102 protein-coding genes, 1 other RNA gene and 1 other annotated feature (1 of these 104 running past the window's edge) are annotated in these 114,392 nt (G+C 65.3%); of the genes, 43 read left to right on the top strand and 60 right to left on the bottom strand.

From position 1 onward, the window contains the following. From GGQ90_RS04170 to GGQ90_RS04110, 13 genes are all read right to left on the bottom strand, one after another. On the bottom strand, positions 1-573 hold the 5' portion of the coding sequence (locus GGQ90_RS04170; RefSeq protein ID WP_188080972.1) for a hybrid sensor histidine kinase/response regulator. Its footprint begins 570 nt before the window's first position; 573 of the gene's 1,143 nt are visible here — the first part of the coding sequence; the start codon lies at positions 571-573; its stop codon lies beyond the left edge, outside the window. Continuing rightward, the gene (locus tag GGQ90_RS04165; RefSeq protein ID WP_188080971.1) at positions 570-1,145 is read right to left on the bottom strand and encodes a chemotaxis protein CheB; all 576 of its coding nucleotides are present in this window, start codon (positions 1,143-1,145) and stop codon (positions 570-572) included. Before GGQ90_RS04165 ends, GGQ90_RS04170 begins: the two co-directional genes overlap by 4 nt. After that, complete coding sequence (locus tag GGQ90_RS04160; protein WP_188080970.1) at positions 1,142-1,966, bottom strand: CheR family methyltransferase; 825 nt, start codon at positions 1,964-1,966, stop codon at positions 1,142-1,144. The genes GGQ90_RS04165 and GGQ90_RS04160 overlap by 4 nt, the downstream gene beginning before the upstream one ends. Continuing rightward, entirely contained in the window at positions 1,966-5,295 is a 3,330-nt protein-coding gene (locus tag GGQ90_RS04155) for a response regulator (RefSeq protein ID WP_188081146.1), read from the bottom strand. Before GGQ90_RS04155 ends, GGQ90_RS04160 begins: the two co-directional genes overlap by 1 nt. A gap of 250 nt (positions 5,296-5,545) precedes the next feature. Beyond that, entirely contained in the window at positions 5,546-5,953 is a 408-nt protein-coding gene (locus GGQ90_RS04150) for a response regulator (RefSeq protein ID WP_223178085.1), read from the bottom strand. A 150-nt stretch (positions 5,954-6,103) separates the two neighbouring features. Continuing rightward, positions 6,104-7,060 (bottom strand): alpha/beta hydrolase, encoded by a 957-nt coding sequence (locus GGQ90_RS04145; protein WP_188080968.1) that lies wholly within the window; start codon positions 7,058-7,060, stop codon positions 6,104-6,106. Between the two features lie 12 nt (positions 7,061-7,072). Then, positions 7,073-8,494, bottom strand: coding sequence for a BNR-4 repeat-containing protein (locus GGQ90_RS04140; RefSeq protein WP_188080967.1), 1,422 nt, complete (start codon positions 8,492-8,494; stop codon positions 7,073-7,075). A gap of 19 nt (positions 8,495-8,513) precedes the next feature. After that, the gene (locus tag GGQ90_RS04135; protein WP_188080966.1) at positions 8,514-9,749 is read right to left on the bottom strand and encodes an MFS transporter; all 1,236 of its coding nucleotides are present in this window, start codon (positions 9,747-9,749) and stop codon (positions 8,514-8,516) included. Further along, positions 9,746-10,696 (bottom strand): 2-dehydro-3-deoxygalactonokinase, encoded by a 951-nt coding sequence (locus GGQ90_RS04130; protein ID WP_246428116.1) that lies wholly within the window; start codon positions 10,694-10,696, stop codon positions 9,746-9,748. Before GGQ90_RS04130 ends, GGQ90_RS04135 begins: the two co-directional genes overlap by 4 nt. A gap of 8 nt (positions 10,697-10,704) precedes the next feature. Then, positions 10,705-13,350 carry a TonB-dependent receptor gene (locus GGQ90_RS04125; protein ID WP_246428115.1) on the bottom strand — a complete coding sequence of 882 codons (2,646 nt, stop codon included), beginning with the start codon at positions 13,348-13,350 and terminating at the stop codon, positions 10,705-10,707. 169 nt (positions 13,351-13,519) lie between these two features. Continuing rightward, complete coding sequence (locus GGQ90_RS04120) at positions 13,520-14,242, bottom strand: IclR family transcriptional regulator (RefSeq protein WP_048937100.1); 723 nt, start codon at positions 14,240-14,242, stop codon at positions 13,520-13,522. 46 nt (positions 14,243-14,288) lie between these two features. Further along, positions 14,289-15,464, bottom strand: a complete 1,176-nt coding sequence (locus GGQ90_RS04115; protein WP_188080964.1) for a mandelate racemase/muconate lactonizing enzyme family protein — start codon at positions 15,462-15,464, stop codon at positions 14,289-14,291. A gap of 14 nt (positions 15,465-15,478) precedes the next feature. Next, entirely contained in the window at positions 15,479-16,384 is a 906-nt protein-coding gene (locus tag GGQ90_RS04110) for a dihydrodipicolinate synthase family protein (RefSeq protein WP_188080963.1), read from the bottom strand. Between the two features lie 136 nt (positions 16,385-16,520). On the opposite strand from GGQ90_RS04110, the gene GGQ90_RS04105 reads away from it, so the two are divergent. From GGQ90_RS04105 to GGQ90_RS04070, 8 genes are all read left to right on the top strand, one after another. Beyond that, entirely contained in the window at positions 16,521-17,255 is a 735-nt protein-coding gene (locus GGQ90_RS04105) for an SDR family NAD(P)-dependent oxidoreductase (RefSeq protein ID WP_188080962.1), read from the top strand. A gap of 101 nt (positions 17,256-17,356) precedes the next feature. Beyond that, positions 17,357-18,367 (top strand): L,D-transpeptidase, encoded by a 1,011-nt coding sequence (locus GGQ90_RS04100; RefSeq protein WP_188080961.1) that lies wholly within the window; start codon positions 17,357-17,359, stop codon positions 18,365-18,367. 112 nt (positions 18,368-18,479) lie between these two features. Next, on the top strand, positions 18,480-18,968 hold the full coding sequence (locus GGQ90_RS04095; RefSeq protein ID WP_188080960.1) for a nuclear transport factor 2 family protein: 489 nt from the start codon (positions 18,480-18,482) through the stop codon (positions 18,966-18,968). Positions 18,969-19,108: 140 nt separating this feature from the next. Further along, entirely contained in the window at positions 19,109-20,344 is a 1,236-nt protein-coding gene (locus tag GGQ90_RS04090) for a glycosyl transferase (RefSeq protein ID WP_188080959.1), read from the top strand. Next, positions 20,337-21,494, top strand: coding sequence for a glycosyltransferase family 4 protein (locus tag GGQ90_RS04085; RefSeq protein WP_188080958.1), 1,158 nt, complete (start codon positions 20,337-20,339; stop codon positions 21,492-21,494). Before GGQ90_RS04090 ends, GGQ90_RS04085 begins: the two co-directional genes overlap by 8 nt. A gap of 1 nt (position 21,495) precedes the next feature. Continuing rightward, positions 21,496-22,515 (top strand): sulfotransferase, encoded by a 1,020-nt coding sequence (locus GGQ90_RS04080; protein WP_188080957.1) that lies wholly within the window; start codon positions 21,496-21,498, stop codon positions 22,513-22,515. Continuing rightward, positions 22,467-23,207, top strand: a complete 741-nt coding sequence (locus GGQ90_RS04075) for a winged helix-turn-helix domain-containing protein (RefSeq protein ID WP_188080956.1) — start codon at positions 22,467-22,469, stop codon at positions 23,205-23,207. Before GGQ90_RS04080 ends, GGQ90_RS04075 begins: the two co-directional genes overlap by 49 nt. Before the next feature lie 315 nt (positions 23,208-23,522). Next, positions 23,523-26,321 carry a TonB-dependent receptor gene (locus GGQ90_RS04070; protein ID WP_188080955.1) on the top strand — a complete coding sequence of 933 codons (2,799 nt, stop codon included), beginning with the start codon at positions 23,523-23,525 and terminating at the stop codon, positions 26,319-26,321. Between the two features lie 106 nt (positions 26,322-26,427). Here GGQ90_RS04070 and GGQ90_RS04065 read toward each other — a convergent pair whose 3' ends face one another. Together GGQ90_RS04065 and GGQ90_RS04060 are read right to left on the bottom strand one after the other, a co-directional pair. Then, a complete protein-coding gene (locus tag GGQ90_RS04065) occupies positions 26,428-27,030 on the bottom strand; it encodes a hypothetical protein (protein ID WP_188080954.1) in 603 nt (200 codons plus the stop codon). Continuing rightward, the gene (locus GGQ90_RS04060) at positions 27,027-27,788 is read right to left on the bottom strand and encodes a DUF2092 domain-containing protein (protein WP_188080953.1); all 762 of its coding nucleotides are present in this window, start codon (positions 27,786-27,788) and stop codon (positions 27,027-27,029) included. The genes GGQ90_RS04065 and GGQ90_RS04060 overlap by 4 nt, the downstream gene beginning before the upstream one ends. 562 nt (positions 27,789-28,350) lie before the next feature. On the opposite strand from GGQ90_RS04060, the gene GGQ90_RS04055 reads away from it, so the two are divergent. Both GGQ90_RS04055 and GGQ90_RS04050 read left to right on the top strand, forming a co-directional pair. Then, positions 28,351-28,716 carry a YidH family protein gene (locus GGQ90_RS04055; protein WP_246428114.1) on the top strand — a complete coding sequence of 122 codons (366 nt, stop codon included), beginning with the start codon at positions 28,351-28,353 and terminating at the stop codon, positions 28,714-28,716. A gap of 82 nt (positions 28,717-28,798) precedes the next feature. Further along, positions 28,799-29,713 carry a formylglycine-generating enzyme family protein gene (locus GGQ90_RS04050; protein ID WP_188080951.1) on the top strand — a complete coding sequence of 305 codons (915 nt, stop codon included), beginning with the start codon at positions 28,799-28,801 and terminating at the stop codon, positions 29,711-29,713. Positions 29,714-29,757: 44 nt separating this feature from the next. Here GGQ90_RS04050 and GGQ90_RS04045 read toward each other — a convergent pair whose 3' ends face one another. Next, the gene (locus tag GGQ90_RS04045; protein ID WP_188080950.1) at positions 29,758-30,585 is read right to left on the bottom strand and encodes an outer membrane beta-barrel protein; all 828 of its coding nucleotides are present in this window, start codon (positions 30,583-30,585) and stop codon (positions 29,758-29,760) included. Positions 30,586-31,256: 671 nt separating this feature from the next. On the opposite strand from GGQ90_RS04045, the gene GGQ90_RS04040 reads away from it, so the two are divergent. Further along, on the top strand, positions 31,257-32,414 hold the full coding sequence (locus GGQ90_RS04040) for a sensor histidine kinase (protein ID WP_188080949.1): 1,158 nt from the start codon (positions 31,257-31,259) through the stop codon (positions 32,412-32,414). Between the two features lie 52 nt (positions 32,415-32,466). Here the strand turns inward: GGQ90_RS04040 and GGQ90_RS04035 are convergent, their stop codons facing one another. Next, a complete protein-coding gene (locus tag GGQ90_RS04035; protein ID WP_188080948.1) occupies positions 32,467-33,117 on the bottom strand; it encodes a response regulator in 651 nt (216 codons plus the stop codon). Positions 33,118-33,492: 375 nt separating this feature from the next. On the opposite strand from GGQ90_RS04035, the gene GGQ90_RS04030 reads away from it, so the two are divergent. After that, positions 33,493-34,470 (top strand): SphA family protein, encoded by a 978-nt coding sequence (locus GGQ90_RS04030; RefSeq protein WP_246428113.1) that lies wholly within the window; start codon positions 33,493-33,495, stop codon positions 34,468-34,470. A 16-nt stretch (positions 34,471-34,486) separates the two neighbouring features. Here GGQ90_RS04030 and GGQ90_RS04025 read toward each other — a convergent pair whose 3' ends face one another. Together GGQ90_RS04025 and GGQ90_RS04020 are read right to left on the bottom strand one after the other, a co-directional pair. Next, positions 34,487-37,003, bottom strand: coding sequence for an ABC transporter permease (locus tag GGQ90_RS04025; RefSeq protein ID WP_188080946.1), 2,517 nt, complete (start codon positions 37,001-37,003; stop codon positions 34,487-34,489). Next, positions 37,000-37,689, bottom strand: coding sequence for an ABC transporter ATP-binding protein (locus GGQ90_RS04020; RefSeq protein ID WP_037512998.1), 690 nt, complete (start codon positions 37,687-37,689; stop codon positions 37,000-37,002). The genes GGQ90_RS04025 and GGQ90_RS04020 overlap by 4 nt, the downstream gene beginning before the upstream one ends. Here GGQ90_RS04020 and GGQ90_RS04015 point away from each other — a divergent pair. Beyond that, complete coding sequence (locus GGQ90_RS04015) at positions 37,688-38,410, top strand: arylesterase (protein ID WP_188080945.1); 723 nt, start codon at positions 37,688-37,690, stop codon at positions 38,408-38,410. The two genes, GGQ90_RS04020 and GGQ90_RS04015, sit on opposite strands and share 2 nt — an antisense overlap. 367 nt (positions 38,411-38,777) lie before the next feature. Here GGQ90_RS04015 and GGQ90_RS04010 read toward each other — a convergent pair whose 3' ends face one another. The 13 genes from GGQ90_RS04010 to GGQ90_RS03950 all read right to left on the bottom strand — a co-directional run bounded on the left by GGQ90_RS04010 (position 38,778) and on the right by GGQ90_RS03950 (position 51,112). Next, positions 38,778-39,524 carry a prepilin peptidase gene (locus GGQ90_RS04010; protein ID WP_188080944.1) on the bottom strand — a complete coding sequence of 249 codons (747 nt, stop codon included), beginning with the start codon at positions 39,522-39,524 and terminating at the stop codon, positions 38,778-38,780. Further along, entirely contained in the window at positions 39,521-40,243 is a 723-nt protein-coding gene (gene gspN / locus GGQ90_RS04005) for a type II secretion system protein N (RefSeq protein WP_188080943.1), read from the bottom strand. Before gspN ends, GGQ90_RS04010 begins: the two co-directional genes overlap by 4 nt. Next, positions 40,240-40,728 carry a type II secretion system protein GspM gene (gene gspM, locus GGQ90_RS04000; protein WP_188080942.1) on the bottom strand — a complete coding sequence of 163 codons (489 nt, stop codon included), beginning with the start codon at positions 40,726-40,728 and terminating at the stop codon, positions 40,240-40,242. The genes gspN and gspM overlap by 4 nt, the downstream gene beginning before the upstream one ends. Beyond that, positions 40,725-41,843 carry a type II secretion system protein GspL gene (gspL, locus tag GGQ90_RS03995; protein WP_188080941.1) on the bottom strand — a complete coding sequence of 373 codons (1,119 nt, stop codon included), beginning with the start codon at positions 41,841-41,843 and terminating at the stop codon, positions 40,725-40,727. The genes gspM and gspL overlap by 4 nt, the downstream gene beginning before the upstream one ends. Next, positions 41,840-42,835 carry a type II secretion system minor pseudopilin GspK gene (gene gspK, locus GGQ90_RS03990; RefSeq protein ID WP_188080940.1) on the bottom strand — a complete coding sequence of 332 codons (996 nt, stop codon included), beginning with the start codon at positions 42,833-42,835 and terminating at the stop codon, positions 41,840-41,842. The genes gspL and gspK overlap by 4 nt, the downstream gene beginning before the upstream one ends. Then, positions 42,822-43,484 carry a type II secretion system minor pseudopilin GspJ gene (gspJ, locus tag GGQ90_RS03985; RefSeq protein WP_188080939.1) on the bottom strand — a complete coding sequence of 221 codons (663 nt, stop codon included), beginning with the start codon at positions 43,482-43,484 and terminating at the stop codon, positions 42,822-42,824. Before gspJ ends, gspK begins: the two co-directional genes overlap by 14 nt. Next, entirely contained in the window at positions 43,484-43,888 is a 405-nt protein-coding gene (gene gspI, locus GGQ90_RS03980; RefSeq protein ID WP_188080938.1) for a type II secretion system minor pseudopilin GspI, read from the bottom strand. The genes gspJ and gspI overlap by 1 nt, the downstream gene beginning before the upstream one ends. Positions 43,889-44,063: 175 nt before the next feature. Then, the gene (locus GGQ90_RS29240; RefSeq protein ID WP_281391418.1) at positions 44,064-44,513 is read right to left on the bottom strand and encodes a GspH/FimT family pseudopilin; all 450 of its coding nucleotides are present in this window, start codon (positions 44,511-44,513) and stop codon (positions 44,064-44,066) included. Positions 44,514-44,748: 235 nt separating this feature from the next. Beyond that, complete coding sequence (gene gspG / locus GGQ90_RS03970; protein WP_188080937.1) at positions 44,749-45,267, bottom strand: type II secretion system major pseudopilin GspG; 519 nt, start codon at positions 45,265-45,267, stop codon at positions 44,749-44,751. A gap of 11 nt (positions 45,268-45,278) precedes the next feature. After that, the gene (gene gspF / locus GGQ90_RS03965) at positions 45,279-46,496 is read right to left on the bottom strand and encodes a type II secretion system inner membrane protein GspF (protein WP_188080936.1); all 1,218 of its coding nucleotides are present in this window, start codon (positions 46,494-46,496) and stop codon (positions 45,279-45,281) included. Continuing rightward, positions 46,489-48,030, bottom strand: coding sequence for a type II secretion system ATPase GspE (gene gspE / locus GGQ90_RS03960; RefSeq protein WP_188080935.1), 1,542 nt, complete (start codon positions 48,028-48,030; stop codon positions 46,489-46,491). Before gspE ends, gspF begins: the two co-directional genes overlap by 8 nt. Next, the gene (gspD, locus tag GGQ90_RS03955; protein ID WP_188080934.1) at positions 48,027-50,270 is read right to left on the bottom strand and encodes a type II secretion system secretin GspD; all 2,244 of its coding nucleotides are present in this window, start codon (positions 50,268-50,270) and stop codon (positions 48,027-48,029) included. Before gspD ends, gspE begins: the two co-directional genes overlap by 4 nt. Further along, the gene (locus tag GGQ90_RS03950; protein WP_188080933.1) at positions 50,267-51,112 is read right to left on the bottom strand and encodes a type II secretion system protein N; all 846 of its coding nucleotides are present in this window, start codon (positions 51,110-51,112) and stop codon (positions 50,267-50,269) included. Before GGQ90_RS03950 ends, gspD begins: the two co-directional genes overlap by 4 nt. 184 nt (positions 51,113-51,296) lie before the next feature. Between GGQ90_RS03950 and GGQ90_RS03945 the strand changes: the two genes are divergently transcribed. Beyond that, complete coding sequence (locus tag GGQ90_RS03945) at positions 51,297-51,959, top strand: prolyl hydroxylase family protein (protein ID WP_188080932.1); 663 nt, start codon at positions 51,297-51,299, stop codon at positions 51,957-51,959. A 178-nt stretch (positions 51,960-52,137) separates the two neighbouring features. Here GGQ90_RS03945 and GGQ90_RS03940 read toward each other — a convergent pair whose 3' ends face one another. The 5 genes from GGQ90_RS03940 to ssrA all read right to left on the bottom strand — a co-directional run bounded on the left by GGQ90_RS03940 (position 52,138) and on the right by ssrA (position 58,448). Further along, positions 52,138-52,374 carry a hypothetical protein gene (locus tag GGQ90_RS03940; protein ID WP_246428112.1) on the bottom strand — a complete coding sequence of 79 codons (237 nt, stop codon included), beginning with the start codon at positions 52,372-52,374 and terminating at the stop codon, positions 52,138-52,140. A 340-nt stretch (positions 52,375-52,714) separates the two neighbouring features. Next, on the bottom strand, positions 52,715-55,414 hold the full coding sequence (locus tag GGQ90_RS03935) for a TonB-dependent receptor domain-containing protein (protein WP_188080931.1): 2,700 nt from the start codon (positions 55,412-55,414) through the stop codon (positions 52,715-52,717). Positions 55,415-55,504: 90 nt separating this feature from the next. Continuing rightward, on the bottom strand, positions 55,505-57,160 hold the full coding sequence (locus GGQ90_RS03930; protein WP_188080930.1) for a hypothetical protein: 1,656 nt from the start codon (positions 57,158-57,160) through the stop codon (positions 55,505-55,507). 253 nt (positions 57,161-57,413) lie between these two features. Beyond that, positions 57,414-57,794 carry a tetratricopeptide repeat protein gene (locus GGQ90_RS03925; protein ID WP_188080929.1) on the bottom strand — a complete coding sequence of 127 codons (381 nt, stop codon included), beginning with the start codon at positions 57,792-57,794 and terminating at the stop codon, positions 57,414-57,416. Between the two features lie 299 nt (positions 57,795-58,093). Further along, positions 58,094-58,448, bottom strand: a transfer-messenger RNA (tmRNA) gene (ssrA, locus tag GGQ90_RS03920). 24 nt (positions 58,449-58,472) lie between these two features. Between ssrA and GGQ90_RS03915 the strand changes: the two genes are divergently transcribed. Then, the gene (locus GGQ90_RS03915; protein ID WP_188080928.1) at positions 58,473-59,237 is read left to right on the top strand and encodes an NRDE family protein; all 765 of its coding nucleotides are present in this window, start codon (positions 58,473-58,475) and stop codon (positions 59,235-59,237) included. Between the two features lie 485 nt (positions 59,238-59,722). On the opposite strand, the gene GGQ90_RS03910 is transcribed toward GGQ90_RS03915, so the two are convergent. The 3 genes from GGQ90_RS03910 to GGQ90_RS03900 all read right to left on the bottom strand — a co-directional run bounded on the left by GGQ90_RS03910 (position 59,723) and on the right by GGQ90_RS03900 (position 62,081). After that, entirely contained in the window at positions 59,723-60,064 is a 342-nt protein-coding gene (locus tag GGQ90_RS03910) for a gamma-glutamylcyclotransferase family protein (protein ID WP_188080927.1), read from the bottom strand. Positions 60,065-60,080: 16 nt separating this feature from the next. Beyond that, complete coding sequence (locus GGQ90_RS03905) at positions 60,081-61,478, bottom strand: aldehyde dehydrogenase family protein (RefSeq protein ID WP_188080926.1); 1,398 nt, start codon at positions 61,476-61,478, stop codon at positions 60,081-60,083. Positions 61,479-61,652: 174 nt separating this feature from the next. Continuing rightward, positions 61,653-62,081 (bottom strand): cupin domain-containing protein, encoded by a 429-nt coding sequence (locus GGQ90_RS03900; RefSeq protein ID WP_223178084.1) that lies wholly within the window; start codon positions 62,079-62,081, stop codon positions 61,653-61,655. 76 nt (positions 62,082-62,157) lie between these two features. Here GGQ90_RS03900 and rnr point away from each other — a divergent pair, with 76 nt between their 5' ends. After that, on the top strand, positions 62,158-64,470 hold the full coding sequence (gene rnr / locus GGQ90_RS03895; RefSeq protein WP_188080924.1) for a ribonuclease R: 2,313 nt from the start codon (positions 62,158-62,160) through the stop codon (positions 64,468-64,470). A gap of 137 nt (positions 64,471-64,607) precedes the next feature. Here the strand turns inward: rnr and GGQ90_RS03890 are convergent, their stop codons facing one another. Next, the gene (locus GGQ90_RS03890) at positions 64,608-65,051 is read right to left on the bottom strand and encodes a hypothetical protein (RefSeq protein WP_188080923.1); all 444 of its coding nucleotides are present in this window, start codon (positions 65,049-65,051) and stop codon (positions 64,608-64,610) included. A gap of 118 nt (positions 65,052-65,169) precedes the next feature. Here GGQ90_RS03890 and GGQ90_RS03885 point away from each other — a divergent pair, with 118 nt between their 5' ends. Beyond that, the gene (locus tag GGQ90_RS03885) at positions 65,170-65,760 is read left to right on the top strand and encodes an anthranilate synthase component II (protein WP_007708936.1); all 591 of its coding nucleotides are present in this window, start codon (positions 65,170-65,172) and stop codon (positions 65,758-65,760) included. Positions 65,761-65,888: 128 nt separating this feature from the next. Here GGQ90_RS03885 and GGQ90_RS03880 read toward each other — a convergent pair whose 3' ends face one another. Further along, on the bottom strand, positions 65,889-67,379 hold the full coding sequence (locus GGQ90_RS03880; protein WP_188080922.1) for a SulP family inorganic anion transporter: 1,491 nt from the start codon (positions 67,377-67,379) through the stop codon (positions 65,889-65,891). A 75-nt stretch (positions 67,380-67,454) separates the two neighbouring features. Further along, positions 67,455-67,510 (bottom strand) — a sequence feature (sul1 is cis-regulatory element that is thought to sense ions involved in sulfur or methionine metabolism; They are found in Alphaproteobacteria). A 163-nt stretch (positions 67,511-67,673) separates the two neighbouring features. Here GGQ90_RS03880 and trpD point away from each other — a divergent pair. The 5 genes from trpD (at position 67,674) to lexA (ending at position 71,891) form a co-directional block, all read left to right on the top strand. After that, positions 67,674-68,666, top strand: coding sequence for an anthranilate phosphoribosyltransferase (gene trpD, locus GGQ90_RS03875; RefSeq protein ID WP_188080921.1), 993 nt, complete (start codon positions 67,674-67,676; stop codon positions 68,664-68,666). Beyond that, positions 68,663-69,454 (top strand): indole-3-glycerol phosphate synthase TrpC, encoded by a 792-nt coding sequence (gene trpC / locus GGQ90_RS03870; RefSeq protein WP_188080920.1) that lies wholly within the window; start codon positions 68,663-68,665, stop codon positions 69,452-69,454. Before trpD ends, trpC begins: the two co-directional genes overlap by 4 nt. Beyond that, the gene (gene moaC, locus GGQ90_RS03865; protein WP_188080919.1) at positions 69,451-69,936 is read left to right on the top strand and encodes a cyclic pyranopterin monophosphate synthase MoaC; all 486 of its coding nucleotides are present in this window, start codon (positions 69,451-69,453) and stop codon (positions 69,934-69,936) included. The genes trpC and moaC overlap by 4 nt, the downstream gene beginning before the upstream one ends. Further along, on the top strand, positions 69,933-71,117 hold the full coding sequence (locus GGQ90_RS03860; protein ID WP_188080918.1) for a molybdopterin molybdotransferase MoeA: 1,185 nt from the start codon (positions 69,933-69,935) through the stop codon (positions 71,115-71,117). Before moaC ends, GGQ90_RS03860 begins: the two co-directional genes overlap by 4 nt. Positions 71,118-71,213: 96 nt before the next feature. After that, the gene (gene lexA / locus GGQ90_RS03855; RefSeq protein WP_188080917.1) at positions 71,214-71,891 is read left to right on the top strand and encodes a transcriptional repressor LexA; all 678 of its coding nucleotides are present in this window, start codon (positions 71,214-71,216) and stop codon (positions 71,889-71,891) included. On the opposite strand, the gene GGQ90_RS03850 is transcribed toward lexA, so the two are convergent. Beyond that, on the bottom strand, positions 71,882-74,014 hold the full coding sequence (locus GGQ90_RS03850) for a ComEC/Rec2 family competence protein (RefSeq protein ID WP_188080916.1): 2,133 nt from the start codon (positions 74,012-74,014) through the stop codon (positions 71,882-71,884). The genes lexA and GGQ90_RS03850 overlap by 10 nt on opposite strands. 49 nt (positions 74,015-74,063) lie before the next feature. Between GGQ90_RS03850 and gltX the strand changes: the two genes are divergently transcribed. Together gltX and gltA are read left to right on the top strand one after the other, a co-directional pair. Further along, positions 74,064-75,506 carry a glutamate--tRNA ligase gene (gene gltX, locus GGQ90_RS03845; protein WP_246428111.1) on the top strand — a complete coding sequence of 481 codons (1,443 nt, stop codon included), beginning with the start codon at positions 74,064-74,066 and terminating at the stop codon, positions 75,504-75,506. A 20-nt stretch (positions 75,507-75,526) separates the two neighbouring features. Beyond that, positions 75,527-76,813, top strand: a complete 1,287-nt coding sequence (gene gltA, locus GGQ90_RS03840; protein ID WP_188080914.1) for a citrate synthase — start codon at positions 75,527-75,529, stop codon at positions 76,811-76,813. A 60-nt stretch (positions 76,814-76,873) separates the two neighbouring features. Here the strand turns inward: gltA and GGQ90_RS03835 are convergent, their stop codons facing one another. From GGQ90_RS03835 to GGQ90_RS03815, 5 genes are all read right to left on the bottom strand, one after another. Then, positions 76,874-77,215, bottom strand: a complete 342-nt coding sequence (locus tag GGQ90_RS03835) for a gamma-glutamylcyclotransferase family protein (RefSeq protein ID WP_188080913.1) — start codon at positions 77,213-77,215, stop codon at positions 76,874-76,876. Between the two features lie 74 nt (positions 77,216-77,289). Beyond that, on the bottom strand, positions 77,290-78,681 hold the full coding sequence (locus GGQ90_RS03830) for a sensor histidine kinase (protein WP_188080912.1): 1,392 nt from the start codon (positions 78,679-78,681) through the stop codon (positions 77,290-77,292). Next, complete coding sequence (locus tag GGQ90_RS03825; protein WP_188080911.1) at positions 78,678-79,763, bottom strand: DUF2336 domain-containing protein; 1,086 nt, start codon at positions 79,761-79,763, stop codon at positions 78,678-78,680. Before GGQ90_RS03825 ends, GGQ90_RS03830 begins: the two co-directional genes overlap by 4 nt. Positions 79,764-79,864: 101 nt before the next feature. Next, positions 79,865-81,037, bottom strand: a complete 1,173-nt coding sequence (locus GGQ90_RS03820; RefSeq protein ID WP_188080910.1) for a hypothetical protein — start codon at positions 81,035-81,037, stop codon at positions 79,865-79,867. Positions 81,038-81,128: 91 nt separating this feature from the next. Then, a complete protein-coding gene (locus tag GGQ90_RS03815) occupies positions 81,129-81,431 on the bottom strand; it encodes an Hpt domain-containing protein (RefSeq protein ID WP_188080909.1) in 303 nt (100 codons plus the stop codon). Positions 81,432-81,512: 81 nt separating this feature from the next. Here GGQ90_RS03815 and GGQ90_RS03810 point away from each other — a divergent pair, with 81 nt between their 5' ends. Continuing rightward, positions 81,513-84,188, top strand: coding sequence for a coiled-coil domain-containing protein (locus GGQ90_RS03810; RefSeq protein ID WP_188080908.1), 2,676 nt, complete (start codon positions 81,513-81,515; stop codon positions 84,186-84,188). Between the two features lie 38 nt (positions 84,189-84,226). Here GGQ90_RS03810 and GGQ90_RS03805 read toward each other — a convergent pair whose 3' ends face one another. Next, on the bottom strand, positions 84,227-85,312 hold the full coding sequence (locus GGQ90_RS03805) for an anhydro-N-acetylmuramic acid kinase (protein ID WP_188080907.1): 1,086 nt from the start codon (positions 85,310-85,312) through the stop codon (positions 84,227-84,229). 55 nt (positions 85,313-85,367) lie between these two features. Between GGQ90_RS03805 and tyrS the strand changes: the two genes are divergently transcribed. Beyond that, entirely contained in the window at positions 85,368-86,585 is a 1,218-nt protein-coding gene (gene tyrS / locus GGQ90_RS03800) for a tyrosine--tRNA ligase (RefSeq protein WP_188080906.1), read from the top strand. A gap of 76 nt (positions 86,586-86,661) precedes the next feature. Next, the gene (locus GGQ90_RS03795; RefSeq protein WP_188080905.1) at positions 86,662-87,018 is read left to right on the top strand and encodes a PilZ domain-containing protein; all 357 of its coding nucleotides are present in this window, start codon (positions 86,662-86,664) and stop codon (positions 87,016-87,018) included. Here GGQ90_RS03795 and GGQ90_RS03790 read toward each other — a convergent pair. Together GGQ90_RS03790 and recG are read right to left on the bottom strand one after the other, a co-directional pair. After that, a complete protein-coding gene (locus GGQ90_RS03790; RefSeq protein ID WP_246428110.1) occupies positions 86,990-88,066 on the bottom strand; it encodes a mechanosensitive ion channel family protein in 1,077 nt (358 codons plus the stop codon). The genes GGQ90_RS03795 and GGQ90_RS03790 overlap by 29 nt on opposite strands. A gap of 413 nt (positions 88,067-88,479) precedes the next feature. Continuing rightward, positions 88,480-90,543 (bottom strand): ATP-dependent DNA helicase RecG, encoded by a 2,064-nt coding sequence (recG, locus tag GGQ90_RS03785; protein WP_188080903.1) that lies wholly within the window; start codon positions 90,541-90,543, stop codon positions 88,480-88,482. A gap of 142 nt (positions 90,544-90,685) precedes the next feature. On the opposite strand from recG, the gene GGQ90_RS03780 reads away from it, so the two are divergent. From GGQ90_RS03780 to arsH, 7 genes are all read left to right on the top strand, one after another. Beyond that, on the top strand, positions 90,686-90,952 hold the full coding sequence (locus tag GGQ90_RS03780) for a succinate dehydrogenase assembly factor 2 (RefSeq protein WP_188080902.1): 267 nt from the start codon (positions 90,686-90,688) through the stop codon (positions 90,950-90,952). A 139-nt stretch (positions 90,953-91,091) separates the two neighbouring features. Beyond that, the gene (gene mfd, locus GGQ90_RS03775) at positions 91,092-94,556 is read left to right on the top strand and encodes a transcription-repair coupling factor (RefSeq protein ID WP_188080901.1); all 3,465 of its coding nucleotides are present in this window, start codon (positions 91,092-91,094) and stop codon (positions 94,554-94,556) included. 177 nt (positions 94,557-94,733) lie between these two features. After that, positions 94,734-95,063 (top strand): ArsR/SmtB family transcription factor, encoded by a 330-nt coding sequence (locus GGQ90_RS03770; RefSeq protein WP_188080900.1) that lies wholly within the window; start codon positions 94,734-94,736, stop codon positions 95,061-95,063. Between the two features lie 11 nt (positions 95,064-95,074). Beyond that, complete coding sequence (gene arsC, locus GGQ90_RS03765) at positions 95,075-95,488, top strand: arsenate reductase (glutaredoxin) (RefSeq protein WP_188080899.1); 414 nt, start codon at positions 95,075-95,077, stop codon at positions 95,486-95,488. Continuing rightward, a complete protein-coding gene (locus tag GGQ90_RS03760; RefSeq protein ID WP_188080898.1) occupies positions 95,485-96,036 on the top strand; it encodes a GNAT family N-acetyltransferase in 552 nt (183 codons plus the stop codon). Before arsC ends, GGQ90_RS03760 begins: the two co-directional genes overlap by 4 nt. A gap of 4 nt (positions 96,037-96,040) precedes the next feature. Beyond that, positions 96,041-97,069, top strand: a complete 1,029-nt coding sequence (arsB, locus tag GGQ90_RS03755) for an ACR3 family arsenite efflux transporter (protein ID WP_188080897.1) — start codon at positions 96,041-96,043, stop codon at positions 97,067-97,069. Continuing rightward, the gene (gene arsH, locus GGQ90_RS03750; protein WP_188080896.1) at positions 97,066-97,812 is read left to right on the top strand and encodes an arsenical resistance protein ArsH; all 747 of its coding nucleotides are present in this window, start codon (positions 97,066-97,068) and stop codon (positions 97,810-97,812) included. The genes arsB and arsH overlap by 4 nt, the downstream gene beginning before the upstream one ends. A gap of 18 nt (positions 97,813-97,830) precedes the next feature. Here the strand turns inward: arsH and GGQ90_RS03745 are convergent, their stop codons facing one another. From GGQ90_RS03745 to GGQ90_RS03730, 4 genes are all read right to left on the bottom strand, one after another. After that, complete coding sequence (locus GGQ90_RS03745) at positions 97,831-98,160, bottom strand: DUF2322 family protein (protein ID WP_188080895.1); 330 nt, start codon at positions 98,158-98,160, stop codon at positions 97,831-97,833. Between the two features lie 88 nt (positions 98,161-98,248). After that, positions 98,249-99,385, bottom strand: a complete 1,137-nt coding sequence (locus tag GGQ90_RS03740; protein ID WP_188080894.1) for a tetratricopeptide repeat protein — start codon at positions 99,383-99,385, stop codon at positions 98,249-98,251. A gap of 394 nt (positions 99,386-99,779) precedes the next feature. Next, positions 99,780-100,535: a competence/damage-inducible protein A gene (locus GGQ90_RS03735; RefSeq protein ID WP_188080893.1), complete on the bottom strand. Its 756-nt coding sequence runs from the start codon at positions 100,533-100,535 to the stop codon at positions 99,780-99,782. Continuing rightward, positions 100,532-101,014: a GFA family protein gene (locus tag GGQ90_RS03730; protein WP_188080892.1), complete on the bottom strand. Its 483-nt coding sequence runs from the start codon at positions 101,012-101,014 to the stop codon at positions 100,532-100,534. Before GGQ90_RS03730 ends, GGQ90_RS03735 begins: the two co-directional genes overlap by 4 nt. A gap of 83 nt (positions 101,015-101,097) precedes the next feature. On the opposite strand from GGQ90_RS03730, the gene map reads away from it, so the two are divergent. The 5 genes from map (at position 101,098) to GGQ90_RS03705 (ending at position 105,761) form a co-directional block, all read left to right on the top strand. After that, positions 101,098-101,928 (top strand): type I methionyl aminopeptidase, encoded by an 831-nt coding sequence (gene map, locus GGQ90_RS03725; protein WP_188081142.1) that lies wholly within the window; start codon positions 101,098-101,100, stop codon positions 101,926-101,928. 335 nt (positions 101,929-102,263) lie between these two features. Continuing rightward, on the top strand, positions 102,264-102,602 hold the full coding sequence (locus GGQ90_RS03720; RefSeq protein ID WP_004207549.1) for a P-II family nitrogen regulator: 339 nt from the start codon (positions 102,264-102,266) through the stop codon (positions 102,600-102,602). A gap of 94 nt (positions 102,603-102,696) precedes the next feature. Further along, positions 102,697-104,109, top strand: coding sequence for a type I glutamate--ammonia ligase (gene glnA / locus GGQ90_RS03715; RefSeq protein ID WP_188080891.1), 1,413 nt, complete (start codon positions 102,697-102,699; stop codon positions 104,107-104,109). Between the two features lie 96 nt (positions 104,110-104,205). After that, a complete protein-coding gene (locus GGQ90_RS03710; protein ID WP_188081141.1) occupies positions 104,206-105,255 on the top strand; it encodes an NAD(P)H-dependent flavin oxidoreductase in 1,050 nt (349 codons plus the stop codon). Further along, positions 105,252-105,761 (top strand): DUF4269 domain-containing protein, encoded by a 510-nt coding sequence (locus tag GGQ90_RS03705; RefSeq protein WP_188080890.1) that lies wholly within the window; start codon positions 105,252-105,254, stop codon positions 105,759-105,761. Before GGQ90_RS03710 ends, GGQ90_RS03705 begins: the two co-directional genes overlap by 4 nt. Before the next feature lie 15 nt (positions 105,762-105,776). Here the strand turns inward: GGQ90_RS03705 and GGQ90_RS03700 are convergent, their stop codons facing one another. Further along, a complete protein-coding gene (locus GGQ90_RS03700; protein WP_010336062.1) occupies positions 105,777-106,430 on the bottom strand; it encodes a histidine phosphotransferase family protein in 654 nt (217 codons plus the stop codon). 91 nt (positions 106,431-106,521) lie between these two features. Beyond that, positions 106,522-106,923, bottom strand: a complete 402-nt coding sequence (locus GGQ90_RS03695) for a M67 family metallopeptidase (protein WP_188080889.1) — start codon at positions 106,921-106,923, stop codon at positions 106,522-106,524. Between the two features lie 17 nt (positions 106,924-106,940). On the opposite strand from GGQ90_RS03695, the gene GGQ90_RS03690 reads away from it, so the two are divergent. Both GGQ90_RS03690 and rpoH read left to right on the top strand, forming a co-directional pair. Continuing rightward, positions 106,941-107,891 carry an RluA family pseudouridine synthase gene (locus tag GGQ90_RS03690; protein ID WP_188080888.1) on the top strand — a complete coding sequence of 317 codons (951 nt, stop codon included), beginning with the start codon at positions 106,941-106,943 and terminating at the stop codon, positions 107,889-107,891. 78 nt (positions 107,892-107,969) lie between these two features. Continuing rightward, the gene (rpoH, locus tag GGQ90_RS03685) at positions 107,970-108,884 is read left to right on the top strand and encodes an RNA polymerase sigma factor RpoH (protein WP_188080887.1); all 915 of its coding nucleotides are present in this window, start codon (positions 107,970-107,972) and stop codon (positions 108,882-108,884) included. Between the two features lie 56 nt (positions 108,885-108,940). On the opposite strand, the gene GGQ90_RS03680 is transcribed toward rpoH, so the two are convergent. Both GGQ90_RS03680 and GGQ90_RS03675 read right to left on the bottom strand, forming a co-directional pair. Beyond that, positions 108,941-109,426, bottom strand: coding sequence for a GNAT family N-acetyltransferase (locus GGQ90_RS03680; protein WP_188080886.1), 486 nt, complete (start codon positions 109,424-109,426; stop codon positions 108,941-108,943). Continuing rightward, positions 109,423-109,971, bottom strand: coding sequence for a TetR/AcrR family transcriptional regulator (locus GGQ90_RS03675; protein WP_188080885.1), 549 nt, complete (start codon positions 109,969-109,971; stop codon positions 109,423-109,425). The genes GGQ90_RS03680 and GGQ90_RS03675 overlap by 4 nt, the downstream gene beginning before the upstream one ends. Positions 109,972-110,070: 99 nt before the next feature. Here GGQ90_RS03675 and GGQ90_RS03670 point away from each other — a divergent pair, with 99 nt between their 5' ends. Further along, complete coding sequence (locus tag GGQ90_RS03670; protein ID WP_188080884.1) at positions 110,071-111,360, top strand: MFS transporter; 1,290 nt, start codon at positions 110,071-110,073, stop codon at positions 111,358-111,360. 43 nt (positions 111,361-111,403) lie between these two features. After that, on the top strand, positions 111,404-112,117 hold the full coding sequence (mtgA, locus tag GGQ90_RS03665) for a monofunctional biosynthetic peptidoglycan transglycosylase (protein WP_188080883.1): 714 nt from the start codon (positions 111,404-111,406) through the stop codon (positions 112,115-112,117). A gap of 209 nt (positions 112,118-112,326) precedes the next feature. Here mtgA and GGQ90_RS03660 read toward each other — a convergent pair whose 3' ends face one another. Then, the gene (locus tag GGQ90_RS03660) at positions 112,327-114,279 is read right to left on the bottom strand and encodes a TonB-dependent receptor domain-containing protein (RefSeq protein WP_343053528.1); all 1,953 of its coding nucleotides are present in this window, start codon (positions 114,277-114,279) and stop codon (positions 112,327-112,329) included. Positions 114,280-114,392: the final 113 nt, after the last annotated feature.

The following is a 114,392-nucleotide window of genomic DNA, read 5'->3' as shown; positions in this document are numbered from 1 at the left end:
GCGCGCCATGTCCGTCCCTTCGCGCCGTTCGAGCAGGTGCAGCCCTGCCCCCAGCGCCATGATGGGATTGCGCAGTTCGTGCCCCAGGATGGCCAGAAATTCATTCTTGCGCCGGTCCGCTCCCTGCAACGCATGGGCCAGCTTGGCCAGTTCGTCACGCTGCGCAACAATCTGGCGACGCTGCTCATAAAGGTCGAAGAAGACATTTGCCTTTGACCGCAATATGTCCCCCTCGATCGGCTTCTGGATGAAGTCGACCGCGCCAGCTTCATAGCCACGGAAGCGTCGTTGCAGATCGGCGCTGCCGGCGGTCAGGAAGATGATCGGGATATGGCGGGCGCGCTCATTGCCGCGCATGAACTCCGCCAGTTCAAACCCGTCCATGCCCGGCATCTGCACGTCGAGCAGGGCGAGCGCGACATCATGAACCAGCAGCATTTCCAGCGCCTCGTCGCCGGAGCGCGCCTTCAAACATTGCAGTCCGTCACGCTGCAGCAGCGCTTCGAGCGCGAGCAGATTTTCTTCAAGGTCGTCGACCAGGAGAAATTGGACGGGAGGCACTTCACTGGTCATCGGGCCGCAAGTCCCACTAGATAGGAAAGAATATCGTCAATCGACATGACATGGGCGGTCGGGCAGGCAGAAAGCGCCGCCGCAGGCATCGCAGGAACCTGCGCCGTGGCCGGGTCTTGCACGATCGCAACGCCACCGGCCGCCGCGACCGCGCGCAATCCATCGGCACCATCCTGATTGGCACCGGTCAGGATGATCGCCGCCAGCGCCGGTCCATAGGCGTCCGCGGCCGTCTCGAACAGCACGTCGATCGCCGGACGGGAATGATGCACCGCTTCGTCCGACGACAGCGCCAGCGATCGTTCCGCTTCGACCAGCAGATGATAGTCGGAGGGTGCGAAATAGATGGTGCCATCCGCAACGACTTCCTTGTCCTCCGCCTCCTTGACCCGCAGCCGACAGCGATCCCGGTACAGTGTCACCAGCGCATTGCTGCGGTCGGACGGCACATGGACGACGATCAGGATCGGCACCGACATGGTCGCAGGCAGGCCCGGCAGGATGTGCAGCAATGCCTGCACCGCGCCCGCCGAGGCACCGATCACCACAGCTTCGATCGCAGCCGCCCTCATGCGTCGCGCCTCTGGTAGATCTTCTCTTCCAGCACATAGTCGGAAAAGCCGTCGGCATGGACCGAAAAGCGCAGGCTTTCCTTCGACCCCAGACCCAGAAAACCCTTGCGCGCCAACGATCCGCGAAACAGCCCCAGAGCGCGATCCTGCAACGGCCGGTCGAAATAGATGAGGACGTTACGGCAGGAAATAAGGTGCATCTCCGCAAAGACCGCGTCGGTCACCAGGCTATGGTCGGAAAAGACGACCTGGGACCGCAGGCTCTTGTCGAACACCGCCCGGCCATAATCGGCGGTGTAATAATCCGACAATGATGTGCGGGCACCCGCCTTCTGGTGGTTCTCGGTGAATTTCCGGATTTCGCTGAGCGGATAGACCCCGGCTTCGGCGGCCTTTAGCGCCTGCGGATTGATATCCGTCGCATAGAAGAGCGTGCGCTGGTCCAACCCTTCCTCGCGGAACAGGATGGACAGCGAATAGAGTTCCTCGCCGTTGCTGCAGCCGGCTACCCAGACCTTGAGCGAGGGATAGGTTTTGAGATGCGGAATGACCTTTTCCCGCAGCGCGCGGAAATAGGAAGGATCGCGAAACATCTCGCTGACCTGAACGGTCAGATAGTTGAGCAGACGCGGCAGCGTGGCGGGATCATGCAGCAGACGATCCTGCATCGCCGAAACGCTGGCGAAGCCCAGTTGAGTGCGGGCCTGCAACACACGGCGCTTGATCGAGGCGCGCGCATAGTGGCGGAAATCATAATGGTAGCGCTGGTAGATTGCCTCCAGCAGCAGCGCGATCTCGATATCCTCGACAGCATCGCCCATCAGCGCGGCATCCACACCCGAACCAGCGACAGCAGCTTGTCCACATCGATCGGCTTGGCCATATAATCATTGGCCCCCGCCTCCAGGCAGCGCTGCTGGTCGTCGGGCATCGCCTTGGCCGTCAGCATCACGATCGACAGATCCTGCCAGCGGGCATCCCCACGGATCGCGCGCGTGGCCGACAAGCCATCCATGACCGGCATCATCACGTCCATCAGCACAAGGTCGATCGCCTTGCCAGGGTCGCCGGCCGATACGTTCAGTGCATCGATCGCTTCCTGTCCGTTACGCGCGATCTGGACGATCGCCCCGCGCGGTTCCAGCACGCTGGTCAACGAATAGACGTTGCGGACATCATCCTCGACGATGAGGATGCGGCGGCCTTCCAGCGCGGCGTCGCGATGGCGCGCCTTCTGGATCAGCTTGCGCTGTTCCACCGGCAGTTCCGACACGATCTGGTGCAGGAACAGCGATACCTCGTCGAGCAGGCGCTCGGGCGACTTCGCGCCCTTGATGATGATCGAGCTGGAATAGCGACGCAGGCGCTGCTCGTCATCGGCGGTCAGGTCGTGCCCCGTATAGACGATCACCGGCGGGAAGCCGTGCTGGCTGTCCTGGCTCAGCGTTTCCAGCAGGCTGTAGCCCGACGCATCGGGCAGCGACAGATCCAGAACCATGCAGTCATAGGTTTGCTGGCGCAGTTGCTCCAGACATTCGGCCGCGGTGCCGACGCCGACCGTCTCCACCTCGCCCGAACGCAACAGCCTGCTGACGGCGTCACGCTGCACCGGATCATCCTCGACGATCAGCACCCGCCGCATTCGTGTCGCGAGCTTCGCCTGCAGCCCCGCCAGCACGTCCGCCAGTTGATCGCGCCGCACCGGCTTTACCAGATAGCCGATCGCACCGAGCGACAGGGCGGTCTGGCTATGGTCCGACGCGGAAATGACGTGGATCGGGATATGCCGCATATCGTCGTCATGCTTGAGGCGATCGAGCACGGTCAGTCCCGACTGGTCGGGCAACCCCAGATCGAGCACGACCGCGCTGGGCTTGAAGGTGCGGGCGAGATGGATCGCCTCCTCAGCCGTGCCGGCCACAACGCACTGGAAGCCCATTTCACGCGAGAGGTCGCACACGATCGACGCGAAGGTCTGGTCATCCTCGATCACCAGCAGCAGGCGCCGTCCGTCCGACAGCGCATCGCGGTCATCCTCGATCGACCAGTCGCTCGTCACTGCACCACCTTCGTTCGCCACTGGCACCACCGCGCTCATTTGCGGCACGGACTGTTCCACGCGTTCGCGCGGCGCCGTGGCAGCCCCGGCATAGGCCAGCGGCAGGATCAGCGTGAACTGGCTGCCCCTACCCGGTTCGCTCTTCAGCCCGATCCGGCCACCGAGCAGACGCGCCAGTTCGCGCGAGATGGACAGGCCAAGGCCGGTGCCGCCATAGCGTCGGCTGATCGTGCCGTCAGCCTGATGGAAAGCGGCAAAGATGCTTTCCTGCTGCTCCGCCGAAATGCCGATGCCGGTGTCCGCGACCTCCAGCGCCAGATGATCGGCATCGACGCGCGACAGGGTGAAACGGACACGGCCGCGCTCGGTGAACTTGAACGCATTGGACAGCAGATTCTTGAGGATCTGCTCCAGCCGCAGCCTGTCCGTCTCGAACATGCCCGGCAAATCGTCGGCCACGGCAATATCGAACGCCAGCCCGCGTTCGTCGGCAACCGGCTGGAACAATTGGCGGATGTCGCCGATCAGCCGTTGCACAGACAATGTTTCCGGCTGGATCTCGACATGTCCGGCCTCGATCTTTGACAGGTCCAGAATATCGTTGATCAGGGTCAGCAGGTCGTTGCCGGACGATTCGATCGTCCGCGCATATTTGACCTGATCGGGCGACAGCGTACCCTCCGGATTATCACCCAGCAGCTTTGAAAGGATCAGCAGCGAATTGAGCGGCGTGCGCAGTTCATGCGACATGTTGGCGAGGAAGTCGGACTTATACTGGCTCGCCTGCTCCAGTTCGCGCGCCTTCACGACCAAGGAGGAACCTGCCCGCTCCAGTTCGTCGCGCTGGGTTTCCAGCGCCTGCGCCTGTTCTTCCAGCTGGCTGTTGGTTTGCTCCAGCTCGACCTGCTGCTGTTCGAGCCGGACCTGCGTCTCCTTGAGCGCCCGTCCCTGCTCTTCCAGTTCCTCGTTGGAAACGCGCAGCTCCTCGCTCTGCGCCTGAAGCTCGCCCGCCTGCCGCTGGGTTTCCTCCAGAGCATCCTGCAACTGGGCGCGGAAGCGCGCCGAACGAAGCGCGACGCCAATGGCAGCCGATGCTTCGTCGAGCAGTTCCAGCATCTGGCCGTCGACCCGGTCGAAAAAGCCCAGTTCCAGAACGGCGTTCACCACCTCGTCGGCCTTGGCTGGAACGATGATCAGATGCCGGGGCTTGTCGCGCCCCAGAGCAGAACCGACGGTAAGATAGCCGTCGGGTATGTCGTTTAGCAGCAGCGAACGCCCCTCCGCCGCGACCTGCCCCAACAGGCCTTCCTTGAGGCCGAAGCTGGTCGGTACATCAGCGTCCATCGGCACGCCCAGGGTTGCCGTCCGGTGGAACAGTCCGCGCTCCCCCTTGAACAGGGCACCGCCGCGCGCGCCGAGATATTCGGACAGGAAGCGCAGGATCGCGTCGGACAGATCCTCCACCGACTTGTCGCCACGCATCGCGTCGGACAGGCCGACCTGCCCGGCCTGGAGCCAGACCTGTCGCGTCCGCGCCCGATTGGCACGCCGCAGCATGATGAAGATGGCGATGGTCAGCGCCGCGCCGAGCAGTGCCGATACGATACCGCTGCTTATCGCCGTGCTGGACGCAGCATTCATGTCCTCGATACGGATCTGGCGCAGCCGCAATTCCTCCTGCGCCATCGCATCGAGTTGCGCACGGATGGCGTCCATCTCCATCTTGCCGCGATCGGTCGTCACGACATCGAGCGCGGCCTGAAATCCCTGCGTCCGGCGCAGGCCAATGGTTTCCCGCAATTCGGCCAGCTTGGCGTCGAGATGGCGGTGCAGCGGCACGAGATTGGCCTGCTGCGTCGGATTGTCGCGGGTCAACTCGCTGACTGTCTTGTACCGATCGGCGACCGCCTTCGTCGCACTATTATAGGGTTCCAGATAGCTGTCAGCCCCGGTCAGCAGATAGCCCCGTTGCCCGGTTTCCACGTCCTGTGTCGCCGACAGCAGGTCATCGAGCGCGATCAGCACCGCATGGGTGTGGCGGATGGACTCGTTGCTGGCGCGCAGCGTCTCTATGTTCCAATAGGCTGTCATGCCGCTGACGACGAAAAAGAGCAGGCCGAGCGACAGGCCTGCGATGGACCATAGACGGCCACCGCGTCCGAAATTGGCGTTCAAGGCTATGGTCTTTCCTGAAGATGCGGGCAAAGGCCCATTGGGGTCATTGCTCGACTATCGACGGGGCACTTGCAAGTGCAAGCCCCACTGCTGCCATTCTGATCTGGATCAGTGAGAAAAACCGGAGCGTTCCCGCCGCCATGGCGAAAACGCGGATGGGTGGCGGTCATAGGAGCGCTTCGACGAAAATATTGGCGAGTTCCTGCGGCCGATAAGGCTTTGGGACAAAGACAATATCCTCCGCTATTTCGCTGTCGGGCGGTATGACCTTGCCTGATGTGACGACCACCCGGATGGCGGGCCAGGATCGCTTGATCAGCCGGGCCAGTGCCAACCCGTCACATGCGCCAGGCATATCGATGTCGGTGAAGACCAGATCAATATTCGGATCGCGTTCCAGGATCGCCACGGCCTCTTCGCTGCTGCCGGCCTCCAGCACGCCATAGCCCTGGTCCATCGCAACGTCAGCGGCCAGCATCCTGATCAGGAACTCATCCTCGACAATCAGAATTTGCGCTCCGTCGGCAGCTTCAGCCAGATTCACACCCATCTCCGCACCGGCGCCCTGCGCCACTCACAACGGAGCGGTGAAATGACCCCCAACGTCCTCTCGGACAACGCGCAGGGAAAGCCTGTCCGCACTATAAGTTCCCTGAAACCATGCACATGACGGAAAATATTTTTCCCCATGCCTTTTGGCGGCCGCCACCCGCTCTCTTGCCGCTCAGACCAGCCCGTTGCGAATCTGCCATTTGCGCGCGATCGTCGGCCAGTCGGCAAAAGGCTGGGCCGGGTCGCCACGCAGGCCGACGCCATGGCTACCCTCGTCGAACAGATGCATGTCGATCGCCCCCTGCGCCGCGCGCACCGCGCCGAACAGGGTCAGCGACTGATCGACCGGGACGGTGCGGTCATGGACCGAATGGAACAGGATCATAGGCGGCGTGGTCGACGGCACGATCTTGTCCAGCGAATAGGCGGCCATCTGCGCTTCGCTTGGATTGTCGCCGATCAGCGACCTTCGACTGCCGCCATTGGTCGCGCCGGCCATCGTCACCACCGGATAGAGCAGGATCGCCCCGTCCGGCCGGGCCGACAGATGATCGGCGCTTTCCGCCATCGGATAGGTGCGGTCATTGGGCCGCATACACAGGCTGCCGGCCAGATGGCCGCCGGCGGACCCGCCCAGCACCAGCACCCGCTGCGGATCGACGGTCCAGCCGCCGCTGCGCCCGGCGCGGATCAACCGCATCGCCCGCTGCGCGTCCTGCAGCGCGACATCGGCGCCCGCCGCCCATCGGTCGGCCGGCAGGCGATAGCGCAGGACGAAGGCATGGATGCCCATGTCCGCCATCCAGCGCGCGCATTCATAGCCTTCCCGATCGATGCCGACCCGCGAATAGCCGCCGCCCGGGATTATCAGCACCGCCGCGCCCGTGGGCTTGGCCGCCGCGAACCAGGACAGGGTCGGCCGCGTCACATGGATGCCGACACGGTATCGATAACCCAGCGTATCGATCTGGTCGTCCACGGCTTCGGTGATGGCAGGTATCGTGCCGCCCGGCACGCCGTCGGGCCAGAGCGGGATGATCTGCGTCGGCTCGTCCGTGGCCGCGGAAAAGCGGCCGAACAGCGGTGAACTTGCCACCGCTGCCAGAAATTCGCGTCGACTGCCGATCATCCCGTCTCCCTTTCAGTTCGTGACCTGCGTCAGATAGACGCTGCCTGTGGTGCTGTTCACATCGGTCGGCGCGGCGCCATAGATGATGTCGGTGTCGGCCGAGAGCGGCACCGTGGCAAGCCGGGTTATCGCCTTGCCGGGCGCGAGGTCGGTGATCGTCCAGCCCGACGCCGTCGATGTCTTGAGCCCCTGGCGCAGCCCTTCGCCGGTGGTGGCGAAATAGACCCGGACCTGCGCCGCCGTGCGCGATATGCCCAGCGCTGCGGGCACGTTGTTGCTGGCCGCATAGATTTTTTCCCGGCTGGTCCAGCCGGTGCCGCTCCAGCGCACGCGCCAGACGTCGAAATTGGCGTCCCCGCTGCCGTCGGTCGGACGATAGCGATAGGCGATGGTTGGCTGGTTATAATCGTCGAGCGCCAGCTTGGCGCTCTGCAACCCCTTGAGCGTCTGGTTGGTGGTGAAGACCTCGCCCGACTGAAGCGGCAGGAAGAAGAGCTTGGCATTGGCAAGGCCGACCGGAAGCGTCGCCGCCGTGCCATCGGCATAGCTCCAGCCGCCACCGGTCGGCGAATAGCGCAGATAGCTGCCATAATGGCGCAGCGACCGGGGCAGCGATTTGGCCCATTCCCACAGCAGATGGACGCTGCCGTCGCTGCCGAAGCTCATGTCGTCGGGATAGACGACTGCGTCATTGGCCGCCGCGAAGGTGCCGACATGGTTCCAACTGCCGCTGCTGCCCGCCATGGTCCAGCGATACAGTTCGCCCTCGCCATCATAGGTCGCCGCATCATAGCTGCGGATCATCAGATAGACGTCGCCATTGGGTGCCCGCTTGGCGACCGGATAGGTGTAGAGGCCGGTGGCGGGAATATCGGTCTGGCGGGTGAAGCTCATGCCGCCGGGCGCGTCGGCGCGGAAATAGCGCATGCCGTCCGGCAGATTGTGCATGTCGGCCCAGACATGCAGCACGCCCGCGCCGTCGACCGCGATGGTCGGCTGCTTGTGGCCGATATCGTCCGCCTCGGTCCAGACCGTGCCATCCGGATTGCGCAGCACCGCGAAGGTCCAGGCACCGCTCGTGTCGCGCTTGCCGATCTTGACCTCATGGCTGCCGGCCGCGCCGGACGCGGGCGGGCTGTCAAAGGCGACATAGAGGGTGCCATCGGGCGCCAGCGCGATCGGCACCCACCAGGCCGCCTGGTTGGAGGAGTCCGCGTCGCGCGGCACCCGTTCGACGCTGATGCTGGCGGCGAGCGCCGCCGCCATCGGCTCTTCCGCCGTGGCCTGTAAAGGGCTGCCGAGACTGACCCAGTTGGCAATAGCGCTCGTAGCTCCGCTAGTGCCGCCCGTGGTAGTTGCATCGCTCAGCAGCAGCGCGGCCGACGCCGTTCCGGCAAGGGCAATCCCCCCTGCCAGTCCATAGAAACGCTTCATCTTCCTCTCCCACTTGTTGTTATGCGTGGACGAGTTGGCCTTCCCCGTTGGATCGGCGCGCGCTGCGCAGCGCCAGGAAGGCAAGCAGAAAGGCGATCGGGTGGAGCAGCGCCATCAAGAGGAAGCTGCGTTCGAACGCACCGCCCGCCACAAGCTGGCCGACCAGTTGGGTCGAGAGCAGGCCGCCAAGTCCGCTGCCTGCCGCGACCACGCCGAACACGGTGGCAACGATACGGGTGGGGTAGAGATCGACGATCAGCGTGCTGATGTTGATCTGGAACAGAAGATGGGCAAAGGCGACGGCAGAGGCGAGCGCGAACAGGATCGGCAGGGCCGGATGGCTGGCCGCGATCGCGCCGAGCGGCGCCACCAACGCGGCCGCGCCCATCACGATGATGCGGCTGGTCGCCGGCGCCACGCCGCGCGCGATCAAGCGACTTGAGAAGAAACCGCCGCCGATGCTGCCCAGGTCCGCCGCGAGATAGACGATCCACGCCATGGAAGCGACCGCGATCAGGGTCAGGCCATAGATGTCGGTCAGATATTTGGGGAACCAGAAGAGGTAGAAATACCAGACCGGATCGGCGACCGCGCGGGCGCCGGCGAGCAGCCAGACCGACCGGTCGCGCAGGATGCGCCCCCACAGCGCGCCTTCGCTGATCTGCTCCTCCTTCGGTTCCGGGGCGTTCCGCGGGTAGAGGTTAAGCCAGACGACCAGCCAGACAAGACCCGTCGCGCCGGTGACAATGAAGGCCGCACGCCAGCCGAAATGCAGCGCGATGCCGGCGATTAGCGGCGGCGCCAGCGTTGCGCCGATCATCGCGCCGGCCGTATAGATGCCAAGCGCAATGCCGCGTTCCTTGGGCGGGAAATGTTCCGACACCGCCTTGGGGCCGGCGGTATAATTGCCGGCTTCCCCGAGCCCCAGCGCGAAGCGCGCCGCGCCCAGCTCCCCTGCCGACCGGACGAAGCCGGTCAGCAGGTTCGCCAGCGACCACCAGCCCACGAACAGCGCCAGCGACAGGCGCGTGCCCAGCCAGTCGGTCACCCTGCCGGCCATCAGATAGGCGAAGGTATAGGCAATCAGGAAAGCCTGGACGACGCGCGCATAGGCGATGTCGTCCATATGCAGGTCGCGCTGCACCGTGGTCGCCAGGATCGAAAGCGCCTGCCGGTCGAGATAGTTGATCACGGTCGAGGCGAACAGCATCGCCAGGATCGCCCATCTGATCTTCCGGGCCTTCCCCTCGATCATGCGGCAGCAGCCTCCATGCGCGCGGCGATAGCCGACAGGCCGGCAAGCGCTGTGCCATCGCCAGCCGCTTTCTCCGTCGCAATTCCCAGCCGGTCGCAGACCCGGCCATAAAGATCGACCAGCAGTTCCGCGCCGACCAGGACGATGGTTTCCACCGCCATGCCCCGCGCCCGATGGGCGGCGACCGCGTCGCGCACCTCCGCACCGATCATCAACCCGGACAGGAAGGAAGGCGCGGCCTCGCTGGTCAATTCTCCCATCAGGATGCGGCTGCGCAGCGCGAACAGCCCATGCTCGATCGCCAAGGTCGGGTCATCGACCACCAGCCCGGCACCAACATCGAAGGCGGCGATGTCGGTCGGCGCGGCCGGATCATAGGGCTTGGCCAGCGACCGGCCGAGCAGCCCATGGGCGAGCAGCAGTTCGCGCATTTCCCCCTGCATCGAGGTAACGAAATCCAGCACCGTCCGCCCCCGAGTCCGCACCCATTTGGCATGCGTGCCCGGCAGGCAGATCAACCGGTCGGCATCATCATCCGCCACGCCGGCCAGCCAGCCGAACAATTGCACTTCCTCGCCCCGCATCACGTCGGGCTGGCCGAAGATGTTGCGGCAGGACAGGCCCGGCACGATCGCAACCGGGCATCCCGCCGCCTCGAACCGCAGCAGCGCGCCGGCCATCGCCTCCGGTCCGGCGGGGCAAGGCAGATAGGCCGCCTCGCGCCAGCCGATGGTCGACCCGATCATGCCCGACAGCAGCACCGGCATCGGACCATGGCGATCGATCCAATCGCCTGCCGCCGCGCGGAAGGCAGCTTCATGATCGGCCACATCCTTGGCGCCCTTGCCGCGCACCGTCTCGACCGGGACCAGCCGCCCTTCCTCCACCCGGCACAGGTGGAGGCGCATGTTGCTCGATCCCCAATCGCCCGCGATCAGCATATTCATTCCCGTCCTCAGAACTTGAAATTGGCGCCGATGGCGAAGCGGCGGCCCTGCTCGGCATAGAGGGCGATCGCTTCGGGCGCTCCGGTATAGCGGATCTGCTTCTCGTTGGTCAGGTTGCCAGCCTCGGCATAGATACCGAAGGCGCCGAAATCATAGCGGAGCGATGCGTCGATCGTTTCATAGGGCTTGAAGAAGGAGCCTTCGCCACCCGCCGTCACGCTGTCGAGATAGCCCGAGCGGTAATTATAGGCGACACGCAAGCCGAACCCGTCCTTCTCATAATAGCCGACCAGATTGGCATTATGCTTGGACAGCCCTTCCAGCGGCAGGGTGGCGCCGGTGCGGGCATTCACGAACGGCGTGCTGCTGTCGATATAGCTGTAGTTGGCCAGGATGCCGAAGCCACTGGCAAAGCCGTCGAGGAAGTTGAAGGGCAACTGCAGCATCACTTCCGCGCCCTTGAGCTTGCCGCCCTCGCCATTGACCTTGCGGGTGACCAGGAATTGCTGGGTCTCGCCCGGCACATCCTCGAAGGTCGAGCGGGTGGTCAGGAAGGAACCGATATCCTTGTAGAAAAGGCCGACGGTCAGCGCCGAACCCTGGCGGAAATACCATTCCAGCGACACGTCATACTGGTCCGCGCGGAAGGGCTTGAGGTTTGGATTGCCGCCGGTCCCGGTATAGACGATGCGGTTGAGCAGCAGGCCGGGGCTCAGATCCTGCGAGTCCGGCAGGCCGACGACCTTGGCCGCGCCGACACGGGCCACCAGTTGATCGGTCAGGTCGAACTTCAGCACCGCGCTCGGCAACCAGTCCTCATAAGATGGCGATGCGGTGACCGGCTGGAATGTCCCATCGACGCGGCGCAGCGCGGACACCGCATCGCGATCGGTGCTGGTGTAGCGCAGGCCGATATTGCCGGAGAAGGGAATGCTGCCCAGATCGCCCTTCAGATTGAGCTTCACATAGCCGGCCTTGGTGCTCTCATCGAGCTTGTAGGAGGCGGTAGGGTCCAGCACGCGCGGCGTGCAGCTGCCCAATATCGCCTCGCAGGCGAAGTCCGCGCCAGTGCCGAACGGATTGCCGACCAGATAGGATTGGGCGAAGAGCGCCTTGCCACCCAGCAGATCGGAGAAGCTGCCGACCTCATAGAGCGCCGCATCCCGATCGGTCAGGCGGACCGAGGACGTAAGCTGCGAGAGCAGCGAATTGCGCGCGGTCTTGAGCTTGGCGATACGGCCGCCGACCTCGAAGGAGTCCAGCACGCCGCTTTCGATCGCATAGCGCAGGTCGATCCGGCCGGCATATTCCTTCGCATTGGATTCAAAGCGGTTATCGAAGAAGTTGGAATAGTTGTAGAGCGACGGATCGAGCAGGTCGACGCCCGAAGGCAGCGTCAGTTGCGGCACGCCGCCGCCGGTGAAATCGAACGATGTCAGATAGGATGCCCGCGTCTGGGTACGGACATAGGTCTGGTTGTAATTGAGCTGGGCGTCCGAATAGCTACCCTCCGCCTTGATCGTCCACGGCCCCTTCTCATAACGCAGGTTGAGCGCGCTGGAGAGCGAGTCATCCCTGATCGTCAGCCGCTCGTCATTACCCTGCAACGGCCGGCGGACCGTGCCCGCGACCAGCACCTCATTGGGCGAGAAGCTATAATCGACATAGTCCGCGCCATTGCTGGTCAGCGCCACGGCGAACCAGTTGCGCCGGCGCTTGGCCTTGCCGGCGGCATAGACGGTGTCCAGCGACAGCTCCAGCTCGTCGGTCGGCCGCCATTGCAGCACGACATTGGCGCCCAGCCGCTTGCGCCGCTCGCGCAGCCGCTGATAGCGCAGGTCGGCGATATAGGTGCCGGCCAGTCCGTCGCCATTGGGATCATTGTCGGCCACGCCATCGCCATTGGCGTCGAACGCGCCGGTCAGCGGCAGGAATCCGGCGAAGCTGTTGAAGCTGTCTTCCTGGATCGGCCGGTCCGATGCGGTCACATTGACCAGCACGCCGAACCGATCATCGAAATTGCGCGAATAAAGCAGCGAACCGCTGACACCCTTGCGGTCGAGCATGTCGGCATAGCTGCCCTCGATCCGGCCGGCGATCATGGTGTTGGGGGCGTCGAGCGGCTTGCGGGTGATGATGTTGACCGTGCCGCCCAGTGACCCGTCAATCTGGTCGGCGGACAGCAGCTTGGTCACCTCCAGCCGACTGATCAGCTCGGCGGGATAGAGCGACAGCGGATTGAAATCGGCGTCGGCCGGCACGCCAGGGCCACGACCGAAGGGGCTGACCAGCGACCGGCCATTCACCTCAGTCCGGTTCTGGCGCAGGCCGCGGATCGAGACGCTGGTGCCGTCGCCGAGCGAGCGGCGGATCTGCACGCCCGACACGCGCTGGAGCGATTCCGCGATATTCTGGTCGGGCAGCTTGCCGACATCCTCGGCCACGATCGAGTCAACGAAGGTGACAGCCTGGCGCTTGGTCTCGATGCCCTTGCTCAGGCTCTGGCGAATGCCGGTGACGACGATATCGGCGACCGCGCCATCGGCCGCCTGGGCGGGCTGCGGCTCCGCTGTTTCCTGGGCGGTTGCGATCGTCGGAAACGCGACCGTGGTGGCCAGTACCAACAGGCTCGCGCATTTTGCTACCTTGCGCATCTTCATCCCCTCCTGTGCGAGCATTGTGCTTCTGAGAAGGAAATTGTTGCACAATTAGCGACGTGTCAATCCCGAAATCTGAAATTTGTTGCTTTTATATCGATTTAATTGGCCATTTTTACTGGAGAAAATCGATGCACCCCTATATTTGTATCATATGAAGCAACATTCATTCCCCGATGTGCTGCGCCGCCTCGCGCAGAGCCTCGACCAGCGGCGCCGTCGCCCCCTCGGGAATCCAGCCGGACATGGCGATGCCGGCATGAACCGGATCGCCCATCGACACCGACACGATATGATGGTCGCGCTCGTCGGCGACATGGACGCGCGCATAGCCCAGCGCACGGACCTCGCTCAGCTTGGCGAGCAGGCTGTCGATGCCGTCGGGGAACATGGGAATGTCGCGCCCTTCATAAAGCTCGCGCACATCCGCGTCCTCCAGTTCGGCCAGCAGCGCGATGCCGATGCCGCTGGTGGTTGCCGGCAACAGGCCGATACGGCCCAGGCCGCGCGACGCCTCGATCCCCGGCGGGGCGTGAAAGAGATAGGAGACGCTGTCGTTCCACAATACGCCCATCGCCACCGTATGGCCATAGCGGCGCAGCTGCTCCAGCTCCGGCAGGGCGCGGCGGATCAGGCCGGACGCGAACAGGCTCTGCGCCGCCAGCACATGCATGCCCGGCCCGGCGGTATATTTGCGGTTCGCGGTCTGGCGGGCTATGCCCAGATAGGCCAGCGTCTTGAGCAGCCGATTGATCTTGGTCGGATCGGAATCCAGCTGTCGCGCCAGTTCGCGGCAGCCGATCGGCTCGGGCGAGGAAGCGAGCGCCTGAAGCGTGGTGATCCCGTCGATCAGGCTCTGGTTGGGCTGGGCGTTGATTTTCGTGCGCATGGCCGTTTCTAGCGTCCGACCATGGCGTTTAGCCAGCCCAGATCTTTCATTGCCGTCCCCGCGTTACATGGTTCCAGAAGGCCGCGTTCGGCGCCACCCCCAATCCCGGCCCTTCGGGCAGGGCAAAAGCGCCGGCCGTGCAGGACAGGCGCCCGTCGAGCAGCAGCGCCGAACGCGGCAGGATCGAATGCTGATATTCATGATAGGGCAGATCGCGCACCGCCGCAGCGGCATGCAGGCTGGCCGCCGCGAAGATGCCGACGCCGATGGTCGCATGCGGCATCACCCGGACATGATGTGCCTCCGCCAGCCTGGCAATGCGCATGAACTGGGTAATACCGGTATGGCCCATCTCAGGCTGCACGATCGATACTGCCCGCGCTTCCAGTCGCGGCCGGGCGTCGAACACGCTGCGCCATTCCTCGCCCGCCGCGATCGGCGTCGCGACGCGGGCAGCGACATCGGCCAGCCCCGCCACATCCTCGGGCTTGACCGGTGCCTCGGCGAAATAGAGGTCATGCGGCTCCAGCCGGCGGATCAGTGCCACCGCCTCGGCCGCCGAATACATCCAGTGCAGGTCGACCATCAGCTTGACGTCCGGGCCGATCGCGGCCCGCAAGGCCCGCGCCTCCGCCTCGATACCGTCGAAACTGACGACACCGGCGAATTTGATCGCATCGAATCCCTGGTCGACGAAGCGCTTCGCCAGCGCGCAGCGCGCCTCCAACGTCGGTTCCGGCAGGCCGGAGACATAGGCCGGAATAGTCTCGCGCCGCTGGCCGCCCAGGACGCGGCAAAGCGGCAGGCCGACGGCGCGGGCATGAATGTCCCACAGCGCGATGTCGACCGCCGCCATCGCGTCCAGCCAGAAACCGCCCTGATAGCCGCGCACTCGCATCAGGTCGTAAAGATCTTCCCAGATCACCTCGACATCATGGGCCGATCGGCCGACCAGGATCGGCGCGATGACATCATCGACCAGTTCATGGATCGCCCCCGGCGCGACCAGGCCATAGGTTTCGCCCCAGCCGACCAGTCCCGACCGGCTGGTGGCGCGCACCACCACCGATCGGTCGACCGTCGGATAGATGGTGCCGTTGCGGCGCCGGACGATATAGCCGGCCGCGTTGACTTCCTCGCCCGGCCCCAATGCGCCCAGATAGGGCACATCGCGGGGTATGGTGACGGTGAAGACATCCAGCCGCTCGATCACATCGTCCATCGCGCCCATATCCTTCAGCCCTGCACCACGCCGATTCCGGTCCAATCGTCGATCCGCGCGAGGATGCGGTCAAGCTCGCGCTGGTCACCCTCGTCCAGGTCCGAGCCGGGCGCGCGGGTGAAGGCGTCGGCGATCAGGCCGCGCCGGCGCAACACGCCCTTGGTCAGGCGCCAGCGGAACACCGCCTGCATCATCAGCAGCGGCAGCATCCGTTCATAATGGGTGCGCACCGCATCGCCGTCGCCGGCCAGATGGGCGGCCATCAGCGCGACATGCGCCTCGGGCAGTTCGGCCGCCGGCATGGTGCCGATCGCGCCGCGCGCCAGTTCGTCGGTGATGTAGCGGCCACCCGCCCCGCCGAAAATGCCCAGCAGATGATCGGGCGCGGCGGCACGGATCGCGCTGATCCGCTGGCCGCACGGCATATTCTCTTCCTTGACCCAGTGGATGGCGGGGACCGCGCCGACCACGGCGATGACATCCTCGGCGCTGAGGCCCGCGCCCATCGGCCGGGGCGCATTTTGCAGCATCAGCGGCAGGCCGGCTTCGCCGAGCGCGCGATAATGGGCGGCCAGCGCCTCATTGTCGCCGGCCAGCGCGCCCGGCGTCATCACCATCGCGCCGGCGGCCCCTACCGCCTTGCCCGCACGGATCAGCGCCAGGCTTTCCTCGATGTCGGCGCTGGACGCGCCGATGATGAAGCCGATGCGGCCATCGATGCGCGTGGCGATGCGGCCGATAAGGCCGATCCGCTCGTCGAGCGAGAGCATGTCATATTCGCTGGCGAGGCCCGGAAAGACCGCCCCGTCGACGCCGCAATCGACGACGAAATCGACAATCGCATCCATGCCGCTATCGTCGATCGCACCCGACGCATCGAACGGCGTGGGCAGAACCGGATATACGCCACTGACCTTCATGGAACCCCTTCCTCTCCTGTTTCCATCTCAATTATCGCTCATTTAGCAACACGTCAATCTAACATCGCCAGAATTATGTCATTGCTAGAGTTAAACGACATGATATGTTGCTTTTATAAATACGAATGGAGAAGATATGCCCCGCCTATCCGGCAAGATCGCCCTCGTCACCGGCGCCGCCGGGGGCATCGGTGCAGCCATTTGCACCCGTTTCCGGGCAGAGGGTGCCCATGTCGTCGCGATGGACCGGATAGCTCCCGATGCAGGGAACGCAGCATGGATCTGCAATCTCACCGACGATGAGGGCATTGCGCAGGGCGCGGCGGACCTGCTGGCGCGGCTTGGCGCGCCGGATATCATTGTCCATGCCGGCGCCGCGACCGAACAGGCCGACATCTTCGCCTCCTCGCCCCAGGCATTCAATGCGGTCTATGATGTCAATGTCGGCGGCGCGGTCCGACTGGTCCAGGCCTTCGCCCCCGCCATGCAGCGCGCAGGCCGGGGCAATTTCGTCTTCATTTCCTCGATCAATGCCCGCATGGGCGCGCCCAGCCTGGCCGCCTATGCCGCATCGAAGGGTGGCCTCGAAACCTTCATGAAGGGCTTTGCGCTGGAAGTCGCGACCGACGGTCTCCGCGCCAATTGCGTCGCCCCGGCCTCGATCGACACGGCGATGTTGCGCGCCTCCTTCGACCAGCAACCCGATCCGGCGGCGGCACTCGCGGCCAATATCCTGCGCCATCCGCTCGGCCGGCTCGGCACGGTCGAGGATGTCGCTAACCTGGTGCTGTTCCTGGCGTCGGACGAAGCGGCCTGGATCACCGGTGGCGTATTCCCGGTGGACGGCGGCGCCGGCATCACACGGCGATAGCAATCCCCCCACTATTTCGGAGCCTCATAGGGCCATTCCCCGATAGCGCTCTTGTGGAAACACCGATAAGCCTTGCCCGACAAGGAGCATGGGGGCCGAATATGCGTATCATCAGCCGCAATCTCATCCGCTGCGCAACGCTTTCCTCCCTCGCCATATTCTGTGCGGATGTCGCCCTGGCGCAAGGCGATCGCGCCACATCACCACCCGAATTTGCTCGCCGCGCCGACAATCTGAAGCCGGGCCAATGGGTCTGGGCGCCGCAGGTGTCGCCGACCGGGCCTCTGCTCGTCTATGTCGATCTCTCGCGCCAGATCGCGACCGTCTATCGCAACGGCGTGCGCATCGCCGTCGCCACCATCTCCTCGGGCAAGGAAGGGCATGAAACGCCGACCGGCGTCTTCACGATATTGCAGAAGGACAAGGACCATCGGTCCAGCACCTATAATAACGCACCCATGCCCTATCAGCAGCGCCTGACCTGGGACGGCGTGGCGCTCCATGCCGGCGGCCTGCCGGGCTATCCCGAAAGCCATGGCTGCATCCACCTGCCCTATAAATTCTCGCAGGAACTGTTCGCCATCACCAGCCTGGGCGCGACCGTCGTGGTCCAGGGCAATGCCGCCACCCATATGCGCACCAGCCAGGCCAACTTACTGTCGCCGATCAACGACAAGGGCGAGCAGGTCGAATATCGCCCGCTCAACGGCGAAGAATATCGCTGGCAGCCCGAACTGGCGACCAGCGGCCCGCTGACCATCATCGTGTCGAAGAAGGAACAGCGGATCGTCGTGCTGCGCAACGGCACCGAAATCGGCCGCAGCGTCGCAGAGATCAAGGATGGCGACCCCGGCTCCCATGTCATCACCCTGTCCACCGGCAAGGACGGCAAGCCCCACTGGCTCTATGTCGGCCTGCCCGGCCATGAAAATGATGTCGAAAATGTCGTGGACGAAGCGGTGCTGAACCGGGTGCGCCTGCCGCGCGGCTTCTACAACAAGATCCGCAGCCAGTTGAAGCCAGGAACGACGATCCTGGTGACGGACTCCAGCGTCGGCGCCTCCACCGGCGAGAAGCTCACCATCATGGACGCGGTCGCCCCTACGCCCTGACCGGTCGATCGCCAAGCATCGCCACGGCGGAGCCCTCTGCGCTTGCGGGCGCCCATCCCCATGCGCACAAGCTGTCGGAAAGAGCCGTATGCCATAGGAAAGGATGAGGATAATGCCCCGCTTCACCGCCGAAACCGCCATTGCCGCGCTGGAAATCGAGCAACTGGTGATCGAATGGGGCTATGATCTCGACCTCAACGGCGGCATGAACGTCGCGCCGCTCTGCACGGACGACTGCCATTATCTGGTCGGCGGCACCCTGCATCAGGGCCATGGCCCGATCACCGCCTTCTACACCGCCCGCAACGAGCGGGTCGCCACCCAGCAGAAGGACGGCGTCCGCACCCAGCGGCATACCATCACCAATATGCGCATACAATTCCCGGCCGCCGACCATGGCAGCGCGCAGTTCATGCTGGTCAATTATTCGGGTGAGGGCAAGGCGCCGATCCTGAATCTGGTCGGGCCGACCATCGTCGCCGATTGCCGCATGGAATTTCGCCGGGACGCGGACGGCGAATGGCGCATCTCGCTGTTCGACAGCACGCCGATGTTCATCGGCAATGATCCGTTCCTCAACGCCGCCGTCGTCCGGAAATAGGGAAGTTCATCGCCCGGCAAGGCTGACATCGAAATGCCGATCCCGGCGCACAATGTTACAGACGTCGCCGCAATCTGAAATCGCCGGGCAAAACCCGCCGCAGACACTCCGCCTGACCAGCGTCAGACCCGGAGTGCAGCGTGATACAACAGCCGATCAATTTCCCGGCCCGGACCGACCAGACAAGCAGGCCGACCCAGTCGATCTGCTTCTTTTTCAACGCGCAGATCCATCATCTTCCGCACGCCATGCCGCTGGCACTGGAATTGTCGCATGATCCGCGCTTTCGCATCGACATCATCGCGGCCGGGGCCGACCATGTTGCCCTGGCCCGCGATCTGGCCGCCCGTCATGGCGGCGGCCGGCTGAACTTCATCCATCTCGACAATATCTGGCTGCGCACCCTGTCCCATCTGTCGGGCCATGCCAGCCCGCCCAAGCTCGCCACCCTGCTCGCCGCGCGCCGCCGCCTCGCGCGCTATGACGCGATCGTCGTGCCCGAACGCACCTCGCTGCTGCTGCGCCGGCTGGGGCTGGCGGACAGCCGTTTCATCCACACCTGTCATGGCGCGGGCGACCGGGCGGTCGGCTATGATCCACGCATCGCCCTGTTCGATTTCGTCCTGCTGGCGGGCGAGAAGCAGCGCCGCCGGATGCTGGCACAGGGCCTTATCCGCGAGGATCATTATGCCATTGCCGGCTATGGCAAGTTCGACCTGACCCGGGGCCAGCGCCCGGCCAGCCCCTTCACCGACAATCGCCCGATCATCCTGTACAACCCGCATTTCTCGCCGCGCCTCTCCTCCTGGCAGGCGATGGGCATGGACGTGCTGCGCCAGTTCGCGGCCGATGACCGGTTCAACCTGATCGTCGCGCCCCATGTCCGGCTGTTCGACAATCGCCGCAAGCGCGCCGCGGCCGAGCGCATGCTGGCCGAATTTGCCGGCCTGCCGCATATCCATGTCGACCTGGGCAGCCGGGCCAGCATCGACATGAGCTATGTCCAGCTTGCCGCCGCCTATATCGGCGACGTATCGAGCCAGATCTACGAATTCATCGCCACGCCGCGCCCCTGCCTGTTCCTCAACGGCCATGGCGCGCAATGGCGCGACGATCCCAACTATGCCCATTGGCATTATGGCCCGGTCCATGAATGCGCCGATCGCATCCCGGACAAGGTCGCCGCCGCCATGGCCGCCCATGGCATGTATGACGCCGCCCAGCGGCGCGGCCTGTCCGATACCTTCACCAGCGGTGGCGCGCCTGCCTCGGCGCGCGGGGCCAGGGCGGTCGCGGATTATCTGACGCGTGGCGCGCCAGCAGCGAGGCCCGTTCCAACGCCCTATAAACTGCGGGAGGCGCTGCGCCATGGCTGATGCCGATCGCCGCCTCTGGCTCGTCGCCCGCGTCCATGCCCCCGATGAAGGCGGGGTCCAGACCTATGTGGCCGAAACCGCCCGCGCCTATGCCACGCTGGGCTGGCGCGTCACCCTGTTCGCCAAATCCTCGGCCGGCCCGCGCCGGGTCAGCAGCGACGGCGTCGAACTGATCGATGTCGGCCCGACCTCGCGCCTGCGGGTCTATGGCCGGCTGTTCCGCGCCATGGCCGGCGCCTGGCTGCGCGGCGAGCGCCCACAGGCAATCCATGCCTGCACCTGGCGCGCAGCCCTGCCCGCCCTCGCCTTTCCCCGCCCCCTCATCGTGACGATCCATGGTCGGGAAGTGGGTCGCCCGGCCGGCGGCGCCTTCGCCCTGCTGCGGCTGGTGCTGCGCCGCGCCCGGCGCATCGTCGCGGTCAGCGCCGTCACCCGCGACCTGCTGGTGCAGCGCCTGCCCGATCTCGCCGCGCGCAGCATCGTCGCCTGGAATGGCGTGCGCATGCCGGCCGACCGCCCCGCCACCGCCTTCCATAATGGCGACGCGCCGGCCCAGATACTGACCGTCTGCCGCCTGGTCGCGCGCAAGAATATCCCGGCCGCCATCGATGCCGCCGCCGCCTGCCTGCGCGAGGAGGCTTCACTCCACTACACCATCGTCGGCCGTGGCGTGGACGGCATCCGTATCCAGCAGACCGTGCGCCGCCACCAGCTGGAGGATCATGTCCGGCTGGCCGGCTATGTCTCCGACGTCGAACTGGCCGAGCAATATCGCGATGCCGACATCTTCCTCCACCCCCAGATCGCGCTGGAGGATGGCGCAGAGGTGGAAGGGTTCGGCCTCAGCGTCGCCGATGCCATGGCACAGGGGCTGGCCTGCATCGTCGGCACGGATGGCGGCCCGGCCGAACTGGTCCGCGACGGCGTCACCGGCCTGATCGTCGACGGCAATTCGCCCGGCGCACTGCGCGCGGCGCTCGCGTTGCTGGCGCGCGATCCCGCGCTCTGCCGCCGGCTGGGCGATCAGGCGCGGATCTGGGCCGCGAACAACCTGTCGTGGGAACGGCATTGCCGCCTCGCCCTGCACGAACTGCCGACCCGCCGCCCTGCCCCGTCTCGCAGCGCACCCGCACTGACCGAAGGAGGATAGGATGCACATCGCCAGCGGCCCCATCGTCCATATCGGCTATCACAAGACCGGAACCACCTGGTTCCAGGATATTTTCTATCCCACCGTCCGCAATCGTCGCTACCTGCCCCGCGCGGTCGCGCGGGCCGCCTTCCTGGAAGCCGGTGCGCTCCATTTCGAGCCGGACCAGGCCCGCCACACACTGGGCCACGACCGGAACGACATCATCCTGTGTGAGGAAAATCTGAGCGGTGGGCTGCACAATGGCGGGCTGGCCGGCAATCTTTCCAAGGATGTCGCCGGCCGTATCCGCGACACGCTGCCCGGCGCGCAGATCGTCATCTTCGTGCGTGATCCCTGCTCCGCCATCGCGTCCGCCTATCTCCAATATGTGAAGGGCGGCGGCACCTTCGGCATCCACCGCTATCTGTTCGGCCGCGACCGGCTCGGCCCGGTGGCGCCCGAACGGGACGAGACACCGGGCTTTCGCCGCGAACATTTCGACTATGCGCGGCTGATCGCTCATTATGACCGGCTGTTCGGCGCGGATAATGTCCATGTCTTCCGCTATGAGGACTTTCGCGCCGATCCGCGCGGCTTTGCCGCCGCCTATGCCGCCCGTTTCGGGCTGGACGTCGCGCTCGACCGGCTGGATTGGGGCACACGCAACCCCTCCCCCGGCCGGCTTCTGCTCTGGGCCTTTCGCGCCGCCAATCTGTTCACCCGGCGCGCCGTCGCGGACAAGGACTGCCTGCTCCATCTGCCCGGTTGGTACGGTCTCAGCCGCAAGCTGCTCCGCCGCGCCAATGGTGCGGGCCGCTTCGGCCGCCCGCTGCGCATGCGCGACATTTTGGACGAGGGCGCGATCGCCCATTTCAACGACTATTATCGGCATGGCGAGGCGGCCATTGCCGACCGACTGGAACAACAGGCATGCCGCGATACAAAATCACGCGACGGAATGGCCGCAACGGCGCCGTCCTATGCTCGATCATGCAGAACAGCCACATTCTCCTCGCCGACGATGACGCAGCGCTGCTGACGTCGCTGTCGGACTATTTCGGCCGCTATGGCTTCGAGGTCGACACCGCCGCCAATCTCGCCGACATGCGCCGCCTTTCGGAAGAAGGTCATTATGACCTGTTGATCGCCGAACCGATGATGCCGGGCCAGTATACCGCCGGTCTGTTGCGCGAATTCGCGTTTGAACGGCGCATCCCGGTCATCATCCACAGCCGCGCCAGCAGCGACATCGATCGCATCCTGGGCCTGGAAATGGGCGCGGAAGATTATCTGATCAAGCCCTGCAACGCCCGCGAACTGCTCGCCCGCGCCAATGCGGCGCTGCGCGCCCGTCGCCGCCAGGCCGATGCCGGCACCCTGGCTACGGCCCCGCGCGACAATAGCTGGGTCGCCTTCCAGGGCTGGCGCTTCGACCTCACCACCCGCCAGTTGTTCGATCCGAGCGGCGGCACCATCTCGCTGTCCGAGGGCGAATATCAGTTGCTGCGCGTCTTCGTGGCCAATGCGCGCCAGGTTTTGAACCGCAACCAGCTGCTCGACCAGGTCTATGGCGCATCCAGCGATCATTATGACCGCGCCATCGATGTCCAGTTGTGCCGCCTGCGCCGCAAATTGTCGGCCGGCGGCCTGATGGGGCAAACGATCCGCACCGTGCGCAACGAAGGCTATATCTTCGTCCACCCCGTCACGGCTGGCAACGCCACGAACTGAACAAGATAAAAATCCAAAATACCACCCTGCATATGAAAATATGCGGGGCATTTTTCGTCATAAAACAAATACAACCTAGAAAACCAATTGAATTTGCAATAATTGGAAATACACGCAACATTTCACAACATAATCAAATCTATCGCCATATCTGTTTTTTATTGGCAACAGCTTTGTTAAACCTTTGTGAAACACGGCAAATCGCGTTGACGCACTTCGCCTCACGCATACAAATCTCTTCATCGGCTCGCGTCATCCCAAGGACAAACCAACAGGGCGCGGGCCGGGATAAAAATCCCAAGGGAGATTATTTTCATGCCGTCTCACATCATGCGGCGCCTTTCGGCGTCGACCATCCTGCTCGGCCTGGCGACCCCGGCCTTCGCGCAGACCAGCGCGGCGGATGACGGCGCGACCAGCGACACCATCGTCGTCACCGGCTCGCGCATCGCCCGCCCCGACCTGCAACAGGCATCGCCGATCGCGATCGTCAGCGCGCAGGAGTTGAAGCTCAGCGGCAAGGTCAATGTCGAATCGATCATCAATGACCTGCCCCAGCTGATCCCCAGCACGACGGCGGCATCCAATAATCCGGGCGGCGGCGTGTCGACGGCCGACCTGCGTGGCCTGGGTGCCAACCGCACCCTGGTGCTGGTCGATGGCCGTCGCTACGTCTCCTATGACTCCAACCAGATCGTCGACCTCAATACCGTTCCGGCGGGCCTGATCGACCATGTCGAGGTCGTGTCGGGCGGCCGCTCGGCTGTCTATGGGTCGGACGCGATTGCCGGCGTCATCAACTTCGTGACCAAGCGCGACTTTTCCGGCGTCGAAGCGAACGCCAATTATCGCATCAACCAGGAAGGCGATGGCGGCACCTTCAACACCAACCTGCTGATGGGCGGCAATTTCGCCGACGGTCGCGGCAACGCCACCTTCTATATCGACTATACCAAGCGCGACGCCGTGCAGCAGTCGGCCCGCAGCTACACCAAGCAGGCCTATACCGATGACGGCGATGGTGGCCTGGCCGCCGGCGGCTCGGGCTCGATCCCCGGCACCCGCTTTGCCCTCTCGGGCACCCAGTATAAGTTCAACCAGGACGGCAGCTACTCCGACTACAACTCAGCGACCGACGCCTATAATTATGCACCGGACAATTATCTTCAGGTGCCCCAGAAGCGCATCCTGCTCAGCGCCCAGACCCATTATGACGTCAACGATCACCTCACCGTCTATGCCGAGGGCCAGTTCATCAACAACCGGGTGAAGAACCGCCTGGCATCCACGCCATTCACCGGCTCGGTTTCGCTCGACGTCGACTCCTCCTTCCTCTCGCCGGAATCGCAGGCGCTGCTGTCGGCTGCGGACACCGATGGCGACGGCTATGCCACGGCCGCCATCTACCGCCGCCTCAACGAAGTCGGCGCCCGCATCTCCAACGTCGACAACACCGCCTATCGCACCCTGATCGGTGCCAAGGGCCAGATCGCCGGCGACTGGAACTATGACGGCTATTACAGCTATTCGCGCACCAAGCAGGTCGAGACCCAGACCGGCAACGTGTCGCGCAGTCGCGTCGAGCAGGCGCTCAAGACCACCTATGACAGCGACGGCAATCTGGTCTGTTCAGACACCAGCAATGGCTGCGTCCCGCTGAACATCTTCGGCGAAGGCAATATCAGCAGCGAAGCCGCCGCCTTCATCTCGATCCCGGTCAAGAATGTCAGCACCGTGACCGAACAGGTCGCCAGCTTCGCCGTCACCAACGGCAATCTGTTCGATCTGGGCGCCGGCCCGGCCGGTATCGCCTTCGGTGCGGAATATCGCTCCGAACATGGCAGCTATGATCCGGACTATGCCCTGTCCTCGGGCGACGTCGTCGGCTTCAACGCCGGCGAGGGCCTGTCGGGCGGCTATAATGTGAAGGAGCTGTTCGCCGAAATCGACGTGCCGCTGCTCGCCGACCTGCCGCTGGTCCACAAGCTCGACTTCAACGGTGCCTATCGCTTCTCGCATTATTCGACCGCAGCCAAGAATGTCGGCACCTTCTCGGCCGGCCTCATCTACGCACCGATCAAGGACGTCACCTTCCGCGGCCAGTATAGCCGGGCGGTGCGTGCGCCGACCGTCGCGGATCTCTATTCGGGCCAGTCGCAGGACTTCCCGACCGCGAACGATCCCTGTTCGACCGAGGACGCGACCACCAATGCCAACCTGGCGTCCAGTTGCGTCGCGACCGGCGTGCCGTCGAGCGCGCTCGGCACCGACATCAACGGTGGCAGCTCGCAGATCGACTCGATCACCGGCGGCAACCCGAACCTGCGCGAGGAAAAGTCGGACACCTGGACCGCGGGCGTCGTGCTCCAGCCCAGCTTCCTGCCGCGCTTCAGCCTGACGGTCGATTATTACCATATCAAGATCGACAATTATATCTCGACGCCGGGCACCGCGAACATCATCAAGGCCTGCTATGGCGATCAGTCCAATGGCTGGACGCCTTATGACAGCAGCTATTGCTCGCTGCTGCCGCGCAACGAGAACAGCTATGCGATCGAGGGTGCGGAAAATCTCCTGTCCAACACCGGCGGCCTCAAGACCGAGGGCGTGGACTTCGAGATGAACTACAGCCTGCCGCTCAACTTCGGCGTGTTCGGCGCCAAGACCGGCAAGCTCAGCTTCCGCGTCGCGGGCACCCGCCTGATCCGTTACGACCTGAACCCGGTCGCGGCGATCCCGGAACTGAACCAGAGCTGCGCCGGCCGCTTCGGCGTCTATTGCGGCGACCCTTATTCCAAGCTGCGCCTCAACAACCGCATCACCTGGAGCAGCGGTCCGATCACCCTGGGCCTGACCCATCGCTATCTGTCGAGCGTCCGCGACGACGACGATACGACCACCTATACCGTCGAGAAGATCAAGGCCTACAACCTGTTCGACCTCGGCCTTCAGGTGCAGGCGACGGAAACCTTCGGCTGGTCGCTCGGCATGAACAACATGTTCAACAAGAAGCCGCCGATCATGGGCGACAACCAACAGCAGTCGAATACCTATCCTTCGACCTACGACGTCTATGGCCGCGCCTTCTTCGTAAACGCCTCGGTCAAGTTCTGATCGCACTACCGGACCGGTCCGCTGCCCAGATGGGGAGCGGACCGGCCTATCCCACGCAAAAAGCGGCCGCCCGTTCGGGCAGCCGCTTTTTCACTCTATCAGAACTTCAGCGCGGCGGATTGACCACGACATATTGCACCGAAGAACCGGCATATTGCGGCTGATACCAGGTATTGCCGCACTGCGAATAGCTGATGCCATTGACGATCACGGTCGAACAATCCGGCGGAACGCTGCGCACGATCGATCCGATCGCCGCCGCCGTCAGCGAGATGGCTGCCGCCGTCGCGACGGGATGCCAGTGATCATCCCAGTCATCGTCCCAACGATCATGATGGTCATAATGATCGCGATGCCCGCCATCATAATGATTGCCACCATGATTGACGTTCACGTTGACATTATTGTTGCTGATATTGTTCCGATGGCCACCATGATTGACATTGGTTGGTCCATGATTGCGCACAGGAGGTCGTCCACCGGCGGGCCGACCACCGGCGGGCCGATGGGCGCCGCCGCCCGCAGGTCGGCTGGGCCGCGCGCCCCCGCCGCCGGGGCGCTTGCGCGGCGGCGCCGCTTGCGCGCTGTCCGAAGCCGCCACCGCCAGCAGGAAGCCACTGGCGGAAAGGGCCGTCATGCCGGTCGTCACCGGCTGGGCCAGGATCGCCAGCGATGCGATCACGGACAGGCTGTTGGTCGGGCGCTTCATTTCGTGTCTCCCTTGCCAAGATCGACCAACATGATCTGATGCGCGTCGGCGGGCGGCGCGAAGGCCAGATCGGCCGCGCTCGGCTGCGCCTGCAGATCCCAGTGCAGGACCGCCACATATTGCGGCATCGACGGATCGGTCGTGTCGGTAATCACCAGCTTGCAGGGCAACTGGTCGCTGTCGTCGATCCAGATCTGCCAGTCGACCTGCTCCTGACGAAAGGCATAATGGGTGCAGGTGCGGCTATCGATCTTTTCCGGCCGGACCAGATAGCCCGACTTGATCCGCATCCGCAGCGACTGGTCCGTGCCCCAGGTGAACAGATCCGCCAGCGGCAGTTCGATGCCGTAACTGGTCTTCAGCTTGTCGAGCGCCTGGCCGATCGATCCGCTGGCCGGCACCGACGCATAATAGTTGAGCCGTGGCGCCAGGATCGTGAACTTGCCACCGCCGAAATAATAATCGCGATGCTGGATGTCGGATACTGCCGAAATCTTGAATGCATCGGGCCGGTGCGCGCGAATGTCGACCGTACCGCCATATTGCAGCTTTTGCCCTGTATCGAGCACCTGCTCGGTCGTCACATCCGCCTTCAGCGCAAAGGCCGGCAAGCTGATCAGCTTGGCGCTCATCTTGTCCATCGCGGCCATGGCAGCCGGCTCGATCTCACCCGCCGCCGGCGCGCTGGTCTGCGCATAGGCCGTGGATGCGGCCAGCAACGCCAGCGGCACACAGAGACATTTTATCCTAGACCTCATGACAAGCTCCTTCTGCCCGGATCGAACGCGCGGCGAGATGCGCAATGCTGGAAATGGCCCCATCTCCCTTGCCGCCGACTATCGCCGTTCCGACGGGGCCGCCCATCGGGATAAGTGCCGATTTGGGCGCATTTCTTTCCGTGGCGTCCCTGAGCCCGATGGGGCATCAGGCGGAAAGTGCAGTCCTTCTTCCCGCCTGATGCATGACCGCACCCGGGGGGATGGGCGGCAGTCATTTCATGGGCCGGCAATTCCGGCCGATCCTTCCCGGCGCGCCCCAACTTGGGCGCCTCCCCGGCATTTTTGCGTCGTTATCAAGCTAATGCACCGTCAGGCCCGGCCAAGTCGGGATTTGCCCTGATCGGCGTCTTCCCCCAAGGCCTGTCACCCGACGCAAATGCAACATGCTGCTATCCAACGGTTCGTGGCCATTGTCCCCGTGGCCCGGCGACAGATCGTTACTGTCCCGCCCCAGGGTTTATCATGATCGCCAATCCCCGGCAGCGCGCCTAGGATCGCATCGGAATTTTTCGCTGACGGAGCGGCGATCATGACGGATGACATGCCCAAACTGCCAATCGATCTCGGTGCAAAGCGCACCGTCATGGCCGCCGACCGGACATTGATGGCCTGGATCCGCACCTCGCTATCGATGCTCAGTTTCGGTTTCACGATCTACAAGTTCCTGGATGCCGCAACAGAAAAGACCGGTCATGGCGATTCAGAAAGTCCGCAGCATATCGGCCTGTTCCTCGCCGGCATGGGGACGCTTGCCATCCTGCTCGGCACATGGGGCTATTGGATGACCCTCTCCGACCTCAAGCAGAGCAACCAGTTTCACCTGGGCCGGCCGGTGCTGCTGATGGCGCTCATCATGTGCATAGCCGGCATCGGCCTGTTCGCCGCCATTGCGACGCGCGCCGTATAGGCGCATCACAGGCCCGACAGACAAGGAGTATCGGTTGACCGTGCCATCCCCCCTCGCCTCGCCGGCCTCCGCGCCGGAAAACATGATCCATATCCCTGGCGGTCGCTTCATCATGGGGTCGGACCATCATTATCCCGAGGAGGCCCCGGCCCATCCGGTCGAGGTCGATGCCTTCTGGATCGATTCCACTCCCGTCACCAATCGCGATTTCCGTCGCTTCGTGACGGCAACCGGCCATCGCACCACCGCGGAGATCGCACCCAACCCGGATGATTATCCCGGCGCCCAGCCGGAGATGTTGCGCCCGGCCTCACTGGTCTTCACACCCACCGATCGCCCTGTGCCGCTGCATGACTGGAGCCAGTGGTGGCGCTATGTCTTCGATGCCGACTGGCGCCATCCGCTAGGTCCGGACTCCTCGATCGACGATCTTGACGACCATCCGGTGGTCCATGTCACCTATGACGACGCCGCTGCCTATGCCGCCTGGGCGGGCAAGACGCTCCCCACGGAAGCCGAATGGGAATTTGCCGCGCGCGGTGGCGTCGACGGGCAGGAATTTGCCTGGGGCGACGAACTGATGCCCGATGGCAAGGCGATGGCGAATTTCTGGCAGGGCAATTTCCCGTCCGAAAATCTGCTGGTCGACGGCTATGAACGCACCTCGCCGGTCGGCAGCTTCCCCGCCAATGGCTATGGCCTGTCCGACATGATCGGCAATGTGTGGGAATGGACCGAGGATTTCTACGCCGCCCGGCATCAGGCCGATCCCTCGCGCCCCTGCTGCGCGCCCCGCAACCCGCTCAACCAGGCGCGGGAAGCCAGCTATGATCCGCAGCAGCCCCAGATACTGATCCCGCGGCGGGTGCTCAAGGGCGGCTCGCATCTATGCGCGCCCAGCTATTGCCGGCGCTACCGGCCGGCTGCGCGTCATGCCCAGGCGATCGACTCCTCGACCAGCCACATTGGCTTCCGCTGCGTGATCCGCGCAGCCTGACGAACAGAGCGGGCGCCGTGCCGATCGGCACGACGCCCTGTCCTTTAGAACCCAATCTGCATGAAGACCGCCGGACCGCTGAAGCGATATCTCATCCGACCGGCCCAGTTGTCCTTGTCGACATCGACGCGATAATTGACGTAGCGCCACATCGCGCCGATCCCGACATTCTTGGCAAAACGCCAGGTCATGGCGGCTTCCGCGTTGAGCAGACGCCCCTTGTAATCGTCGATCGTCAACGACAGATAATCCGCCCGTGCGCCCAGGGTCAGGCTGGTCGCAATTCTCTGCGTCGCGAATAGTCCAACCGTCGGCAGCGGCGCCAGCGCCTTGCGGCGACGCTGCGCGCCACTGAGCTGCGCCTCGCCGACCCTGGCATCCCCCTTGATCGCCAGGACAAAATCGGTCGCATGCACACCCAATGCCGCACCGACGCGGGTGTCCGTCGTGTTCACGAACGCGTATCCGAAGGTCAGTCGATAGACATCGGAATCGAAACTGCTCTCCACTCGCACCCCGGCCGGATAGGTGACATCGTCGAAGGTGATATCACGCGCCACCGTCTTGGAACCGTTGCGGCTCAGGGAATAATATTCCCCCATCACCGACCAGTCCCCCCCCAGCCGGATCCCTGCCGCGACCTGCGGCAGCGCCTTGTGCTTGTCGAGATCGAGGTCGGATTCCAGGTCGATATTCGTGCCACCATCCGGGTTGGAGGCAGGGGCGACCCGGACATGGGAACTGACCGATGGCCTATAGGCACCGACTTCGATCCAATATTTGTCGTCAAGCGATTGCGCCTTGGCTGGCGTGGTTCCAGCACCCAACATCACGACACTGATGCCGGCTAGCCTGATGCTATGACGAGACATGTCTTCCTCCCTGCGGCCTGCGGCCGTCCATTCCGGCGTGGTGAACCATGCCGCCAGCCCATTGTGCCTCCTCGCGCCAGGCTTGGGCATCGGGGTCATTTCCTAGGAGTGCGAAAATTGATGCCGGGGTTATCCCGATGATGAAATCGGCATCAGACTGGAAAATGGCGAAAAACCGGATAGCGATACGATCGGGCCACCTCAGGGTAATTACCCGATGGCAAATGGCCGTGCCAACCATGCTGCCCTTCTCGTCGCTTCACATGTGCGACTCAGGAAAAGGAAGGGCGATACCCGGCAAGGCAGTCCCCCCATTACGTATTTTTCCTTATCCATCCCAATATACACAAAACTCACATTTTTTCAAAGTATACAATATTGTACCTAAGTCTAATTCCGCCGTTAAACGGCCATTTCCCATAGCTTTTACGCCATGCTTCTGCCGTATGACCGACAATCAAAAAGTCACCTTACCGCAACGCAAAAACCCGATTTTTACCAAGCACCGACCATTGCTACATAGAATTACCCCCGGTATACTTACTGACAACAGGGTCGCTCGTTAGTTAGTCCAGTTATGCGCGCCATTCACTGCGCATAACATCCGCCTGCGCCGGGATTTCGGTTCATGCCAGGGGATTGAGTAGAATATAGCTGGTGAGGGAGACGTCATGCTCGAACTACATCAAGCGGGGGCACCTTTTTATCCGGAATTTTTCGGCGAGGAGCGTCGCAGCACGGCACTTCCCGCGCCGATCTACCTGGTTCCGCCCGCCCCGCCCCAGACGTCGTGCCGTTCAGACTTGCAGCGCCTGCTCAACAGCATTCCGGTCAAGATCGTGGTAATCGATCGCGACGCACGGATCGTCGCCATCAATCGCCCCTGCCAACCCTATCTACATGCCGTGGGGCTCGATCTGCACCTGGTATCGGGTCAATGCTATTTCGCCCTCAAGGAACGGTTCAGCACCGCACCGCAGGACATCAAGAGCGTGAGCGATCATGTCGAAGGCCTCCGCCGGGACGGCACACCCTTCAGCCAGTTGGTCCGCTTCCCCCTCGCCGGGCACGAAATCCGCATGGTCATCCATGGCGAGCGACTGCCCGGCGACGAGGAACTTTTCATCCTCAGCCATCTGGATGACGAAGACCCGGAAAGTGAAACGCCCAATCCCCGCCGCTATCATCTGTCAATGCTGCAGGCCGAGGAAGAAGAGCGCAAGCGGATTGCGCGCGAACTTCATGATGAGACCTTCCAGCAACTCGCACTGATCCAGTTCAATCTCATGACGCTGCGCAGCAGCGACATGAACGCCCAGGCCAGCGACGCCTATCAGGCTATGGAAACGTCGCTCAAGGCGATCCAGGATCAGGTGCGGACCTTGAGCTATCTGTTGCACCCGCCCGAACTCGCGGAAGACGGCATTGAAGCCGCGCTGGCCCATTTCAGTCGCGGATTCGCACGCCGGTCGGGACTCCAGGTCGAATTTCGCTGCCTCTCGGGTCCGATCAAGCGCGATCCGGACATGGAGATCGCCTTCTATCGCGTGGCCCAGGAGGCGCTGGCCAATGTCTATAAACATGCCGACGCCAGCCATGCCGTCGTCCGGCTGCGGCGGAGCCAGGCGGGCTTTGCTCTGGAAATAGAGGATGATGGCCGGGGCGTGCCCGAACATATTCTCAACGGTCAGGGACGCGATATTGTCGGCGTCGGCCTGTCAGGCATGCGCGAGCGAATCATGGCACTTGCCGGCCAGTTGGAAGTCCGCCGCACCGGCACCGGCACGCTCGTCATCGCCACCATCCCACGTCGCCGCCAATATGACTGATCCTGGCTGATCGGCGGCGCAGGGTCAGACCCGCCCGCCAATCACGCCCTTATCAGGGTTCGACGATATTGTTGCGCACCGCGTAGCGCACCAGTTCGGCGGTCGTCCCCAACTTCAGCTTGTGCATCGCCGCCGCGCGGTGGGTCTCGACCGTCTTCACGCTGATATCCAGCAGATGGGCGATCTGCTTGTTGATCTTCCCCTCCGCGATCAGTTGCACGATTTCGCGCTCGCGCGGGGTAAGCGTCGCGACATTGCTGCCCGCGACGCTGCTCTTCACATAATGGTCGAGCAATGTTTCGGAGATCGCCGCCGAAAAATAGGGTTTGCGTAGCGACAGCGCCTCGACCGCCGACTGGAGATGCTGGCCGCTGTCGGACTTGAGCACATAGCCGCGCGCGCCCGCACGCAGCACCTCGACCAGCAGATCCTCCCGATCATGCATGGTGTAGATCAATATCTCGATCCGCGGAAACTCCTGCTTGAGCGCGCGGGTCAGTTCCAGCCCGTTCATCAGCGGCAGCGAATAATCCAGGATGGCGATGTCCGGCTGCGTCTCGCGCGCTGCCTTCAGCGCATCATGGCCGTCCGACGCCTCGGCGACGATCTGCCAGCGATCCTGGGTTTCGAGAAAGGTTCGAACCCCCTGCCGCAACGCCTGATGATCGTCGGCAATCAATATCCGCGTCAATGGCTTGCTCATCCTTTACCCCTGTCCACTCCCGATGCTCGCCCCTGATGAGCCCATCTATCATTGCGGCCTGCCCGCCTGAAACAATGGGGGTTTTCCCCCGCATTGGCCAGGATTGCCCCGACGCAGCGCATATCCGCCGCATATCCGCCTTCCGGTCAGCGCGAGCACGAGCGATAGCGGCCAGAAACCTGACACGGCCCGCCATATTTGGCGAGAGGAAAGCATGGATATCGTGCCTTTTCGTAATCTTATCATCCGCCACAGGGTTTTCTGCGATGCAAGCTTCCCTGATCCGGCTCGGGGATTATCCCGATGGCCCCGCCTGGCCCGTCGATGGATGATGGAACCGGGCTTTGCGCCCTTCAGGGATAATGGGGACAGATGATGCGCAATGTAAAAACCTGCCTGTTTGGCGCTATCCTGCCGCTGGCCGGCGCCATCAGCACCCCGGCCCATGCCGTCGAAGGCGCAGCCAGCCTCTATGTGCCCGGCACTGGCGGCCCCGCCACAGCGGTGATGGCGCCGCTGGAGGGCATCTATTTCGACGACACCGTATACATCTACAATGGCAGCGCCAGCGCCAACAAGGAATTCGTGGTCGGCGGCAATGTCGTGGCAGGGCTAGATGCAACGATCGTCGCCGACTTTCTGACGACGCTGGTGGTGCCCTCCACCAATTTCCTGGGCGGCACGCTGGCCATGGGCATGACCCTGCCGGTAGGCGCGCCGATGATCGACGCCAACGCCGTCGTCACCGGTCCGTTCGGCAATCTGCGCAGCCTCAACGTCCATGATTCCGCTCTGGTGGTCGGCGATCCGGTATTCAACACCATGCTCGGCTGGAAGGCGGGCAAGCTCCACATCCAGGCCAGTTCCATGGTCAACATTCCCGTCGGCCATTATCGCGAGGATCAACTGGCCAATCTGGCGCTGCACCGCTGGGCCGTCGACACCTCGCTGGCGTTCAGCCTGCATGACGATGCAAGCGGATGGGACGTTTCGGGCAAGGCCGGCGTCACCTTCAATGGCAAGAACGACTATACGAAATATAATAGCGGCAATGAATTCCATCTCGAAGGCGCCGTGGAAAAGGCCCTGTCGAAGACGTTCTCGCTCGGTGTCCAGGGCTATTGGCTGAAGCAGATCAGCGATGACAGGAGCAGTGGCGCCCTGCTCGGCGCCTTCCGGGGCGAGGTGGTCGGCGTCGGCGGCACCGCCGCGGTCAATGTCGTGATGGGCCGCTCGCCCGCCACCTTCCGCCTGCGCGCCTTCAAGGAACTCGACGCCACCAACCGGCTGAAGGGCGAGGCCTTCTTCCTCAGCCTCAGCCTGCCGCTCTACATGAAGATGCCCAAGCAATAACGCCTGGGCATCCTCCTTATAGCTGCCGCAGCGCCCTTGCGGGCCGCACCGACATCAGCGGAATCGATCCGGCGAGGCCAATCCCCAGCGTCAGCACCGCCCCGCCCGCCAGCGTCGCCAGCACCACGCCCCAGTCCGGTGCCCAGCCAAAGCTGAAGACCTGCACCACCACATACCAGGCCGCCGCCCCGCCCAGCAGCAGCGCCACCAGCGCCAGCAGCCCGGCCAGCACGCCATATTCCAGCGCCTGCGCGCCCAATATCTGGCCGCGTGTGGCCCCCAGCAGCTTCAGCACGACACTGTCATAGCTGCGGCTCTGCCGCCCGGCCGCGATCGCGCCGATCAGCACGGCGACCCCCGCCAGCACCGTCACCGACGCCGCCGCCAGGATCGCGCCCGACATCTGATCCAGCAGGCCGGACACCTGGCTGATCACCTGCCCGACCTCGATCACCGACGCGCCGGGGAAGGTCGCCAGCAGTGCGCTGGTCACCGCCTGCTCTTGGCGCTTGTCGGGCAGGCTGATCGTCGCGGTCAGGCTGTGCGGCGCCGACGCCAGCGTGCTGGGCGAAAACACCATCACATAGTTGAAGCCCATCGTGTCCCAGTTGATCTTGCGCAGCGACGCGACCTGCGCCTCGATCTCGCGGCCCAGGATCGACACGGTGATGCGGTCGCCGACCCAGATGTCCAGCGCCTTGGCCTGGTCGGCATCCAGCGACACCAGCGGCGGGCCGACATAATCGCGTGGCCACCAGCGCCCCTCGACGATCTCACTCCCCTCTGGCAGGGTCGCGCTATAGGTGACGCCGCGCTCGCCGCGCAGGATCCACGCCCCTTCGGGCTTTTCCTTGAGGTCGGTGACGCGCTTGCCCGAATAGCCGGTCACCGTGCCGCGCAGGATCGGCACGACATTCAGCTTCGCCACCGGCACGCGCTTGGCAATCAACGCACGAAACTGCGTCTCCGCCCCGGCCGGCATGTCGAGCACGAAAAGGTTCGGCGCCTGTTGCGGCACGGTCCGGCCGATCTCCGCCTGAATGCTGGTCTGGATCGCCGCCAGCGTGACGAACAGGGTCAGCGCCAGCCCCAATGCCACGGTCAGCGCCGCCGTCTGCGCGCCGGGCCGATGGAGGTTGGCGAGCGCCAGCCGCAGCAGCGGCCGCCGCGCATGGGGCATGCGCCGCGCCAGCCACCGGATGCCCTGCCCCATCGCCAGCAGCAGCAACAGGGTCGCTATGATGGCCCCCAGCATCGCCGCCGCGAACAAGGGCGTGCGCGCGGTCAGCAGCACGACCGCCACCAGCAGCGCGATCGCCCCGCCGACCAGCGCCAGCGTGCGCCGGTCGATCCGCCGCCGCCCGTCGACCAGGGTGCGCAGGATCGCCGCCACCGGCTCGGTGCGCGCGCGGGCCAGCGGCGGCAGGGTAAAGATCAGTGCGATCAGCAGGCCATAGGCGGCGCTCGTCACCAGCGGCAGCGGATAGAGATGGAAGCCCGGCGCCACCGGCAGCATGTCACCCGCCACCCAGACCAGCATCGGCGGCGACAACGCGCCCGCCACCAGCCCGGCCAATATGGCCAGGCCCGCGACCACCCCGATCTGGAGCAGATAGATGCGCTGGATATCGGCCGAGGTCGCGCCCAGCACCTTGAAGGTCGCCAGCGCGCCGCGCTTGATTGCCAGATAGGACGCGACGCCATTGCTGACGCCGATCCCTGCAATCACCAGTGCAGCCAGGCCGATCAACGACAGGAACTGGCCCATATTCTCGATGAAGCGGTTGGTGCCCGGCGCCGCCCGCTCGCGGTCCTTATACTCCCAGCCCTGCTCGACATGGCGCTTCTCCAGCCGCTCGCGCAATGCCTGCGCATCCGCTCCGGCGGGCAGGCGCAGCCGATATTTGGCGCGATAGAGACTGCCCGGCTGGATCAGCCCGGTGCGGTCCAGCCCATCCATCGACACGATCGCCACCGGCCCCAAAGTGAAGCCCTCGCCCACCCGGTCCGGCTCGTCGGCGATGATCGCCGCCACGGTGAAATCGGCCGTGCCATAGCGCAGCGTGTCGCCGACGCCGATCGCCATCCGCTCCGCCAGGGCCGGGCTGATCAGGATGCGGTCAGCCGCCAGCGGTGCATAACGCCCATGCTGCAGCGCCAGCGTGCCATAGAGCGGATAGGCATTGTCCACGCCTTTCAGCTCGGTCAGCAACGGCTGCGCCTCGCGCGCCCCGCCATTGTGGACCATGGCGCGCAGCCGCACCGTCTCGCTCATCCGGCCCAGCCGCGCGATCGCCTGCTGGTCGCGCGCCTCCATCACCCGCCGGGTCATGGCGATCTCGACATCGCCGCCCAGGATCATCTGTCCCCGCGCCGAAATCTCGCCGGTGATCGCGCTGGTCAGGCTGCCGATCGCCGCCAGCGTCGTCACGCCCAGGAACAGGCAGACGAACAGCAGTCGCAAGCCGCGGAACCCGGCATGCAGGTCGCGCCGCGCGATCCGCCAGCTTGCCCCCCACCCCAATGTCGTCACGCGGCGACCTCCCCGCTCAGCTGCCCGTCGCGCATCTCGACGGTCCGGTCGCACCGCGCCGCCAGCGCCGGATCATGGGTGATGATCAGCAGGGTCGCGCCGCTCGCCTGTTGCCGGGCGAACAGCAGGTCGATGATCGCCGTGCCGGTCGCCTGGTCCAGATTGCCGGTGGGTTCGTCCGCGAACAATATCGCCGGATCGGGCGCCATGGCCCGCGCGATCGCCACGCGCTGCTGCTCGCCGCCCGACAGCTGGGCGGGATAATGGGACAGGCGGTGGCCCAGGCCCACCGCCTTCAATTCCTGCGCCGCCCGCTCGAACGGATCGGCCAGACCCGCCAATTCCAGCGGCACGGCGACATTTTCCAGCGCCGTCATCGTCGGCAACAGATGGAAGGATTGCAGGATGATGCCGATCCGCCCGCGCCGCGCCCGCGCCAGCCCATCCTCGTCGAGCGAGCGATAATTGACGCCCGCCACGCTGACCGTGCCGCCGCTCGCCTGTTCCAGCCCCGACAGGATCGCCATCAGCGACGACTTGCCCGATCCCGACGCGCCCAATATCGCCAGGCTCTCGCCCCGGCGAATATCCAGGTCGATGCCCTTCAATATCTGCGTGTTGCCGAGCGAGAGGGTGACATTGCGCGCCTGGATCGCGATATGGGGGGCATCGATGGTCGCATGCATGAAAAAGGAAGGCTCCTTGGCGAACGGTTTCCGGCTATATGGGTTCTCGCTGCTGCTTGTCCAACTGCTCGCCGCCTGTTCCCCAACGAAGCAAGAGGCGCTTCCCGCCGCCGACAACAATGCAGTGAACATGACAGCGAAGGCGGCACAGCCAATCGCCGATGGCAAGCTGGTCGTCGTGTTCGGCGACAGCCTCTATGCCGGCTATAATCTTCAGCAGGATCAGGGCTTTGCACCCATCCTTGAACAAGCTCTGTCAAAACAGGGGATCAAGGCCCATGTCGTCAATGCCGGCGTGTCGGGCGACACCAGCGCCGACGGCCTCGCCCGCCTCGCCTTCGGTCTCGACGGCCTGTCCCGCAAGCCCGACCTGGTCCTCGTGGGCCTGGGCGGCAACGACATGCTGCGCGGCCTCAGCCCGCAGGCGACCCGGAGCAATATCGACGCCATCCTGACCGAACTTACCAAGCGCGGCATTCCCGCGATGCTGACCGGCATGATGGCCTCGCCCAATATGGGGCCGGACTATGCCGCTGCCTTCAATCCCATCTATCCCGATCTGGCGAAGAAGCATGGCGTGCCGCTCTACCCCTTCTTCCTCGACGGCGTGATCGGTGAACGCAGCCTGCTGCTGCCCGACGGCATCCACCCCAACCCGCAAGGCGTCCAGCGCATCACCGCCAAGGTTGCGCCATCGGTGGCCAGGCAGTTGGGGAAGTAGGCGGCGAGGGAAATCGGGTGCTTCGTGAAAACGGTTAAAATGGGTGGCTTCCTGCCATTCCCCTCCCGTAAACGGGAGGGGCAGCGAGACTTAGGCGCGCAGCGCGTTAGTCGCAGCGGGGTGGGCTTGTGCGACGTCCAGCCCACCCCCTAACCCCCTCCCGCCTGCGGGAGGGGGAACATGTCCGCTTCTGGTCGCAAGCCGCCCACCCACATCCGTCATGCCGGGCTTGACCCGGCATCCCGCTTTTCTATGCAACAGATAAAGAAGCGGGCCCCCGGCTCAAGGCCGGGGTGACGATGGCAAAAGCTGGTCGCTTCCTGCCCGCCCAAATTTGCGCTCGCAGCCCAGACACTCTCCTCGGCCGCTAGATCAGCGCTCGCACGATCCAGCCCGGCAGCGTCGCAATCGCCAGCAAAGTCCCCAGCGGCACCCGGCTCTGCCCCTGCACAGCCCGGCCCAGCGCCAGCGCGACCAGCGCCCCCGCCAGCCCCAGCGAGGCGGCGATCAGCAGGATGAAGGGCAGCGCCTGCCAGCCCAGCCAGGCGCCGATCGCGCCGAGCAGCTTCGCGTCGCCCAGCCCCAGCCCCTCGCGCCCGCGCAGCGCGCGATAGCCGAGCGCGATCGCCAGCAGCCCCAGATAACCCGCCGCCGCGCCGATCACCCGATCGACCAGCCCGACGTCGGTGGTCCACAGCCCCAGGGTGAAGCCCAGAAAGGCCAGCGGCAGGGTCAGCGCATCGGGCAACCAGAAATGGCGCCAGTCCAGCACCGCCAGGGTCAGCAGCAGCCAGCCGAGCAGCGCCCAGCCGATCCCGCCCGGATCCGGCACGAAGCCCAGCGCCAGCGCGCCGATGATGGCGCAGCCCGCCTCCACCCGGCCATGGAGCGGATCGATCGCCACGCCGCAGGTCCGGCATCGGCCGCGCTGCACCAGCGCGCTCAGCATCGGCACCAGGTCGATCGGCCCCAGCACCCGGCCACAGCCGTCACAGGCCGACCGGCCGCGCATCACGCCGCGCCCCTGCGGCCAGCGCAGGATCAGGGTGGCAAGGAAACTGCCCGCGATCGCACCCGCGACCGCGCCGACCAGGGCAGCCCAAGGATCGATCACAACGTCCCTTCGACCTTCAGCACATAGGCGTTGCCGACCGTGGCGAAGCCCGCCTGCCCCAGCGTCCCGGCCAGCGCCGGGTCGGCGGTTTCCACCCGCATTTCGGCGATATAGCGGCCCGACCGCCAGATGCGCAGATTGATCTTTTCCATGCCCGACTGGCTGACCAGCGGCAGCAGCAGCGAGTCACCATCGCAGGCGACCGTGCCCGACAGCCCCTGCGACAGGTTCAGCCCGGCGATCTGCGTCGCCATCCGCGCCCGCACCCGGCCTTCGGCATGACCGCAGACATCGCCGCGATAATAGCCGCTGACATCCTCCATCATCAGCCCGCTGACCGGCAGCGGCGCGAAGGTGCGGCCCAGCGGCACCGAACCGGTCACATCATCGATGCCGATCCGGTCTAGCCCGACGGTCAGCGCCCCTTGGATGTCGTCGGGCTGGCCGCGATGCCGGGCAATGTCGAACCGCGCCCGGCCGACCAGCAGCGAGACAGGCGACAGGCCGGCGCGCACCGACCCCATCGGCATTTCGCCCAGCATCAGCTGGTCGATCCGCCCGCTCCACACGCTGCCGCGTATCTCGCGCGCGGCCAGGCCCAGCCGGTCGAGCTGCGCCAGCCCCAAAGCCACCCGCATCGGAATGAAGACGATCAGGCCGAATATGAACAGCGCGATCAGGATGATGCGCATCCGGCGCGACAGGATCAGCCCCTTCATTGGCCGCCTCCCCGCACCAGCACCGCCTGCACCGACACGCTGCCCGCCGTCGGCGAGGGCCGCGCGCTCATCGTCTCGATGCGAAGCCCCTGCGCCTCCAGCCCCGCGATCCAGCTCATCATCGCCACCGGTCGGACCGAGGCGATGGCGATCTCCATCCGGTCATTGCCCTGCGGCTGCGCCCGTTCCAGCGTCAGCCCGGCCTCGCCCGCGCTCTGGCCGACAAACTGCTCGATCGGGATGGCCGGGCCGGTCGGTGTGGGCCTGCGCGGCAGATGCTTCAACAGCTTCACCTTGGCACGGATCGCGGCGTTGCGATCGGTCGCTTCGCGCAGGGCGTCGCGGGCGGACCGCTGCGCATGGGTCAGCGGTCGGGCCACGCCCAGCCACAATATCACCACCGCCAGCAGCGCGAACATCACGCCCAGCATCCATTGCTCGCGCGGCGATCGCTCGATCCAATAGGCTTTCATCCTGTCCATCATGACCGCACCGTAATATCTGCCAACGTGCGCCCGCCCGGATCCTGGGAAGGGGTCGCCGTGATCGTGTAACCGGCCGCCTGCAGCGCCAGCAACACGATGTTGATGTCATCCGCCTTGGCGGCGGCCAGCGTCGCGCGCACCATGCCGTCGGGATCGCGCGACAGCACCGTCAGCGACACGCCCGGCGCATCCTGCATCGCGCTCATCAGGCCGGCGACCGGCGCGGTGAAGGCATAGGCCCCGGCCCCGCGCGCGGCGAGTTGCCGGTCCATCTCCGCCTCGACCTGCATCACGTCCGAAGCCTCCGGCAGCACCTGCCGTGCCAGCGCCAGGCTCTCGCCATCGACCTGGCTGGCGGCGACATTCTGCCGCACCAGCGTCACCAGGCTGATGAGCAGGCTGGCCAGCAGGATCAGGCCGCACCAGATCGCGATCCGGCCCAGCGCCCGCGTATCGATCTGCCGCCGCACCCGCTTGGCGAAATCGCCCTGGCGCAGGTCGATCGGCGGCGCGTCGAGCGCCGCCACCAGCCGCGCTTCGATCTCATCCGCCGCAACCTCCCGCACCGGCGCGTCGCCGATCAGTTCGGGCAGCGCCATGTCGGCGGTCAACGCCATGTCAGGGCCGCGCAATACCGACGCCCCGCCAATCATTCCAGATACGAAACCATTCTCACTTTCCGGCAGCAGCAGCGCTGCCGGCACGATGATGTCGGGGTCCAGCCCATGATGCTGCGCCCAAAGCAGCCAGTGCTGCATGTCGCTGCGCGCCGCGATCGCCACGATGTGCGGGCGGGCGGGATCGTCATTCTCATCGGCGGCGGCGAACAACTGGTCGGACGGCAGGATGGCGCCGGCCAGCGCGCCCAGCCGCGCCGCCGCCCGCCCCTGCCGCGCCGGCAGGTCGGGATGCGACACCCAGTGCAGCGCCACCAGCGCGGCCGGCGGCACGAGCATCACCCGCGCCCTGTCGGGCAGCGCGGCAAGGCCACAGGCGGCCAGCCAGTTTGCCCCGGCGCCGGTCTGGACGATCGCGCCATCCACCACCCGCATCCATGTCGGCGCGTCCTCCGCCCCTTCGGGCAGGGCAATGATCAGGGCATCGGCCGAACTCATGCGCCCGTCCCCCAATCGCGCCGCACCAGCCGGATCGGCGGTTGCCGGGCATCGATCAGCCCGCGCTCCACCACTTGCGTTCCCCCTACATTCACCGACACGTCCACTCTGAAAAATCCCGTCGTCAACTTGACCTGCTCTGCCACCTCCGCGAGCGGGCTGAGCCCCGCCAGCGAAGGGGTCGCCCAGAATTGCGTTGTGCTGCCGTAGCCTTCCGCCGGCCGTTGCGCCAGCAATTGCCGTGCCTGCGCGACGCTCAATTGCCCCGGCAGCAGCATCGCGAACAGGGGTGCCTGATCGGGCAGCAAGGTATTGATATTGATCGGCGACATGTCCGACACCGGCAGCGCGCAGACCCAGGGCCGGACCAGATCATAGACCGCCGGCGTGATGCCGTTCACCGCCCGCAACTCGCTGGCGTCGACCATGAAGCGGTTGGCGGTGCGATAGGGCCGCGCCGCGCGGGCATAGGTCTCGTCCTCCGCCCCTGCCGGCTGGGGCACGCTGTCGGTATCGATCCAGTCGGCGAGCGAGGCAGCGGCGACCTGCGCCTGGCGCACATCGACGCCCAGCGCCTGCAACAGCGCCTGGAACTGCGAAACCGCCACCGGCCGCACCTTCAGGCTGTTCTCGTTGTTGCCCGCAACCACGCTGTTGAGGTTGAAGCAGTTGCTGCCGTCGGTCACCCGCGCCGTCGCCATGCCGCCGGGCACCGGGATCGCCTGCGGCGTGCCCATCCAGTTGCCCGCCAGCGTCGTCTTGCCGGGGCTGGCCGCGACCAGATCGCCGATCTTCAGCCGCGCGATCACCATGCCCGCATCGGCAAAGGCCCGCCCCTGATCGACCGCGCCGCCATTGCCGGTCATCCGCGTCGCCAGCGCCACCCGCTCCAGCGCCGTGGCCGCCACCACCGCCATCACCGCGACCAGCAGCAATACGGTCAGCAACGCGGCGCCGCGCTCCTCCGGACGGTTGGGATCAGGTCGCCGCATTGGCCGCCTCCTGATCGTCAAGCGGGGCTTCCTTGGGACCGGGCGCCACCAGGAAGCGCAACATGACCGGCGGCTCGCCGGTGCGCTTGACCACCATCTCCACCGCGCGCGGCATCAGGTCGGGCTGGCCCGGCGTCCACTCCTCGCGCCATTCGCCCTCCCCATCGCGGAAGCGCAGCGTCACTTCCTCGACATGGTCGAGCAGCGCCGCCGGCTCGTCGCCCGCAGCCCCGTCGATCTGGGCATAGCCGCGCCGTTCCAGCCGGCCCTGCCGCACCCAATATTCGACCTTCTGCAAGGACGGCCGGGGCAGGTCGCCCAGATTGTCCCATCCGCCGCGCACGAACTGCATCACCGGCTGTTCCTCGCCATCGCGATGCGCCCAGAAGGCCGGTGCCAGCGTCCCCGCCTCGGTGCGGCTGATGCGCGGCACCGCCTGGCCAAGATCGGCCGACAGCGCGCCCGCCGCCCGCTGGATCGCCGCCATGTCGTCCAGCCGCGCCTTGACCTGCGCCTGCGCCGACACGCTGTTGCCCAGCAACAGCACGCCCGCCGCCGCCAGCATCGCAAAGATCATCAGCGCGACGAGCAGTTCAATGAGGGTAAAACCTTGTTCATCCCGTCCGCCTTCCGGCTTCTCCGGCCTCATCACTCCACCTCCCGCAGGAAGCTGAGCACCACCGGCGATGCGCCCGGCTGGCCGTCGACCAGCAGATCGACCTGCAACAGGCGCTTGTCCTCGGTCGCCTTGACGGTGCGGGTCCAGTGCCAGCGGCGACCGCCATTCTCGACCTCGCCATCTTCCTCGCCCACGGAGGGCGGGGTGACATCGCTCTGCACTTCGACCATCAGGTTGCGGGCAACGATCTGGCCCAGCGCCTTGCTGTCGAGATCGGCGGCGGTGCGCAAAGTCACCCCCTGCAACCGCACCAGCGCCAGCGCCGCCAGGCTGAACACCGCCAGCGCGACCAGCATTTCGAGCAGCGTGAAGCCGTGTTCGGCGGAACGCCTCAAAGGCGTGAAGCCGTGTTCGGCGGAACGCGACGAAGACATGAAGCCGTGCTGGGCGGAACGGCCACCCCAATCACCGCCGTCATCCCGGACTTGATCCGGGATCCATTCGGCGCTCCCTTGCCGGGCGTGAAGCCCTGTTGGGCGGAACGCTTCAAAGCGCAGCGCCGAATGGATCCTGACTTTCGTCAGGATGACGGAAGAAAAGGACCGCCGATCAGCCACCGACTACGACCTTTCCGGCCATGTCGACGCTGACCTGCACCCGCTCCGCCTCGCGCGCCAGGGTGATGGTCAGCGGATCGGTGGGCAGGCCGGTGCCGTCGAAGGCGATCTGCTGGCGGCCGTCCTGACCCACCAGCGCCCGCGTACCGGTCTTCCAATTGGCGCTGACGAAGGGTTTTTCCTCCATCGGCACCCATTGGCTGCCCTCGCGGCGCTGGAAACCATAGCCCGAGGCGGAGACCCACACACCCATCGGGCGCGCGGTGACGACCGCTTCGTCGCGCGCGGCGGCGACGCGCGCGGCAAAGCGATCGGCATCGTCAACGATCCGCCCGCGCGGATCGGGAATGGCGATCACCACGGCAGCCGAAATGAAGCCGATGATCGTCAGCACGACCATCAGCTCGATCAGCGTGAAGCCGTGTTCGGCGGAACGCTTCAAAAGCGTGAAGCCCTGCTGGGCGGAACGCGACAAAGGCGTGAAGCCGTGTTCGGCGGAACGGCCGCCCCGCTCCTCGCCGTCATCCCGGACTTGATCCGGGATCCATTCAGCGCTCCGCTCGCGACGCAGCGCCGAATGGATCCTGACTTTCGTCAGGATGACGGCAGGAGAAATCCACCGGTCAGCCACCGCCATCCACCGTCCGGCCATCAAGGCGAGCGGAAGGCGTGCGGCGTCAGATTTCGCTGGAATAGATGTCCGCATTTTCATTCTCGCCGCCCGGCTGGCCATCGGCGCCCAGCGAACTGATGTCGAACGCGCCCTTCTTGCCCGGCACGGTGTAGATATAGGCGCGGCCCCACGGGTCCTGCGGCAGCTTCTTGATATAGCCGCCACGGCGATAACGCTGCGGCTGCGCCAGCGAGGCCGGCGGATTGAGCAACGCCTGCAAGCCGTCCGACGCGGCGGGATAGGTCAGGTTGTCGAGCCGATATTGCTCCAGCGCCTGCTCGATGGTCGAGATATCGGCCTTGGCCTTTTCGACGCGGGCGGTGTCGGTCGCGGGAATGACGTTGATCGCCACGATCGTCGCCAGCAGGCCGATGATGACGATCACGACCATAAGTTCGACAAGCGTGAAGCCGTGTTCGGCGGAACGCCTCGAAGACGTAAAGCCGTTTTCCGCCGGACGACGGGCGGCAAGCTGCGCCTCCCGTTCGATCAGCGCGGCCCGGATCTTGTTCAACTTCAGCATATTCTACTCCTTCAAGCCCCGGTCAGGCTTTGCAGCTGCAGGATCGGCAGCAGGATGGACAGGATGATGACGGCGACGATGCCCCCCATCAATATGATGATGATCGGCTCCAGCATGGCGAGCGCGGTCGAGGTAAAGGCGTCGAACTCGCGCTCCAGATAGTCGGCCGCGCGTTCCAGCATCGTGTCGAGCCGCCCGGCGCTTTCGCCGCTCGCCGCCAGATAGACCAGCAGCGGGGGAAACACCCCTGCCCGCTTCAACGCCGCCGACAGGCTGCCACCGCCCCGGATCGCTTCCACGATATCGTCCGACGCCTTGCGCAGCACCCGGTTATGCACAGTATTGGCGGTCAGCGACAGCCCCTCCATCAGCGGCAGCCGGCTCGCCACCATCGTCGAGAGCGTGCGCGCCATCCGCGCGGCGTGCAGGTCGCGGATCAGCCGGCCCAGCACCGGCAGGCCCAGCAGCATCGCGTCGAAGCGATAGCGGAAACTGTCGATCCTGAGCGCGCGCCAGAAGCCGAAGGCGCCAAGCCCGATCAGGATCAGCAGCAGCCACCAATAGCCCGCCAGGAAAGCGGAAATGCCCATCACCATCCGCGTGAGCAGCGGCAATTGCTGGCCCACCGTGTCGAACTGTTCGACCACCTTGGGCACGACGAAGATCATCAGCGCCGCGACCACGAACACGGCAAAGGTCGCCAGCACCGAGGGATAGGCGATCGCGGTCAGCACTTTCAAACGCATAACTGCCTGCCGCTCCATCAGTTCGGACAGACGCTCCATGATGGTGGGCAGGCTGCCGGAGCTTTCGCCGGCCGAGATCATCGCGCGATAGAGGGCGGGAAAGCTTTTCGGCTCCGCGCCCAGCGCATCGGCCAGCCGCCGCCCCTCCAGCACGCCCGAATGGACCTTGCCCACGATGGCGCGGACATGATCCTGCTCGCTCTGCCGGCCGATGGTGCGCAACGACTCCTCCAGCGGGCTCACCTGGACCAGGGTCGAGAGTTGCCGGGTAAAGAGCGTCAGTTCCTTGGCCGACAGCTTGGGCGCGCGTAGCGACAGGCCGGCCCGCTTGCGCGCCTTGTCCGCCGCACCGGCCTCGAGACGAACGACGAACAGCTTGCGCGTGTCCAGCTTGACCCGCGCCTCCTCGACGCTGTCCGCTTTGACGCTGCCCTTGCGTTCCCTGCCCGCCGGGTCGATCGCGACATAGTCGAAATCAGCCATCGGCGATGGTTTCCGCCTCGATCGCGTCGCGGCGCGACACCCGGATCGCTTCCTCGGCGGTGGTCTGGCCGTCCCGCACGAGCGCGCGCGCGGCCGACCCAAGGTTGGGCGCATTCAGGAAGGCATGACGGGCAATCAGCGATTCGTCGCCGCCGTCGTTGATCAGGCGGCGGATCGTATCATCGACGCGGATCGCCTCGAACACGCCGATCCGGCCCTTGTAGCCGGTGCCACTGCATTCGTCGCAGCCGCGCGCCCGGTAGATGATCGTGCCGGGGTCAAAGCCCAGCAGCGCGCTTGCCGACTTGTCGGCCTGCACCGGTTCGCGGCAATGCTGGCACAGGCGCCGGACCAGACGCTGGGCGACGACGGCACGCAGCGTGGAGGCGAGCAGGAATGGCTCGACCCGCATGTCGCGCATGCGGGTGATCGCGCCGACCGCGTCGTTGGTATGGACGGTCGACAGCACGAGATGGCCGGTCAGCGACGCCTGCACCGCGATCTCGGCGGTCTCGCGGTCGCGGATTTCGCCGACCATGACGACATCGGGATCCTGGCGCAGGATCGCGCGCAGCCCGGCGGCGAAGGTCAGGCCGACCTTGGCATTGACCTGGGTCTGGCCGACGCCCTCCATCGCATATTCGACCGGGTCTTCGACGGTCAGGATGTTCCGCGAACCGTCATTCAGGTTACGCAAGCCGGCATAGAGCGTCGTCGTCTTGCCCGAACCGGTCGGGCCGGTGACCAGGATGATGCCGTTCGGCTCACCCAACCCCTCGCGGAAGATGCGGTCGGGCGCGCCGGTCATGCCCAGCAGGTCGAGCGTGATGCCGGCATTTTCCTTGTCCAGGATACGCAGCACCACCCGCTCGCCCGCCCGGCTCGGCAGGGTCGATACGCGCACGTCGAGCAGCTTGCCGCCCAGGGTCAGGCCGATGCGGCCATCCTGCGGCACGCGCCGTTCGGCGATGTCGAGCCGCGCCATCACCTTGATGCGGCTCACCACCACCGGTGCCACATGCGGCGGCATGCGCAGCGTCTCGCGCAGCACCCCGTCGACGCGCATGCGCACGACCAGGCCGGTCTCATAGGGTTCGATATGAATGTCCGACACGCCCTGGCGCGCGGCCTCGGCGATGATGCCGTTGATCAGGCGGATCGCCGGCGCGTCGTCCGCACTGTCGAGCAGATCGTCGGCGGTCGGAATGTCGGCGGCCAATATGTCCAGTTCGTCCGCGCCCATCTCGATCGACCCGGCCATGGCGGCGGCACTGCCATCCATCGCATAACGGTCCGACAGATGGCGGTCGAACTGCGGCGCCTCGACAAAGCGCACGTCGAAGCTGCGGGCGAGATGACGGCGCACCTCCAGCAGCACGCGCGGATCGCTGCCCTCGCGCACCGCGATCGACAGTCGCTCGCCATCCTGCGGCAGCATTACCACGCCATGCTTGCGGGCAAAGCCATAGGGGATATCGACGGGCCGTGGCGGAAGAACCGACGGCAATAGCGCCCCTTGCTCCAGTTCGCTCACTTCTTCTCTCCGCTTGGCGGCAGGTCGACCGGGCGGACGACGCCGCTCGACTGCCGCACCGTGGGTTCGATGACCTGAACCTGTCCCGGGGCGGGCGCCGTTGCTGGCGCCCCGGCCTGCGGCTCGACCACGACATCGCCGGGCTGCGGCGCGATCGGCGGCTGCGCGCCCATATAGTCGCGCACCAGCTCGTCGATGGTCGGCTCGCTGTCGGGGCTGCGCTGCAACTGCATGCCGCGCACATAGCCATAGCGCTGCTGGGTCAGGCGCTGGGCATCTTCCTTGGTCCGCAGGATGGTCGGCCGGATGAAGACCATCAAATTGGTCTTGGTCCGGCTCTTGCTGCGCGACTTGAACAGCTCGCCAATGCCAGGAATGTCGGACAGCAGCGGGATGCGCTCGATCGTCTTGCGCTCATTGTCATCGAGCAGGCCGCCCAGCGCCAGTATCTCGCCGTCATCGACCGTGACCGTGGTCTCGATCTCGCGCTTGTTGATGATCAGATCGCTGCTCGAATTGCTGACCGGACCAGCCACGCTCGACACTTCCTGCTTCAGGAACAGCTTGATCGCGCCGCCGGTGTTGATCTGCGGCTTCACCTCCAGCTTGATGCCGACATCCTGGCGCTGGACGGTTCGGAACTGATTGTCGAAATTCTGGCTCAGCGCCTCGCCCGTGGTCACCGGCACCTGCTGGCCGACCAGGATAGACGCCTTCTGATTGTCCAGCGTCATCACCGATGGCGTCGACAACAGGTTGCTCTCGGTATCCGACTTCACCGCATTGATGATCGCGCCGAAAATGCCATTCTTGCCGATCTGCGTCCCAAGGCCGCCAATGATGCCCGATGCGCTCGACAGGCTGTTGACCGCCGCCTCGGTCAGGCTGCTGGCAAGGTCGCTGTTGGTCTGTGTCTCGGTCGTGGTCGTCGTGCCATCGGCCGCCACCACCGTCGTCTTGCTGGTGCCCAGCTGGGTCGCGCCATAGGCGCCCGCGATCGTCAGCAGGCTGGGCGAGGCATTGCTGTAATTGGTCGCGGCAAAGCCGGTCGATGTGCTGCCGAGCAGGAACTGCACGCCCAGCTTCTTGGCCGCCGCGTCGCTGATCTCGACGATGATCGCCTCCACCAGCACCTGCTCGCGACGGGTGTCGATCTGGCGGATGGTTTCGCCCAGCATGCGCTGCACGTCGCTGTTGGCGGCGACGATGATCGCATTGGCGCCTTCATAGCGGGTGACGATCGCCGGGCCACGGGTGGAAATGCCGCTGCCACTCGATCCGCTGGAGCCTGCCGCGACCGGTGCTGCCGCGGCGCTGGCCGGGGCTGCGCCGCCACCAGCACCGCCGCTCGCGCCGGCCGCCGGGACCGACGAGGTGACGGGCGTGCTGCTCGACTGGCCGATCAACTGCTGCAACACCGGCAACAGCTTCTCCGCATCGGCATGTTCCAGCCAGTAGACGCGGATTTCGGTGCCGCTCGCCGCCTGTCGGTCCAGTTCCCGCGCCATGTTCGCCAGGCGGGTGACGGTATTCACATCGCCGCGAATGGCGATCGCATTGCTGCTGTCGATCGGCACCACGCTGGCGGCCGCCGGCGCACCATTCTCGCCGCCGCCGCCGCTCTGCACCAATGCCTGCAGCGAGGTCGCAATCTCGCGCGCACCGGCATTTTTCAGCATCACCATCTGGGTCGAACTGGTGTCCCGGTCCACCCGCGCGATCACCTGGCGGATGCGGGCGACATTGTCGGCAAAATCGGCGACGACGATGCTGTTACCGGCGCGATTGGCCGTGACCGTGCCTTCCTTGCTGATCAGCGGGCGCAGCGTTTCCAGCACGCTCGCCGCATCGACCGACCGCAGGCGGAAGACTTCGGTGACGAAGCTGTTGCGGGTCGCCGCCCGGCCCACCGCGCTCGGCTGGCCGGCCGCCCCGTCCGCCGGCTGGATGCGATAGGCACCACCGGGCGCCGGGATCGCCACCAGCCCGTTGGCACGCAGCGTCGACAGCACGATCTCGAAATATTCCGACTTGGACAGCGGCCGGTCGGTCACCACCGACACTTTCCCCTGCACCCGGTTGTCGATGATGAAGGTGCGGCCGGTGACGCGCGCGGCATCCTGGATGAAGGCGCGGATATCGGCATCGCGCACGTTCAGCGTCTGCTGCGCCAAAGCCGGGACCGGAGCAGCCAGGACCAGCGCGAGGGCGGCGGAATATTTGAGGATATGTCTGGTCATTGGCCTTGCAATATCAGGTTGATCGGCACGGTAACGGCGCCGCGCTCCACGGTCAGGGACAGGCGTGCGCCGGGCACGATCTGGTTCTGCAATGATGCCAGGTCGCCGGCCGACCCGATCGGCTGGCCGTTGATCTGGGTCACGATGTCACCGGCCTGGAAACCGGCATATTGGAAACCCGGCCCCCTGGGGCTCAGCACCAGCCCGGTCACCCGGCCATTCTGGGTGCGCGGGAAAAAGCCGATGTCGCGCTTCACCGCGTCGGCGCTCGGTGCATCGCGGCCCGGCACCGGCGACGGCGCCACCTCGCCCTCGGGCGCGCTGCCCGGTCCGTCGGCTGGTCCGCCAATCGCCGGCGCAGTCTGCGACTGGTCCAGGAACACCTGTTCCTCCACCCCGCCGCGGTCGATCGTCACATGGTCGAAGGATACCGCCTTCAGCACCACGCCGGGCATGATCTCATCCCCCACGGCATAGCTGTTCTGGATGCCATCGGGCGTCGCCAGGATCGCCGATCCCTGCCCCGTGCCTTCATTCAGCCGCACGCCATAAAGGGTCAGCGCCAGCGAGGTGACGACGCCATTGCCGGCCTGCGGCGCGCCGGTGCGGAAAAAGGGATCGAAGCTGGCAAACAGCGCCTGGCGCGCGCTGGCCGAAAGCAGCTGCGCCTGGCGCCCTTCCCAGGGGCCAAAGGCACCGACTGGTGTCAGCAACACCCATATCAGCCGGGCGAGCTGCAACGCCAGCATCGCCAGCAACAGCTTCTCGACCAGCCCCAGCCAGTCGACCGGCCGCGCATAGCGCCGCCACCCTTGCAACTTGTCGCCGAACGGCACACGCATGAGCCGAAATGTCCCCCTTGGTTCGCCCGCCTGCTAGGCAACTGTTCTTACTGCTAGATGACGTTTATGTTACCATAATATGACATCAGACAATGGGGCCGCGACGATGCTTGCATTTCATGGGTCGAGCGATAGCTAGAGCAACGGAAACCGGCGCCCTGCGCCGTCATTCGCGGAAATGCCCATGACCTTGTCCGACCCGATCCTGCCCCCGCCACCCGCCGCGCCCGACGCCGATCCGGCCTGGATCGCCAGCCATCCGCGCGTCCAGCGGGTGCCCAGCAAGGATCTCACCCTTTTCATCCAGCGTGATTTCCTGAGCCTTGAGGAATGCGCTCAGGTGATCGCGCGGATCGATGCGGACCGTCGGCCCTCGACCATCGCCGATGCCAATGGCGACGGCTATTTCCGCACCAGCGAGACCTGCGACCTCGACCATGACGACCCGTTCGTCGCCGCCCTCAACGCGCGCCTCGACGGTTTTGCCGGCATCGCCACCCCATATGGCGAACCGATCCAGGGCCAGCGCTATGGCGTGGGACAGGAATTCAAGGCCCATACCGATTATTTCGAGCCCAAGGGCGCGGACTATGACAAATTCTGCGCGGTCGCGGGCAACCGCACCTGGACCTTGATGGTCTATCTCAACGAACCCGCCGCCGGCGGCGCCACCCGCTTCACGAAGATCGGCAAGACGGTACAGCCTGAAGCGGGCAAGTTGCTCGCCTGGAACAACCGCATCACCCCCGACCGCTTCAACCCCGCCAGCATCCACCACGGCATGAAGGTCCGCAGCGGCGTCAAGCATGTCATCACCAAATGGTATCGCGAACGCCCCTGGGGCTAAGGTCGCGCACGGCGGCTGGGATGGGTGGCTTCCTGCCATTCCCCTCCCGTAAACGGGAGGGGCAGCGAGACTTAGGCGCGCAGCGCGTTAGTCGCAGCGGGGTGGGCTTGTGCGACGTCCAGCCCACCCCCTAACCCCCTCCCGCCTGCGGGAGGGGGAACATGTCCGCACTTGGTCGTCAGACGCCATGTGCTGCATCGGCTTCAGCGAGGAGGCTTCGGAGAACAGCAGCACCTTCCTCGTCTAATGGCAAATCCACTGCCAAGGCGCGGCGGCGGATGCTCTCCATTTGGGCATCGTGAAGCGGGCAGGAAGTGAAGTCATCCCAATCCCATTTGCCACCGGTTCCGGCGAGAAACGCGCTTATCATTTCAACAGTGTATTGCCGCTCGTTCTTCATGCCGACAGCCTTCATGGAACGGCCGCTATCGGGCAAGCCTATTTGCGCGTCGAAGGTCTAAAAATGGTCGTCAGCGGTCAAAGCCCGATATCGTCGCTCGCAATGAAGGGGTTGTTCGCTTCCAGACCATCCTCCCCTGCAAGGGGAGGTGGATGGCCGAAGGCCAGACGGAGGGGTGTCCCCCTCTCGATAGGACGACACCCCTCCACCACTTCGTGGTCCCCCTCCCCTTACAGGGGAAGAATTTACAGCCGCTTCTGGTCGTTTGCAGCCAAAGCCCAACACCGTCATCCAGCCCCCCAACGCAAAAGGGCGCCCGATCGGGCGCCCTTTCCGTTTCCACTCTGCCGCAGCCTTAGAAGGTGGTCGACAGCGAGAAGTTGAAGGTCGTGCCGTAATTATAGGCGTTGTAGATGACCTTGTTGGTGCCGTTCGACTGGCTTTCCTCATAGTCGTTGCCAAGGATGTTGCGGACCTCGAACTTGGCGTCGAACTGGCGCCCCGCGACATAGACGCCCTGGCGCGCCACGAAGTCCAGGTTGATGCCGGGATGTTCATAGACGTCCGGCTGGTCCTGGTTGGCAAGGCCACGGCTGGTCACGCGCTTGCTGGCATAGGACAGGATCAGCGTCTGCTGCGACAGCTTGTCCTGATCTTCCAGGCCGAACTGGAAGTTGACCAGATGGTCCGACTGGCCCGTCAGCGGCGAACCGTTGCGGAAATAGTCGGTCGCCAGCGTCGACGACGCACCGAACACGGCGGTGGTGTCGCCCTCCTTCACCTTCAGCTTGGATTGGGTGTAGGTATAGTTGGCGATCGTCACCAGACGGCGGGTCGAGAAGAACGCGCTATCCGACAGGCGCGACAGGTCGAAATATTTCTGCAGCTCGACTTCGCCGCCATAAAGGTCGGCCTTGGGCGCATTGGCGAAGCTGGTGATGAACGCATCGCTGTTGAGCGAGATGAAGGTTTCGATCGGATTGTCGATCGTCTTGTAGAAGCCCGACAGCGTAAAACGCTGATCCCGCGCGAAATACCATTCATAGCGCGCTTCCGCGTTGAACAGCTTGCTGTCCTGCAGATAGGGATTGCCCTGATAGCGACGGTTGGTGTCGGGATCGAAGTAGAATTGATAGATCAGCTCGCGGAACTGCGGCCGGGCAATGGTCTTCGACGCGTTCAGGCGCACCTGCATGTCGTCGCGCATCTGCCAGGTCAGCGTGCCGCTGGGCAGCCAGTAATCATTGTCGAGCTGGGTCGATGCCGTGCTGGCGCCCGGCGTGTTGAACACCTGCAGCGGCGACACATTGAGCTTGGCCGTTTCGTAGCGCACGCCCGCATCGAGCGACAGGTCGTCCAGGATCTGCCAGTTCAGCTTGCCATAGCCGGCATGGTTCTTGAGCGTCGCGCGGAAGGCGGGATTGCCTTCGTTGGTTTCGATCAGGGCAATGTCATAATAGTTGACGATGCCCGGCGCCAGCAGCAGGTCGGGGCGCAGCACGCCCACGCCCTCGGGCATGTCGTTGGTCGCGCGGAACTGGAAGTCGCGGCGCGAACTGGTGCGGTTGGTGTCGACATAGGCATAGCCGGCGGTCAGCGCCATGTCGGCCGACGGCTTCCAGGTCAGGTCCGCGCCGCCCGACCACAGATCCTCGTTGAGGTCGGAGAAGCTGACCGTCGCGGTCTGGCCGGTATTGCCGTTCAGCCGGTTGATGAACAGATTGCCATAGGGGTCGGCGGCCGCATTGGTGCGGATATATTCGAACGACAGTTCATAGGGGGCCTCGCGCTGCGAATTGGCGAAACCGCCGCGCACGTCCAGGCTGAACGCCGGGCTCAGCTTGAACTCGCCCACCACCTGCGTATCGATCAGCTGGCGCTCATACCAGGCGGTATCCTGCTCCATGATGTCCGACGTCGGCTGGGTCTGCGTGTTGCCCAGGCCCATGCGGGTGTGCTTGAGCGTGTCGCGGATATAGAGGTTGGTCCAGCGGATCTTGTTCTCGCCAAACTCCAGGCCCAGGCCCAGCAGGCCGTTCACGACGATGCGATTGTCGGTCGTGACGCGCTGGAAATCCGAATTGAGCGCCGACAGGTCGGGCGTGATCGAATTTTGCTGACGCTGGTCGCGCGTCGTCCACTTGTTGCTGTAGCCGGCGGTGGCGATCAGGCCCAGCGTCGAACCGCCCAGGTCGAACGAGGTGCCGCCCGAGATGGTCGCCGAATAATTGGGGTCGATATCCTTGATGCGCTGGACGGTGCCCTTGCTGAAGCGCACCATTTCCGCCGCGATCGCAGTGCTGTCGACATTGCCCGAGCTGATCCGTTCGCCGCTGGCGAAGAAGGCGGCGAGCGCCGGCGGGATGTCGCGGCTGCCATTGTCGAAGCCGGTCCAGTCGCTCTTGCTGCCATAATAGCTATAGCCCATCTGATAGGTGGTTTCGGTGTTGGCACCGATACCGCCGCTGATCGTCAGGAAGCTTTCCGCCGGCACGGCATTGGTCGTCAGGTTGATGACGCCGCCGCCGAACTCGCCGGGATAATTGGCCGAATAGCTCTTCTGCACCATCGAGGAAGAGACGATGTTGGTCGGGAACAGGTCCAGCGGCACGACGCGCTTGAGCGGCTCGGGGCTAGGCAGCGGCGAACCGTTCAGCAGCGCGAGCGAATAGCGATCGCCCAGACCGCGGACATAGACATAGCCGTTGCCGACCACCGACAGGCCGGTGACGCGGCCCAGCGCGCCGGCGATGTTGCCGTCGCCGGTCCGGGCGATGTCGGCCGAAGACAGGACCGAAACCACCGCCGGAATATTCTTCTGGACGTTGGCACCACGGCGGCCGGTGACGATGATGTCGGAACCGGGCACCGAAATGTCGGGCGCCGCCTCCGGATCCTCCGCAGTCGAGCGACCGGCGGCAGCGGCCGGATCGGCCGCCTGCGGGTCGGACGTGGTTGCATCGGCGGGCGCGGGCACTTCCTGTGCCAGCGCGGCCGGCGCGACCAGCGCGGTGGAAAGCAGCAGCAGGCCCGCGAACTTGAGCGGCGTCGCCATCGAATATCCCCTAGATATGGTCATTGCACGTTTCGGGGCGGGATGCGGCCATCATGGCCGCATCCCGCCCCGCATCAGATCCGTCCCGTCTTAGAGCGGGATCGAGGTGCAGGCGCGGCGGCCGTTGCTGGTGCTGTCAAACGGCGCGTAGGCCGAGTTGCAGGTCCAGCCGGCATACCAGGTGTCGTTGGCGTCCTTGACCGCGCCGACATAGGTCGTCGTGTCGAAGAAGCTGTCCAGCGTCTTGGCGTCGATCGCGGTGGCGGCGGTTTCGGCCGCACCGTTGATGAACACCGCACTCAGCGAGGCCGTGTAGGCATCATTGTTGTTGTTGCCGCTGAAGATCGCGGCGACATCGGCGGCGGTGTAGGCGGTCGCGCCGCTACCCGAACCGATATACTTGGTCGCGTTGCACTGCATCAGCACCGAACGGGCAGTCAGCGTGGCGCGGGTCGCGGCGGTGCCGGTGCCGTGCAGGCGGACACATTCGTTGTTGGGCGACACGACGATGCCGTTCACCAGCGACAGGTCGCTGTTGCCGCGGTTCAGGATCGACGCCTGGTCATTGGCTTCGTTGTTGCTGCTGACCTGCGACTGGATCGCGGTGAAGTTGGCGACGATCGTGTTCTGGCGCGGGGTATCGCTTTCCAGGCCATTGCTGTCGATTTCCATCAGCGCATCGCCCTGACCCGGACGCTGCACGATCAGCACATATTGGAAGCGACCCTGGATGCCGACGTCGGCGTCAAGACTGTCATCGTCCGCGCCAGTGGCGATGTAATGCTTCATACGGACGGTGCCGCCGAAGAATTCCGCGCCATCGTCCGAGCTGTTGAAGCTCTGGATATAGTCGAGCGTAGTGGCGCTGCCGGTGCCTTCGGTGGTCAGCGCCTGCAGTTCCGAGTTGGAACCCAGAACATAGCCCGAATAGCGGATCTGCACATATTTCATCGTGCCGGCATTGTAGGCGTCGTCGCGACCGCCATAGACGGCCGGATCGGCCGAACCTTCGGTCTGGCGCTCGCAGGTGTCGGCGCCCACCGAGCCGCCGCTGTTACAGTCGGTAACGCGCGCACGGCCCATCAGCACGACGCCGCCCCACTGACCCATCGAGTTTTCGGTCGAGTTGCCGTTGATATTGTCGCGGCTGGTGAAGACGATCGGCGCGGTCGCGGTGCCGACGGCGTTGATCTTGTTGCCACGGTTGACGGCCAGCCAGCTGGTGCCGGTGCCGCCATAGACGATGACGCCCGGTTCGATCGTCAGGGTGACGTTGGTGTCTGCGGTCAGCTGGCCGCCGGTCAGCGTGAAGCCGTTGGCGGTGGTGCAGCCCACGGTCGAGCTGGTGACGGGGGCCGACGTAGTGGGCGCAGCGAAGCCGCTGTCGCAGCCAACGTCGACGCGGCCCTGCATCTGATAGACCAGGCCGGCGATCTTCGGCAGCGTGATGCTGCGCGCAATGATCGAAGGCAGCGTGCAGACGCGCCAGGCATCACCGTTCGAGCTGGAAATGGTGCCACCGTCGGTCAGGCCCTTGGGGTCGGCGATCGTCGGGCAGCCGGCGGCCGGGGTAACGGCGGCCGGGGTCGGCGTGGGGGTCGGGGTCGGCGTGGGGGTCGGCGTCGGGTTGATGATGACGTCGCCGCCGGTGCCGGGCGAAGCGATGTCGTCCGCGCCGCAAGCAGCCAGCGCCGCGCAGGCGCAGCCCGCCATCAGGATATTATGGATACGGTTGATCTTGGCCATGTCGTCTCCGCTCCGGCTTCTGCCGGGTTTGTTGCGATGCGGAGCGCAAGGGGGAAAAGCGAATCGGACAACGCCCCCTGTCGCCCTCGGAAGCGGCAGGTAGGCGCGGTAAATGACAGCCTCATTTTCCTTTTATGACAGATCAGGGTCGTTAAAATTACATTTCAAAGACAGTGGCCCCGCCGCCACAGCCAACAGAAAGGGGCGCCGCCCACCGGGCGACGCCCCTGCGCGAGCCACTGAAACAGGGCGTTCAGCGCATCGCATAGCTGGTATTGAGACGCCCGGCGGCCCGCTGCGCGATCGATCGCGAGGATTCCTCGCTGCCATCGGCCAGCACCAGCATCATGTCGGGCACGCGCGACACCGCGGCATAGGCCTCACGCGCATCGCTGGTGCGACCCATGCCGGCATAGGCATTGCCCAGGTTGATCAGGCGCGCCGGATCATTGATGGTGTCGGGCCAGACCGCCTGCAGCTTGCGGGCAGCCTTGTCGAAATCATGGGCGAGCAGCGCCGACGCGGCCAGACCCGCATCCGGCACGACGCTGACGATCACGTCATCCGCCGCCGACGCCATGGCCGGCACTGCCGAAGCCAGAAGAAAGCCCGCAACTGCCACAGCCTTGAACATCGATTTTCTCCGAAAAAAACTTTCCAACATAGCCGGAATTATTTCATCTTGATGACATCGGCACAAGATCAGGCATGGGCGCCGATTCCATTTTATATCGACGCAATTTCATTGCCTTATGTGATTTTCACATCAGTGTCATAAAAGTGAAATCGAATTCGGTATGCAAATTTCATCCGATTCGAATCGCATCATGGACGCGAAAAAAGACCATGCGCCGCAAGCGGCGTGGCCTGAAAAAACAGCATCTGATGGATTGGGTCCGGAGGCTTCTGTTGCCCGGCGCCTCCGGGGGCCGCTGAATTCCCTTCTGTTGCCCGGTGGGTTCAACCGCGCTATTTTAGAGTAATGTCAGGCCGTGAGGCCCTCAATTACGCTGCAATGGCGAGTGCTTCGTTATCGTTGGCACTTGTGAGTTTTGCACAGTTTAACGGCTTACACGGGCCGGGTAAAAGCATCGCCTTTGAACACACGTCGATCCTAGTTCGGCCCCGTCAGACATCCCGCCAGACCAAAGGCCTTCCGGGACATGTGGTGGAACCGCCGGGTACTGCCCCCGGGTCCGCTGCGTCTATTATACGACACGATTTATCACCATAGCCGGGCGAACCCGGCACCCCCTATATGGCGGCGGCCGCGCCATTTATCAAGCCGGTGTTGAATGATGGAGGCGGCAATATGTGTATCGTGGCACTGGCCTGGTGGGCGCACCCGCGCTGGCAGCTTGTCCTGATCGGCAATCGCGACGAATATCATGCCCGCCCCGCCGCTGCGATGGCCCGCTGGGACGATCGACCGGGTCTGATCGCCGGGCGCGATTTGCAATCGGGCGGCACCTGGCTCGGCGCGGACGAAGAGGGCCGGGCCGCCGTCATCACCAATTTGCGCGGCTTCGGCGATCCCCTGCCCGACCGCGCCTCACGCGGCACGCTGGTCACAGACCTGTTAGCGGGCACCGGCACCTATGCCGATCCTCAGACCGCAGCGCTCGACGATTTCAATCCGCTCAATCTGCTGCTGGCCGACCGCGACCGGCTCGTCTTCCTCACCAATCGCCCCGAACCCCAGCGCAGCCTGCTCGCGCCCGGCCTCTATGGCCTCTCCAACGGCCCGCTCGACCAGCCCTGGCCCAAGACGCTCGCGCTCAAGGACGCGATGCTGCAATGGCTCGTCGCCGGCGCGATCGATCCGAAAAACCTGTTCGATGCGCTACGCCGCGAAACCCTGCCCGCCACCGGCATCGCCCCGGCCACGCCGTCCGACGCCCCGCTGGAGCCACCCCTCTCCCCCATCTTCATCCGCAACCCCGTCTATGGCACCCGCTGCAGCAGCATCCTCGCCATCGCGCCCGACGGCACCGGCCTGGCGCTGGAACGCCGCTTCGACGCGCAGGGCGAGGTCACAGGCGACAGCCACATCCCCTTCCATTGGCCGACAGCCTAATGACAGCGATACTTGCTACCGCCCCAAACAACCAAAAGCGGCCCTCACCATCTTCGTCATCCCGGACTTGATCCGGGATCCATTCAGCGCTCCCTATCCGCCGTAGCGCAGAATGGATCCTGACTTTCGTCAGGATGACGCCGGCTGTGATTGGCAAGAAGCGACCATCTTCCGTCATTGCGAGCGGAGCGGCTACTCCCAATTCCTCCCCTGCAAGGGGAGGGGGACCACGAAGTGGTGGAGGGGTGTCACGCTATCGAGAGGGGGACACCCCTCCGTCTGGCCTACGACCAGAAGCGGACCTGTTCCCCCTCCCGCAGGCGGGAGGGGTTGATGGGAGGCGCGTGACTCCCATCAAGGGGGTGGGCTGGACGTTGCGAAATCCCACCCCGCTGCGACTAACGCGCTGCGCGCGCAAGTCTCGCTGCCCCTTCCGCTTGCGGGAGGGGAATGACAGGACACCACCCAATTCAGCCCCCGCCCAACTAAGCCCCCTTGCCCCCATAGACAAAGGCCCGCCGCCCCGACCGCAGCAGCACCTCCCGCCGGACATAGCCGACCTCATAGGCGTCGGCACTGGCGACATCCGCTTCCGTCAGGCGAAACAGCGTCCCTTCCACCGCGTCCTCGGGATCGTCGCTCGGCTCGACCATCGGGTGCCAGCGCCTGCCGCTCTTGGCGATCACGTCGGGGTCGCTGATCTCGATCATACGCTGGCGATAACCCGGCATCGCGTCCGGCTCGCCCTGCACCAACCGGCCGAACAGCGCCCTCTGCACCTCCGCCAGCCGCAGCGTGCCATAGGAAAAGAGCAATATCTCGGTCATCACCACGCCTCTCGCTTCAGTCCAGCGCCGCGTTGACGATGCGGATCTGGGTGAATTCCTCCACCCCGGCCAGCCCCTGGTGCCGGCCGATGCCCGATTGCTTGGCGCCGCCGATCGGCACGTCGAAGGGCAGGTCGAACAGCCGGTTGACCCAGACCAGCCCGCTGTCGATCCGCGCCGCCATCGCCTGCCCGCGCGCCGCATCGGCGGTCCACACCGACGCGCCCAGCCCATAGGGGCCGTCATTCACCCGGCGGACCAGTTCCGCCTCGTCATCATAGGCGAGCAGCGGGATGATCGGCCCGAACTGCTCCTCGCGCACCAGCCGCGCCTCGTCGGGCAGGTCGGTGACGATGGTCGGCGCAATATAATAGCCGTCCCTCTCCATGGGGGCGCCACCGTGCAGCACCCGCCCCTGCGCCCGCGCCTCCGCCAGCAGATCGACCAGCCGCGCATATTGCGCCGCATTCTGCACCGGGCCGATCGTCGTGCCGGCCGCCCGCCCGTCGCCGACCACCGCCCGCTGCGCGCAGGCAACCAGCGCCGCGCCCAGTGCCGGCACCAGCGCGCGCGGCGCATAGATGCGCTTGACGCCCAGGCAGACCTGCCCGGCATTGCCCATCGCCCCGTCGAACAGGATCGGCGCCACCGCCGCGACATCGGCATCGTCCAGCAGGATCGCCGGATCATTGCCGCCCAGTTCCAGCGTGAAGCGCTTCACCGTGTCGGCGGCCGCCGCCATCACCCGCCGCCCGGTCGCGGTCGATCCGGTGAAGCTGACATGGGCAATGCCCGGATGCGCCGTCAGCATCGGCCCGACATCGCCGGCATCGCCCAGCATCTGCACCACCCCGGCGGGGAAGATGTCGGCCGCCAGCGCGCCCAGCATCAATGTCGTCAGCGGCGTCGTCGGCGCGGGCTTGGCGATCACGACATTGCCCGCGATCAGCGCCGGCGCGAGCTTGAGCGCCAGCAGCAGCAGCGGATAATTCCACGGCACGATCGCCGCCGCCACGCCCAGCGGATGGCGCTGCTCGACCACGCGCTCGGTCGCGCTGTCCTTCAGCACCACCGGCTCCAGCCGCAACCCGGCATGATAGCGCAGCGCCGCCACCGCCCCCTCTATCTCGCCCCGCGCCTCGGCCAGCGGCTTGCCCTGTTCCTGCGTCAGGAGTGCGGCGAAATCCTCGGCCCGGCCCTCCAGCGCATCGGCCAGCGCCGCAATCCGCGCGCCACGCTCGGCAAAGTCCAGCGCGCGCCAGCCGGCAAAGGCCCGCTGCCCGGCCGCCACCGCCCGCTCCACCTGCGCCGCATCGGCACAGGGCGCGGCGGCAAAGACCTGCCCGTCCGCCGGATTGACAAGGTCGATCGCGCGCGCGCCATCGACCAGCTCACCATCGATAAGAAGCTGCATCCGGCCCCTCTACCGCCAAGCCTGTCCTACAGCCAGCCCGACGGGCTAGAATGCAGCCATGTCCTGCGTCCGCACCACCGACAGCCCCCTCCCCGATCCCGCAACAAGATTTCCAACATCTGTTCCAAAATATCAGAATGTGCGGGAAATATGCGAAGTTAAGCGGAGGATTTCCTATTTTTCCGCCGGCGCCTCGACCCGGTCGCCATGGCTTTTGGGTGTCGAATTGACCAGGAAATCGACCGGTGCGCCGCTCCTGTTCTGCGCCCGGTGCGACACGCCCGGCGGTATTTCCAGCCCTTGACCCGCTTTGAGCACATGGGTCACCCCGCCCGCCTCCAGCGTCAGTTCGCCCGACAGGACATAGAAGAATTGCCGCGCCCGCTGGTGATAATGGCGCACCTCCGCCCCACCCGGCACGATCCGTTCCTGGATCACCGACATTGCGTCGCGCTTCACCAGATGCCAGCCGTCATTGCTGCCGCCCCAGACATAATGTTCGGCATTGGCCCTGTCGATCGGCGCGATCGGAACGTCGGGCGGAGCGTCGGGCGGGGCGTCGGGTGCGGCGGCGAGCAGCAGGGGCAAAAGCAGGATCGTCATGCCCGGCCCAACGATCCGCCCCCACCATCCCGCCATGCCACTGGCGCACACCCGGCCGCCCCCCTATAGCTGGACCATGGCATCGACCGAAAAACAGAAGAAAGCCCCCGCGCGCACCAAGGTGCGCCCCGCCGGCTTCCCGACCCGCGATGAGGTGGTGGACTTCATCACCAGCTCCGACCAGCCCGCCGGCAAGCGCGAGATCGCCAAGGCCTTTGGGCTGAAAGGCCAGGAAAAGATCGCCTTGAAGGCGCTGCTCAAGGACATGGCCGACGAAGGGCTGATCGACATCGGCCCGGCCCGCGCCTTCCACAAGATGGGCGGCGTGCCCAAGGTGACGGTGCTGCGCATCGTCGATGTCGACGACACCACCCTGATCGCCACCCCCGAACGCTGGGAGGCCGAGGGCCAGCCCGCGCCCCGCATCCGCGTGGTCGAACGGGGCAAGCGCGGCGCGCTGACGATCGGCGACCGCATCCTCGCCCGCACCGAGGAAGCGGGCAAGGGCTGGATCGCCCATCCGATGAAGAAGCTTGCCAAGGCGACCGAGATGCTGCTCGGCGTGGTCGAGGAAATGGCCGATGGCAAGCTGTGGCTGCGCCCGGTCGACAAGCGCATCCGCAAGGATACGCCGATCAGCGACATCGGCACCGCGAAGAAGGGCGACCTGGTCCTGGCCGAGCCGACCGGCCGGCCGCCGCGGATCAGCGCGCGCGTCACCGACATTCTCGGCGATCCCTTCGCCCCGCGCAGCTTCAGCCTGATCGCGATCCACAAGCATGGCATCCCCCATGTCTTCCCCGAAGCGGTGGAGGAGGAAGCAGTCACCGCGTCGAAGCTGCCGCTGCATGAGGACAAGCGCGAGGATCTGCGCCATTTGCCGATCGTCGCGATCGACCCGGTCGATGCCCGCGACCATGACGATGCCGTCTGGGCGGCGCCGGACGAAGACCCCGCCAATGAAGGCGGCTACAAGGCGATCGTCGCGATCGCCGATGTCAGCTATTATGTCCGCCCCGGCAGCGCGCTCGACCGCGAAGCGCGCAAACGCGGCAACAGCGTCTATTTCCCCGATCTGGTCGTGCCGATGCTGCCGCACCAGCTCTCGTCCGACATGTGCTCGCTGCGCGCCGGGCAGGACCGCGCCGCCATGGCCTGCCATCTGGTGATCGATGCGCAGGGCAAGGTGAAGAGCTTCCGCTTCTCCCGCGCCATCATCCGCGTCGCAGCCGTCCTCGCCTATGAAAATGCGCAGGCGGCGATCGACGGCGAGCAGGAAAATGAGCTGCTCGAACCGGCCCTGAAACCCCTCTGGGCCTGTTGGGCGCTGCTGCGCAAGGCCCGCGAAAAGCGCGATCCGCTCGCGCTCGACCTGCCCGAACGGCGCGTCGTCCTCGACGAATGGGGCAAGATCGTCAGCGTCGCGGTGCGCGAACGGCTCGACGCCCATATGCTGATCGAGGATTATATGATCGCCGCCAACGTCGCCGCCGCCAAGGCGCTGGAGGCGAAGAAGGCGCCGGTCATGTACCGCGTCCATGAAACGCCGGGCCGCGACAAGCTGGTCGCGCTCAAGGAATATCTCGCCACCTTCGACATCGACTTCGCGCTCGGTCAGGTGATCCGCCCGTCCACCTTCAACCAGCTGATCAAGAAGGTCGGCGAGTCGGAGGAGAAGGAGCAGATCATGACCCAGATCCTGCGCTCCCAGACCCAGGCCTATTATGCGCCGCAGAATATGGGCCATTTCGGCCTGGCGCTGGGCAGCTACGCCCATTTCACCTCGCCAATCCGCCGCTATGCCGACCTGCTGGTCCATCGCGCGCTGGTCGGCGCCTATGATCTCGAACTGCCCGCGCCCAAGGACAGGGCGATCCCCGATCGCTCCTCCCTCAGCCAGGAGGATTATGAGAATATGGGCCGGGTCGGCGAGATGATCTCGGGCCATGAACGCCGCGCGATGGAGGCGGAGCGCGAGACGATCGACCGCTATGTCGCCGCCTTCCTGTCGGCCCATGTCGGCGAAGTGGTGAAGGCGCGGATCACCGGCGTCCAGAATTTCGGCTTCTTCGCCACGGTCGAGGGGCTGGGCGGCGACGGCCTCGTGCCCGTATCGACGCTGGGCGCCGAACATTTCTTCTTCGACGAAGCGGGCAAGGCACTCCAAGGCGTCGAAAGCGGCGACCGCTACACGGTCGGCCAGCGGCTGGAACTGCGCCTCGCCGAAGCCGATCCGATCAACGGCGCGCTGCGCTTCGAACTGCCCGACAATCCTTCCCCGCGCGGCAGCCCGCTGAAACGCGACCGCACCCGCCCGAAAATCCACCGCGGCCGCCCCACCAACATCCGCCACATCGGCAACAGCCGGGGCAAGCACAAGAAACGCTAAGGGATGGGCGGCGGAGCGCTGCCGCCCCCCCCCCTTTTACTCCGTCATGCCAGCGCAGGCTGGCATCTCATTTTTCTTCATAGGCCGAAAGAAAGAGAGATCCCAGCCTGCGCTGGGATGACGAAAGAACCATTGCGTCATTCAACATCAAACGATGCGGCGATAGCTAAAGCTTCATCATATTCTGATCGGGCGAACTCGAAAGGTCCGAAGCCGCTATAGTCACGCTTTGGTCGATGAGGTTGGGCGAAAGCATTCCATGTTACAATTTGATCATCCGATTGAACATGAGCGATCAACGGCCAACAACCAGCTTCGCCACACTCGCAAAACAACGTGTAAATTTCACCAGCCTCATCGCCTTCAATTGGCCCCTCTCGGCCCATGAAATACGAAGTCAGCGGACCGAGGTTGAAATATGCCGGCACTATGCCGCCGTAGCCACCCGCCGGATCCATATAGCCATTGGCACGCTCAAAGGCTTCCACAAGATCGGCCAATGTGACGCCGTCGATACAGGGCATCAACGATACAGGCCCCCCATCCAGATATTCGATTTTGAACGTAAGCACTTGGGTCATTAGGTAGCCTAGATCGGCTGAATGCAATTCTGCAAATGATCATTGGCCGATACCCGACAGTGGAAATCCCCCACATCCCCTTCCCCCCATCGTCATCCGCGCCTATAGGCTGTGTCCCATGATCCTCGTCATCGACAATTATGACAGCTTCACCTGGAACCTGGTCCATTATCTGATGGAGCTGGGCGCCAAGGTAGAGGTCGTGCGCAACGACGCCATCTCGGCGGGCCAGGCCCTGTCGAGCGGGGCCAAGGCCTTCCTGCTGTCGCCCGGTCCCTGCACCCCCAATGAGGCGGGTGTCAGCCTGGATCTGGTTGCGGCCTGCGCCGATGCCGGCGCGCCGCTGCTGGGCGTGTGCCTGGGCCATCAGGCGATCGGCCAGCATTTTGGCGGCAAGGTGGTGCGCGGCGGGCTGATGCACGGCAAGACATCGCCGGTGCGCCATGACGGCACCGGCCTGTTCGCCGGCCTCCCCTCGCCCTTCACCGCGACCCGCTATCACTCGCTGATCGTGGAGGATATTCCGGCCGACCTGGTGGTCAACGCGACCAGCGAGGACGGTTCCGTCATGGGCTTCCGCCACGCAACCCTGCCGATCCATTCGGTCCAGTTCCACCCGGAAAGCATCGCGACCGAACATGGCCATGACATGCTGGCCAATTTCATGAAGATCGCCGGCATCCCGGTCCGCGAACGCGAAGCGGCGTAAGCCCGCTTTTGCCCAATTTCACTACCGTCATCCCGGACTTGATCCGGGATCCATTCAGCGCTCGCACGCCGGGATAGCGCCGAACGGATCCTGACCTCCGTCAGGATGACGGCAGGGCGAGCCGCATGTCAGTGCGGCACCGCCCCCGTCTCCACCCCGGTCTTGTCGTGCAGGGCGAAGCGGTCGACGATGTCGGCGCTCGCCCGGTTATAGCCGACCACCTCGACCATGCGGCCCTCGCGCCGCAGCCGGGCGATGATCTTGTCGAGCGCCCCGACACCCGAAATATCCCAGAAATGCGCGCCCGACACGTCGATCCGCACATGGGTCGCGCTTTCCTCGCCCGTGAAGGCGCGGGTGAAGCGGTCGACCGAGGCGAAGAAGATCTGGCCGGTGACGCGATAGGTCGCCCGGCCATCGGCCACGCTGCGCTCCACCGCGAACATGCGCTGCACCTTGGCCGCGAAGAAGATGCCCGACAGCAATACGCCGGTCAGCACACCCAGCGACAGGTCGCGGGTCGCCACCACGACCACCACCGTCGCCAGCATGACGGCCGAGGAGGTCGGCGGATGGCGCCGCAGATTGGCGATCGAGGCCCAGCTGAAGGTGCCGATCGACACCATCACCATCACCGCGACCAGCGCCGGCATCGGAATGCGCCCGACCCACGGCCCCAGCACCGCCAGCAGAAACAGCAGGAAGGCGCCGGCAACGAAGGTCGACAGCCGCCCGCGCCCGCCGGACGTGACGTTGATCACCGACTGGCCGATCATCGCGCAGCCGCCCATGCCACCGAACAGGGACGCGACGATATTCGCCCCGCCCTGCCCCATGCATTCGCGCTGCTTGTCGCTGTCGCTATCGGTCATGTCATCGACGATCTGCGCGGTCAGCAGCGATTCGAGCAGGCCGACCGCCGCCATCGTCACCGAATAGGGCAGGATGATGCGCAGCGTGTCCCAGGTCAGCGGCACCTGCGGCAAGGCAAGGCTCGGCAGCCCTTCGGGCAGGCGCCCCATGTCGCCAACGGTATGGACCGGCAGGCCCAGGCCGATCGACAGCGCACTCAGCAGCGCGATCGCCACCAGCGGCGCCGGCACCGCTTTCGTGATCCGGGGAAAGAGATAGATGATGGCGAGGCCACCCAGCACCATCGCATAGGTCTGCCAGCCGACGTTCGTCAGCTGCGGAAGTTGCGCCATGAAGATCAGGATCGCCAGCGCATTGACGAAGCCGGTGATGACCGATCGCGACACGAACTGCATCAGCAGGTCGAGCCGCAACAGCCCGGCGATGATCTGCACCACACCCATCAGGATCGTGGCGGCAAACAGATATTCCACGCCATGGTCGCGCACCAGCGGCCCGACCAGAACGGCGACGGCAGCGGTCGCGGCAGAGATCATCCCCGGCCGCCCGCCGATCAGCGCGATGGTGATGGCGATCGCCACCGAGGCATAGAGGCCGACGCGCGGATCGACCCCGGCGATGATGGAAAAGCCGATCGCTTCGGGGATCAGCGCGAGCGCGACGACGATGCCGGCCATGATGTCATGGCGCGCCGTCCGGGCGTCGCTGAACCATTGGCGGCGATAGCGGCTGAAAAATTGGGTCATGTCGAAAATCCACATCAAGGCACATGATCGGGCTTTGGGCGCCACCACGGGCGCGCGTTCGATAATCATGTGTGATGTTGTCCGGCGGATCGGCGGCCGGAATAGCCACCCGGAATTTCACCGGGTCCATGCGAATGGCGGCCTTCTACAGCCCTGCCCTGTCATTGCAACCCCGGCCGCTTCACACCCGACACGTCGAGCCGATTGCCGGACCACGCAACAAAATTCCAATTGGCGGGCAAATAGCATGTCGCCCTCGACTTTCGCGCGCAGGCGGGACTAAAGGCTTGGCCCATGACCCAGTTGCCCGATCCCAGCGCGCCCCTGGCCGCCGACGAAGCCGCCCGCGCCTTCGACCTGCTGTTCGACGCCGACCTGTCGGACGAGGTGATCGCCGGCTTCCTCGTCACCATGGCGCGGCGCGGCGAGACCGCGACGGAGATTGCTGCCGCCGCTCGCGCGATGCGCGCCCGGATGATCCCGGTCGACGCGCCCGACGGCACGATCGACGTCTGCGGCACCGGCGGCGACGGCCATCATACGCTCAACGTCTCCACCGCCGTCAGCCTGGTGGTGGCCGCCGCCGGCGTGCCGGTCGCCAAGCATGGCAATCGCGCCGCCTCGTCCAAGGCGGGCGCCGCCGATACGCTCGAAGCGCTGGGCCTCGATCTCGATCGTGCCGCCGCCACGGCGGAAGCGACGCTCAAGGATCTGGGCATCTGCTTCCTGTTCGCGCAAAATTATCATCCTGCGCTCAAACGGCTCGGCCCTATCCGCCGGTCGATCGGCGAACGCACCATCTTCAACCTGATGGGACCGCTCGCCAATCCCGCCAATGTCCGCCGCCAGCTCGTCGGCATCGCCCGCCCCGCCTATGTTCCCATCTATGCCGATGCGCTCGGCCAGCTTGGCGCCACCCATGCGATGATCGTGTCGGGTGACGAGGGGCTCGATGAACTCTCGCTCGCCGGTGGCAACGACATTGCCGAGGTGACGGCCGACGGCGTGGTTGCGATGCGCCGGTTGACCGCCGCCGACCTGGGCCTCTCGACCCATCCCGTCACCGCCATTCGCGGCGGCGACCCGGCCCATAATGCCGCGGCGCTGCGGGCCTTGCTTCAGGGCGAAGCGGGCGCCTATCGCGACGCCGTGCTGCTCAATGCCGCTGCCGCCCTTGTCGTCGCGGATGCCGCCCACGATCTGCATGACGGCGTCGAACAGGCCGCTGAGTCCATCGACAACGGCCTTGCCAACGCGCTCCTCAATTGCTGGATTGCCTATCAATGACCAACAAGCTCATCGAAATCTGCGATTTCAAGCGCGAGGATGTCGCCCGCCGCAAGGCCGCGACCACCGTCGCCACGCTCCACGCCCGCGCCAGCGAGCAGACCCCGCCGCGCGGCTTCCGCAAGGCGCTGGACGATGCCGCCCGCTCGGGCTTCGGCCTCATTGCCGAGGTGAAGAAGGCCAGCCCGTCCAAGGGGCTGATCCGCGCCGATTTCGATCCGCCGGCCCATGCCGTCGCCTATGCAGCCGGTGGCGCCGCCTGCCTCTCGGTGCTGACCGATGAGCCTTATTTCCAGGGTCATGACGATTATCTGATGGCCGCCCGATCGGCCTGCCCGCTGCCGGTGCTGCGCAAGGATTTCATCGTCGATCCCTGGCAGATCCTGGAAAGCCGCGCGCTCGGCGCCGACGCGATCCTGATCATCGTCGCCGCGCTGGAAGATAGCCAGATGCAGGAGATCGAGGACGCCGCGCTCGGCCTTGGCATGGATGCCCTGATCGAGGTGCATGACGAGGCTGAACTGGAGCGCGCCCTCAAGCTCCGCTCACGCCTGATCGGCGTCAACAATCGCGACCTGCGCGACTTCAGCGTCGATTTCGCCCGCACCTATGAACTCGTCGGCAAGGCGCCCGAGGGCTGCACCTTCGTCGCCGAAAGCGGCCTTGGCTCGCATGCCGACCTTACCGCCATGGCCGATCATGGCGTGCGCTGCTTCCTGGTCGGCGAAACCCTGATGCGCCAGGCCGATGTCGAGGCGGCGACCCGCAACCTGCTGACGGGCGCATGACCGGCCTCACCCATCTCGACGCGGATGGCGCCGCCCGCATGGTCGATGTCTCGGCCAAGGCCGTGACCGCGCGCGAGGCGGTGGCCGCCGGCCGCATCACGATGGCGGCCGGCGCCGCGCAGGCGATCGCCGCCGGCCTCGTCAAGAAGGGCGATGTGCTGGCCGTCGCCCGCGTCGCCGGCATCATGGCGGCCAAGCGCACCGCCGAACTGATCCCGCTCTGCCACCCCATCCCGCTGAGCGCCGTCACCATCGACTTCACCCTCCACGACGACGGCGTGACCGTCACCGCGACCGCCCGCACCGCCGGCCAGACCGGGGTGGAGATGGAGGCGCTGACCGCCGCCACCGCCGCCTTGCTCACCGTCTATGACATGGCCAAGGCGCTCGATAAGGGCATGGTAATCGGCGATGTTCGCCTGCTCGCCAAGCGCGGCGGCAAGTCGGGCGACTGGACCGCGCCGGAGAGCAGCGGCCGATGAGCCTGATGCCGGTCGCGGACGCGCAGGCGCGGCTCCTTGCCCTTGCCGCCCCGCTGCCGGCCGAACTTGTGCCTGTCGCCGCCTGTGCCGGTCGCTGGCTCGCTGCCGACATCACCGCCCTGCGCGACCAGCCCTGGGCCGACCTTTCCGCGATGGACGGCTATGCCGTGCGCGCATCCGAAGGCGCCGGGCCATGGCATGTCGTCGCCACCAGCAGCGCGGGCCATGCCGATATACCGGCCCTGCAACCGGGACAGGCTTGCCGCATCTTCACCGGCGCGCCCTTGCCGGCCGGCACGGACGCCATATTGATCCAGGAAAATGCCACGCGCGACGGCGATCGACTGACCCCGCATGACGGCACCCTGTCGCCCGGCAGGCATGTCCGCCCGCTCGGCTCCGATTTTCGCGCCGGCACGCCATTGCTAAACGCCAGCAGCCGCCTCACGCCGGGCCAGATCGCGCTCGCCGTGCTGGGCGGCCATGGCAGCCTGCCGGTCGGCGCGCGGCCGCGCATCGCCCTGCTCTCGACCGGCAACGAACTTGTTGCCCCCGGCGCGCCGACGCCGCCGGGCTATCTCCCCTCATCCAACGCACCGATGCTCGCCGCCCTGCTCGCCGCCCTGCCCTGCGACGTGATCGACCTCGGCATCGTGCCCGACGATCTCGCCGCCATGACGCAGGCGCTGGAACAGGCGGCGCAGGCCGACATCATCGTCTCGACCGGCGGTGCCTCGGTCGGCGACCATGATTATGTCCGCCCGGCCTTCGCGGCGGCTGGCGGCACGCTCGATTTCTACAAGATCGCGATGCGGCCGGGCAAACCGCTGATGGCCGGACGCCTGGGGAACGCCACCTTTCTCGGCCTGCCGGGCAATCCGGTCTCCGCCTTCGTCACCGGCACCCTCTTCCTCTGCCCCCTGGTCCGCCATCTTGCCGGATCGCGCGCGCCGCTGCCGCCCGTCGTACAGGCCCGCCTTGCCGCACCGCTGGGAGCGACAGCGGAGCGCGACGATTATCTGCGGGCGTATCGCGGCGCCGACGGCATCGTCTCGGTCACCTCGCAGGACAGCGCCGCCACCGCCGCCATGGCGCTGGCCGACTGCCTGATCCGCCGCCCGGCCGGCTCAGCCCCCGCCATTGCCGGCGACATGGTCGACATCATCCCCCTGACCGCCTGACGACCTGACCGGCAAAAGCGGCGCGTGGCTTAACGCGCTTGACTTGCCTCGTTCCGTTTCCTATGCGTTCTTCATTCGTTCCATGGAGGACCGCCGATGTTGACGCCCAAGCAGCAGGAATTGCTGAGCTTCATTCAGACCCGGCTGGAAGAAGGCGGCGTGTCTCCTTCGTTCGAGGAGATGAAGGACGCGCTCGACCTGCGTTCCAAGTCCGGCATCCACCGGCTGATCAATGCGCTGGAGGAGCGTGGCTTCATCCGTCGCCTGCCCAACCGCGCCCGCGCGCTCGAAGTGCTCAAGCTGCCCGATGCGATGCACCGCGCACCTGCGCCTGCACTTCCGACGCCCAAGGTATCGGCGCCCGCCGTACTGCTGCCGACCGCCGCCAATGACGTGATCGAAATCCCGTTGCACGGCCGCATCGCCGCCGGCGTGCCGATCGAGGCGATGGAAAGCCACACCATGCTCTCCGTCCCCGCTGCGCTGCTCGGCTCTGGCGATCATTATGCCCTGGAAGTCTCCGGGGACTCGATGATGGAGGCCGGCATTCTCGACGGCGACTTCGCGCTGATCCAGCGCACCGATGTCGCGCGCGAGGGTCAGATCGTCGTCGCCCTGATCGACGACGCCGAAGCGACGCTCAAATATTTCCGCCGCGAAGGATCGCGCGTCCGGCTCGATCCCGCCAACGCCGCCTATGAACCGCAGGTCTACGATCCCCGCCAGGTCCGCATCCAGGGCAAGCTCGCCGGCCTGCTGCGCCGCTACAACTGACCGGACTTTCGGGGCCGGCGACGCACGATCCACGGATGCGCGTCGCCGGGCCGATGGACGGTGTGAACTTTGCCGCTTTCAAGGCCAATCGACAGGCCGCCGGTGCGCGATAGCAACCGGCGGTCGATCTTCATCCAGCGCGGCCGGCACCACCAGGGCAGGCCCCGGTCGCTGATGACGATGTCGGCGGCCGCGCAGTCCCGCTCCAATATCGGCCGATCGACCAGCATCGCGTTGCGCGTCACCAGCAACTGCCAGTCGCGCCCGCCCCGTGGCAACGTCACCGCACATAGATCGCTCGAACAGCGCGCCTGCTTCATCGCCGCGATCGCCTCCAGCCTCCCGCCATAGCCCGCGCTCTCGCTCAGCACGTCGCGGACATAATCACCCGCCCCCTCGCGCAGCAGCGCCATCGTCCCCCCCGGTGTTCGCACCGCGACATGTCGTCCGTCGCCCGTCACCACGATGTCGGGCGGCGCCAGCAGCGCGATGCCGATCAGGCCGACCGCGACCGGACCAAGCCCCAGCCAGCGCCAGCGACTGCGCCAGAGCAGGCACCACAGGCCGCCCACCAGGATGATCGCGAACAGCCCGCCCGGCACCGCCGGCGCCAGCATCACCGCCATCGGGCTCGCCGCCACGCCATGCGCCACCGCCAGCAACAGCGCGATCGCCTTGCCGGTCAGCCACCAGAAGGGCGCGCCCAGCCCGACGAGGTCGAAGCCCAGCGCCAGCGCCTCCAGCGGCATGATGACGAAGGTGGTGAGCGGGATCGCGACCAGATTGGCCACCGCGCCCAGCAAACCTGCCTTGTGAAAATGGAAAAGCGCGATCGGCGCCAGCACCAGTTCGATGACAAGGCCGGTCATCAGCATCGCCGCCGCCGTCCGCCCGGCCTTGCGCAGCCCATGCTCGTCCCGTGCCATCGCGAACGCCTTGAACCGGCGATGCTCGCCCAGCGCCACCAGCGCGACCACGGCGGCAAAGCTCATCTGGAAGCTCGGCCCGATCAGCGCCTCGGGCCAGAAGGCCAGCACCACCAGCGCCCCGGTCGCCACCAGCCGCAAAGTGATCGCCTCACGCCCCAGCGCCAGTCCGCCCAGCACCAGCAGCGCCGCGATGCAGGATCGCACCGTCGGCACCTCCGCCCCGGTCAGCAGCGTATAGCCGATCCCCGCCAGGGCGCCGCCGCCCGCCGCGATCAGCATCAGCGGCCAGTCCAGCGCCGCGCGCGGGATCAGCGCCAGCAACCGCAACAGCAGGAATATCACCGCCCCGACCAGCGCCGTCACATGCAGCCCGCTGATCGACAACAGATGCGCCAGGCCACTGCGCCGCATCGCCTCCGCATCCGCCTCGGTAATCGCCCCCTGGTCGCCGGTCGCCAGCGCCACCGCGATCCCCGCCGGCGCGCGCGCCACCTGTCCGCTGATATGATCGAACAGCCGCGCCCGCAGCGTCGGCCCCTCACGCGCCAGCTCCACCACCTCCACCGGCGCCAAGGCCCGCCCGGTCGCGCCAATCCCCTGAAAATAGGCGCGCCGCGCGAAATCGAACGCGCCCGGCACGCTTGGCGGCGCGGGCGGCATCAATCGCACGCGAAAGCGCAGCACCGCCCCCTTGCCCAGCCCTTCGGGCACATCCGCCTGTGCGATATTCACCCGGATCGCCGTGGGCAGCGCCGGCGCCTCGATCGGCCGCAGCCCCACCCGCACCATCTGCTGCGCCGGCAGCTTGGCAACCGCCGTCACGCTCCCCGTCACCTGTACGAATATGGGACGGGCCAGAGGCGATTGTCCCAGCCACGTGGCCTTGCCCCAGACCAGCAGGCACCCGATGCAGGCGAGCAACCCGGCCGCCACCAGCATATGACGCAATCGCGCACCGTCCGGCAGCAACAGCGCCAGGCAGGCTAGCCCCAGCCCGCCGCAGCAAAAGGCCAGCCAGTCCGCCGGTCCCGGCAGCACGAACCATCCGGCAATGCCCGCGCCCAGCGCCACCGGCACCCACAGCGCCAGTTGTTCGCGCTCCCGTTCCAGCCATTGTTCGATCCGCGCAAATCCATTGTGCGCAATACGCACCGTCCTGCGCCCAACGGACGTTTGTCGTGGCTCAAAAGCCATGCTAGGGGGCGTCGCATCCATGGATCAGGCAGGAAGAATGTCAGCGAATATGACGGCAAGTGCAACGGGATTGAACAAGCAGGTGGTGACCCGTTTCGCCCCGTCGCCAACGGGCTTCCTGCATATTGGTGGCGCCCGCACCGCGCTGTTCAACTGGCTGTTTGCGCGCCATCATGGCGGCAAGTTCCTGCTCCGCATCGAGGATACCGATCGCGCCCGCTCCACCGAGGAAGCCGTGGCCGCCATCTTCGACGGCCTGGAATGGCTGAACCTGGGCGGCGATGAGCCGGCCGTGTTCCAGTTCGAGCGCACCCCGCGCCATGCCGAGGTCGCCAATCAGCTGCTCGCCAATGGCCATGCCTATCGCTGCTATGCGACGCAGGAAGAGCTGGCCGAACTGCGCGAACAGCAGCGCGCCGCCAAGCAGCCGATGCGCTATGACGGCCGCTGGCGCGACCGTTCGCCCGAGGAAGCGCCCGAAGGCGCGCCCTTCGTCATCCGTATCAAGGCGCCGCGGACCGGCGAAACGGTGATCGAGGATGCGGTGCAGGGCCGCGTCGTGGTGCAGAATGCCGAGCTGGACGACATGATCCTGCTGCGGTCGGACGGCACCCCCACTTACATGCTGGCCGTCGTGGTCGACGATCATGACATGGGCGTCACCCATGTCATCCGCGGCGACGACCATCTCAACAATGCCTTCCGCCAGCTGGCGATCATCAAGGCGATGGGCTGGGAAGAGCCGGTCTATGGCCATATCCCGCTGATCCACGGGTCGGACGGCGCGAAGCTGTCGAAGCGCCACGGTGCGCTCGGCGTCGATGCCTATCGTGACGAGATGGGGATGCTGCCCGAAGCGGTGCTGAACTATCTGCTGCGCCTGGGCTGGGGCCATGGCGATGAAGAGATCATCTCGATCGAGCGCGCCATCGAACTGTTCGATATTGACGGCGTCGGCCGCTCCCCCTCGCGCTTCGACATCAAGAAGCTGGAAAATCTGAACGGCCATTATCTGCGCGAGGCCGACGAGCCGCGCCTGGCCGCCCTGGTCGCCCCGCGCGTTGAGTCGCGTCTCGATACGCAACTGAATGACGCCCAGCGCGATATTTTGACCCAGGCGATGGTTTCGCTCAAGCCGCGGGCCAAGACGCTTAACGAAATTGCAGAAGGCGCAGAGTTTCTGTTCAAATCTTGCCCGCTCGATTTTGACGAGAAGGCGTCTGCTCTGCTAGATGAACCCGCGCGTGAGCTGCTGAAAAAGACAGCCGACGCTCTCCAGCCCGTCCAGTCCTGGACGGTTGAAGCGATCGATGAAGTGATACGCCGCGTGGCAGAGGATGCGGGGCTTGGCCTGGGCAAGGTGGCACAACCGCTTCGTGCGGCGCTCACCGGGCGCACGGTCTCGCCGGGTATTTTTGATGTCCTCTTCCTTCTGGGGAAAGAGGAAAGCTTGAAGCGACTGACCGCCGCAGGGCACGCGGTGGCCGGTTGACGGCAGTTAAGGAGAAAAACATGTCGGATAATAATGCCAGTTTGACCGTTGGCGGAGAGGCCAAGGACTATGCCATTCTCGATGGCACCGTCGGTCCCCAGGTCATCGACGTTCGCAAGCTCTACGCCAACACCGGCATGTTCACCTACGATCCGGGCTTCACCTCGACCGCCAGCTGCGAATCGGGCCTGACCTATATCGATGGCGACGCCGGCGTGCTGCTGCACCGTGGCTATCCGATCGGCCAGTTGGCCGAACAGTCCAGCTTCATGGAAGTCTGCTACCTGCTGCTGAACGGCGAACTGCCTTCGGCCAAGGAACTGGCCGACTTCACCACCACCATCACGCGCCACACCATGGTGCATGAACAGCTGACCGCCTTCTTCCGCGGTTTCCGTCGTGACGCCCATCCGATGGCGATCATGGTGGGCGTCGTCGGTGCCCTGTCGGCCTTCTATCATGACTCGACCGACATCAACGATCCGGAACAGCGCCGCATCGCCAGCCACCGCCTGATCGCCAAGATGCCGACGATCGCGGCGATGGCGTATAAATATTCGGTGGGTCAGCCCTTCGTCTATCCGCGCAACGACCTCAGCTACACCGCCAACTTCCTGAACATGACCTTCTCGGTCCCGGCGGAAGATTATAAGATCGATCCGGTCGTCGTCGACGCGATGGACAAGATCTTCACCCTGCATGCCGACCATGAGCAGAACGCGTCGACCTCGACCGTCCGTCTCGCCGGCTCGTCGGGCGCCAACCCGTTCGCCTGCATCGCCGCCGGCATCGCCTGCCTGTGGGGTCCGGCGCATGGCGGCGCCAACGAAGCCGCGCTCAACATGCTGCGCGAAATCGGCACCGTCGATCGCATCCCGGAATATATCGCCCGCGCCAAGAACAAGGACGATCCGTTCCGCCTGATGGGCTTTGGCCATCGCGTCTACAAGAATTACGATCCGCGCGCGACCGTGATGCAGAAGACCGCGAAGGACGTGCTGGAAAAGCTCGGCGTCAACGACCCGATCTTCGACGTCGCCAAGGAACTGGAGCAGATCGCGCTCAACGATCCTTACTTCATCGAGAAGAAGCTCTACCCGAATGTCGATTTCTATTCGGGCGTGATCCTCTCGGCGATCGGCTTCCCGACCGAAATGTTCACCGTGCTCTTCGCCCTCGCCCGCACCGTGGGCTGGGTCGCGCAGTGGAACGAAATGATTTCGGACCCAGCGCAGAAGATCGGCCGTCCGCGCCAGCTCTACACCGGCCCGACGCAGCGCGACTATGTCGCCGTCGACAAGCGCTAAGACGCGGTCACAAGAGACAAGAGGAACGGCGCCCCATCGGGCGCCGTTTTTCGTTGGGCCTCAGCCGCCTGATCCCGCATAGACATAGATCCAGGCCGGCACCCGCCCCTGATCGGTAACGACATCGATGGCGACGCGACGATAATCCGCCCCCTCGAACGCATCGAGCCGTGCCCAATGCGCCGGCAGGTCGAACGAACGGAACATCTGGACCGACACCGCCGTCCCACCTTCATCGGGAATGAAGGCGGGAAAGCCCATGGACGCGGCCCAGCCGCGCGCGACCAGATGGCCGGTCACATGCCCCGCCTGCCAGTCGCCGCGCAAATCCGCCAGTTGATGATGATTGGCCCGTCCGGGCGCCAGCGTGCCATAGGTGGCCAGGCAATGCGATCTGTCCATGTCACCACTCTATCGGTGCGGCACCCGCCGAACAAACAAGCGCTCTTTATCTCATATAAGCGCGGTCGCGTCCGTCAGTCGAGCGCGGGCAAGGTCAGGATGAAGCGCGCGCCCTCACCCGGCGTGCCGCCGATACTGATGTCGCCGCCCATCGCCCGCGCCAGCTTGCGCGAGATGTAGAGGCCAAGGCCGCTGCCGCCCGGATCGTCGCGCCCCAGCCGCTCGAACTTGTCGAAAATCTTCTCGCGATCCTCCAGCGCCACGCCCGCACCCTGGTCGATCACCAACACCCGCGCCTGCCCATGTTCACGCTCCACGACGACGCGGACCTGCGATCCCTCGGGCGAATAGCGCACGGCATTGCCGACCAGATTGACCAGAATCTGCAGTACCCGACGGAACTCACCCCGCGCCACCAGCACCTGGTCGGCATCGGGGCAGTGGATCTTGATGTGGCGATCAAGCGCCTTGACCGTCAGCAGGCCGCCGGCCCGCCGGCCCAGGTCCGCCAGGTCGACATCCTCGATGATCACGCCGAAATCGGGCCGGTCGATCGCCTGCAAATCCGCCAGGTCGTCGACCAGCGCCATCAGATGACGGCCGGCCGTCGCGATATCATTGGCATAATCGGCATAATCGGGCCGCAACGGCCCTTCCAGCTGCGCCCCGATCGTGTCCGCATTGGCGATGATCCGCCCCAGCGGCTGGCGCAGCGAGCGGTCAAGCCGCTTGCCGAACTCGCCGGGATAAAGCGACAATTGCGTCGTATCCGCCCGCGCCAGTGCCGGCGGCCGTTCGATCGGACAGGCCTTGCCGCGATAGCCGACCAGATGGCCGGCCAGGTCGAACAACGGAAAGCCCGCCAGCCGCACATGCTGATCGGGATCATGCACCAATGTCGCGATCTGATCGCGGAAGGCGCGGCGCTGGGTGAAGCCACGCAGGATCGCCATGTCGCCCTCGCCATCGCTCTGCAGCTCGAAATAGCTGGAGAAACGGCTGCCCGGCGATGGCGGCTGCGTCGGCAGCGCGCCCTGTCGGTCGGTCCCGGCAATCGCCATCTGGAACTGCAACTGGGTGTCGATCTGCCAGGTCCAGCCATCGGCCAGCGCCGCCAGGTCGGCCTCGCGCCGACTATGGTCGCCGGTATTGGCGAGCGGTGGCCGCTCGCTCCAGTCGACCACCGCCAGCGACACGATGCGCCCGTCCGGCCCCTCGTCGCTACGCGCCCGCACCCACATGTCGATGTCGCCCCGCTCCGCCGCCGCGACCACCGGCCGCGATACGGTGACACCCAGCCGCGCCGCCAGACGCACCACGGCGGCCAGTTGCGGGATGGCGAGCGGCCCCAGCAGATCGCTCCCCGCCTCCCGTTGCAGGGCAAGCAGCGGCGCATCGGCACTCAATAGCGTGCCGTCCGCCGATGCCGTTGCCCGGACAATGGAGGGGTGGAGCGTCATGTTCATCCCGTAACACGCCGCAGATGGTCGAGCTTCGCGCGGAAGGCGGCCGGCGCGCGCAAGGCGCCCACCACCGCTTCCGCCTTCACGTCGCTCAGCAATTGATATTGATCGGCCTCGGCCACGATCACCGCGTCGGACAGGCCGGGTCGCACCGGCCGCAGCGCCAGCAGCAGATGGCGATAATCCGCGCCCGTTCCGCCCAGCGCACGGCATAGGGTCGCCACCTGCATGACCGGTCCCATGACCAGAATGTCGGTAACCTGCGCCGTGCCAAGGCGCAGTCGCCGCCCGGCCAGCGCGGCGAACAGCAGAAAGCGCCGCTGCCCCAGCGCCGCGCCCAAAAGGTCCGGCGCATCGGCCTGCGGCCCCAGCCGGCGCACCAGCTGGTCGGCCGCCGCGATCGGGCCATTGCTTTCGTCATGGCTGGCGAGCAGCGCCCAGCCCGCCCGTTCGAACGCGCCGAGCAGTTGGTTGTCGGGTTCCAGCGCGGTGCGCTGCACCACGGCCGCCAGGCAGGCTGCCGCTGTCCAGACCAGTTCGGCAAAATGTTCGGCCGGCAGATCGGGGCGCATCGGCTGATCCTCGCCGCCCATCGCCTGCCACTGCCCCTCGGCCAGCGCCAGCGCGACGATCGCGTCGCCAATCTCCGGATCGTCCGACGACAGGATCGATTCGGCCTCTGGATTTTCCGGTGGTTCGCCGTCGGGCCGTCCGACCTGCCGCAACAACAGGCTGACCCCCGCCCGCATCTGCATATGCGCCAGCAGGGCCGGCCCCAGCAAGGTCGGCTGCGCACAGATGGTCGGCCAACACAGCCCGTCGGGCCAGCGGGCCAGGGCCGCCGCAATCGCAGGGTCGCCTGCCAGGCTCATCCGCAACGCGGTCTCAATCGCGGTCAGGCATCCGCCCAGATGACGGCGCGTCTCCGCGATCAGCGCATCATGGCGCGCCCGGTCCTCGACCGGGAAGAAAAAGGCGAGATCAATCGCATGGCCGACGGGCACGGCCGACATGCCGGCCATGACATGTGCCATGGGCCAGCTGTCCGCCATGATCGATCCGGCAAGGGACGTGTGGGCGCTCATGCAAGGCAGCATAACCCCACGTCGTTAAAATGCACTAAACCCTGAAAGCAAAATCACCCGTCGCGGAGCGACAAAATTCCCGCGTCGCGGAGCGACAAAAATCACGCGTCGCGGCGCGACAATATGATCGCCCCGATCGATCCGATCGCCGCCAGCATGGCGACGTCGAAACCAAGCGCCTCCGCGCCCGCCAGCAGGGTCGCCAGCAGCACCAACAAGGCGGTGCCGGGCGTGAAGATCATCCAGGGGCGCGCCGCTCCGGTCCGGCGCCAGCGATCGGCAACCGTGATGATGCCCAGCAGCGCCGCCAGATAGTTTGGCACCATGCCGCTGCCCGACAGCATCACGCCGATCAGCGCCAGCCCCGGCGCCAGAAAGGCGATCCAGCCGCCGGGCGGCCGGCGCAGCGCCATTTCATCCAGCCGGTCGGCCAGCTCCGCCAGCAAAAGGGCGAACAGCAGCAGGCAGAGCCCCGTGCCCGGCCAGCCCAGTTCCAGCGGCATCAGCGCGATTGCGGCGAGTGCGATGGAACCGATCCGTACCTGCGTCGCGGGCACCTGGCTGCGCATCAGCGCCGGCCCCAGCAGGCGGGCCAGCGGCCCGAACAGATAATGTTCGATCCCGCCCCGACTGGCCGAACCCGACCGCGCGCCGGTCGACATCACCGCCTGTGCGGCGAGGTCCGCCTGTTCCTGTCCGTCGACCAGCGCGACCCGCCCCTCCAGCAGGTCATCCTGCGGCACGGTGATTCGCACCGCCCCGCCCTGCACCGCCGATCGCACCAGGGTCAGCGCCAGATCCCAGTCGCCGATCATGTCCAGCGTGCCGAACAGCAGCGCCGGATTGATCCGCGCCAGCCCGGCCCAGCGCTGCCCCGCATCGATCCGCTCGAACGGCGCACTGGCACGGCTGTCGTCGGTGACCAGCAGCGCATTGCCCGGCTGTCCCGCCAGCGCATCATAATGGCCCTGCGCCACCACGGCGCCGTCGGCCACCAGCAGCACATCGGCGTCGCGCGGCGCATCGCGCACCATCGACACCATGTCGCGGACCAGGGCGACGGCAATGCCATCCGCGCTCAGCCGGTCGACGGCCTGGGAAATGGCCGGCGTGATGATGCTGACCAGGATCATGATCCGGTCCGCACCGGCCCGAACCGCCTGTCGCGCCTGATATTCGACCAGCGTCTGGCCGGCGAAATGCAGGGTGGCGCGAAGCGCTGCGGGCGAATCACCCGAAGCCCGGCTGGCACTGAGAATGGCCGCGAATGTCATATTGTCTGGAAACCGACCCGTTTTGATTGCAACGATCTTCTTGCAAGCCGAACGACGCAGCGCAAGCGAACGCTTTCAAATGCCGGTTGCGTCAGCCCTGTTGCAGGGTCGCCAGCGCACCGTGCAGGCGCTGCAAGACCCGCGGATCGCCCGGCACCGCCTCGACCGCCTCGTCCGCCAGCAGCATCAGGCTGGTCAGGCCGAAACTCGCCGCCAGCCCCTTGAGCCGCCACGCCGCCAATTCCCAATTGGCATCGGAGCGCGCCCGGCTCATGAGGTCGAGATGGCGCTCCGCGCTTTCCAGGAAAGCCACGCGCAGATCGGCGATCAGCACCGCGTCTTCACCAACGGCTGCGGCCAATGCCGCATTAAGAGCGCCAGGATCATAGGACATGAGGATGGATGCTATCGAAATTGCGTTAAGTTTTGGTAACAAGGCATTCCAGCGCGTGGAAAAGATGATAGGATCACACCCATGAATGGGGGCAGCACAATCGTCGAATTCTGGCGAGACGAAGCAAACGCGACCGCAAGCGAGTCGCGAACGGACGATGTCCTGCTGCTGAAGCAGGCCGTCCTGGACATTGACGACGCCCCTGGCGACGCGCAGGGCAAGGGCGAAAAGCTCGTGCGCAACGCCCGGATCGGCCTCGGCCTGCTGGCGGCGCTCTGGCTCGGCTTCGCGCTCTGGGCGACGATCGTGTCGGATCAGTGGCGCGCCGGCCCGGCCGCCTGGCCCGGCCTGGTCGCGACCCTGCTGGTCCCGATCAGCCTGCTTGCCATCGCCTATCTGCTGATCGTGCGCAACAGCCGCGCCGAATCCCGCCGCTATCTCGACACCGCCCATGCCCTGCGGACCGAGGCCGAATTGCTCGAACTGCGCCTCGGCCGGATCGCCGACCGGCTCGAATCCGCGCGCCAGACGATGCAGGACCAGGCCGAACTGCTCGACAGCTATGGCGCCGCCGCCAGCAGCAATATGGAGGCATCGGCCGAACTGATCGCCGGCCGCGCCCAGACCACCGCCGATCGCGCCGAAAGCGCCGAGCGCGCCGGCACGGCGCTGGTCACGCGGATGGACGCGCTGATCGCCGCCATGCCGCAGCTCGAGGAACGCGCCGTCCGCATGGCCGCGCAAATCATGGACAATGGCCATGCGCTGGCCGAACGGATCGACACGCTCGAAGCGCGCCTCCATGCGTTGGGCGAACTGTCCGACGAGACCCGCACCCGCACCCTGTCGGCGACCAAGAGCCTGTCCAGCCAGCTTGGCCAGTTGCAGGAAACGACGCGCAGCGCCACCGACGAGGTGAACGGCCTTGCCGACATCGCCGCCGGCCGGATCGAGACATCGGCACAGAGCGCGCGAGCCGCGATGGTCCTGACCCAACGGGATATCGATGCGCAATCCGCCGCGCTGGAAGCACTGGTCCATCGCGTCGCTGTGTCGCTGGGCGAAACCAGCGATGGCGCGGTGCGCGCCCTCACCCAGGATCTCGACCTGGTAGAGGCATCGCTGCGCGGTCGCCTCGAAACCTCGATGGATCAGGTGCGCGACACGATGGAGCGCGCGCAGGAAGGGCTTTCGACCCAGCGCGCCACGCTGGAGGCGCTGGTCGCCCGTGCCCAGGCCAGCATCGCCGCCACCAGCCAGAATGCGCTCGCCGCGCTCGGCCAGGATCTCGGCTCGATCGAGGATGATCTGCGCCAGCGGCTCGACGCCACCCTGCTTCAGGCCCGTGAGACGCTGGCCCTGACCGATGCCGGGCTGCGCGATCAGGCCGGCGCGCTCGACAGCCTCATCACCCGCTCGCGCGACAGCATCGCCGCGATCGGCACCGACACCGTCGCCGGTCTGGCCGACGATATTGGCGAAGTCGAAAGCCGCCTGCACCAGATCAACGACATGGTCGAAGGACAGCGCAGCCTGATGGCCGGGCTGCACGGCACGCTCAACCAGACGATCGACCAGGCCGAGGCACGTTTTGTCGCGCTGGAGGATAATGCCCTCGCCCGCAGCCAGAAACTGACCGAGGCACTGACCCGCCTGACCGAGGAAACGCGCCGGATCGACACCGCGCTACATGATGGCGGCACCACCGCTGAAAAGCTGATCGGCAATGCCGAAACGCTGATGGTCGCGCTCGACTCGAGCGTGCGCGAACTGGACGAAACCTATCCCGGCGCGCTCGCCCGCTTCGACGCCCGGCTGGAAACCAGCCGCGCCATGCTGGGCGCCGCGACGCCCGAACTGGAACGGCTGGAAGCCATTTCGGAGGCGCTGGTCGGCCGCACCCAGGAAGCCGAAGAGATGCTGCGTGGCCAGGGTCGCCGCCTCTCCGAGTGGCTGGAAAGCACCCAGAGCGGCATCGAATCCAACCGCGAACTGGTGGAAAAGCTGCGCACCGCGCTCGACGCCGCGCATGAGGATACGACCCGCATCACCGAAGGGGCCGGTCCGCTACTCATCACCGCGCTGCTCCGCGTCAAGGACACCGCCGAACAGGCCGCCGAGCGCGCCCGTCAGGCGCTCGGCCGCGCCATTCCCGACGCGGTGCAGAACCTGGCCGAAGCCAGCGAACAGGCGATGCAGCAGGCGGTCGGCGATCAGGTTTCGGCCCAGATCGAGAAACTGGCCGATGTCGCGGAAGAAGCCGTGCGCGCCGCGCACAATGCCTCGGACCGGCTGACCCGCCAGTTGATGACGATCGCGGACACCAGCGCCGGGCTGGAACAGCGGATCGAGGAAGCCGGCCGTGCCGCCGAGGACCGCGATCGCGACCATTTCTCGCGCCGCTCCGCCCTGCTGATCGAATCGCTCAACAGCACCGCGATCGACGTCGCCAAGATCCTGTCCAACGATGTGACCGACACCAACTGGTCGGCCTATCTCAAGGGCGATCGCGGCGTCTTCACCCGCCGTGCGGTCAAGCTGCTCGACGCCGGCGAATCCCGCGAAATCGCGCTGCATTATGACAATGACGCCGATTTCCGAGAGCATGTGAACCGCTACATCCACGATTTCGAGGCGATGCTGCGGATCATCCTGTCGGCGCGTGACGGCAATGCCCTGGGCGTCGCCATCCTTTCATCCGACATGGGCAAGCTCTATGTCGCCCTCGCCCAGGCGATCGAGCGCCTGCGCCAATAAGGATCAGGGGCGGCGTCCAGCCGCCCCATCCCCCTTTCTCAAGGCTGGAACAACACGCCGCCGGTCATCGGCTCGGGCGCGCCGGTAGTGCCGGGAAAGCTGATCGGCAGCCCTTTGAGGTGACGCACCGCCATATAGGCAAAGCCCTGCGCCTCCAGCGCGTCGCCATCCCAGCCCAGTTCGTCGACCGATCGGACATCGGCGCCGGTCCGCGCCGCCAGCATCGCCATCAGCGTCGCATTATGACGCCCGCCACCCGCCACATAGATGCGCGTCGGCCGCTCGGGCAGATGATCGACGCCCCGCGCCACCGCCTGCGCGGAGAAGGCGGTCAGCGTCGCCGCTCCGTCCGCCAGCGACAGCCCTTCGACCGGCGCGAGGGTGAAGGCTTCGCGGTCGATGCTCTTGGGCGGGGGCGCCGCGAACCAGGGATCGGCCATCATCGCCGCCAGCCGCGCCTCGTCCACCTGGCCCCGCGCGGCGGTCGCGCCGCCCGCGTCATAGGCCGCATCCCCATGCGCCTGCATCCAGTTGTCGATCAGGCCGCTTGCCATGCCGGTATCGAAGGCGACCAGACCGCCGTCCGATCCGATCGCGGTGATATTCGCCACCCCGCCCAGGTTCAGGATGCCGACCGGCTTTGCCAGCCCGTCGGACAGTGCCCGGTGATAGACCGGCATCAGCGGCGCCCCCTGCCCGCCGGCGCGCACATCGGCGCTGCGCAGGTCGGCGACCACCGGAATGCCGAACGCGCCGGCCAGCACCGCGCCGGCCCCGATCTGCCAGGTCCAGCCCCGCTCGGGCCGGTGGGCGATAGTATGGCCATGAAAGCCGATCACGCCGATATCCTCCACAACATGGCCGCTGCGGCCCAGCATGTCGGCGATCGCGTCGATATGAAAATTGGTGAGGTCCATCTCCACCGCGCGGATCAGCGGGTCGTCACCCGGCGCGTCCATCGCCATTGCCCGCGCGCAGGCGGCGGCCAGCCGCTCGCGAAAATCATCGCTATAGGGCTGGGCGTGGAAGGCGACCGCTTCGGCCTGCCCTTCGCCGTCCGTCTCGATCAGCGCGGCGTCGATCCCGTCGCGCGAGGTGCCGGACATCAGACCGATTGCCAACATGATCGAATACTCCGCCTCTTTTCCACTCGCTGCCCCAATGCTACAGGCGCGCGTCATGAGCAACTATCAGTCCGATCTCCTCCGCCTGCTGGAAGCACGCGGCTACATCCACCAACTGACCGACGCGGAAGGGCTTGATGCCATGGCCGCCAAACAGGTGGTGCCGGGCTATATCGGCTTCGACCCGACCGCGCCGTCGCTCCATGTCGGCCATCTCGTGTCGATCATGATGCTGCGCCAGTTGCAGAAGGCGGGTCACAAGCCGATCGTCCTGATGGGCGGCGGCACCGGCAAGATCGGCGATCCCAGCTTCAAGGACGAGGCGCGCAAGCTGCTGACCGTCGACCTGATCCAGGAAAATGTCGCCAGCATCAAGCGCGTGTTCGAACGCTTCCTGACCTTCGGCGATGGCCCGACCGACGCGATCATGGTCGACAATGCCGACTGGCTCGACAAGCTCGAATATATCCCCTTCCTGCGCGACATCGGCCAGCATTTCTCGGTCAACCGGATGCTGAGCTTCGACAGCGTGAAGCTGCGCCTCGACCGGGAACAGTCGCTGAGCTTCCTCGAATTCAACTACATGATCCTCCAGGCCTATGACTTCCTGGAACTGTCGCGCCGCAGCGACTGCCGCCTGCAGATGGGCGGATCGGACCAGTGGGGCAATATCGTCAACGGCGTCGAACTGGCCCGCCGCGTCGATGGCACGCAGGTGTTCGGCCTCACCACGCCGCTGCTGACCAATGCCGACGGCACCAAGATGGGCAAGACCGTGGGCGGCGCCGTCTGGCTGAACCAGGATCAGCTGTCCGACTATGATTATTGGCAGTTCTGGCGCAACACCGCCGACGCCGACGTCTTCAACCGGCTGCGCCTGTTCACCGACCTGCCGATGGACGAGGTCAACCGCCTCGCCGCGCTGCAGGGCGCGGAGATCAACGAAGCCAAGAAGATCCTGGCGAACGAGGCGACGGCGCTTTGCCGTGGCGTCGAAGCCGCCGCTCTGGCCGCCGAAACGGCGCGCAAGACCTTCGAGGAAGGCGCGTCGGACGCCAACCTGCCGACCGTTGCGCTGGGTGCCGAGGGGCTGACCGTAGTCCAGGCAACCACCGGCCTTGGTTTTGCGACCTCCAACAAGGAAGTCCGGCGCAAGCTCGCCGAAGGCGCGATCAAGGTGAATGGCGAAGTCGTCACCGACCCGGCCGTCACGCTCAAGGCCGGCGACAAGCTCAGCTTCGGCGCCAAGAAGCACGGCCTGGTCACCGCCTGAGGACAAACAGGGTTTCAGCCGAGTTAACGCTAACAGGTAGGAAAGCCTCCACTTTCCGCCCGCTAGGCTGAAACCCATGTCCTCCTCGGTTTTCGCCAATCTCGGCCATGTCATGCGGTCGCGCGACCCGTCCGTCGATCAGCGGCGGGCGGCGCGCGACCTGGTCGACATGGTCAGCCACATCACCGCGGACGGCCGCACCCATGGCGTGCGGATCATCAATATCTCGCCGCTCGGCCTGATGTGCCGCACGGAAGAGTTGCTCACGCTGAGCGGTCGGGTGCTGATCTGGCTGCCGGTGCTCAAGGATCGTCGCGCCCTCGTCCGCTGGAGCGAGGAAGGCCGCATCGGCCTGGAATTTGCCGAGCCGGTTCCGACCGCGGGCTATGACGCCATGATGGCGCTCATCCCGCCGCGCCGGACCGCCTGGTGAAGGCTTCATCCCTCTCCAGCGTCTGACGCCCGCGCACCAGCGCCTCGGGCATCTGCGTCCGCAGGAAGGTCAGCATCGCCTCGCGCACCTCGCAGCGCAGGTCGAAGGCGATCCCGGCATTGCGCGCCGACAGCAGCCCGCGCAGCTCCAGCGCATCGGCGCGATGGTCGGTCACCTGCAAGATCGCCACCCGCCCGTCCCAGCGTCCGTTCGCCTTTACCGCCTCGACGAAGCGCGCGCGGATCCGCTCGATATCGGCGGTCGGATCGACATAGAGGAAGACGGTGCCCAGCAGGTCCGACGTCTTCGTGGTCCAGTTCTGGAACGGCTTCTCCAGAAAATAGGATACCGGCACCACCATGCGCCGGTCGTCCCAGATGCGCACGATGACATAGGTCAGCCTGATCTCCTCGATCCGCCCCCATTCCCCTTCGATGATGACGACATCGTCCAGCCGGATCGGCTCGGAAAAGGCCATCTGGATGCCCGCGATCAGATTTTTGAGCGCTGGTTGCGCCGCCGCGCCCACCGCCAGCGCGGCGAGGCCCGCCGACGCCATCAGCGACACGCCGATCGTCCGCACGCCCGGAATGGCGATCAGCATCATCGCGATCACGAAGAAGCCGACGATGCACTGGCAGATGCGATAGAGGATGCTGATCTTGGTGCGCTGCCGCCGCGCCTTCAGATTATCCTCGACGCTGATGTCGGCGCGCGCCTCCAGCATCGCCTTGCCGGCCCGCATCGCGCGCAGGATCAGCCAACCCACCAGCAGCGCGAATATCATCCGCGCCCCGATCGACCAGATATCCTCGATCCGCGTGCCCATCTCGATCGACTTGAGTCCGGCCCCCAACGCCAACAGCACCACCAGCCAGCGTGTCGGCTGGAAGATGGCCGGCAACAACAGGGGCTCGATCCGCGCCCGTTTCACCAGCCGCAGCGCGATCCAGTAGAGCGCCCAATGGACGACGAAGGCGACGACCACCGACAGCGCGATCGAAAGCGCGGCCATTGGCGTGATATGGGTCAGGCTGATGTCGGTCATGCCAAAGGCAACGCGACCGCCCCACATTTTGTTTCGCAGGTGCAGCAGAGATTGCGGCTTGAGCCTTCCCCTCTACCGGGGTGGACAAGTTCGGGATGGTAGGAAGCGACCAGAAGCAGACCTGTTCCCCCTCCCGTAAACGGGAGGGGGTTAGGGGGTGGGCTGGACGTAGCGAAAGCCCACCCCGCTGCGACTAACGCGCTGCGCGCGCAAGTCTCGCTGCCCCTCCCGCCAGCGGGAGGGGAATGGCAGGAAACCACCCAACTCCGTCACCCCAGCGAAGGCTGGGGTCTCAGGCGGTGGCAGCAGGAGGCCAGCCGTCTCGCGCTATCCGTTTATGTCGCGTTCCCTGCCTGAGATGCCAGCCTTCGCTGGCATGACGGGATAGGGCTAAGTAAGATATTTAATCCCCCTCACCCCCCGCGCAGCAACCCGACCGCCGCATCCTTCTCGAACAAATACAGGCAGGTCCGCGCCGCCTGCCCCCGTTCGCTGTCCAGCCCGCCGTCGCGGTCGATCAGCAGATGGGCGTCGTCGCGCGCGCTGTCCACCAGCGCCGACACATGTTCAGGCGTCGCGATCTTCAGTTCCGCCTCGCCCGACTGGCGCGTGCCCAGCACCTCGCCCGCGCCGCGCAGCTTCAGATCCTCCTCGGCGATGCGGAAGCCGTCATTGGTCTCGCGCATCAGCGCCAGCCGCGCCCGCGACGTCTCGCCCAGCGCATTGCCGCGCAGCAACAGGCAGACCGACGGCTTGTCGCCGCGCCCCACCCGGCCGCGCAGCTGGTGCAACTGGGCGAGGCCAAAGCGGTCCGCCCCCTCGATCACGATCAGGCTGGAGTTGGGCACGTCGACGCCGACCTCGATCACCGTCGTCGCGACCAATATCTGGGTGCGGTTGGCGGCAAAGGCCTCCATCGCCGCATCCTTGTCCGGCCCCTTCATCTTGCCATGGACCAGCCCCACCCGGTCGCCAAAACGCTGGCGCAGCGTCTCGGCGCGCATCTCGGCCGCCGCCTGGTCACTTGTCTCGCTCTCCTCGACCAGCGGGCATACCCAATAGGCCTGCCCGCCGCTTGTCACATGGCGGGCCAGCCCCTCGACCACCTCGTCCAGCCGGTTGGCGGACATCACCAAAGTCTGGATCGGCTGGCGCCCGGGCGGCATCTCGTCCAGCCGCGACACATCCATCTCGCCATAATAGGTCAGGGTCAGCGTGCGCGGGATCGGCGTCGCCGTCATCACCAGCAGATGCGGGGACCGCTCGGCCTTGCTCGCCAGCATCATCCGCTGCGCCACGCCGAACCGATGCTGCTCGTCGATCACGGCCAGCCCCAGCGCCTTATACTGCACCTTCTCCTGAAAGATCGCGTGGGTTCCGACCAATATATGGATGCTGCCATCGGCCAGCCCCATCAGCGTCGCCTCGCGCACCTTGCCCTTTTCGCGGCCGGTCAGGATCGCGATCTCGATCGGCAGGCCCGACGCCATCTTGCGCAGCGTCTCATAATGTTGTCGCGCCAATATTTCGGTCGGCGCCAGCATCGCCCCCTGCATCCCGGCCTCGACCGCGTTCAGCAGCGCCATCAGCGCCACCAAAGTCTTGCCCGATCCGACATCGCCCTGCAGCAGGCGCAGCATCGGCGTGCCCTGCGCCATGTCGCCCTCGATCTCCCCGATCGCGCGGCGCTGGGCACCGGTCGGGGCAAAGGGCAGCTTCAGCATCGCCCGCAGCCGCCCGTCGCCGCTGATCGGCACGCCGCGCCGCCGCCGCGACGATTGCCGCACCAGCATCAGCGCCAGTTGCCCGGCGAAAATCTCGTCATAGGCCAACCGCTCGCGCGCCTGCGCGTCGGTCGGGTCGGCATGGAAGCGCTCCAGCGCCGCGCGCCAGGCCGGCCAGCCCTTCTGGGCCAGCAGGCTCGGCTCGATCCATTCGGGCAGTTCGGGCGCGCGCGCCAGCGCCTGCCCCACCAGATCCCGCATCCGGTTGTTGGTCAGCCCTTCCGACAGGCCATAGACGCTTTCGCGCGCCGGCACGGTGTCGGCCTCCTCGGGCGGCAACACATAGTCGGGATGGACCATCTGGAGGTTGTCGCCATAGGCTTCCAGCTTGCCCGACACGAATTTCGCTTCGTTCAAGGGCAACAGCTTGCGCGGCCAGGCGCTGTTGCGGCCGAAATAGACGAGGGAGACAGCATTGCCATGCGCGTCCACCGCCTGCACCCGAAAGGGCGCGCGCGCATTGCCGCTGGCGCGATGATCGACCGGGGTCAGCATGATGCCGATCACCTTGCCGGCGTCGGCCATGTCCAGTTCGTCGATCAGCTTTCGGTCGACATAATTGACCGGCAGATGGAAGGCGACATCGACCGCGCGCGCCAGCCCCAGCCGTTCGAGCGGACGGGCCAGCGCCGGGCCAATGCCCTTGAGCGCGGAGATTTCGGCAAAGAGCGGATTGAGAATATCGGGTCGCATGGCTATCTGACGGCTCTAGAGCATTTTCGAGACGGCCGGAACGGCCGGCGGCTCGGAAAATGCGACAAACGAAAACGCCAGCCGGGACGGTCATGCAAATATCCGATCGGCTGGTTCGGCATGTCCGTTAAAGGAACAAATTGTGAACGACAACCCGCTGATGCGTCGCCTGAAATTCCGCGCCTGGCACCGTGGCACGCGTGAGGCGGATTATACGGTCGGCGGCTTCTTCGAACGCTACCATGCGACCTGGAACGACGAGCAGATCGCCTGGTTCGAACGCTTCATGGACGAGCAGGACGCCGACATCATCGGCTGGGCACTCGGCACCATCGCCGTGCCGGAAGAATGGAAGGGACCGATGATGGACCAGTTCCTGAAGCTCGATTTCGTCAAGATCGAGAACTGAACATTCCTCCCCTACAAGGGGAGGGGGACCACGAAGTGGTGGAGGGGTATCCCCCCTCTCGATAGGGTGCCCCCCCTCCGTCAGGCCTTCGGCCAGCCACCTCCCCTTAGAGGGGAGGATTTTTGAAGATGATGGACCCATGACCGATCTCCAGAAAATCCTGAAGGCGAAGGCGCCGCTCACCCTGTCCGGCGTGCCGGCCGGCTTCCAGCCCTGGCTGCTGGCGGACATCGCCCGCGCTGCGCCGACACGTGCCGTCTTCGTCGCTTCGGACGAGCAACTGATGCGCGCGGTCGCCGACACCGCCCATTATTTCGCGCCAGAGATCGAGATCATCGAAATCCCCGCCTGGGACTGCCTGCCCTATGACCGGGCCAGCCCCTCGCTCCGCACCGCGTCGGCCCGCCTCGCCGGTCTCCATGCGCTCCAGGCAAAACCAAAGGGACCGCAACTGGTCCTCACCACCCTCAACGCCCTGACCCAGCGCACCCTTACCCCGTTCCGCGTCCGCCAACTGGTCGCGCGCCTCGCCCCCAAGGAGCGGATCGCGATCACGCGCCTCGCCGACATGCTGCAATCCAACGGCTATGTCCGCACCGACACCGTTCATGATCGCGGCGAATTCGCCATTCGCGGCGGCATCGTCGACCTGTTCCCTGGCGGCGAGGAACAGCCGCTGCGCCTCGACTTCTTCGGCGACGAGATCGAGACGGTGCGCCGCTTCGACCCGACCGACCAGCGCACCACTGGCAGCATCGACGGCTTCACCCTGCTCCCCGCGTCCGAGGCGCTGCTCGACGAAGACACGATCAAGCGCTTCCGCGGCCGCTATCGCGAAACCTTCGGCGCGACCGCGACCGGCGACCCGCTCTATCAGGCAGTGAGCGAAGGCCGGCGCCTGGCCGGCATGGAACATTGGCTGCCTTTGTTCGAGGAAAAGCTGGTTCCGCTGGCCGAGCATCTGGGCGATGACGCGATCATCGTCCGCGACCATGGCGTGGTCGGCGCGGCCGACGCCCGGTTCGAGGCGATCCGTGACTATCATGCCAACCGCATCGCCGCGAAATCGGCCGATCCCGGCGCCTATCGCCCGCTCAAGCCCGAAGCCCTCTATCTCGACGCCGCCGAGTGGGACGCCACCGCCGCCAGCTGGCCGATGCACGCCACCACCCCCTTCCATGAACCCGAAAGCGCCACCGTCCTCGACTTCGCCGTCGACGGCCCGCGCGATTTCGCGCCGGAACGCGCGCAGAACGTCAATGTCTATGAGGCAGTCGGCAAGCATATCGACGCCCTGCGCCGCACCAAGAAGAAGGTGGTGATCGCCAGCTATTCGGCCGGCGCGCGCGAGCGCCTGTCCGGCCTGCTCGCCGATCATGGCGTCGCCCGCCTCGCCGCCGCCGACAGCTGGCAGGAAGCACTCGGCACCGCGGCGGGTGGCAGCGCCGTCCTCACCGTGCTCGGCCTCGACCATGGCTTCACCGCGCCCGACGTCGCCGTCCTCACTGAACAGGATATGCTGGGCGACCGGCTGGTCCGCCGCGCCAAGCGCAAGAAGAGCGCCGACGCCTTCCTCGCCGAACTCGCCACCCTCTCACCCGGCGACCTGGTCGTCCACATGGACCATGGCATCGGCCGCTATGAGGGGCTGACGCAGATCCCGGTCAGCAAGACCGCGCATGACTGCGTCGCCCTCTCCTATGCCGGCGGCGACAAGCTCTACGTGCCGGTCGAAAATCTCGAAGTCCTCTCGCGCTACGGTTCCGACAGCGAGGGCGTGAGCCTCGACAAGCTCGGCGGCGAAGCCTGGCAGCGGCGCAAGGCGCGGATGAAGGAGCGGATCCGCGAGATTGCGGGCGAGCTACTCAAGACCGCCGCCGAGCGCGCCCTGCGCCCCGCCGAGATCGCCGAGCCGGATGCCGCCGGCTATCCCGCCTTCGTCGACCGCTTCCCCTATCAGGAAACCGACGATCAGGACCGCGCGATCGGCGACGTCATCGAAGACCTTGGCGCCGGCCGCCCGATGGACCGTCTGGTCTGCGGCGATGTCGGCTTCGGCAAGACAGAGGTCGCGCTGCGCGCCGCCTTCGTCGCCGCCATGGCCGGCATGCAGGTGGTGGTGATCTGTCCCACCACCCTGCTCGCGCGCCAGCATCACATGAATTTCGTCGAGCGCTTCCGCGGCTTCCCGGTGGAAATCGCCCGCCTCTCCCGTCTCGTGCCCGACAAGGAGGCGAAAGCGACCAAGGCGGGCCTCGCCGACGGCACGATCGACATCGTCGTCGGCACCCACGCCCTGCTCGCCAAGGGGCTGGAGTTCAAGCGCCTCGGCCTCGTCATCGTCGACGAGGAACAACGTTTCGGCGTCACCCACAAGGAGCGCCTGAAGTCCCTCAAGACCGACGTCCATGTCCTCACCCTCACCGCCACCCCGATCCCGCGCACCTTGCAGATGGCGATGTCGGGCCTGCGCGAACTCTCGGTCATCCAGACCCCGCCGGTCGATCGCCTGGCGGTGCGCACCTATATCATGCCCTGGGACGGCGTCGTCATCCGCGAGGCGCTGCTGCGCGAACATTATCGCGGCGGCCAGAGCTTCTTCGTCGTGCCGCGCATCGCCGACCTCACCGAGGTCGAAGAATTCCTGCGCACGCAAGTGCCCGAGGTGAAGCCGATCGTCGCCCATGGCCAGATGAGCGCCACCGATGTCGAGGAGCGCATGTCCGCCTTCTACGACAAGCGCTATGACGTGCTGCTCTCCACCACCATCGTCGAATCCGGCCTCGACATCCCAAGTGCCAACACCCTCATCATCCACCGCGCCGACCGCTTCGGCCTTGCCCAGCTCTACCAGTTGCGTGGTCGCGTCGGCCGGTCGAAGACGCGCGCCTATGCCTATTTCACCACGCCCGCCAACCGCATCATCACCGAAACCGCGGAAAAGCGGCTGAAGGTGCTGTCCGATCTCGATACGCTCGGCGCCGGCTTCCAGCTCGCCAGCCACGATCTCGACATTCGCGGCGCCGGCAATCTGGTCGGCGACGAGCAGTCGGGCCACATCAAGGAAGTCGGCTTCGAACTCTACCAGTCGATGCTGGAGGACGCGATCATGGACGCCAAGGCTGGCGGCGCCGGTCTCGAAGCGCGCCGCGACAGCTTCTCGCCACAGATCAGCGTCGACGCGCCGATCATGATCCCCGAAGAATTCGTGCCGGACCTTGACCTGCGCATGGGTCTCTATCGCCGCATCAACGAGCTGGAGGACCGCCAGGGGCTGGAGGCCTTCGCCGCCGAGCTGATCGACCGCTTCGGCAAGCTGCCCGCGCCGACCCAGAACCTGCTCAAGATCATCGAGATCAAGCAGAATTGCCTCAAGGCCAATATCGCCAAGATCGATGTCGGGCCAAAGGGCGCGCTGGTCAGCTTCTTCGAGGATCGCTTCCCCAGCCCCGCAGGCCTGGTCGCCTATGTCCAGCGGCTCGATGGCGTCGCCCGCCTGCGCCCGGACAGCAAGGTCGTCGTCACCCGCGCCTGGCCCGATCCCGCCGCCCGCCTCAACGGCGCGCTGCAACTGTCAAAGGGCCTGGCCAAGGCGGCGGGCTGAGCGCAACCCACCGCCTTGGGCGCAAAACGACTGCGGCAATGAGTATGCGATCGGGTTTCACCGTTTCCGGAACCGTCGCCGTCATCCGGCAGATGATCCATACTGCCCACCGGGAAAGGCATCGTAAATAACCGATGCTTTGTTGACGCACAAAATCGCATCGGATAATTACGATGCATGAACATGGAAGACGCCCTCTCGATTCTCTCCGCCCTGGCGCATCCGACCCGGCTCGACGCCTTTCGCCTGCTCATCCGCCACGAACCTGACGGGCTGTCGACCGGTGCCCTGGTCGACGCCTCGGGGCTTACCCAGAGCACCTTTTCGACCCATCTGGCCGTGATGGCGAAGGCGGGCCTGGTCCAATCCGAAAAACGTGGCCGCCAACAGATCCAGCGCGCCAATCTCGACGTGCTCAAGGGGCTGATGATCTATCTCGCCAGGGATTGCTGCCAGGGGCGCGCGGAACTGTGCGAACCACTGCTGGCTGAACTGACCTGCTGCTGAAGGGGACAATAATGACCGATATCGTGATCTATCATAATCCCGACTGCGGCACCTCGCGCAACGTGCTGGCCATGATCCGCAATGCCGGCATCGAACCCCATGTCGTCGAATATCTGAAGACCCCGCCGAGCCGGACACGGCTGACTGATCTGATCGCGCGCGCCGGCATCACGCCCCGCGCGCTGCTGCGTGAAAAGGGCACGCCCTATGCCGAACTGGGCCTTGCCGACGACAGCCTCGACGACGCAGCCCTGGTCGACGCGATGACGGCCCACCCCATCCTCATCAACCGCCCGCTGGTGGTGTCGCCGCTGGGCGTGAAACTGTGCCGCCCCTCGGAGACCGTGCTGGACCTGCTGCCCGGCGAACAGCGCGGCACGTTCGTGAAAGAAGGTGGTGAAGTCGTCGAATTGAGCCGGCGATGATTCTGTCCGTCCGCCCTGCAACGAGGGATGATGCAGACGCCATCGCCACCATCTATGCGCATCATGTCCTGCACGGCACCGCGACCTACGAAGTCGTGCCGCCGACCGTTGCCGAGACGATGGAGAAGATCATGGCGACAACCGGACGACACTGGCCATTTCTCGTCGCCACCGATGGAACCGACGTCGTGGGCTATGCCTATGCCACGCAGTTTCGCGATCGCCCGGCCTACGCCTATGCCTGCGAAAACAGCATCTATGTCGCCCACGACCGGCGCGGCGCCGGTATCGGCAAACGACTTCTCGTCGCGCTGCTGGCGGCGGCGCAGGCCCATGGCTTCCGGCAGATGGTCGCCGTCATCGGCGGCGGCGAACCAGCCTCGGTCGCCCTGCACGGCGCCTGCGGCTTCGAACAGGTCGGCCGCCTGACCGGCATGGGCTGGAAAGCCGGCCGCTGGCTCGACACGGTTTACATGCAGATCGCCCTGGGCGACGGCACCGCCAGCGCGCCCGACGCGCCGGGTCGGACACTCGCGGACAAGGCGTAACATCATGTCCCTCTTCGAACGCTATCTCTCGCTGTGGGTCGCCTTGTGCATCATCGTCGGGATCAGCCTTGGCCATCTGTCCCCTTCCGCCTTCGCGACAATCGCCGCGCTGGAGGTCGCCAACGTCAATCTCGTCGTTGCGCTGCTTATCTGGCTGATGATCGTGCCGATGCTGCTGCGGGTCGATTTCGGCGCGCTGCACGGGCTGCGCCGGCACTGGCGCGGAATCGGCGTTACGCTGGTGGTGAACTGGGCGATCAAGCCCTTTTCGATGGCGCTGCTGGGCACCGTCTTCCTGGGCTGGCTCTTTGCCCCCTGGCTACCCGACGGCGCCGCCACCTCCTATATTGCCGGCCTCATCCTGCTGGCCGCGGCCCCCTGCACGGCCATGGTGTTCGTCTGGTCCAATCTGGTCGATGGCGACCCCAATTACACGCTCAGCCAGGTTGCGTTGAACGACCTCATCATGGTCTTCGCCTTCGCGCCGTTGGTTGGGCTGCTGCTCGGCGTCGCCGCGATCACCGTGCCGTGGGATACGCTGGCCCTCTCCGTCGGCCTCTACATCGTCGTGCCGGTACTGTTCGCGCAGTTGCTTCGCCGCGCCCTCCTGCGCGGCGGCGAGACGCGGCTCCAGCGCATCCTGTCAGCGCTCGGGCCGGTCAGCCTGTCCAGCCTGCTGCTGACCCTGGTCCTGCTGTTCGGCTTCCAGGGCGAACAGATTGTCCGACAACCGCTGGTCATCGCCCTGATTGCCGTGCCGATCCTGTTTCAGGTCTATCTCAATGCCGGTATAGCCTATTGGCTCAGCCGCCGGCTCGGTGTGGCCTGGTGCGTTGCCGGCCCTTCGGCGCTGATCGGCGCATCCAACTTCTTCGAACTGGCCGTGGCCGCCGCCATCAGCCTCTTCGGCCTCAGTTCCGGCGCAGCCCTGGCCACGGTCGTCGGCGTCCTGGTCGAAGTGCCGGTGATGCTGTCGATCGTCGCCTTGGTGAAGCGGACCCGCCCCTGGTATGAGAAAGCGATGACCGCATGAGATTGCGCAATCTTCCCGATCCCGATCATCTCCCGGCGCTGGACAAGGCATTTGCGCTGCCGCGTCCCGCCATCGGCCTCGGCCCGGACCAGCCGCCGCCGCGCGTCCTGCTCCTTTATGGCTCGCTGCGGGAGCGCTCCTTTTCCCGCCTGTCGGTGGAAGAGGCGGCGCGCCTGCTACAATATTTCGGTTCCGAAACAAGAATCTTCGATCCGAGCGACCTGCCGCTGCCCGATCAGGTGGCCGGTGACGATCATCCGGCGGTGCATGAATTGCGCGACCATGCGCTCTGGTCCGAAGCCATGGTCTGGTGCAGCCCGGAACGGCATGGCCAGATCAGCGGCATCATGAAGACCCAGATCGACCATCTTCCGCTCCAGATGGGCGGAATGCGGCCGACACAGGGCCGCGCACTGGCGGTCATGCAGGTGTCGGGCGGGTCGCAATCCTTCAACGCCGTCAACACGCTCCGCCTGCTGGGCCGCTGGATGCGGATGTTCACCATCCCCAACCAGTCGTCCGTGGCGATGGCCTACAAGGAATTTGACGAGGCCGGGCGGATGCGGCCATCCAGCTATTATGACCGCATCGTCGACGTGATGGAGGAACTGGTGCGCTTCACCATCCTCTTGCGTCCCCACGCCGCCCAGCTTGTCGACCGCTATTCGGAACGCAGGGAAGAAGGAATTCTAACAGCCTCCGCCCCAGACCATTCCGCAATCGCGACGGCCCCGCAATCCTGAGGGCCGATCGCACGCCTCTCAGCCCGCAACCACCCCGATCTCCAGCGCGTCCCCACCTTCCACGATCGCGATCAGCCGATCGACATTGGGGTGCGCACCCGGCCGGTTGCGGGCATCCGCCGTATGTTCGGCAAACACCGCCAGCCCATGCTCTGCCGCCGCTGCATCCAGCGTGCCAAACACCTGCCGCAAATAGGCATAGACGGCCAGCGAGCCCTGCTTGCCCGGCTGGTTCTCGATGCTGGCGACGATCGTGCCGGTCGCGTCTTTCAGGTCGATGCGGGCGATGCCGTCGATCGGCGGCAGCAGTTGGAGATTGTCCTTGAACGTCGCACCCGGTTGAATCATCGCTGGTTTCCCGCCTCGAAAAATTATCAGCGCGGGCCTCTATCAACTTCTCGTGCCCCCGACCAGACAGCTCAGGCGCGCCCGCACCTCATCCGCCCGGCGGCGGCATCGCCGCTTCCGATGCGGTCAGGTCCAGCACTTCGAAGCCCTGTGCCGGCACCCGGCGCCGGATCATTGATCCCTTGGGAACCACATATTGATATTTGGGCGTGATGCGCTCGATCCGATAGCTGCCGGATGGATTTTCCTCGCCGACCTTGGCACTCGCCGCATAGCGCCGTCCCGCAACCTGCTTCAGGATCGCCGGCGCCCAGGCGGGCGATCGCGACCCCCGCAATATCTCCGCCTCCTCGGTGCGCCCATCCGGCCGGACCCAGAAACCCACATCCACCCACTGGATGCTGGCCAGATCGGACGAATTGACCGGCATTACGTCCGCATTGCCAAAGGCCCGCGCATTATTGTTCGCCTCGGCCGCGGCATTGCCGGGATAGGATGGCTGCCAGATCAGCACCGGCGGCCCGTCCTGGCTCGTGCCGATCGTCCCGGCCAGCCGGGTGATTTCCGCATCATCGCCAGCCCGCACCGCCAGTCGCAGGCGCACCACGCGCAGGGCGGTGCGAAAGGCCGGTTCCTGTGCGATCGGCCGTCGCTCCAGCGCGTCCAGCATCGCGCTCGCCTCGCGCATCTTGCCCAGCGCACCGGCCAGCCACACCCGCTTCATCCCCGCCATCATCGCCGGATAGGCCTGCCCTTCGGCCAGCGCCTGCTCCTCAATCCCCCGAAAAGTCGATTCCGCCTGACGATAGCGGCCCAGCTTGATCCACATGTCGCCCAGCGCCGTGGCGGATGCCTGCACCGCCACATCATTCGCCGGCAGATTGTCGCGCAGCGTCTTCACCTGCCCGGCTACCGCGCGGCGATAATCATCCTGGTCGCCCTCATGCAATGACACCGTCGCCATCGCTTCATAGATGGCGGCCACCGCGCGCGGGGCCTCCGCCCCCCTGTCCTTGTTGCGGCTGATCGCTGCGGCCAGCAGTCCCTTGGCATGCACATATTCGCCATTGCGGAACCGCTGTTCGGCCAGGGCGATCGTCGCCTGCGCATCGCGCAGCGGCGTGCATTCGCCGCGCGCACATTTCGCCTGTTCCTCGACCAGCCTCTCGCCTGTCACGATGATATCGGGCGAGGCTGCCTGCAACAGCAGCAGAAGGGCGAACATGATGATTTTTCTCCCGTTATCCCGGCTTCATAGTGCCGGATCGACGGGCGGTTACAACCCTGAAGGCGCGGGACTTGCCATCGATGTGCGCCCCTTTCCTATTTGGATTTTCTCTGGTCTATCCTGGCGAATGAGCAGCCCTGCCCTTGCGTTCGCCCCTTCACCCCAGATGATGACCATGATGGCGCCCCATCATGACCCAAATGTCGCGTCGGCATGACCCAAGTGGCGCGCGACAGGCACACGACAGTGACCCAGCAGCCGCGTCACAGGCGCGCCTATATGATGCATCCGTGCCTTTTCCCGCGCAAAAGCCCGGAAAACAGCAAGCAAGAACGGTGTGAACTTTGAGTTTGATGACCCTGGCGTGACCTTCGCTATCGGACCAGCCGGATCAGATGCCGCCCGGCACCGGGGTCCAGCCCCCCTCCGCCAGCGCGGCGCTGAGGTCCGTGATGCACGCATCCAGCACCGCCTGGTCGGTCGAGCGGACGACGAAATTGGCGCCGGTGCGGCCTTCGCGGAAGAAGGGGTAGCTGCCGATCTGGACGCCCTCATGGGCGCGCTCGGTGGCGCCGAGCAGGTCGGCGATCTCGCTTTCCGCGACCCAGCAGCCGATCGTCGCGGAGAGGACGGGCATGCCCCCTTCCAGCGTGCCGGTCAGACTGTCGAGCATGCCGGCGGTGATATGCGGAACGCCGGCCATGATGAAGATATTGCCATGACGGATGCCCGGCGCGCCCGACATCCGGTTTTCGATGAGGTCGGCGCCGGCCGGCACCCGCGCCATGCGCAGCCGCGCATCGGTCAGGCCGCCACGCGTGACATAATAGCGCTCCAATATCGCCCGCGCCTCGGGATGGATTTCGACGCCGACGCCCAGCGCCGCGGCGATCGCATCGACCGTGATATCGTCATGGGTCGGGCCGATGCCACCGGTGGTGAAGAGATAGTCGTTGCGGGCACGCAGTATGTTGACCGCCTCGACGATCGCGTCCTGCACGTCGGGCACCACCCGCACCTCGCGCAGGCGGATGCCCTGGACATTGAGCCAGGTGGCGATCTGCGCGACATTCTTGTCCTGGATGCGGCCGGACAGGATTTCATCGCCGATCACGATCACGGCGGCGGTCCAGATCCGGTCGTTCATGCCAGCGGCTCCGCGCGGGCGGCGAGCGCCATCAGCCGGGCCAGCCGATCGGGGGGCAGGATGTCCGCCGGCTTGTAGCTGGCTTCGAAGATCGGCACGTCGGCGGGCAAGGCGGCCCAGTCCGACCGATCCGCCACGAAGATCGCCGCATCGGGCCGGATCGCCGATCGATCGTCCAGCGTGCCGACGCGGATCGCCGCGCCCGCCCGGCCGAGACGGGGATAGAAGCTCCAGACCGCCGTGCCGCAACTGGCGCAGCGGACGATCACCTGGGTCTTGCTGCTGCCGGTCGGCACGACATGTTCGCTGAGGTCGCCGGACAGGAGATGGAGATGATCGACCTCGACAAAGGCGTTGACCGCGGACGCAGCACCGCTCTGGCGCTGGCACAGGCTGCAATGGCAGTTGTTGACGAAAATGGGGTCGGCATCGACCCGATAGCGCACCTCACCACAGGCGCATCCGCCTTCCATCACCATGTCCGTTTCTCTTTTCCTGATAGCGACCGAGGGGCTGAGCGAAGACACTCGCAATGCCGGATCGCAGGGTCTATATCAACCACATGACCGAATATATGACGATGACGGCCGATGCGCCGGTTTCCCGCTCGACCGCGATCAAGCTCTACGACGCGGCCGGTTTCGACGGCATGCGCAAGGCCGGCCGGCTGGCCGCCGAGATTCTCGATGCGCTGGCGCCCCATGTGGTGCCGGGCGTGAGCACCGGCGAGCTGGACGACATCGTCCGCCGCATGACGCTGGACGGCGGCGGCGTGCCGGCGACGCTGGGCTATCGCGGCTATACCCATAGCTGCTGCATCTCGCTCAACAATGTCATCTGCCATGGCATTCCGGGCGACTATAAGCTCAAGGACGGCGATATCCTGAATATCGACGTTACCCCGCTGGTCGATGGCTGGCACGGCGACACCAGCCGCATGTTCATCGCCGGGGAAGCGCCGATCAAGGCGAAGCGACTGGTCGAGATCACCTATGAATGCCTGATGCTGGGCATCGAGCAGGCCAAGCCCGGCAATCATCTGGGCGACATCGGCCATGTCATCCAGCGCCATGCCGAAAAACATCGTTATGGCGTGGTCCGCGATTTCTGCGGCCATGGCCTGGGCCGCGTCTTCCACGACAGCCCCGAAGTGGTCCATGTCGGCCGCCCCGGCACCGGCCCGGAATTGAAGCCCGGCATGTTCTTCACGATCGAACCGATGATCAATATCGGCAAGCCCGGCGTGAAGATGCTGGACGATGGCTGGACGGCGGTGACGCGCGACCGCACCCTGTCGGCCCAGTTCGAGCATAGCATCGGCATCACCGAAACCGGCTGCGAGATTTTTACCAAGAGCCCTACCGGCCTCGACTGCCCGCCTTACGCGCGCTGATTTTTGCCTGCCTGATGGCGGTCCCAAAGGCCCGCTCCGTTCATGCCATGGGGATCATTTCAGACCGGCATCGACGGGGCGGGCCTTTTGCATGATGGACGGCTCAACCGCTGCCCAAAAAACAGGCATAGTGACATGATATTGCCCAGAATCCGGGCAATATGGACAAAGATTGCTGCATCGCCGAAAGCAGGCCTAGCGATTCGCCATTTGGCACGGTAATTGATTGTTAAGGGAGACGGCGCTTGCCTCGGGGGGCATGACGATCGTCACTTGAAGGTTTGGATGCGGGTCGCGCCCGCATCCGGTCGTGCGTCATGGGTTGGGATTAAGTGATGAAAAAGATCGAGGCGATCATCAAGCCGTTCAAGCTGGACGAGGTGAAGGAAGCGCTGCACGAAGTGGGCGTGTCCGGGATCACCGTCACCGAGGCGAAGGGCTTCGGCCGCCAGAAGGGCCATACCGAACTCTATCGCGGCGCCGAATATGTCGTCGATTTCCTGCCCAAGGTAAAACTGGAAGTCGTCGTCGACGACGCGCTGGCCGACCGGGTCGTCGAAGCGATCTGCAGCGCCGCCCAGACCGGCCGCATCGGCGACGGCAAGATCTTCATTTCCGCCATTGAGGGCGCGGTGCGCATCCGCACCGGCGAACGCGACAGCGACGCCATCTGATTTTCGACAGGTTCTAGCCGGCGGACAGGGGTTCGGCGGACACAGGCTTCAACTACCCCTTCGGGGGGGTATCCATAGAGAAGGGCAACTGCACATGGCCAACACGCCAAAAGACATCCTGAAGATGATCGAGGAAAAGGAAATCGAGTGGGTCGATGTCCGCTTCACCGATCCCAAGGGCAAGTGGCAGCACCTGACCATGGTGTCGAGCGTGCTGGGCGAAGATGAGTTGACCCAGGGCCTGATGTTCGACGGTTCGTCGATCGAAGGCTGGAAGGCGATCAACGAATCGGACATGATCCTGAAGCCCGATCTGGACGCCGTCTATGTCGATCCTTTCAGCGCCACCCCGATGCTGATCATCTTCTGCGACATCGTCGAGCCCGACACCGGCGAACTCTACAGCCGCGATCCGCGCTCCTGCGCCAAGCGCGCCGAGGCATTCGTCAAGTCCGCCGGCTTTGGCGACACCATCTATGTCGGCCCGGAAGCCGAATTCTTCATGTTCGACGATGTGCGCTTCGAGAATGACTACTCGCAGAGCTACTTCAAGATCGACGACATCGAGCTGCCGACCAACACCGGCAAGGAATATGAAGGCGGCAACCTGGGCCACCGTCCGCGTGCCAAGGGCGGCTATTTCCCCGTCGCGCCGGTCGATCCCTGCACCGACATCCGCGCCGAAATGGTTTCGACCATGCTCGAAATGGGCCTGCCCTGCGACAAGCACCACCATGAAGTCGCTGCCGCCCAGCATGAACTCGGCCTGACCTTCGGCACGCTGGTCCAGACCGCCGACCGCATGCAGATCTACAAATATGTCGTGCAGATGGTCGCCCAGGCCTATGGCAAGACCGCGACCTTCATGCCCAAGCCGATCGCACAGGATAACGGTTCGGGCATGCACACCCACATGTCGATCTGGGACGCTGGCAAGCCGCTGTTCGCGGGCGAAGGCTATGCCGGGCTTTCCGACATGTGCCTCTACTTCATCGGCGGCGTCATCAAGCACGCCAAGGCGCTCAATGCCTTCACCAACCCGACCACCAACAGCTACAAGCGCCTGGTGCCGGGCTTCGAAGCCCCGGTTCTGCTGGCCTATTCGGCCCGCAACCGTTCGGCCTCCTGCCGCATTCCCTACGGCGCCGGTGCCAAGGCGAAGCGCGTCGAGTTCCGCTTCCCCGACGCCATGGCCAACCCTTATCTCTGCTACGCCGCACTGCTGATGGCCGGCCTCGACGGCATCGAGAACAAGATCCATCCGGGCGCCGCGATGGACAAGAATCTCTATGATCTGCCGCCCGAAGAACTGAGCCAGGTGCCGACCGTTTGCGCCTCGCTGCGTGAAGCGCTCAACAGCCTGGAAGCCGACTATGAGTTCCTGCTCAAGGGCGACGTGTTCACCAAGGACCAGATCGATGCCTATATCGAACTGAAGTGGCCCGAAGTGTATCGCTGGGAAATGGCCCCCTCGCCGGTCGAATTCGACATGTATTACAGCGCCTGACCCTTTCACAGGTCGCTGCAAGAGAGGCCCGGTCGCGCAAGCGGCCGGGCCTTTTTTTTCGTTGCGGGAAGGATCAACAACTTCCACATGAAGCCGATGAGCCTGATCGCCGACCTTCGCCTGGCATCCCCCATCATCCAGGCGCCGATGGCGGGCATATCGACGCCGGCGATGGCGGCGGCCGTCAGCAATGCTGGGGCGTTGGGGTCCATCGCCGTGGGCGCGACCGATGCGGCGGGCGGGCGCGCCATGATTGCGGAGACACGCGCGCTGACCGACCGGCCGTTCAACGTCAATCTGTTCGTCCATGCGCCGCCCCGTATCCGCCCGGCCGAGGAAGCGGCATGGCTCGACGCGCTGGTGCCGCTTTTTGCGGCACAGGGCGCCGGGCCGCCGGCCGCTCTCGACACCATTTATCGCAGTTTTGCAGACGACCCGGCGATGCTCGACCTATTGGTCGAAACGCGGCCGCGCGTGGTCAGCTTTCATTTCGGCCTGCCCGGCGCGCAGCAGATCGCAGCGCTCAAGCAGGCGGGGTGCCTGTTGCTGGCATCCGTCACCAATTTGGACGAGGCCGCCGCCGCGCGCACCGCCGGGATCGATGTTCTGGTGGCGCAGGGATTTGAAGCCGGCGGCCATCGCGGCATGTTCGATCCCGATGCGGCCGATGCGATGCTCGGCACCTTCGCGCTGACGCGCCTGCTGGTGGCGAAGACCGGCCTGCCGGTGATCGCGGCCGGCGGCATCATGGACGGGCGGGGCGTGCGCGCCGCGCTCGACTTGGGCGCGGTGGCGGCGCAACTGGGCACCGCCTTCATTGCCTGCCCGGAAAGCAGCGCCGACGCCGCCTATCGCGCTGCCCTTGCCAGCCCGGCCGCCCAGCAAACGGTCATGACCCGCGCCATTTCCGGCCGCCCAGCCCGCTGCCTCGCCAATCGCTTCACCCAATGGGGCGCTGAAAACAGTAGCGACGTCCCCGACTATCCGCGCGCCTATGCCGCCGGGAAGGCTCTCAATGCCGCCGCCAGGACTCGGGGCGAAGGCGGCTATGGCGCGCAATGGGCCGGCCAGGGCGCGCCCCTCGCCCGTGCCCTGCCAGCAGCAGACCTGATCGCTGCGATCGTAGCGGAGATGGAGGCGACATGAGCCGCGTCGCGCATGAGGTCGCCCTGCAACGCACCGGCGTGCTTGCGCTATTGGCGCCCTATGATCCGCATGTTGCAGGCACACCGCCGCTCGGCCTAGACCTGCCGGGCAGCGACATCGACATCGTCTGCGAGGTACTGGACGCCGATGCCTTTGTCGCCTTGCTGACCGAGCATTTCGGCGACCAACCCGATTTTTCCGTTCATGCACGGCCCGACCTTGGCGCCATGATCATCCGCTTCCGCGCATGGGACTGGCCGTTCGAGATTTTCGGCCAGGCCTTGCCGGTCGCGCAGCAACATGGCTGGCGCCATTTCAGGTTCGAACGCCGCCTGCTCGATCTGGGCGGCCCTGCTTTGGCGCAGGCGATCATGGCCTTGCGCCATCGCGGCCTGAAGACCGAACCCGCCTTTGCCGCGCTGCTGGGCCTGACGGGCGATCCCTATGCCGCGTTGCTGGACCTGGAGGGGCAGGACGACGCCGCCCTGCGCGCCCTGCTGCCCTGAATTTTCCGTTCTGAATTATTCTGCGCGATCGGGGATGGCGGCGCCGAACAACAGCACTGAATCACCCGGCGGCGACAGCACGATCTCGCCGCCCGCCTCCATCACCAGCGCACGCACCATCCAGGCAGCCGCCGTGCGGGATGCCAGGCCACCGGCCGGCAGCGTGCCCGCCAGTGCGGCGCGCAGTTCGGGGTCGAGAATGACCTTCGGCCCTTCGCCCCGCACCACGATCTCCGTCACGCCCGGCCGCTTCTCCGCACCGATGTCGAGCTGCCCGCCGCGCACCAGCGCATCGCCGGCGATCAGCGCGAGATTGAGCAGCACCTTGACCGCGAGCTTGGCCAGCATCTGCTCCTCGACCATCCAGCCGAGCTTCACCCGGCCCGAGGCGAACATCCCCTCGATCGCGACCTTCGCCTCATGCGGCGGCACCGCATCGCCAAAACCGCCCGCCGAACCGAAGGCCAGGCGGAAGAATTTCAGCTTGTTGGCCGAGGTGCGGGCGCTGTCGGCCAGCAGGTCCAGGCAGCGCTGCCGCATGTCCGGGTCGGTTTCGTCGGCCATCAGTTCCAGGCCATTGTTGAGCGCCCCGACGGGGCTCAGCAGGTCATGGCAGAGGCGCGAGCAGAGAAGGCTGGCAAATTCGATGCTGTCGATCGGATGGGTCATGGAGATGGAGGCCGCCGGATTTACGGGAAAAGACACCTTCCCGGCTAGGCTTCCCCAGCCGATGATGCAAGCCCGGCTCACCCCCTTTGCATCACCTTATATCGAGCAACGCCTCCACGAAACCGACGCCGCCGCCTTCATCCGGCCGGGCGGCCCATAGCCGAGCAACCGGCCCCGCCACGATTAACCACAAGGCGCCGTCCGGCGCGGCGCAGGCCCGGTCCGTTTCCGACGGAATCGGTACGCCCGACGGATGGGAATGATAATGACCAAGCACTGCCGGCCCGCCCCGGCGCGCGGCCCGGTGCGCGGCCAGCAACGTGGCCGGCGCCAGTTCGAAATGCCGGGCCGGGTCGGGCGCGACATTGGCCGCGGGCAGGATCGCGTCGATACACGCGCCCTGCCCCAGCAGCAGGCCACAGACCTCGCCCGGCTCGGCCGCGGCCAAGTCCATGATTTGTTCCAGCAGCACCCTTGAAATTTCGGCCTTCATTCCTACATCCCTAGGCAATGGTTCCGGGGGTTTCCATCATTGAAACGACGATAGGCGAAGCCCAGGCGGGTTTGCGCCTCGATCGTGCACTGGCCGAACTGCTGCCCGACCTGTCGCGCGAACGGATCAAGGCGTTGATCGTCGAGGGACAGATCGCCTCGGGTGGCCGATCGCTCAACCCGTCGATGAAGGTGGCGGTGGGGCAGGATTACAGCATCACTCTGCCCGCCCCGGTCGCGCTCGACGCCGTGGCCCAGGATATTCCGCTCGACATCGTGCATGAAGATGCCGACCTGATCGTGGTGGACAAGCCGGCCGGCCTGGTCGTCCACCCGGCCGCCGGCAATCTGGACGGCACGCTGGTCAATGCGCTGCTGCATCATTGCGATGGGCAATTGTCGGGCATTGGCGGCGTGGCGCGTCCCGGCATCGTTCATCGCATCGACAAGGATACTTCCGGCCTGTTGGTCGTTGCTAAGTCGGACAAGGCGCATGAGGGCCTGGCCCGGCAGTTCAAGGATCACAGCATCGACCGGCTCTATGCCGCGATCGTCTATGGCATCCCGACACCGGGATCCGGCACGGTCGATGCCTGGGTTGGACGGTCCGACGCTGATCGAAAGAAGATGGCCGTTCATCGGGAAGGGCGCGGCAAACATGCCGTCACCCATTACCGCGTGATGGAGCGCCTGCGCGGCGCGGCAATGGTGGAATGCCGGCTGGAAACCGGCCGTACTCATCAGGTTCGCGTGCATATGGCGCATCTGGGGCACCCCTTGATCGGTGACCCGGTTTACGGTAGAGAAAGAAAAGGTTTCAAATCGATACTGGAAACGCTGAGTTTCAAAAGGCAGGCATTGCACGCGAAACGGCTGGGGTTCATACATCCTGTGACGGAGGAACCCCTGATATTCGATAGCGCGCTGCCTGCGGACATGCAGGAACTGTTAAGCGAGCTTCACGTATAGGTTCTGACAAGTTTGCGCGGCCAAGGGATGCCAGTTTCGGGTCCGTCTGGAGCGCATGTAAAGGGAAGGAATAGTGACATGGCCAATCGGAGCAATGTCCCCGCGGTTCCGGCGCTGGGCGGTGAAGCCAGCCTCAACCGCTATCTGTCGGAAATCCGCAAGTTTCCGCTGCTGACCCCCGAGCAGGAATATATGCTCGCCAAGCGCTACGAGGAACATCAGGATCCCGAGGCGGCGGCCCAGCTCGTCACCTCGCATCTGCGTCTCGTGGCGAAGATCGCGATGGGCTATCGCGGCTATGGCCTGCCGGTCAGCGAACTGATCAGCGAAGGCAATATCGGCCTGATGCAGGGCGTGAAGAAGTTCGAGGCCGAACGTGGCTTCCGTCTGGCGACCTACGCCATGTGGTGGATCCGCGCATCGATTCAGGAATTCATCCTGCGCAGCTGGAGCCTGGTCAAGATGGGCACCACCGCGTCGCAGAAGAAGCTGTTCTTCAACCTGCGCCGGATGAAGAATAATATCGAAGCGTTCGAGGATGGCGATCTGCGCCCCGAGGACGTAACCAAGATCGCGACCGATCTGGGCGTGTCGGAAGATGACGTCGTGTCAATGAACCGTCGCATGGCGATGGGCGGAGACACCTCGCTCAACGTGCCGATGCGTGAGGATGGCGACGGCCAGTGGCAGGATTGGCTGCAGGACACCGATCCGCTGCAGGACGAGCGCGTCGCGGACGAACAGGAAAAGACCCAGCGGCACGAGATGCTGGTCGAGGCAATGACCGACCTCAACGACCGCGAGAAGCATATCCTGGCCGAGCGTCGCCTGGCCGAGGAGCCGAAGACTCTGGAGGAACTGAGCCAGGTCTATGGCGTGTCGCGCGAACGCGTCCGCCAGATCGAGGTTCGCGCCTTCGAGAAGCTGCAGAAGGCGATGATGCGTATCGCCGGCGGCAAGCTGGAAAAGATGGCGCGCTTCGCCGCTGCTTGATCGGGCCACACACGAAAAAGAAAAGGCCCCGGAGCGATCCGGGGCCTTTTTTCGTCTTAGAGCAGTCGCACCATCGAGACGCTGTCCGCGCCATAGCTGGAGGCGGCAACCAGCGCGTCAACGAAGCCCTGTCGGCGCCAGAAGGCGTCCGCGCCGTTTACGGCCGTCAGGGTGATACGATCGAAGCCGGCGGCGCGGGCCTGCGCTACGGTCAGATCGACGGCGGCCGCAGCAGCACCGGTGCCGCGCGCTTCGGGCAGCAGGGCCAGATCGTGGAGATAATAGCGATCGGGTTCATCCGGCAGCACACCGATCAATTGGTCGAGCGCCGGCGGTCGGTCGCCGGCCCAGGGATGGGTGACGAGATAGCCGAGCGCCTGACCGTCCCGCTCCAGCAGGAAGCAGCCCGCCGGATAGAGGCGTAGTCGCTCGGCATAGATGGCCGGTCGTTCGGTGTAGCTGCCATGGACCTGGTCGGACATGTTTGCCACCGCATCGACATTCCCCTGTCCCATCGGGCGCCACTGGGTCGCGGCGCTCATGCCTCGACACCCATAGCGCGACGATTGGCCGCCAGCAGTTCCGCTGACAAGGCCGGATCATCCACCGCGCGGGCCAGCACCATCGTGCCGACCAGTTGGGCCATGCGGGCCAGCGCCGCGTCGCGATCGGCGATGCCGGCATTTTGCAGCGCGGCGGTCAGATCCTCGAACCCTTCGCGGAAGGCGGTGGCGAGCGGCCCACCCTTGCGCGCAGCGTCCGGACCAAGCGCGATCAGCGCGCAGCCGGTTTCCGGCGCATCCCGGTTACGGGCACTGAGATAATCGGCGGTGATCGCATCCGGCCCATCCTCCGCAGACAGACGCCGCCACTTGGCGGCCCCTCGCGCGAGCGACGTGGCGCAGGCTTCGGCCGCCAGCGCCTCCTTCGATTCGAACTGGTTGTAGAAGCCGCCATGGGTAAGGCCGCATTCGCGCATCACCTCGCCAATGCCGACGCCCTCGACTCCGCGGGCGCGGAACAGGCGGGATGCGGCGTCCACCACCTTCTCGCGATTACGCTCCGCCTGTTCACGGCTGACTTTCATGATCCTGCGTCTCCAATTGGCCTCTTGACCTTATATATGATACCTATCATTTAACGCCAGTCCGTTTTCCAATCGAAGCGCCAGTCCAAGGGGAAGTCGATGCTGTCCACCATGTTCGCCCGCCGCCTGGCCGCGCGCAATGTCCATTATGGCTGGGCGGTCGCGGGCACGACCTTCCTTACCATGCTGGTGGTGGCCGGCGCGGTCGGCGCGCCGGGCGTATTCATCGTGCCGCTGCAGAAGGAATTTGGCTGGAGCGCGGCGGATATTTCCGGGGCGCTGGCGATCCGTTTCCTGCTGTTCGGCGGCATGGGGCCTTTTGCCGCCGCCTTCATGAACCGCTTCGGCGTGCGGCGGATGATGCTGATTTCGCTGTCGATCGTGATCGGCGGCCTGCTGCTGTCGCTTGGCATGACGCAATTGTGGCAGCTCGTCCTTCTCTGGGGCGTGGTGATTGGCGTCGGCACGGGCCTGACCGCCATGGTGCTGGGCGCAACGGTCGCCACCCGCTGGTTCAGCGAACGGCGCGGACTGGTGATGGGGCTGCTGTCGGCCAGCACCGCGACCGGCCAACTGGCTTTCCTTCCTCTGCTTGCCGGCCTGACCGACAGCCATGACTGGCGCACGGCTCTACTGCTGGTCTGCGGCGCAATCCTGATCGCGGCGGTCACAGTGATGCTGCTGATGCGCGACCGACCGTCCGACCTGAACCTGGCCCCCTATGGCGAGCAGGCGATCCAGCCCGTCCCTGCCCAGCCGGCCAGTCTGGGCGCGCTGCTGGCGACCCCACTGATCATATTGCGCGACGTGGCGAAGGTGCCGACCTTCTGGATCCTCTTCTTCTCCTTCTATATCTGCGGCGCCAGCACCAACGGCCTGGTCCAGACCCATTTCATCTCGCTATGCGGCGATTATGGGCTGGCAGCGGTGGGCGCGGCGTCGATGCTGGCGATGATGGGCCTGTTCGACTTCGCCGGCACGCTGGCATCGGGCTGGCTCAGCGATCGCTATGACAATCGCTGGCTGCTCTTCTTCTATTATGGGCTGCGCGGCCTGTCGCTGCTCTATCTGCCGTTCAGCGATTTCTCGATCTACAGCCTGTCGCTGTTCGCCATCTTCTATGGCCTCGACTGGGTGGCGACAGTGCCGCCGACGGTGAAGCTGACGGCACAACGCTTCGGCCCGGAAAAGGCGAATATCGTGTTCGGCTGGATCTTTGCCGGACATCAGCTGGGCGCGGCGAGCGCGGCCTTGGCCGGCGGCCTGTCACGCACCGCCTGGCAAAGCTATATGCCCGCCTTCATCGCGGCAGGCATATTGTGTCTGATCGGTGCGGCGCTGGTGCTGCTAATCAACCGGGGCCGCACGCCGAGCCTGGCGACGGCCTGAAGGAATCGATGACGGCGGCGCGCGGGCGCGTTAGTTTGCGGCCATGAAGAAAGCCAAAGCCGCGCCCAAGCCTGCCTCCCCCCAGAAACGTCGTTCCCGCTGGATCAGCATCCCCCTCAAGGTCGCCATCGGCTTTGTCGGCCTGTCGGTCGGCACGGTGGTCATCTATCGCTTCGTGCCGCCGCCGGTGACGATCACCATGCTGCTCGACCCCAATGGCATCACCAAGGAATGGAAGCGCCTGGACGCGATCGACCCGGACATGCCGCGCGCGGCGATCGCGGCGGAGGATAGCCGTTTTTGCAGCCATCATGGTTTCGACGCGGTCGCGATTGCCCAGGCGATGCGCCACAATGCCAGCGGCGGGCGCATTCGCGGCGGCTCCACGATTAGCCAGCAGACGGCGAAGAACGTCTTCCTGTGGCAGGGCGGCGGTTTCGTCCGCAAGGGCTTCGAAGCCTGGTTCACCGTGCTGATCGAGGCGATCTGGGGCAAGCGGCGGATCATGGAAGTCTATCTGAACGTCGCGGAGACCGGCATCGGCACCTATGGCGTGCAGGCCGGGGCGATCCGCTATTTCGGCCATGGTGCGGGCAAGCTGAGCCGGGCCGAAGCGGCACGGCTGGCGGCAGTCCTGCCCCTGCCCAAGAAGCGCGCCGCGATCGACCCGCACGGCTTCACCCGCCGTTATGGCAACAGCATCTCGGCGCGCATCCCGGTGGTGCAGCGCGACGGGCTTGACGACTGCCTGAACTGACGGCGGCCAGGCGCCCGAAAATAGGAAATCGGGCGCTTAACTTCCCATATTTCCCGCACATTTCGACATTTTATTGCGCTGTCCTGATCCTATCGGAAAGCGCACACTACCCTACCCCCAACCATAATCGAGCGACGGCGAATAGGACATGAAAAAGGAGGCGCGGATCGCTCCGCGCCTCCCTTCCTTTTTGCCTGTCGGCGCCTGGCTTAGAAGCCGATGATCAGCGAGGCGCTGATCGCGCGCGGCGAACCGAAGTTCACGAAGGCCGAGGACGAGCTGGCGAGCGTATCCAGACCGCCGCTGAACGAGCCGACATAATATTTGTCGAACAGGTTGCTGACGTTCAGCTGGATCGCGCCCTTTTCCATGCCGACGCTGGCCAGCGAGTAGCGCAGGTCGAGGTCGACGACGGTGTAGGCACCAAACTTCGCACCGGGGAAGATCATCTTGCTGGTGCCATCGGTGAGCGTCACGCTCTGAATTTCACCGTTGATGTCGTTCAGATAGCGCGAGCTGGTCTTCTTCGCCTGGACGCCCAGGGTGAAGTCGCCCAGATTGCCCTGCAGACGGCCACCGAACAGATATTTCGGCGCGCTGCGTTCACGCTTGCCCGAGGTACGGAGATAGGCAACGCCATCCTGCACATAGCACAGGCCCGCCAGAGCGATGTCGCTGGTCGCGGCGCAGCTGCCGGTCACGGCGTCGTTCTGGATCTCCGACTTGATGTAGGAGCCGAACAGATAGGCGGTGATTTCCTTGATCGGGCTGTAGGAAATATTGGCGTCGACGCCATATTTCTTCACCGGACCCAGGTTGGTGTCGGTGCCGTTACCGTCGATGTCATAGGCAGTGACCAGACGGTTCTTGTACTTCGAGTACCAGCCGGTGACAGCCGCCTGCACCTTCGACGAGGTGTAACGGAGGCTGGCGTCGAAGCTGTCCGAGGTTTCCGGCGCGCGATAGGCGGAGGCGCTATTAACCGGGAAGATGAACGCGTTGTAGAGCGCATCGGTGCTGGGCACCGACAGGTTCTTGGCATAGCTGCCCGCGATGCTGATTTCCGGCGTGATCTTGAAGGTCGCGCCCACGTTCGGCAGGAACTTGTCATATTTCAGCTTGCGCGCCTGCGGCAGAGCCGAACCGGTCGCACGGCCGGTCGTCTTGTTGAAGCTGTAAGGATGGGTCGCGATATAGTCGGCCTGCTGGTCTTCCGGCACGCAGTTCACGAAACCACCCGAGCTGGTGGTGAAGCAATACTGGTTCAGTTCGCGCTTGAAGAAGGGCAGACGGCCACCGATCAGCACCGACAGCTTGTCCTCGAAGAACTGGCCGCGATATTCACCGGCGATCTGGTTCAGTTCGGCGATCGACTTGCGGTCACGCTTCTGCAGGGCGTTGCCGGCAGCATCAAGGACCGGATCGTTGATCGGGAACACGTCGAACGGCGTGCCGCCATCGTCAAGGAAGCCAGCATAGCCGGTCTGGCGGTGACGGGCACGGTCGTAGCTGTAGGACAGACGGACGCGATGGCTGTCGTTGATCTCGTAAGCAAGGTTGGCGATGCCGACCCAGCGACGGGTGTTGGTCTGGCTCGGCTGGAGCAAGGTCACGCGACCCAGCACGCCATCACCGTTCAGGTCACGACCGAAATAGAAGCTGCCGCCATAGTTGCCGGTGCCGGTGAATCCAGTCGAATCCGTGAAGAAGGTTTCGTTGGCGCTGGTGGTGCCGCCGCCATTGGCCTTCACCCACTGATAGGCACCGTCGACCGACAGGGTCAGACGCTCGGCCAGGGTGAACTTCGAGTTCGCGCGGACGTTGCCGGTGTTCGACGGATTGAAACGACGCTCGAAATCGGTGCCGCAGGCGTTGGGGGTGCTGGTCTGGCTGACCTGGCAGGGATAGCCGCCGGCGACGTCATAGAAGCGATCGCTCTTGTCGCCGGTGAAGGCGCTGGCGCGGAAGGGCGAACCACCGAAGTTGTTGCGGTTCTGGTTATAATGGGCAGCGACTGAGATGAAGTCACCGTTGCTGCCGATGTCCTGCCAGATCTTGGCATTATACTGCTGCTTCGACACCTTGCCATAGTTGGCGAAGGCGGCGGGGACTGTCAGGATTTCCGTGTGTGGCCGGGCATAATGGGCAACAAGGAGTCCCACTATGTCACGACGCAAAGAACCTGCCATACCGAATGAGCTTCTCGATCAGCTTTTGGCGGGCGGCGCTGCCAGTGCCGCCTTCGAGCAGGGCGGTCTGCTCGATTCGCTGAAGA

Source organism: Sphingobium scionense, assembly GCF_014197035.1.
In the GTDB taxonomy this organism is placed as follows: Bacteria; Pseudomonadota; Alphaproteobacteria; order Sphingomonadales; family Sphingomonadaceae; genus Sphingobium; species Sphingobium scionense.
The sequence above is the reverse complement of the archived record's forward strand: the minus strand, read 5'-3'. Positions and strand labels throughout refer to the sequence as shown.

Bases quoted from the DNA above. Each gene is read 5' to 3' on its own strand.
- GGQ90_RS03925 (WP_188080929.1), bottom strand. From the start codon at position 57,794: ATGTTCAAGGCTGTGGCAGTTGCGGGCTTTCTTCTGGCTTCGGCAGTG.
- GGQ90_RS03915 (WP_188080928.1), top strand. From the start codon at position 58,473: ATGTGTATCGTGGCACTGGCCTGGTGGGCGCACCCGCGCTGGCAGCTT.
- GGQ90_RS04110 (WP_188080963.1), bottom strand. From the start codon at position 16,384: ATGAAGGTCAGTGGCGTATATCCGGTTCTGCCCACGCCGTTCGATGCG.
- GGQ90_RS03675 (WP_188080885.1), bottom strand. From the start codon at position 109,971: ATGAAAGTCAGCCGTGAACAGGCGGAGCGTAATCGCGAGAAGGTGGTG.
- GGQ90_RS03700 (WP_010336062.1), bottom strand. From the start codon at position 106,430: ATGACCCATCCGATCGACAGCATCGAATTTGCCAGCCTTCTCTGCTCG.
- trpC (WP_188080920.1), top strand. From the start codon at position 68,663: ATGACCAACAAGCTCATCGAAATCTGCGATTTCAAGCGCGAGGATGTC.
- GGQ90_RS04070 (WP_188080955.1), top strand. From the start codon at position 23,523: ATGCCGTCTCACATCATGCGGCGCCTTTCGGCGTCGACCATCCTGCTC.
- tyrS (WP_188080906.1), top strand. From the start codon at position 85,368: ATGAGCAACTATCAGTCCGATCTCCTCCGCCTGCTGGAAGCACGCGGC.
- GGQ90_RS04125 (WP_246428115.1), bottom strand. From the start codon at position 13,350: ATGCGCAAGGTAGCAAAATGCGCGAGCCTGTTGGTACTGGCCACCACG.
- GGQ90_RS04030 (WP_246428113.1), top strand. From the start codon at position 33,493: ATGCGCAATGTAAAAACCTGCCTGTTTGGCGCTATCCTGCCGCTGGCC.
- GGQ90_RS04050 (WP_188080951.1), top strand. From the start codon at position 28,799: ATGATCCATATCCCTGGCGGTCGCTTCATCATGGGGTCGGACCATCAT.
- GGQ90_RS04045 (WP_188080950.1), bottom strand. From the start codon at position 30,585: ATGTCTCGTCATAGCATCAGGCTAGCCGGCATCAGTGTCGTGATGTTG.
- GGQ90_RS03815 (WP_188080909.1), bottom strand. From the start codon at position 81,431: ATGTCCTATGATCCTGGCGCTCTTAATGCGGCATTGGCCGCAGCCGTT.
- GGQ90_RS03790 (WP_246428110.1), bottom strand. From the start codon at position 88,066: ATGACCGACATCAGCCTGACCCATATCACGCCAATGGCCGCGCTTTCG.
- GGQ90_RS03860 (WP_188080918.1), top strand. From the start codon at position 69,933: ATGAGCCTGATGCCGGTCGCGGACGCGCAGGCGCGGCTCCTTGCCCTT.
- GGQ90_RS03720 (WP_004207549.1), top strand. From the start codon at position 102,264: ATGAAAAAGATCGAGGCGATCATCAAGCCGTTCAAGCTGGACGAGGTG.
- GGQ90_RS04135 (WP_188080966.1), bottom strand. From the start codon at position 9,749: ATGATCGAGGGGAAGGCCCGGAAGATCAGATGGGCGATCCTGGCGATG.
- arsC (WP_188080899.1), top strand. From the start codon at position 95,075: ATGACCGATATCGTGATCTATCATAATCCCGACTGCGGCACCTCGCGC.
- GGQ90_RS03740 (WP_188080894.1), bottom strand. From the start codon at position 99,385: ATGTTCGCCCTTCTGCTGCTGTTGCAGGCAGCCTCGCCCGATATCATC.
- gspF (WP_188080936.1), bottom strand. From the start codon at position 46,496: ATGGCTGATTTCGACTATGTCGCGATCGACCCGGCGGGCAGGGAACGC.
- GGQ90_RS04120 (WP_048937100.1), bottom strand. From the start codon at position 14,242: ATGCGCACGAAAATCAACGCCCAGCCCAACCAGAGCCTGATCGACGGG.
- map (WP_188081142.1), top strand. From the start codon at position 101,098: ATGACCGAATATATGACGATGACGGCCGATGCGCCGGTTTCCCGCTCG.
- gltX (WP_246428111.1), top strand. From the start codon at position 74,064: ATGACGGCAAGTGCAACGGGATTGAACAAGCAGGTGGTGACCCGTTTC.
- GGQ90_RS03940 (WP_246428112.1), bottom strand. From the start codon at position 52,374: ATGAAGGCTGTCGGCATGAAGAACGAGCGGCAATACACTGTTGAAATG.
- GGQ90_RS03680 (WP_188080886.1), bottom strand. From the start codon at position 109,426: ATGAGCGCCGCGACCCAGTGGCGCCCGATGGGACAGGGGAATGTCGAT.
- GGQ90_RS03930 (WP_188080930.1), bottom strand. From the start codon at position 57,160: ATGGCCAAGATCAACCGTATCCATAATATCCTGATGGCGGGCTGCGCC.
- GGQ90_RS03670 (WP_188080884.1), top strand. From the start codon at position 110,071: ATGCTGTCCACCATGTTCGCCCGCCGCCTGGCCGCGCGCAATGTCCAT.
- GGQ90_RS03825 (WP_188080911.1), bottom strand. From the start codon at position 79,763: ATGAGCGCCCACACGTCCCTTGCCGGATCGATCATGGCGGACAGCTGG.
- GGQ90_RS04035 (WP_188080948.1), bottom strand. From the start codon at position 33,117: ATGAGCAAGCCATTGACGCGGATATTGATTGCCGACGATCATCAGGCG.
- GGQ90_RS04080 (WP_188080957.1), top strand. From the start codon at position 21,496: ATGCACATCGCCAGCGGCCCCATCGTCCATATCGGCTATCACAAGACC.
- GGQ90_RS03880 (WP_188080922.1), bottom strand. From the start codon at position 67,379: ATGACCCAATTTTTCAGCCGCTATCGCCGCCAATGGTTCAGCGACGCC.
- GGQ90_RS03820 (WP_188080910.1), bottom strand. From the start codon at position 81,037: ATGACATTCGCGGCCATTCTCAGTGCCAGCCGGGCTTCGGGTGATTCG.
- GGQ90_RS04115 (WP_188080964.1), bottom strand. From the start codon at position 15,464: ATGGACGATGTGATCGAGCGGCTGGATGTCTTCACCGTCACCATACCC.
- gspN (WP_188080943.1), bottom strand. From the start codon at position 40,243: ATGAAGGGGCTGATCCTGTCGCGCCGGATGCGCATCATCCTGATCGCG.
- GGQ90_RS03890 (WP_188080923.1), bottom strand. From the start codon at position 65,051: ATGACCCAAGTGCTTACGTTCAAAATCGAATATCTGGATGGGGGGCCT.
- GGQ90_RS03735 (WP_188080893.1), bottom strand. From the start codon at position 100,535: ATGAACGACCGGATCTGGACCGCCGCCGTGATCGTGATCGGCGATGAA.
- glnA (WP_188080891.1), top strand. From the start codon at position 102,697: ATGGCCAACACGCCAAAAGACATCCTGAAGATGATCGAGGAAAAGGAA.
- GGQ90_RS04155 (WP_188081146.1), bottom strand. From the start codon at position 5,295: ATGACAGCCTATTGGAACATAGAGACGCTGCGCGCCAGCAACGAGTCC.
- GGQ90_RS04015 (WP_188080945.1), top strand. From the start codon at position 37,688: ATGAAAAAGGAAGGCTCCTTGGCGAACGGTTTCCGGCTATATGGGTTC.
- GGQ90_RS04060 (WP_188080953.1), bottom strand. From the start codon at position 27,788: ATGAGGTCTAGGATAAAATGTCTCTGTGTGCCGCTGGCGTTGCTGGCC.
- GGQ90_RS03695 (WP_188080889.1), bottom strand. From the start codon at position 106,923: ATGAAGGCCGAAATTTCAAGGGTGCTGCTGGAACAAATCATGGACTTG.
- gspG (WP_188080937.1), bottom strand. From the start codon at position 45,267: ATGCTGAAGTTGAACAAGATCCGGGCCGCGCTGATCGAACGGGAGGCG.
- GGQ90_RS03690 (WP_188080888.1), top strand. From the start codon at position 106,941: ATGGTTCCGGGGGTTTCCATCATTGAAACGACGATAGGCGAAGCCCAG.
- gltA (WP_188080914.1), top strand. From the start codon at position 75,527: ATGTCGGATAATAATGCCAGTTTGACCGTTGGCGGAGAGGCCAAGGAC.
- GGQ90_RS03810 (WP_188080908.1), top strand. From the start codon at position 81,513: ATGAATGGGGGCAGCACAATCGTCGAATTCTGGCGAGACGAAGCAAAC.
- GGQ90_RS04040 (WP_188080949.1), top strand. From the start codon at position 31,257: ATGCTCGAACTACATCAAGCGGGGGCACCTTTTTATCCGGAATTTTTC.
- gspD (WP_188080934.1), bottom strand. From the start codon at position 50,270: ATGACCAGACATATCCTCAAATATTCCGCCGCCCTCGCGCTGGTCCTG.
- gspJ (WP_188080939.1), bottom strand. From the start codon at position 43,484: ATGAGGCCGGAGAAGCCGGAAGGCGGACGGGATGAACAAGGTTTTACC.
- GGQ90_RS04085 (WP_188080958.1), top strand. From the start codon at position 20,337: ATGGCTGATGCCGATCGCCGCCTCTGGCTCGTCGCCCGCGTCCATGCC.
- GGQ90_RS04165 (WP_188080971.1), bottom strand. From the start codon at position 1,145: ATGAGGGCGGCTGCGATCGAAGCTGTGGTGATCGGTGCCTCGGCGGGC.
- GGQ90_RS04075 (WP_188080956.1), top strand. From the start codon at position 22,467: ATGCAGAACAGCCACATTCTCCTCGCCGACGATGACGCAGCGCTGCTG.
- recG (WP_188080903.1), bottom strand. From the start codon at position 90,543: ATGCGACCCGATATTCTCAATCCGCTCTTTGCCGAAATCTCCGCGCTC.
- GGQ90_RS03795 (WP_188080905.1), top strand. From the start codon at position 86,662: ATGTCCTCCTCGGTTTTCGCCAATCTCGGCCATGTCATGCGGTCGCGC.
- GGQ90_RS03950 (WP_188080933.1), bottom strand. From the start codon at position 51,112: ATGCGTGTGCCGTTCGGCGACAAGTTGCAAGGGTGGCGGCGCTATGCG.
- arsB (WP_188080897.1), top strand. From the start codon at position 96,041: ATGTCCCTCTTCGAACGCTATCTCTCGCTGTGGGTCGCCTTGTGCATC.
- rpoH (WP_188080887.1), top strand. From the start codon at position 107,970: ATGGCCAATCGGAGCAATGTCCCCGCGGTTCCGGCGCTGGGCGGTGAA.
- GGQ90_RS03705 (WP_188080890.1), top strand. From the start codon at position 105,252: ATGAGCCGCGTCGCGCATGAGGTCGCCCTGCAACGCACCGGCGTGCTT.
- GGQ90_RS04055 (WP_246428114.1), top strand. From the start codon at position 28,351: ATGCCCAAACTGCCAATCGATCTCGGTGCAAAGCGCACCGTCATGGCC.
- GGQ90_RS04145 (WP_188080968.1), bottom strand. From the start codon at position 7,060: ATGATCGGCAGTCGACGCGAATTTCTGGCAGCGGTGGCAAGTTCACCG.
- gspM (WP_188080942.1), bottom strand. From the start codon at position 40,728: ATGATGGACAGGATGAAAGCCTATTGGATCGAGCGATCGCCGCGCGAG.
- GGQ90_RS03910 (WP_188080927.1), bottom strand. From the start codon at position 60,064: ATGACCGAGATATTGCTCTTTTCCTATGGCACGCTGCGGCTGGCGGAG.
- GGQ90_RS03805 (WP_188080907.1), bottom strand. From the start codon at position 85,312: ATGTTGGCAATCGGTCTGATGTCCGGCACCTCGCGCGACGGGATCGAC.
- GGQ90_RS03770 (WP_188080900.1), top strand. From the start codon at position 94,734: ATGAACATGGAAGACGCCCTCTCGATTCTCTCCGCCCTGGCGCATCCG.
- GGQ90_RS03935 (WP_188080931.1), bottom strand. From the start codon at position 55,414: ATGGCGACGCCGCTCAAGTTCGCGGGCCTGCTGCTGCTTTCCACCGCG.
- GGQ90_RS04130 (WP_246428116.1), bottom strand. From the start codon at position 10,696: ATGAATATGCTGATCGCGGGCGATTGGGGATCGAGCAACATGCGCCTC.
- GGQ90_RS03900 (WP_223178084.1), bottom strand. From the start codon at position 62,081: ATGACGATCCTGCTTTTGCCCCTGCTGCTCGCCGCCGCACCCGACGCC.
- GGQ90_RS04095 (WP_188080960.1), top strand. From the start codon at position 18,480: ATGCCCCGCTTCACCGCCGAAACCGCCATTGCCGCGCTGGAAATCGAG.
- trpD (WP_188080921.1), top strand. From the start codon at position 67,674: ATGACCCAGTTGCCCGATCCCAGCGCGCCCCTGGCCGCCGACGAAGCC.
- lexA (WP_188080917.1), top strand. From the start codon at position 71,214: ATGTTGACGCCCAAGCAGCAGGAATTGCTGAGCTTCATTCAGACCCGG.
- GGQ90_RS03885 (WP_007708936.1), top strand. From the start codon at position 65,170: ATGATCCTCGTCATCGACAATTATGACAGCTTCACCTGGAACCTGGTC.
- GGQ90_RS03905 (WP_188080926.1), bottom strand. From the start codon at position 61,478: ATGCAGCTTCTTATCGATGGTGAGCTGGTCGATGGCGCGCGCGCGATC.
- arsH (WP_188080896.1), top strand. From the start codon at position 97,066: ATGAGATTGCGCAATCTTCCCGATCCCGATCATCTCCCGGCGCTGGAC.
- mfd (WP_188080901.1), top strand. From the start codon at position 91,092: ATGACCGATCTCCAGAAAATCCTGAAGGCGAAGGCGCCGCTCACCCTG.
- GGQ90_RS03760 (WP_188080898.1), top strand. From the start codon at position 95,485: ATGATTCTGTCCGTCCGCCCTGCAACGAGGGATGATGCAGACGCCATC.
- gspI (WP_188080938.1), bottom strand. From the start codon at position 43,888: ATGTCTTCGTCGCGTTCCGCCGAACACGGCTTCACGCCTTTGAGGCGT.
- GGQ90_RS03745 (WP_188080895.1), bottom strand. From the start codon at position 98,160: ATGATTCAACCGGGTGCGACGTTCAAGGACAATCTCCAACTGCTGCCG.
- GGQ90_RS04140 (WP_188080967.1), bottom strand. From the start codon at position 8,494: ATGAAGCGTTTCTATGGACTGGCAGGGGGGATTGCCCTTGCCGGAACG.
- gspK (WP_188080940.1), bottom strand. From the start codon at position 42,835: ATGCGGCGACCTGATCCCAACCGTCCGGAGGAGCGCGGCGCCGCGTTG.
- mtgA (WP_188080883.1), top strand. From the start codon at position 111,404: ATGAAGAAAGCCAAAGCCGCGCCCAAGCCTGCCTCCCCCCAGAAACGT.
- GGQ90_RS04020 (WP_037512998.1), bottom strand. From the start codon at position 37,689: ATGCATGCGACCATCGATGCCCCCCATATCGCGATCCAGGCGCGCAAT.
- GGQ90_RS03850 (WP_188080916.1), bottom strand. From the start codon at position 74,014: ATGGCTTTTGAGCCACGACAAACGTCCGTTGGGCGCAGGACGGTGCGT.
- GGQ90_RS04105 (WP_188080962.1), top strand. From the start codon at position 16,521: ATGCCCCGCCTATCCGGCAAGATCGCCCTCGTCACCGGCGCCGCCGGG.
- GGQ90_RS03835 (WP_188080913.1), bottom strand. From the start codon at position 77,215: ATGGACAGATCGCATTGCCTGGCCACCTATGGCACGCTGGCGCCCGGA.
- GGQ90_RS03945 (WP_188080932.1), top strand. From the start codon at position 51,297: ATGACCTTGTCCGACCCGATCCTGCCCCCGCCACCCGCCGCGCCCGAC.
- GGQ90_RS03830 (WP_188080912.1), bottom strand. From the start codon at position 78,681: ATGAACATGACGCTCCACCCCTCCATTGTCCGGGCAACGGCATCGGCG.
- gspL (WP_188080941.1), bottom strand. From the start codon at position 41,843: ATGAGTTCGGCCGATGCCCTGATCATTGCCCTGCCCGAAGGGGCGGAG.
- GGQ90_RS04100 (WP_188080961.1), top strand. From the start codon at position 17,357: ATGCGTATCATCAGCCGCAATCTCATCCGCTGCGCAACGCTTTCCTCC.
- GGQ90_RS03710 (WP_188081141.1), top strand. From the start codon at position 104,206: ATGAGCCTGATCGCCGACCTTCGCCTGGCATCCCCCATCATCCAGGCG.
- GGQ90_RS03730 (WP_188080892.1), bottom strand. From the start codon at position 101,014: ATGGTGATGGAAGGCGGATGCGCCTGTGGTGAGGTGCGCTATCGGGTC.
- rnr (WP_188080924.1), top strand. From the start codon at position 62,158: ATGGCATCGACCGAAAAACAGAAGAAAGCCCCCGCGCGCACCAAGGTG.
- moaC (WP_188080919.1), top strand. From the start codon at position 69,451: ATGACCGGCCTCACCCATCTCGACGCGGATGGCGCCGCCCGCATGGTC.
- GGQ90_RS04065 (WP_188080954.1), bottom strand. From the start codon at position 27,030: ATGAAGCGCCCGACCAACAGCCTGTCCGTGATCGCATCGCTGGCGATC.
- GGQ90_RS04160 (WP_188080970.1), bottom strand. From the start codon at position 1,966: ATGGGCGATGCTGTCGAGGATATCGAGATCGCGCTGCTGCTGGAGGCA.